General features: G+C 44.9%; 75 protein-coding genes, 1 tRNA gene and 2 pseudogenes. 38 read left to right on the top strand and 40 right to left on the bottom strand.

What is annotated here, in order from left to right:
* Window positions 1–223 precede the first annotated feature (223 nt).
* Window positions 224–1,795 carry a uroporphyrinogen-III C-methyltransferase gene (gene cobA / locus QUA43_RS17475; RefSeq protein ID WP_333375543.1) on the bottom strand — a complete coding sequence of 524 codons (1,572 nt, stop codon included), beginning with the start codon at window positions 1,793–1,795 and terminating at the stop codon, window positions 224–226.
* 53 nt (window positions 1,796–1,848) lie between these two features.
* Between cobA and QUA43_RS17470 the strand changes: the two genes are divergently transcribed.
* On the top strand, window positions 1,849–5,139 hold the full coding sequence (locus QUA43_RS17470; protein WP_333375541.1) for a glycosyltransferase: 3,291 nt from the start codon (window positions 1,849–1,851) through the stop codon (window positions 5,137–5,139).
* An 82-nt stretch (window positions 5,140–5,221) separates the two neighbouring features.
* Here the strand turns inward: QUA43_RS17470 and QUA43_RS17465 are convergent, their stop codons facing one another.
* From QUA43_RS17465 to QUA43_RS17455, 3 genes are all read right to left on the bottom strand, one after another.
* A complete protein-coding gene (locus QUA43_RS17465; RefSeq protein ID WP_333375539.1) occupies window positions 5,222–15,055 on the bottom strand; it encodes a tetratricopeptide repeat protein in 9,834 nt (3,277 codons plus the stop codon).
* Between the two features lie 216 nt (window positions 15,056–15,271).
* Window positions 15,272–16,327, bottom strand: coding sequence for a homogentisate phytyltransferase (locus tag QUA43_RS17460; protein ID WP_445301977.1), 1,056 nt, complete (start codon window positions 16,325–16,327; stop codon window positions 15,272–15,274).
* Window positions 16,328–16,363: 36 nt separating this feature from the next.
* Complete coding sequence (locus tag QUA43_RS17455) at window positions 16,364–17,317, bottom strand: methyltransferase domain-containing protein (protein WP_333375535.1); 954 nt, start codon at window positions 17,315–17,317, stop codon at window positions 16,364–16,366.
* Between the two features lie 222 nt (window positions 17,318–17,539).
* Between QUA43_RS17455 and QUA43_RS17450 the strand changes: the two genes are divergently transcribed.
* On the top strand, window positions 17,540–18,874 hold the full coding sequence (locus QUA43_RS17450; protein WP_333375533.1) for a TrkH family potassium uptake protein: 1,335 nt from the start codon (window positions 17,540–17,542) through the stop codon (window positions 18,872–18,874).
* A 140-nt stretch (window positions 18,875–19,014) separates the two neighbouring features.
* On the top strand, window positions 19,015–19,710 hold the full coding sequence (locus QUA43_RS17445) for a TrkA family potassium uptake protein (RefSeq protein WP_333375531.1): 696 nt from the start codon (window positions 19,015–19,017) through the stop codon (window positions 19,708–19,710).
* Between the two features lie 341 nt (window positions 19,711–20,051).
* Here QUA43_RS17445 and QUA43_RS17440 read toward each other — a convergent pair whose 3' ends face one another.
* On the bottom strand, window positions 20,052–20,285 hold the full coding sequence (locus tag QUA43_RS17440) for a hypothetical protein (protein ID WP_333375530.1): 234 nt from the start codon (window positions 20,283–20,285) through the stop codon (window positions 20,052–20,054).
* 310 nt (window positions 20,286–20,595) lie between these two features.
* Here QUA43_RS17440 and QUA43_RS17435 point away from each other — a divergent pair, with 310 nt between their 5' ends.
* Together QUA43_RS17435 and QUA43_RS17430 are read left to right on the top strand one after the other, a co-directional pair.
* Entirely contained in the window at window positions 20,596–21,195 is a 600-nt protein-coding gene (locus QUA43_RS17435; RefSeq protein ID WP_333375528.1) for a sulfite oxidase-like oxidoreductase, read from the top strand.
* A 626-nt stretch (window positions 21,196–21,821) separates the two neighbouring features.
* On the top strand, window positions 21,822–22,514 hold the full coding sequence (locus QUA43_RS17430; protein WP_333375526.1) for a PEP-CTERM sorting domain-containing protein: 693 nt from the start codon (window positions 21,822–21,824) through the stop codon (window positions 22,512–22,514).
* 108 nt (window positions 22,515–22,622) lie between these two features.
* Here QUA43_RS17430 and QUA43_RS17425 read toward each other — a convergent pair whose 3' ends face one another.
* From QUA43_RS17425 to QUA43_RS17415, 3 genes are all read right to left on the bottom strand, one after another.
* The gene (locus QUA43_RS17425) at window positions 22,623–22,973 is read right to left on the bottom strand and encodes a hypothetical protein (protein ID WP_333375523.1); all 351 of its coding nucleotides are present in this window, start codon (window positions 22,971–22,973) and stop codon (window positions 22,623–22,625) included.
* Between the two features lie 31 nt (window positions 22,974–23,004).
* Window positions 23,005–23,253, bottom strand: a complete 249-nt coding sequence (locus tag QUA43_RS17420; RefSeq protein ID WP_333375522.1) for a hypothetical protein — start codon at window positions 23,251–23,253, stop codon at window positions 23,005–23,007.
* Window positions 23,254–23,342: 89 nt separating this feature from the next.
* The gene (locus QUA43_RS17415) at window positions 23,343–23,525 is read right to left on the bottom strand and encodes a mechanosensitive ion channel domain-containing protein (RefSeq protein WP_333375548.1); all 183 of its coding nucleotides are present in this window, start codon (window positions 23,523–23,525) and stop codon (window positions 23,343–23,345) included.
* 501 nt (window positions 23,526–24,026) lie between these two features.
* Here QUA43_RS17415 and ahcY point away from each other — a divergent pair.
* The 3 genes from ahcY (at window position 24,027) to QUA43_RS17400 (ending at window position 27,961) form a co-directional block, all read left to right on the top strand.
* Complete coding sequence (ahcY, locus tag QUA43_RS17410) at window positions 24,027–25,304, top strand: adenosylhomocysteinase (protein ID WP_333047387.1); 1,278 nt, start codon at window positions 24,027–24,029, stop codon at window positions 25,302–25,304.
* Window positions 25,305–25,479: 175 nt separating this feature from the next.
* On the top strand, window positions 25,480–26,094 hold the full coding sequence (locus QUA43_RS17405; RefSeq protein WP_333375519.1) for a DedA family protein: 615 nt from the start codon (window positions 25,480–25,482) through the stop codon (window positions 26,092–26,094).
* Between the two features lie 442 nt (window positions 26,095–26,536).
* Window positions 26,537–27,961, top strand: a complete 1,425-nt coding sequence (locus QUA43_RS17400) for an NADP-dependent isocitrate dehydrogenase (RefSeq protein ID WP_333375518.1) — start codon at window positions 26,537–26,539, stop codon at window positions 27,959–27,961.
* A 185-nt stretch (window positions 27,962–28,146) separates the two neighbouring features.
* Here QUA43_RS17400 and QUA43_RS17395 read toward each other — a convergent pair whose 3' ends face one another.
* The gene (locus QUA43_RS17395; protein WP_333375515.1) at window positions 28,147–28,755 is read right to left on the bottom strand and encodes a glutathione S-transferase N-terminal domain-containing protein; all 609 of its coding nucleotides are present in this window, start codon (window positions 28,753–28,755) and stop codon (window positions 28,147–28,149) included.
* Window positions 28,756–28,824: 69 nt separating this feature from the next.
* On the opposite strand from QUA43_RS17395, the gene QUA43_RS17390 reads away from it, so the two are divergent.
* The 4 genes from QUA43_RS17390 to QUA43_RS17375 all read left to right on the top strand — a co-directional run bounded on the left by QUA43_RS17390 (window position 28,825) and on the right by QUA43_RS17375 (window position 31,348).
* A complete protein-coding gene (locus QUA43_RS17390; protein ID WP_333375513.1) occupies window positions 28,825–29,217 on the top strand; it encodes a DUF2358 domain-containing protein in 393 nt (130 codons plus the stop codon).
* A gap of 22 nt (window positions 29,218–29,239) precedes the next feature.
* Window positions 29,240–29,548 carry a hypothetical protein gene (locus QUA43_RS17385; RefSeq protein ID WP_242718312.1) on the top strand — a complete coding sequence of 103 codons (309 nt, stop codon included), beginning with the start codon at window positions 29,240–29,242 and terminating at the stop codon, window positions 29,546–29,548.
* Window positions 29,549–29,561: 13 nt separating this feature from the next.
* The gene (locus tag QUA43_RS17380; protein ID WP_333375511.1) at window positions 29,562–29,963 is read left to right on the top strand and encodes a hypothetical protein; all 402 of its coding nucleotides are present in this window, start codon (window positions 29,562–29,564) and stop codon (window positions 29,961–29,963) included.
* A 212-nt stretch (window positions 29,964–30,175) separates the two neighbouring features.
* Window positions 30,176–31,348 (top strand): TRC40/GET3/ArsA family transport-energizing ATPase, encoded by a 1,173-nt coding sequence (locus tag QUA43_RS17375; RefSeq protein ID WP_333291971.1) that lies wholly within the window; start codon window positions 30,176–30,178, stop codon window positions 31,346–31,348.
* Window positions 31,349–31,501: 153 nt separating this feature from the next.
* Here QUA43_RS17375 and QUA43_RS17370 read toward each other — a convergent pair whose 3' ends face one another.
* The 3 genes and pseudogenes from QUA43_RS17370 to QUA43_RS17360 form a co-directional block, all read right to left on the bottom strand.
* On the bottom strand, window positions 31,502–32,275 hold the full coding sequence (locus QUA43_RS17370) for a DUF2314 domain-containing protein (RefSeq protein ID WP_333375509.1): 774 nt from the start codon (window positions 32,273–32,275) through the stop codon (window positions 31,502–31,504).
* Between the two features lie 290 nt (window positions 32,276–32,565).
* On the bottom strand, window positions 32,566–32,859 hold the full coding sequence (locus QUA43_RS17365; protein ID WP_333375507.1) for a hypothetical protein: 294 nt from the start codon (window positions 32,857–32,859) through the stop codon (window positions 32,566–32,568).
* Between the two features lie 106 nt (window positions 32,860–32,965).
* Window positions 32,966–33,780: pseudogene (locus tag QUA43_RS17360) on the bottom strand (IS5 family transposase); the annotation flags it as partial.
* 725 nt (window positions 33,781–34,505) lie between these two features.
* Between QUA43_RS17360 and QUA43_RS17355 the strand changes: the two are divergent.
* From QUA43_RS17355 to QUA43_RS17340, 4 genes are all read left to right on the top strand, one after another.
* A complete protein-coding gene (locus QUA43_RS17355) occupies window positions 34,506–37,319 on the top strand; it encodes an ATP-binding protein (protein ID WP_333375505.1) in 2,814 nt (937 codons plus the stop codon).
* A complete protein-coding gene (locus tag QUA43_RS17350) occupies window positions 37,316–39,196 on the top strand; it encodes an EAL domain-containing protein (protein WP_333375503.1) in 1,881 nt (626 codons plus the stop codon). The genes QUA43_RS17355 and QUA43_RS17350 overlap by 4 nt, the downstream gene beginning before the upstream one ends.
* Window positions 39,197–39,282: 86 nt before the next feature.
* Window positions 39,283–40,590 (top strand): response regulator, encoded by a 1,308-nt coding sequence (locus tag QUA43_RS17345; protein WP_333375502.1) that lies wholly within the window; start codon window positions 39,283–39,285, stop codon window positions 40,588–40,590.
* A gap of 105 nt (window positions 40,591–40,695) precedes the next feature.
* A complete protein-coding gene (locus QUA43_RS17340) occupies window positions 40,696–43,488 on the top strand; it encodes an ATP-binding protein (RefSeq protein WP_333375500.1) in 2,793 nt (930 codons plus the stop codon).
* Window positions 43,489–43,939: 451 nt separating this feature from the next.
* Here QUA43_RS17340 and QUA43_RS17335 read toward each other — a convergent pair whose 3' ends face one another.
* The 6 genes and pseudogenes from QUA43_RS17335 to QUA43_RS17310 all read right to left on the bottom strand — a co-directional run bounded on the left by QUA43_RS17335 (window position 43,940) and on the right by QUA43_RS17310 (window position 52,631).
* Window positions 43,940–45,628, bottom strand: a complete 1,689-nt coding sequence (locus QUA43_RS17335) for a bZIP transcription factor (protein WP_333375497.1) — start codon at window positions 45,626–45,628, stop codon at window positions 43,940–43,942.
* A gap of 442 nt (window positions 45,629–46,070) precedes the next feature.
* Window positions 46,071–46,292, bottom strand: a pseudogene (locus QUA43_RS17330) (DNA-directed RNA polymerase subunit omega); the annotation flags it as partial.
* Window positions 46,293–46,415: 123 nt separating this feature from the next.
* Window positions 46,416–48,782, bottom strand: coding sequence for a transglutaminaseTgpA domain-containing protein (locus tag QUA43_RS17325; protein ID WP_333375496.1), 2,367 nt, complete (start codon window positions 48,780–48,782; stop codon window positions 46,416–46,418).
* 355 nt (window positions 48,783–49,137) lie between these two features.
* On the bottom strand, window positions 49,138–50,208 hold the full coding sequence (locus QUA43_RS17320; RefSeq protein ID WP_333375494.1) for a hypothetical protein: 1,071 nt from the start codon (window positions 50,206–50,208) through the stop codon (window positions 49,138–49,140).
* Entirely contained in the window at window positions 50,201–51,382 is a 1,182-nt protein-coding gene (gene hetZ / locus QUA43_RS17315) for a heterocyst differentiation protein HetZ (RefSeq protein WP_333375491.1), read from the bottom strand. The genes QUA43_RS17320 and hetZ overlap by 8 nt, the downstream gene beginning before the upstream one ends.
* Window positions 51,383–51,449: 67 nt before the next feature.
* Window positions 51,450–52,631, bottom strand: coding sequence for an RNA-guided endonuclease TnpB family protein (locus QUA43_RS17310; RefSeq protein WP_333375488.1), 1,182 nt, complete (start codon window positions 52,629–52,631; stop codon window positions 51,450–51,452).
* Window positions 52,632–53,685: 1,054 nt separating this feature from the next.
* On the opposite strand from QUA43_RS17310, the gene QUA43_RS17300 reads away from it, so the two are divergent.
* The gene (locus QUA43_RS17300; RefSeq protein ID WP_333375486.1) at window positions 53,686–54,225 is read left to right on the top strand and encodes a Dps family protein; all 540 of its coding nucleotides are present in this window, start codon (window positions 53,686–53,688) and stop codon (window positions 54,223–54,225) included.
* Between the two features lie 179 nt (window positions 54,226–54,404).
* On the opposite strand, the gene QUA43_RS17295 is transcribed toward QUA43_RS17300, so the two are convergent.
* Window positions 54,405–55,505 carry a glycosyltransferase family 2 protein gene (locus QUA43_RS17295; protein WP_333375483.1) on the bottom strand — a complete coding sequence of 367 codons (1,101 nt, stop codon included), beginning with the start codon at window positions 55,503–55,505 and terminating at the stop codon, window positions 54,405–54,407.
* A 607-nt stretch (window positions 55,506–56,112) separates the two neighbouring features.
* Between QUA43_RS17295 and QUA43_RS17290 the strand changes: the two genes are divergently transcribed.
* The 5 genes from QUA43_RS17290 (at window position 56,113) to QUA43_RS17270 (ending at window position 61,024) form a co-directional block, all read left to right on the top strand.
* On the top strand, window positions 56,113–57,144 hold the full coding sequence (locus tag QUA43_RS17290) for a glycosyltransferase family A protein (RefSeq protein WP_333375481.1): 1,032 nt from the start codon (window positions 56,113–56,115) through the stop codon (window positions 57,142–57,144).
* A gap of 128 nt (window positions 57,145–57,272) precedes the next feature.
* Entirely contained in the window at window positions 57,273–58,724 is a 1,452-nt protein-coding gene (locus tag QUA43_RS17285) for an NAD(P)/FAD-dependent oxidoreductase (RefSeq protein ID WP_333375479.1), read from the top strand.
* Window positions 58,725–58,748: 24 nt separating this feature from the next.
* Window positions 58,749–59,420 (top strand): nicotinamide riboside transporter PnuC, encoded by a 672-nt coding sequence (gene pnuC, locus QUA43_RS17280; RefSeq protein WP_333375477.1) that lies wholly within the window; start codon window positions 58,749–58,751, stop codon window positions 59,418–59,420.
* Complete coding sequence (locus QUA43_RS17275) at window positions 59,417–60,406, top strand: AAA family ATPase (protein ID WP_333375475.1); 990 nt, start codon at window positions 59,417–59,419, stop codon at window positions 60,404–60,406. The genes pnuC and QUA43_RS17275 overlap by 4 nt, the downstream gene beginning before the upstream one ends.
* Window positions 60,407–60,535: 129 nt before the next feature.
* Window positions 60,536–61,024 carry a hypothetical protein gene (locus QUA43_RS17270; RefSeq protein WP_333375474.1) on the top strand — a complete coding sequence of 163 codons (489 nt, stop codon included), beginning with the start codon at window positions 60,536–60,538 and terminating at the stop codon, window positions 61,022–61,024.
* A gap of 83 nt (window positions 61,025–61,107) precedes the next feature.
* On the opposite strand, the gene QUA43_RS17265 is transcribed toward QUA43_RS17270, so the two are convergent.
* The 3 genes from QUA43_RS17265 to QUA43_RS17255 are packed head-to-tail and all read right to left on the bottom strand — an operon-like array spanning window position 61,108 to window position 62,342.
* Window positions 61,108–61,503 (bottom strand): nucleotidyltransferase domain-containing protein, encoded by a 396-nt coding sequence (locus QUA43_RS17265; RefSeq protein WP_333375472.1) that lies wholly within the window; start codon window positions 61,501–61,503, stop codon window positions 61,108–61,110.
* 39 nt (window positions 61,504–61,542) lie between these two features.
* The gene (locus QUA43_RS17260) at window positions 61,543–62,055 is read right to left on the bottom strand and encodes a GNAT family N-acetyltransferase (protein WP_333375470.1); all 513 of its coding nucleotides are present in this window, start codon (window positions 62,053–62,055) and stop codon (window positions 61,543–61,545) included.
* The gene (locus tag QUA43_RS17255) at window positions 62,046–62,342 is read right to left on the bottom strand and encodes a DUF1778 domain-containing protein (RefSeq protein ID WP_333375469.1); all 297 of its coding nucleotides are present in this window, start codon (window positions 62,340–62,342) and stop codon (window positions 62,046–62,048) included. The genes QUA43_RS17260 and QUA43_RS17255 overlap by 10 nt, the downstream gene beginning before the upstream one ends.
* A 157-nt stretch (window positions 62,343–62,499) precedes the next feature.
* Between QUA43_RS17255 and QUA43_RS17250 the strand changes: the two genes are divergently transcribed.
* The 6 genes from QUA43_RS17250 (at window position 62,500) to QUA43_RS17225 (ending at window position 66,706) form a co-directional block, all read left to right on the top strand.
* On the top strand, window positions 62,500–62,754 hold the full coding sequence (locus QUA43_RS17250; protein WP_333375466.1) for a hypothetical protein: 255 nt from the start codon (window positions 62,500–62,502) through the stop codon (window positions 62,752–62,754).
* Window positions 62,747–63,103 carry a type II toxin-antitoxin system RelE/ParE family toxin gene (locus QUA43_RS17245; protein ID WP_333375464.1) on the top strand — a complete coding sequence of 119 codons (357 nt, stop codon included), beginning with the start codon at window positions 62,747–62,749 and terminating at the stop codon, window positions 63,101–63,103. Before QUA43_RS17250 ends, QUA43_RS17245 begins: the two co-directional genes overlap by 8 nt.
* A 157-nt stretch (window positions 63,104–63,260) precedes the next feature.
* The gene (locus QUA43_RS17240) at window positions 63,261–64,655 is read left to right on the top strand and encodes a branched-chain amino acid ABC transporter substrate-binding protein (RefSeq protein WP_333375462.1); all 1,395 of its coding nucleotides are present in this window, start codon (window positions 63,261–63,263) and stop codon (window positions 64,653–64,655) included.
* 219 nt (window positions 64,656–64,874) lie between these two features.
* Entirely contained in the window at window positions 64,875–65,951 is a 1,077-nt protein-coding gene (locus QUA43_RS17235) for a branched-chain amino acid ABC transporter permease (protein WP_333375461.1), read from the top strand.
* Between the two features lie 18 nt (window positions 65,952–65,969).
* Complete coding sequence (locus tag QUA43_RS17230) at window positions 65,970–66,383, top strand: element excision factor XisH family protein (RefSeq protein ID WP_333375459.1); 414 nt, start codon at window positions 65,970–65,972, stop codon at window positions 66,381–66,383.
* Window positions 66,371–66,706 carry a XisI protein gene (locus tag QUA43_RS17225; RefSeq protein WP_333375458.1) on the top strand — a complete coding sequence of 112 codons (336 nt, stop codon included), beginning with the start codon at window positions 66,371–66,373 and terminating at the stop codon, window positions 66,704–66,706. Before QUA43_RS17230 ends, QUA43_RS17225 begins: the two co-directional genes overlap by 13 nt.
* A 42-nt stretch (window positions 66,707–66,748) precedes the next feature.
* Here QUA43_RS17225 and QUA43_RS17220 read toward each other — a convergent pair whose 3' ends face one another.
* Window positions 66,749–67,321 carry a Uma2 family endonuclease gene (locus QUA43_RS17220; protein ID WP_333375456.1) on the bottom strand — a complete coding sequence of 191 codons (573 nt, stop codon included), beginning with the start codon at window positions 67,319–67,321 and terminating at the stop codon, window positions 66,749–66,751.
* 157 nt (window positions 67,322–67,478) lie between these two features.
* Here QUA43_RS17220 and QUA43_RS17215 point away from each other — a divergent pair, with 157 nt between their 5' ends.
* The 3 genes from QUA43_RS17215 to QUA43_RS17205 all read left to right on the top strand — a co-directional run bounded on the left by QUA43_RS17215 (window position 67,479) and on the right by QUA43_RS17205 (window position 70,870).
* A complete protein-coding gene (locus tag QUA43_RS17215) occupies window positions 67,479–69,044 on the top strand; it encodes an ABC transporter permease subunit (RefSeq protein WP_333375454.1) in 1,566 nt (521 codons plus the stop codon).
* A gap of 141 nt (window positions 69,045–69,185) precedes the next feature.
* A complete protein-coding gene (locus QUA43_RS17210; RefSeq protein ID WP_333375452.1) occupies window positions 69,186–70,001 on the top strand; it encodes an SAM-dependent methyltransferase in 816 nt (271 codons plus the stop codon).
* 89 nt (window positions 70,002–70,090) lie between these two features.
* A complete protein-coding gene (locus QUA43_RS17205; RefSeq protein WP_333375449.1) occupies window positions 70,091–70,870 on the top strand; it encodes an ABC transporter ATP-binding protein in 780 nt (259 codons plus the stop codon).
* A 238-nt stretch (window positions 70,871–71,108) separates the two neighbouring features.
* Here QUA43_RS17205 and QUA43_RS17200 read toward each other — a convergent pair whose 3' ends face one another.
* Window positions 71,109–71,939 (bottom strand): PEP-CTERM sorting domain-containing protein, encoded by an 831-nt coding sequence (locus QUA43_RS17200; protein ID WP_333375447.1) that lies wholly within the window; start codon window positions 71,937–71,939, stop codon window positions 71,109–71,111.
* A 317-nt stretch (window positions 71,940–72,256) separates the two neighbouring features.
* Between QUA43_RS17200 and QUA43_RS17195 the strand changes: the two genes are divergently transcribed.
* Window positions 72,257–72,964, top strand: a complete 708-nt coding sequence (locus tag QUA43_RS17195) for an ABC transporter ATP-binding protein (protein ID WP_006631855.1) — start codon at window positions 72,257–72,259, stop codon at window positions 72,962–72,964.
* Between the two features lie 240 nt (window positions 72,965–73,204).
* Here QUA43_RS17195 and QUA43_RS17190 read toward each other — a convergent pair whose 3' ends face one another.
* The 4 genes from QUA43_RS17190 to QUA43_RS17175 all read right to left on the bottom strand — a co-directional run bounded on the left by QUA43_RS17190 (window position 73,205) and on the right by QUA43_RS17175 (window position 83,548).
* The gene (locus QUA43_RS17190; RefSeq protein ID WP_333375444.1) at window positions 73,205–74,317 is read right to left on the bottom strand and encodes a transposase; all 1,113 of its coding nucleotides are present in this window, start codon (window positions 74,315–74,317) and stop codon (window positions 73,205–73,207) included.
* A gap of 237 nt (window positions 74,318–74,554) precedes the next feature.
* Window positions 74,555–76,144 (bottom strand): glycoside hydrolase family 57 protein, encoded by a 1,590-nt coding sequence (locus QUA43_RS17185; RefSeq protein WP_333375443.1) that lies wholly within the window; start codon window positions 76,142–76,144, stop codon window positions 74,555–74,557.
* Between the two features lie 543 nt (window positions 76,145–76,687).
* On the bottom strand, window positions 76,688–79,897 hold the full coding sequence (locus QUA43_RS17180; protein WP_333375441.1) for an EAL domain-containing protein: 3,210 nt from the start codon (window positions 79,895–79,897) through the stop codon (window positions 76,688–76,690).
* Window positions 79,898–80,290: 393 nt separating this feature from the next.
* Window positions 80,291–83,548, bottom strand: a complete 3,258-nt coding sequence (locus QUA43_RS17175; RefSeq protein WP_333375438.1) for a PAS domain S-box protein — start codon at window positions 83,546–83,548, stop codon at window positions 80,291–80,293.
* 542 nt (window positions 83,549–84,090) lie between these two features.
* Here QUA43_RS17175 and gatB point away from each other — a divergent pair.
* The 5 genes from gatB (at window position 84,091) to QUA43_RS17150 (ending at window position 89,833) form a co-directional block, all read left to right on the top strand.
* Entirely contained in the window at window positions 84,091–85,593 is a 1,503-nt protein-coding gene (gene gatB / locus QUA43_RS17170; RefSeq protein ID WP_333375437.1) for an Asp-tRNA(Asn)/Glu-tRNA(Gln) amidotransferase subunit GatB, read from the top strand.
* Between the two features lie 374 nt (window positions 85,594–85,967).
* Window positions 85,968–87,134, top strand: coding sequence for a pentapeptide repeat-containing protein (locus QUA43_RS17165; protein WP_333375435.1), 1,167 nt, complete (start codon window positions 85,968–85,970; stop codon window positions 87,132–87,134).
* A 39-nt stretch (window positions 87,135–87,173) separates the two neighbouring features.
* Window positions 87,174–87,758, top strand: a complete 585-nt coding sequence (locus QUA43_RS17160; protein WP_333375433.1) for a Uma2 family endonuclease — start codon at window positions 87,174–87,176, stop codon at window positions 87,756–87,758.
* 97 nt (window positions 87,759–87,855) lie between these two features.
* Complete coding sequence (locus QUA43_RS17155) at window positions 87,856–88,494, top strand: Uma2 family endonuclease (protein WP_333375430.1); 639 nt, start codon at window positions 87,856–87,858, stop codon at window positions 88,492–88,494.
* A gap of 106 nt (window positions 88,495–88,600) precedes the next feature.
* Window positions 88,601–89,833, top strand: a complete 1,233-nt coding sequence (locus tag QUA43_RS17150; RefSeq protein WP_333375428.1) for a pentapeptide repeat-containing protein — start codon at window positions 88,601–88,603, stop codon at window positions 89,831–89,833.
* A gap of 79 nt (window positions 89,834–89,912) precedes the next feature.
* Here the strand turns inward: QUA43_RS17150 and QUA43_RS17145 are convergent, their stop codons facing one another.
* From QUA43_RS17145 to QUA43_RS17090, 12 genes are all read right to left on the bottom strand, one after another.
* Window positions 89,913–90,104 carry a hypothetical protein gene (locus tag QUA43_RS17145; protein ID WP_333375425.1) on the bottom strand — a complete coding sequence of 64 codons (192 nt, stop codon included), beginning with the start codon at window positions 90,102–90,104 and terminating at the stop codon, window positions 89,913–89,915.
* 336 nt (window positions 90,105–90,440) lie between these two features.
* Window positions 90,441–90,710, bottom strand: a complete 270-nt coding sequence (locus tag QUA43_RS17140; RefSeq protein ID WP_333375423.1) for a response regulator — start codon at window positions 90,708–90,710, stop codon at window positions 90,441–90,443.
* Window positions 90,711–90,883: 173 nt separating this feature from the next.
* A complete protein-coding gene (locus tag QUA43_RS17135; protein WP_333375545.1) occupies window positions 90,884–91,264 on the bottom strand; it encodes a response regulator in 381 nt (126 codons plus the stop codon).
* A 100-nt stretch (window positions 91,265–91,364) separates the two neighbouring features.
* Window positions 91,365–91,823: a hypothetical protein gene (locus QUA43_RS17130; protein ID WP_333375421.1), complete on the bottom strand. Its 459-nt coding sequence runs from the start codon at window positions 91,821–91,823 to the stop codon at window positions 91,365–91,367.
* Between the two features lie 116 nt (window positions 91,824–91,939).
* Window positions 91,940–92,320, bottom strand: a complete 381-nt coding sequence (locus tag QUA43_RS17125; RefSeq protein WP_333375419.1) for a response regulator — start codon at window positions 92,318–92,320, stop codon at window positions 91,940–91,942.
* A gap of 57 nt (window positions 92,321–92,377) precedes the next feature.
* Window positions 92,378–95,812: a PAS domain S-box protein gene (locus QUA43_RS17120; protein WP_333375416.1), complete on the bottom strand. Its 3,435-nt coding sequence runs from the start codon at window positions 95,810–95,812 to the stop codon at window positions 92,378–92,380.
* Between the two features lie 154 nt (window positions 95,813–95,966).
* A complete protein-coding gene (locus QUA43_RS17115; RefSeq protein WP_333375414.1) occupies window positions 95,967–97,895 on the bottom strand; it encodes a response regulator in 1,929 nt (642 codons plus the stop codon).
* A gap of 279 nt (window positions 97,896–98,174) precedes the next feature.
* Window positions 98,175–101,510, bottom strand: a complete 3,336-nt coding sequence (gene dpdE / locus QUA43_RS17110; protein WP_333375412.1) for a protein DpdE — start codon at window positions 101,508–101,510, stop codon at window positions 98,175–98,177.
* A 480-nt stretch (window positions 101,511–101,990) separates the two neighbouring features.
* Window positions 101,991–102,647 (bottom strand): glutathione S-transferase, encoded by a 657-nt coding sequence (locus QUA43_RS17105; protein WP_333375410.1) that lies wholly within the window; start codon window positions 102,645–102,647, stop codon window positions 101,991–101,993.
* A gap of 323 nt (window positions 102,648–102,970) precedes the next feature.
* Window positions 102,971–103,918, bottom strand: coding sequence for an oxygen-dependent tRNA uridine(34) hydroxylase TrhO (gene trhO / locus QUA43_RS17100; RefSeq protein ID WP_333375407.1), 948 nt, complete (start codon window positions 103,916–103,918; stop codon window positions 102,971–102,973).
* A 54-nt stretch (window positions 103,919–103,972) separates the two neighbouring features.
* Window positions 103,973–104,044: transfer RNA gene (locus QUA43_RS17095), tRNA-Gly, on the bottom strand.
* 81 nt (window positions 104,045–104,125) lie between these two features.
* Window positions 104,126–104,515 carry a hypothetical protein gene (locus QUA43_RS17090; protein WP_333375405.1) on the bottom strand — a complete coding sequence of 130 codons (390 nt, stop codon included), beginning with the start codon at window positions 104,513–104,515 and terminating at the stop codon, window positions 104,126–104,128.
* 786 nt (window positions 104,516–105,301) lie between these two features.
* Here QUA43_RS17090 and QUA43_RS17085 point away from each other — a divergent pair.
* A complete protein-coding gene (locus tag QUA43_RS17085) occupies window positions 105,302–109,060 on the top strand; it encodes a chemotaxis protein CheB (protein WP_333375402.1) in 3,759 nt (1,252 codons plus the stop codon).
* Window positions 109,061–109,469: the final 409 nt, after the last annotated feature.

Here is a 109,469-nt window from a genome sequence, read left to right as displayed (position 1 = left end):
CTTCGACCCCCCCTAGCCCCCCCTTGCTAAGGGGGGGAACAAGAATACTGTTGCATTCTTTTTTAAAATTGGTATAATTCATAAAAGTTTTGCAACCGAGAGATTGTACGCGAGCATCTGTAGGGACACGGCACTGCCGTGTCCTTACCCAAAAAGTTTTAAAATTGGTATTATAACCCTTTTACACCTACAGATTAGATAATTAACGGCTGTTCGATCGCACTTACGAACTTTGATATTCGGCAACCCATTGGACGATCGCCTCTGTCAATCCATCTAAGGTATATTCTTTCGCTTCTACGTCTAACTTACCCAATAATTTCTGACAGCTTTTGGAAGTTTCAGGGCCGATGGATGCGATGCAAACGTTTTCCAACCAATCCTTAGACGGGGACAATTTTGGGCTTTCTTGTATGAGATTGCAAAAGTTATGTACGGTTTTGGAACTGGCAAATGTTATGACATTTACGGCTTGATTTTGGAGTGCGGATAGGGCGATCGGGTCGATAGTTTCGGGACAGCAAGATTGGTAAGCTGGTACTTCTATTACTTGCGCTCCTTTGGCGGTGAATTCTTTAACTAAAACTTCTCTGCCGCCGCTTTCTACTCTCGGAAATAGAATCTTGCAGTTTTGCAAGTTATCGGGGAAGTTATCGACTAGGGAATCGGCGACAAAGTTGGGGGGAATAAAGTCTGGTTGTAGAGAGTGCGATCGCAAACTTTCTGCTGTTTTTTTACCGACAACTGCTATTTTAATGCCAAACAAGCTGCGGGCGTCTTTGCCTTTTGCTTGTAATCGTTGAAAAAAGCAGTCTACAGCGTTGTGGGAAGTGAGAATTAACCAGTGAAAGCTTGACAATTGTGCGATCGCCCTGTCTAATGGTTCCCAAGTGGACGGCGGCCCAATTACCAAGGCGGGCATTTCGATAACCCGGGCTCCTTGTTGCTGGAGTCGATCGCTAAATTCAGCCGACTGAGAAGCTGCGCGGGTGACTAAAATGGTTTTTCCTGCTAGCGGCAATTGGCTGTTATTAGTGGTGACTGGTGTATCGATCATATTTGTGCTTTCTGGCTGGATTAAATATTCGCGCAATCTAACTACTTCCCCAATTACGATCACGCAAGGCGACAGAGATTGACCTGCTGTTTGCTGTACAATGTTGGAGAGAGTGCCGAGCCAAATTTGCTGTTCGGGGCGGCCACAATCTCGGATAATGGCGATCGGAGTTTCGGGCGATCGTCCGTGCTTTTGCAATTGCCAAATTATCTCGCTTAAATTTCGCCCTCCCATCAATATTACCAAAGTTTCTATCTGCACTAATGCTTCCCATTCCAGAGCATCCGGTTCATGGGCGCTCATCACTGCAAAACAGCGACTCATTACCGGATCTGTGAGAGGAATTCCTGCTAGTAAAGGTGCGGCTAATGCAGAGGATATTCCGGGTATTACTTCAAACTCGCAGCCCGCTGTGATTAATGCTTGAATTTCGGAACTGGAACGACCAAAAATAAACGGATCGCCGCTTTTTAAGCGGATTACTTGTTTTCCTAGTTGGCAATGTTCTACCAGCAAACGGTTAATTTCTTGCTGCTGGGTGGAAGGTTTGCCGCCGCGTTTCCCGACTTCTATTTTTCGACAAGTTGCTGGGATTAATTCGAGTTGCGGGATGTCGATGAGAGCATCGTAGATTAAGACTTCGGCTTGGGATAGCAGTTTGTGCGATCGCACTGTCATCAAGTTACAATCTCCGGGCCCCGCACCGACTAGATAAACTTTCCCTTTGTGGTTTTTCATAAGTCCTCCTCGATAGTATAATTTAAGGAAGAAGGCAGAAGGCAGAAGGAAGAATGAGCCATTATGAAATAACAAATAACCAATGCCCAATGCCCAATGCCCAATGCCCGATGCCCAATCCTATATTTATGCAGATTATCATCATCACAGCCGCCGATGCAAATTACTTTGAATTGGTGCGAGGTACTATTTTATCGGTGCGGGAAAAACCCGAGGGTGAAAATGTGGCGATCGGCTTTTTCGATCTCGGCTGCACTCCAGAACAGTTGCAGTGGCTGGAAAGACAAGTTAATATCATTCAAAAGCCCGATTGGGACTTTGACTTTCCGGGCAGAAATGAATCTCCCGAACATTTAAAAGGACTATTAGTTAGACCTTGTTTGCGAAAATACTTTCCCAATTTTGATATATACCTTTGGATTGATGCGGATGCTTGGGTTCAAGACTGGAGAGCAATTAATTTGTTGGTTGAAGGAGCATCGCGCCGGGGGCTGGCTATTGTTCCCGAAGTTCACAGGGCAAGCTTGCAGCAGTACGGACAACTTCCTCAGTTTTGGCAGTGGGTTTATCAACAATACGAAGCTAACTTTGGTGAAGAAATCGCTAATAAATTCTACAGTTATCCGATATTAAATGCCGGAGTTTTCGCCCTCCGCAAAGACGCTTTGCACTGGGAAATATGGGCTGACAAACTCAATCAAGGATTGCAAAAATCCGGCTGTGTCATGACAGATCAATTTGCCCTAAACCTAGCTGTTTACAGTGGCGAATTGTTCAATTTCACTGAAATGCTACCAGCTTGGTGCAATTGGATATTCAACGGTTTTCCGGTTTGGGACAAGCAGCGAGGCTGTTTTGTGGAGCCGTACTTGCCGCAGGAGGCGATCGGCATTTTGCATTTAGCTGGCCGCCAGCAGTTTGACCGAGTACAATTGATGGCAACTGACGGCGATATACTGGAAATTAGCGTCCGTTATCAACCTAAAAAACAGGAAGCAATACCAATATTTCAAGAACCCCAAATGACTTACCAACAACCTGAACTTAGCAAAAATAATTTATTACATCCAGGGGATTATGTTTCCCCTGGGTTCCAAATAATTATACCTGACTCCTATTTCCCCAATATGATTATTGCCGATCCAAATACGAGTAACTGGCCTTATTTGCGCCGGGAAGTTCCGCATAATTGGTATGCAGACAAGCGCTATCCATTTATAGGGTTTTTGAATCGCGACGAAGCCCACATCCTTTACAATACAGCCCTGCAATTCAAAGGTAAAAAAGCCTTAGAAATAGGCTGCTGGTTGGGGTGGTCAGCCTGTCATTTAGCGCTCGCAGGAGTTGCATTAGATGTCGTCGATCCGCTGTTAGAAAGAGAGGACATTAGACAAAGCGTAATCGACTCAATTCAAGGTGCTCTAAATGCGTCGGGCGTTCAAACATCAGTCGAGCTAATACCCGGCTATAGCCCCCAAAGAGTAGAAGAATTTTCCGCTCAATTCAACCGCAAATGGTCGTTAATTTTTATTGACGGAGAACACGGAGGTGATGGGCCGTTAAATGATGCCATTGCGTGTGAAAAATTGGCTGAGGAAGATGCAATAATTTTATTTCACGATTTAACCGCTCCCGATGTTGGTAAAGGTTTAGATTACTTGAAGCAAAGGGGATGGCAAACAGTAGTATATCAAACAATGCAAATTATGGGGGCCGCTTGGCGGGGAAATGTCGAGCCAGTAAAACATCAACCTGACCCCAATATTTCCTGGCAGTTGCCAGCACATTTGCACGGTTACAATATTAGCAGTTTAGAGACAATTAATTCTCAAATAGCCAGCCAAACCAATCAAAACCAACAGTCATCTTATACAAGAGATTTTTACCAATTAATCGGAGAAGGAACTCGCACTTCTGCTAGAGAAATTATTCCCCTGCTGTTAGACTTGCTGCAACCCACTTTACCTAAAAGTGTGGTGGATGTGGGCTGCGGTACGGGAAGTTGGTTAGCTGCTTTTCACAAGTTGGGAATTGCTGATTGTTTAGGAATAGATGGCGATTATGTCGATCGCACTATTTTACAAATTCCTTTAAATCAGTTCCAATCCGCCGATTTAAAGCAACCGCTGCAAATAAACAGAAAATTTGACTTAGCAATTTCTCTGGAAGTTGCCGAACATTTGCCGGCTACCTGTGCCGAAAACTTTGTTAATTCTCTCACTCTACTAGCACCGGTGATTCTGTTTTCTGCTGCGATACCATTTCAAGGAGGCGTCGAACACGTTAACGAACAGTGGCCACAATATTGGGTTTATTACTTTCAGAAAAACGGCTATGCAGTTATTGACTGCTTGAGAAAAAAAATATGGAACAATGACAAAGTAGAGCCTTGGTACGCTCAGAATATCTTGATTTTTGTTAAACAAGAATACTTATCGGGATATCCGAGGTTAGTAAATGAATATCAAAATACCGATCTGAATCAATTAGCCATCGTCCATCCCAAGATTTATTTTTACAGCTTGCAAGCTGCTAGAAATTCGGCACGTAATTTACCATCAGAAAGTGTCAAACAAGTTTCAGCATCGCCACAATTGGCAGATCGACCTTTGGTATCTGTGATTATTCCCTGTTACAATCAATCTCATTTTTTGCTGGAAGCAGTAACTAGCGTGATTAACCAAACTTACAAAAATTGGGAAATTATCATTGTCAATGACGGCAGCTTAGATACTACCAGCACAGTTGCCAAAAATTTAATAGTAGCAAATTCCCAATATCAAATTAGGCTTGTAGAACAAACAAATAAAGGGCTTTCGAGTGCTAGGAATGCTGGCATAGCAGCAGCAAATGGTGAATACATTATGCCTTTAGATGCCGATGATATCCTAACTGAAAACGCCTTGACTGACCTTTTAGAAATATGTTTAAAATCAAATGTACCTTGCGTAGCATTTGGTTCTTATCAAATGTTTGGGACTGAAAATCGTATAGTACCCAGTTACGAGTTGTATTCTCCCGAAAATATCAAGCAATCTAACATGATTCACCCGTCTTCACTCTATCACAAATCTATTTTAAATTTGGTCAGCGGGTACAAAGTTGGGATGAAGGAAGGTTACGAAGATTGGGAGTTTTGGGTTAACTGCCACAAGCACAATATTCCCTTTTTGGGAACGAGAGAAGTAGTTGTCAATTATCGGCGTTCCCAGGGTTCTATGTTGGCAAAAGCTCAGCAATATCATCAAAAGTTGGTAGCACAAATTGTTTGTTACAACCGGGAACTTTACGATATGGAAAGCGTGAATAGTGCTGAAAAGCTATTGGGACTAATCGCAAGTTAATCTTGATTATTTATTCTTTAGTTTACAAAAACAAACTTGGTTTGTGTAGTAGCGAATTATATTCGCCGTAAAAAGATGATTGTTAAAGCGAATCTGATATAACAGCAAGAAAGCGATTAACCTGTTTTTCCCAAGTCCAATTGAGCATAAAATTAGCCGCAGCTAAACCGCGATTTTTTGATTCTTCGCGATTAGTATAAACTTGTTCCAAAGCCTCGACAACTTCTGCAACCTCAGACTCTCCCCAACCTTCTACACCGGAAAAATGAGCAGTCGGTTTAACTCGTCCTTGACTCCATAAAGGATAGCAAATGTTGCTGTAAATCAAGTCTAAATGACCAGTATTTGCTGATAAAATAGTCGGAATTCCGCAGGCCATACTTTCCATCGCGACTAAATTAGTGCCACCTTCGCATCGGTTGGTGAAAACAGCGCAGTCAGCTTCTCGCAAAATTTGTCCGGCGAGGTGATTGGGAATTAAGCCGATGTCGATAAAAGAGTCAACTGGCAAACCGTTAGCCACTAACCATTGGGAAATTCCTAAACTTCCGTCGCGGTTGATATTGGGAAGTCCCGCAACGTTTCCGGTTTGTTCGATTCCTAACATATACTGAGGCCAGAAGTTGTGCCATGTTGTTAATAACAAAGCCTCTGGATGTTTGGCGCGAAATCGTTTGAAAGCGGCAATTACAATATCTTGACCTTTGCGATATTCCAGTTTGCCGCCGGAGAAAATGACGAAGCGATCGCCAAATAGATTAGATTTGGGTGCAGGATGGAAAATTGTTGGGTCAATTCCTTGATGTACCATCGCCACATTAGCCAAGCCACAGCTTCTCAAAACATCCGCATTCCAGTTGGAACCTGCGACAATCACACTATATTTTTGGGCTGTTTCTACTGCTTCTGTTGTGATTCGTGTGTCTTCAAAAAATATGACTCCTATTTGACAAGCGCTGGTAATTTGATTGTCAACTCCAGAGGATGCTAAATTATTCCCCAAAGCGTAAAGTACGGGAAAATTACAACTGATTTGTTTATCGGAATTGGCTGCTACTAATTCCTGAAAAGTTTTGTGCTTTTCAATTACAGGTAACAACAGCAATTTATGCAGCGGATTCATTGATTCTGAGGTGATTGATGGCGGTTCTAAAAGTGCAACTTCCCAGGCGGGATTTTGCCGCAGTTGTAGTGTTAAATTCAGGGCGTAAATTCCCCAGCCGCTGGTGATACTGAGGGGCCAACTGATGCCGATTCCTGTAATTTGTGGGGGAGTTTCTGGGGGTTGGATTTGAGGGGGAGTTTCTGGGGGTTGAAGCCGAGGCGGAGCCTCTGAATATGCGTTACCAGGCAGAGCCTGGTAACGAGTAGATTGTAGGGGCGGTGCCCCCGTGCCCGCCCTCTCTAGCAAGGCTGCTTTTATACGATCGCACACTCCATCCCAATCACCGACTTTTTGCTGCCTAAACAACCGCACAGTAGGGTACCAAGGGCTATCTTCGCGTTCCAGCATCCAGCGCCAATCGGGAACAAAAGACAGCAAAATCCAGACGGGTTTGCCCAAAGCACCGGCTAAATGTGCCACAGAAGTATCTACGCAAATTACTAAATCGAGTTGCGAAATAATTGCTGCGGTGTCGGCAAAATCGACGCAATGTTCGCTCACATCTTCAATTTGGTGTTGCTTTAATAAAGTAATATCGCCCCCTGACAAATCTTTCTGAAGGCTGTAAAAACTCACTCCCGGAACATCTACAAATTTCACAAAATCGCTCAATTTACACGATCGCCGATCGTTGTGGCGGTGCAGCGGGCCGCCCGCCCACACAATACCTACTTTTAGTTTATTATTCGGTTCTAGGAAAAATTTAAAATCCTGTGGCGGAGCTAAATAAGGAATATTCGCCGGTATATTTTCCAAATTCGTTCCCAGAATTCGCGGCAAACTTAGCAGCGGGGCTTGCACTTGAAAATCTATCAAATCGCTCGGCTTGACTCCTACTCGATCGACTCCTGCAACTCCTTCAAATAAACGCTTCAGCAAGACATGACAAGCAACAACAACTTTGCCACCTTTTTGCTTAACTAAAGGTGCGTAGCGGATAAAGTGTATCGTATCCCCAAAACCTTGTTCAGGGTGCAATAAAATTGTTTTTCCCTGCAAATCAGAGCCATCCCAAAGCGGTTGCTCAAAAGAGCGCTGATCCAATTGTTCAGTTTGCCAGCGCGATTCGTACTCCGCAAAACCACGCTCAAAATTTCCAGTTAAAAGCAAAGCTAAGGCTAGTCTCAAGCGCCAATTTGGCGAGTTGGGACGTAGTTGAATTGCTTTATTGTAGAAGTCAATCGCCTCTGCGACTTTTCCTTGTTCTTCGAGGGCGGAACCCAAGTATAAGTTTGTTTCGCTCAGGTTGGGATTGGTTTCTAGCGCTTGTTTGTAGTGCGAAATTGCCTCGGTTATTTGCGCGTTTTCCTGTTTGAGATAACCTAAACAACTGTGGGCTTCGGCGTGGCTGGGTGAGGCGGCAATTACTTGTTCGTAACGAGTGGCTGCCGCTGCTTTTTTACCTTGTTTTTCTAAGGCTTTTGCTATGTGAAATTGTACCTTTGCGGGTGATAAATAAAATCGAGGCGAAGCTTCGGTATCTCCGTTACCAGGCACAGCTTGGGAACGAGTATAAATTAGGTGTTTTAAGGCTGTTTTTACGCGATCGAATACTTCCTCCCAATCGCCCGGTGTTTGCTGCCGAAACAGCCGCGCTGTCGGATACCAAGGGCTATCTTCGCGTTCCAACATCCACCGCCAATCCGGCATAAAACACAGCAAAATCCATACGGGTTTACCCAAAGCACCGGCTAAGTGGGCGATCGCAGTATCCACGCAAATTACTAAATCTAGTTGCGATATCACCGCCGCAGTATCGGCAAAATCGTTCAAATTGTCGCTCAAATCTATCACGGGAATTTGAGTTAACAAACTACGATTTCCCGCCGACACTTCTTTCTGAAGACTGTAAAAACTTACACCGGGAATATCTAATAATGTCAGGAAATAGCTTAAATCGCTCGATCGCTGAAAATCCTTCAAATGTTCCGCACTTCCCGCCCACGCAATCCCAACTTTGAAATTGCGATCGGAATTTAGGGAAAATTGCCAATTCGGTGGCGCAGCTAAATAAGGAACATTTGCCGGTATATTTTCTAAACTTGTTCCGAGAATATACGGCAAACTCATCAGCGGTGCTTGCACTTGGAAATCCGGCAATTCCTCCATCCGAACCGCCACTTGTTCGATGCCAGGAATCTGCTTAAATAAACGCTTCAGTTCTTGATAGCAAGAAAGGATTACTTTGCCGCCTTTTTGCTGCACAATTGCCGCGTATCGCACAAATTGAATCGCATCGCCCAAACCTTGTTCCGATCGGATCAAAATAGTTTGCCCATTTAAATCTGAACCGTCCCAAACTGGTTTGTCAAAATTCAACCGTGGTAATTTTTTTGCCTGTTCTGTTTGCCAGCGCCACTCGTATTCTGCTAAACCGCGCGGCAAGTCCCCAGTCAACAGCAAGACTAAGCTTAAATTGAAGTGAGCTTTAACACAATTTGCATCAAGTTCTATAGCTTTACTGTAACACAAAATTGCTCGATTTACGTCTCCTAATTGTTCAACAGCACTGCCCAAGTTAGTAATAGCTTCTATATAATTAGGGTGCAAAGATATTGCACGTTCCAAGCTAGAAATTGCCTGTTCTATTTTTCCCGCAGCCAAGCATAACGTTCCCAGGTGATAGTGTCCTGTAGGATTGTGCGGTTCTGCTTCAATTGCCCGCTCGTAAAGGCGTTCAGCCTCGGCTAGCTGAGATTGTGTTTGCATCGCCGCACCCAAATTTACCAGCGCTGGCGCATAATTGGAATTGACAGAAAGTGCTTGATGAAAATAGGCGATCGCACTTGGCAACTCGCCCTGCTGCTGGAGTATCGCGCCGAGATTGTTGAGAGCTTTGACGTAAACCGGATTCAGGGCGATCGCCTTTTGAAAACAAGATACAGCATCGGGTATATTACCTTGATCTTGCAGCAAAATACCCAAGTTATTGTGCGCTTGAGCGCAGTTAGGGTCGATTTCTATCGCGCGCTGATAATAGGTGGCAGCTTCGGCTAAATCGCCTGTTTGGTGCAGCGTCACTGCTAAATTCGTGGCGGCTTCGATCGAATTAGGATGCGAAACTAAAGCATTTTTAAAACAAGCGATCGCCTCGGAAAATCTACCTTGCGCTTTCAGAACATTTCCGCAATTAAACTGTTCTTGAGCTAAGTCAACATGGGGCTGAGCTTCTATTAGTGGTTGAGCTTCCTGATGCTGAGAAATTCTTTCTCTGAGCGCCAAACTAGCTTGTTCTAAAACTCCTTCCCAATCTCCCGCTGTAGACTGGCGAAACAGCCGCGCCGTGGGATACCAAGGACTATCTTCGCGTTGCAACATCCACCGCCAATCCGGCACAAAACACAGCAAAATCCACACGGGTTTACCCAAAGCACCAGCCAAGTGCGCCACAGAAGTATCTACAGAAATCACTAAATCCAGAGCCGATATTACAGCCGCAGTATAGGCCATGTCTTGCAAATTAGAGCTTAAATCTGTTACGGGCATTTGCTCTAACAAAGCGCTATCGTCTGCTGTCATTTCCTTTTGCAAGCTGTAAAATTCTGCTCCCGGAATATCTAACAGTTGGGACAACAAATTTAGCGGTAACGATCGCACTTTATTTTGGGAGTATTGAGAATTTCCAGACCACACAATCCCTATTTTCAAATTAGCAGTTTGGCGAATAGTACATTCCAAACCGGGCGGCGAAGCTAAATAAGGAACTTTGGCGGGTATAGTTTCTAAAGTTGTTCCCAAAAGGTGCGGCAAACTCATTAGATGCGCGCGCACTTGAAAATCCGGCGCATCCTCTGGATTAACTATTAACCCATCGATTCCCGAAACTTGTGCAAACAAGCGCTGCAAGTGCGGCAAACACCAAACAATTACCCTGCCGCCTTTTTGCTTGACTAAATCTGCATAGCGGATAAACTGAATTGCATCGCCTAAACCCTGTTCCGGGCAAAGCAAAATAGTTTTTCCATTCAAATCTTTACCATCCCAAAGCGGCTGAATAAAGTTGTGGCGCCGGAACTGTTTTTCTTTAACTAGGAGTCGCCATTCGTACTCGGAAAAACCGCGCTGAAAATCTCCCGCCAGCAGCAAAGCTAAACCTAAATTTAGGTGCGATTCGGGGCTAGCGAGATTGAATTTAACTGCTTGGCTGTAGTAGGTGAGAGCATCCGCAAATTGTCCGCGATTGTGCAAAGCACTTGCCAAACTGTAGAGGGGATTGATATAACCGGGTTTGAGTTCGATCGCCCGATGGTAACAATCGATCGCCTCTGCCATTTTTCCCGCTTCCTCAAAAGCTTTGCCGAGATTGTTCAAAGCTTCTGGAAAGTCTGGTTTCAAGCTCAAAGCTTGATGGTAGCAGGCGATCGCATCTTCAATTTTGCCCTGTTTGTGCAGGACAATTCCGAGATTGCCGTGAGCCTGTGCACTGGCTGGCAATTTCTGAATCGCCTGCTGGCAAAAAGCTAGAGCCTCATCTAACTTATCTTGGTTTGACAGCCAACTCCCCAAAGCGAGATCAGTTTCTGCCAAAGCCGGTTGCAGCGCCAGAGCTCGATCGTAGTATGCGATCGCGCGGTCAATTTTGCCCTGTCGGATCGAGGCGTATGCTAAATGCTGCAAAGCCTCCACATAATTTGGCTCGATCGCGATCGCCCGTTCATAATTCGCGATCGCCCGTTCATAATTCGCGCCCGCTTCCTCCCCTTGTGCCTCCAAAGCAATTCCCAAATTCAAATAAGCCACCGCGCAATTAGGATTGACTTGAATCGCCTGCTCATAGCAGCTTATAGCCTCCGCCACATCCTCTTGCTCTTCCCGCAACAGGCCCAAATTAATCAGCGCTTCCGCGCAATTCGGGTTCAAAGAAAGCGCCCGCTCATATTGTGCGATCGCCTCTTCAGTCTCCCCTGCTTCCGCGAGGGCGCTGCCCAAATTGCTCGCAGTTTCCGCCAAATTTCGGTCGATTGCTAGGGCTTGTCGGTAGTGGGCGATCGCCTCTGTTAGCCTGCCCGTTTGCTGTTTGACAACGCCTAAATTGCTGTGCGCGGCTGCGTAATTAGGATCGATCCGTAGCGCCCGCTCATAACAAGCGATCGCACCGTCCAAATCGGCTTGCTGCTGCAAATCCACACCCAACCGAAACTCTGCATCCGCCGAATCCGACGGCACAAATGCAGCAGCAACCGCGCCTAGAGCTTCCGCCACCCGATCGAAAACGCCCTCCCAGTCGCCCCGCTGATGCTGGCGAAACAGCCGCGCCGTCGGATACCAAGGACTATCTTCACGTTCCAGCAGCCACCGCCAATCCGGCGAAAACGCCAGCAAAATCCACACCGGCTTGCCCAAAGCGCCCCCCAAATGGGCGACAGCGGTATCGACACTAATGACTAAATCCAGTTTGGCGATCGCAGCAGCAGTATCGGCAAAATCGCCAAAATGCGGGCTCAAATCTACGATTGATGTTTGATTCAACAGCGCGCGATCTGCCTCCGAAACCTCTTTCTGCAAGCTGTAAAAACTTACCCCCGAAACGTCCAAAAGCGGCAGAAACTGGCTTAAACTGCACGAACGCTGCTTGTTTTTGCGGTGTTTTGGATTCCCCGCCCAGACAATGCCAACTTTCAAATTGCGATCGGGCAGAAGCGTAAATTCAGCACCCGCAGGCGGAGATAAATAAGCAGTATTTGCTGGTATTGTTTCCAGCTTTGTACCGATAATATAGGGCAAACTCAACATCGGCGCTTGCACGTCAAATTCCGGCAGTGGCTCGCCTTTAACTATTAGCAAATCAATGCCATCAACCGTTGCAAATAAACGGTGCAATTGCGGGTAACAGCCCACAATGACCCTGCCGCCTTTCTTTTTGACGATCGCAGTGTAGCGAATAAACTGAAGCGAATCGCCTAAACCTTGTTCGGCGTGCAGCAAAATAGTCTTTCCCACCAAATCAGAACCGTCCCATAGCGGCCGGTATTCTCTCGCCGAAACAGTATTATCCGGCCCCGTCAAAAAACAGGAATGACCAGTGTGAAATTCTTTAATTTGCCAGCGCCACTCGTATTCAGCGAGACCATTTTCCAAATCTCCCACTAACAGCAAAGCCAAGGATAAATTCAGGTGAGCGCTAGCGTGATTGGGGTTTAAATAAATCGCCCGTCTGTAGCAGGATATTGCATTTTCTACCGCGCCTTTTTCCAGAAATGTCCTGCCTAAATTGTTGATAGCTTCCACAAAATCCGGCAGCAATTCTAGAGCTTTGTGATAATACTCCAGCGCATCTTCTAAATTGCCCTGTTCTTGCAACACTGTTGCCAGATTGTTGTAAGCTTCCCAGCTATGCGGATTAATTTCCAGCGCTCGCCGGTACAGCTCGATCGCCCTGAAAAGTTCGCCTTTTTCTTGCAGGGCCACGGCTAAATTAATCAGTGCAGGTACGAAATCTGGTTGAGCTACAAGAGCTTGCTCGTAATGTGCGATCGCCTCTTCCGCTTGACCTTGTTCCTCAAAAATCTTTGCCAAGTTGTAAGCTGTTTGAGGAATATTTGGATCGATGGCTAAAGCTTCTCGGTAATGCGGGATGGCTGCCTCCAATTCGCCCTTTTCTTGCTTAAGAAAACCAAAATTAATCCGCGCTTGAACGCAATTTGGCTCAAGAGATATAATCTGTTCGTAAAGGGCGATCGCATCTTCCCGATCGCCTGTTTCCATCAAATGTTCTGCTTGCCGCAATAAATCCTCTAAAACAACCGGGTTATCGCCACCCGTTGCGATCGAAATAGATGTCTCAATCCCCTGTGATTCCTTAGCTGCGTATTGTTCCGCTAGCCCTTCGCTCGCAATTACAAATATTTGTTGACTCTCTTGAACTACGCTTGCACCAGTCATTTTGACAGCTACAGAATCGAGGTCAGGCGTATTATTAGTAGTCATTGCGAGAAGCGAATCTTTGGCAGACTCCTCGGAATAACTAGCAGTATTGGCGATCGCAAATAAACTCAAAGCCGCCTGCACTTCCTCAAACAATTCTTGCCAACTTTCCGGCTGACTTTGGCGAAAAAGCCTCGCAGTTGGATACCAAGGATTGTCTTCACGATCCAGCAGCCAACGCCAGTCAGGAGCAAAAGAAAGCAGCACCCAAACCGGTTTTCCTAAAGCACCGGCTAAGTGCGCCACAGCCGTATCGACACTAATGACTAAATCCAGTTGAGATATCGCCGAAGCGGTATCAGCAAAGTCGTTCAAATGCGGAGTTAAATCCGGCACTAAGTGTTGGTGCAACAAAGTGCGATCGCTCTCGGACAAGTTTTTTTGTAAACTATAAAAAGCGATTCCCGGAACATCCAAAAATCGAATAAAATCGCTCAAGCTGCAAGAACGCTGATTGTCTTTCCGGCGCTTCGGACTCCCCGCCCAAACAATCCCCACCTTCAATTTGGCATCAGAAGAAAGCGCAAACTTGCACTCAGCAGGCGGATATAAATAAGGAATATTGGCAGGTATTGTTTCCAGAGTTGTCCCCACAATTCGCGGCAAACTCATCAGCGGTGCGTGAACGTCAAATTCTGGCAAACCTTCCAAAATAACTGATAAATATTCAATGCCGGCAACTGTGGCAAACAACCGCATCAGTTCTGGATAGCAAGCCACCATAACTTTAGCCCCTCGGCTGCGAAGAATTGGGGCATAGCGAATAAACTGAATCGAATCGCCAAAGCCTTGCTCGACGTGGAGTAAAATAGTTTTCCCCTGCAAATCCGAACCATCCCAAACTGGCTGTTTAAATTGCCTCGGTTGTATTTGCGGAGTGCGCCACCGCCACTCATATTCAGCAAAACCGCGCTGAAAATCTCCGAACAATAGCAAAGTTAAGGCGAATTCCAGGTGGGCGGTGGCGTTGTCTGGCTGCAATTCCAAGGCTCGACAGTGACAAGAAAAAGCTTCTTGAAATTCTCCTAAATCGACCAAAGCGTGTCCGAGATTGTTAATAGCCTCCACGAAATCTGGCTTTAAGTTTAAGGCTTGTCTGTAGTAGGATATTGCGGCTTTTACATTGCCTTGTTCGTGGTAAAATGCTCCTACATTGTTGTGAGCTTCGGGGTTGTTGGGGTCTAGCTTTACAGCTTGCTGGTAGCAGTTGAAAGCTTCTGCTAATTTACCTTGCTGCTGCAAAACTGTTCCCAACCCCATCAGAGAATATGTCAAATTTGGATTAATTTTTAAAGCGTGGAGGTAATAAGCTATAGCCTGGTTTAATTGATTTTTTTGTTTAAATAAATGTCCTAAGTTGTGCGCTGTTTCGTGTAGGTTTGGGTCGAGTTGTAGCGCTGTTTGGTAATATAAAATAGCCGTGTCTATTTCGCCTGATTGCTGTTTAATCCAGCCCAAATTATTGTAGGCGAGGGCGGAATTTGGCTGGATTTTGATGACTTGTTCGTAACTGGCGATCGCCCTTTGATACTCGCCTACATCCAGCAAAAGATTAGCCTTATTTAAATGTGCTTCTACAAAATCGCGGTTTTGGGCGATCGCCTTTTCGTAAAAGTCGATCGCCTCGGCAATTTTTCCCTGCTGTCTCGCCGCTATTCCCAACAAACACAGCACGTTTGCTGATTCCGGCTGCACTTCTATTATTTGCCGGTACAAATTCTCAGCTTCTAACAAACGGCCCGCTTGGTGATGTTCCCAAGCTAATTTCAAAGAGTCTTCGGCACCCAGTTTGCAGGCAGATTTCCGCGATTTTTTTTGAGAAGCCATAGTTGTCTTGGTTGTTTCGGAGTTCGCTAACTTGTAATTGCCAACTTTTTCTAATTTGTTAACTCTTCCTTCCTTCTTCCTCCTTCCCCCTTCCTTCTTCCCCCTTCCTTCTTCCTTCTTCCCCCTTCCTTCTTCCTTCTTCCTTCTTCCTTCTTCCTGACATCCGTTACATCCGTTACAGAATCCGTTGCCGAACTTCCTTCTTCCTTCTTCCTTCTACCCCAACAAACAAGCTGCGGGAAAAATCAGATATTCTAAGAAAAACAACTTCCAGATAAACTGATAAAATGCAGCAATTTCTATTTTATCGTCCAAATCAACTTTGACGCTCCAAAACCACATCAAACCCAAAGCCGCCAAATGAGAAACTGCCAGAAACACTAAATTAACATTAGGCAATACGATCGCTCCCGCCAAAGTCGCGCCCAAATAACAAACCGTCAACACCCAGCGAGATAAATTAAAGACGGCAGGCTTGCCCAGCTCAATCGTAAACGTAGTAATATTATATTGCTTGTCCCCTTCCATGTCGGGGATATCTTTAAAAATGGCGATCGCAAACGTAAACACCACAACAAAAACCGTCAGCACCCAAACTTCCGCAGGAATCTCAAAAGACACACTCTTCAAACTCCAGCCAGAAAAAGCGCTTTTCGCCCTTCCCAAGCCCAACACCCAATTAAAGTGCAAAAATAACCCTAAATTTACGATCGCGCCCCGCACCGTAAAAATGCACAGCGCCGCCCAAAAAGGAAACCGTTTCAGCCGAATTGGCGGCAGAGAATAAGCAGTCCCGATCGCCAAACTAACGCCAACGGTAGCCAGCAAAAACGGGCCTTGTAAAACAGCAGTCAAAATTGCTATAATTCCCGTTGCAATTACAATTAATTCCCCAGTTTTCTGAGAAAACACTCCCGAGGCGATCGGCAAATACGGCTTATTGATTTTATCAATTTCAACATCTTCTAACTGGTTCAATCCCACAATATAAATATTGCCACAAATGCAAGCCAACCAGGCAAAAGCTAGGGGCAAAAATACAGGATTCACAAACAGCCGCGAACTTTGGGCGATCGCGTACAAAGCCAATACACTCAAGCTAGTACCCACAATAGTGTGCGGTCGAGAAAACTCCCAAAATGCCCTCACCCAGCTTTGCGGAGCCGAGTTATTATCAATCCAAGACTTCCCAATCGAATCGTTGCCCATAAATCTCACACCCGCACCAAACAAATAATATGCTCTAGGGTGTGCAATGCACACCTTACTAATCAACTCAAAACTCAAAACTTCTCTGATATATGCCTGTTATTTTACAGCACAAATCAGCCCAAAACGAATTAACCCGCTCTGATATCCACGGCTCATCAATCCGAGAGCAAGTGCTGCTTGAATAGTCGTCCAACCGCTAGTTAGCAAACCCCAAATCGCGCTCGGAGTCAAAGCAGAATCGATCACCACATCCCAAAAAGGAGCAACAGCTTGTGACCAATCTGCGGTGCGAATACTTGTCAAAGGCAAACTGCGGACAATTTCCTCATATTCCGGCAAAGAAATCACATAAGGCAAAGCATAAACCCGGTAAATTTCTGCCAATTGCTTTCTCTCTTCATCAGTTAATTCTCCCGCCGTTTCTCCCAGCGGGCGGTGACACCAAGTTGCCAAAATCAAAGTTCCTCCCGGCTTGAGTACGCGGCAGCATTCCTGCAAAAACTTAATTTTGTCGGGCATATGTTCGCCACTTTCGAGCGACCAAACCAAGTCGAATGACTCGTCAGGAAAAGGCATATTCAAAGCATCGGCAACCAAAAAATTCACATTGCTTTCAAGCCCAGCAATTTTAGCGCGTTCGGTCGCTCTGTTGGCCTGTACCGGACTCAGAGTAATCCCGGTAGCTGTAACGCTAGCGCCCGTTTTGTTTGGTTCGGGCGATCGGCTAAAATCTCGATCGACCATGCCATCCAACTTTAAATTATTTTGAGCGATCGAACTAAACTTTTCGGTCAAATACAGTGTGCTGCCACCGATCCCGCAACCGACATCGAGAATGCGGTAAGATTCACACAGTGCCTTCTCTGATGGTACTCCAGCCCATGCCAGCAGCTCTTCTATCAAATCTATCTGAGCCTGTCGGCGCTCTTTTTTCAAATTGCCATCCGGGCCGTAGTAACCGTGGTGCATATGTTCGCCCCACACCTGCTCCCACAAACCGCTAGAAGCGTCGTAAAGTTGCTGAATTTGCTGGTAAAGTGTTGATGTCATCGCCGGATCGCAAGTTATTAAAGGAATTCTACCGTTATTTTCCCGCTGTTGTCATAGAATTTGGCGATTGAGTTCGATCGGTCTCCGGCCTTCGCGAGATAGAGATGTCCTGATTTCAAGCCCGACGCTCTATTTGTGGGTTCCCTCTAAAACCTCAAATCTAAAATCGATTTGTGGGTTCCCTCTCAAATCTAAAATCTCAAATCTAAAATCTAAAATCGAATGACTGTCTCGCGAACCATTGCTTTGGGCTTTCTCGCTGTCATCCTCGCAGGTACTCTATTGCTGATGATGCCCTTTTCCACAATTGATGGAACTTGGAGCGATCCAATAACAGCACTGTTTACCTCTACTTCCGCTGTCTGCGTCACGGGCTTGTCGGTTGTGGATGTCGGAAAATATTACTCTTTTTGGGGGCAACTGTGCCTAGTTTTACTGGTGCAAATAGGAGGCTTGGGCTACATGACAGCCACGACTTTCTTGCTGCTGTTATTGGGCCGCCGCTTTGGCTTGAAAGACAAAATTGCCCTGCAACAATCTCTCGACAAATCCGGGCTAGCCGGCGTAGTACAACTGGTGCAGTCAATTCTAGCAACAACACTTTTGTTTGAATTAACAGGAGTGTTTTTGCTGATGACGGTTTTCGTCCCCCAATACGGATTTAAAGAGGGTGTGTGGTCTGCTATATTTCACAGCGTTAATTCCTTTAACAACGCGGGTTTTAGCATCTATTCAGATAATTTGATCGGCTACATCAATTCGCCTATGGTTAACTTCACTGTCGGTGGTTTAATCATATTTGGCGGAATCGGCTATCAAGTAATTATGGAATTGTACCTGTGGCTGCGCGATCGCTTCAACAAAAGCCCTATCTGCACAGTTTTTTCCCTGAACTTCAAAGTTGTTACCACTACAACGGCTGTCCTTTTGATTTTAGGAATGCTAGCCTTTTTGGTGCTGGAATACGACAACCCTGACACTTTAGGCGCTCTAAATTTCCCTCAAAAGCTGATGGCATCTTGGTTTCAATCTGTTACTCCCCGCACGGCCGGATTCAATACAATTGACATTGGCAAAATGAGCGAAGCCTCGCTATTCCTGACGATTGCGCTGATGTTTATCGGCGCCAGTCCTGGCAGCACCGGCGGCGGAATCAAAACCACAACTTTTAGGATATTGTTTTGCTGTACCACAGCAGTTATCGAAGGCCAGGAAGATGTGGAGTGCTATCAGCGTCAAATCCCGCCAGCAATGATTCTGAAAACCATTAGCGTAGTCTTCGGTTCCATGTTGGTCGCGTTCACATCGGCAATTTTAATCGAGCTGACCAATCCCCAAGTAGAATTTATCGCAGCCCTGTTTGAAGCAGTTTCAGCTTTTGGCACGGTCGGTCTTTCCACTGGGATTACACCCACGATTTCAGCGATCGGTAAGCTGGTTTTGATTGCTACAATGTACATAGGTCGGGTTGGGGTGCTGCTGCTGGTGAGTGCTGCCTTCGGCGACCCAAAACCCAGGTCTTTTAAGTATGCTGAGGAAAGTTTGTTAGTGGGATAAAAAAATCCTGCCTCGTTGCTGATAATCTAAACAATGGGTGACAACCCAAATCAACTTTTACTACTTACCCAAAAATCAAAAGGAGGCGGCGCTGTCTCTGCTAAAATCTAAACAGCAAGACGCTCAGCGCTGGATATTCAGTGAACCTGTCATCTTTAAATTTTTTTCGCACTTTGCGCGCCGACAACAAGCAGTTTGCAGTTATTGGTTTGGGACGCTTCGGCAAAGCTGTGTGTTCTACTCTGCACGGTTTGGGTTACGAAGTCCTGGGAATTGACACCGATGAAAAAAAAGTAACTCAAGCTTTGAACGATCGTATTGCTGCTCACGTTTTGCAGTTAGATTCTACTGAGCCTAGCGCTCTTCTGGAAGCCGGTATATTTGAATTTGAAACAGTGATTGTTGCGATCGGCAATTACCTAGGAGAAAGCATTACCACCACCCTAAATCTTAAGGAAGGCGGGGTAACTCATGTAATAGCCAAAGCTTCTTCGGAAACTCACTTAAAACTGTTGAAAAAAGTCGGGGCAGATCATGTAGTTTTTCCCGAACGAGAAATGGGCTGCTCTTTGGCCCGCCTTCTTACAAAACCCAGCATTTTAGAACGCTTTGACCTCGACCCAGATCACAGCATCGTTGAATTGCTCGTTCCTGAAAAGTTTGATGGCAAAACCATCTCCGAATTGGAACTCCGGCGCAGGTATGGTTTGAATTTGCTAGCAGTCGGTCGTGCCGACAAGTTCGAGATCAATCCGCAGCCAAGCGAACGCTTGAGAAAAGGCGAGGTGATGGTAGTAATTGGTTCTAATAAAGATATCAATCGCTTGCCAATTTAACAGCTCGACATTTTACGCACATACAGCAACCGTCCTGGACTCAGAAACCCAGTTTCTTGGGTTCCGAGTGTCGAAGTCCTCAGCAATTCTTGCGGGATGTGTCAAAATTTCAGGCTCTCACAAACCCGGTTTATCTAAGATAAACCGGGTTTCTCTGTCAATCTTTATGTTGTAATTTTTAACTGAAATATGTAAATTGAATTTCACCAGTTCTGGGGTTGGTTCCGTCTTTGCGACCCCCTCGGAGAACCTAGCCAGACAAATCGCGAAAAATTTTAACAAAGTAGCAGCACTCGATCGCGCTCCCGCAAATAAATAATAGGAGCGCTAGCCCTGAAAATTCAGCCAACTTTCAAGATTTTTTGCAAATAAGCTTTGCCGAAAACCAGCACCGCCAAGACTAGAGCAAGTTCAACAGGCCAAGGACACACTGCCACCAACCAAATTAACGAACACATTCCAATAATTGCAGCTATGGGAGCCGGAATTCCGTCTAGCGTTCTGTTGTCAGTCCCGGCAGTCACCCACCAAGCAATCAAGCATACCGTCAACGGAATCAAGCAACTTGCGATCATGATTTTTACCCCATCAATTTTTTTACATATGGCATCTGAGCATATTGTAACAATACATCAAAAATTCGGAAATGCACCATTAATTACGATAAAATTTAAGGTTAGGTAATTCATACGCTGGGGTGATAAATTGTAAAAATTTTTAGCCTCGCCTCTCTCCAAAGGCATAATTAGGCGGCATCAAGCAGGATTTGGAGATTTTTATTTCGGCAGAAGTGATGAAAGCTTTCTACCTTGAGATGAATTGCGATCCGCTCATCTGTGCAAGTTATACTCAGGATTGCAGTCAGTTACTGTAGAGTGTGAATCAATGCAGGGCAAGTTTTTTCGCAAGCCAGAATCAGAAAATATCGATCGCGTCCCCCCAGGTCAATACCTCGCCAACGGCTTTCCTGTCCTGACCTACGGCGATACACCCTCGGTCAGCATTGAAAGTTGGGAATTTAAAGTCTGGGGATTGGCAAAACCACAAACCTTCAGTTGGTCGGACTTCCAGGCCATGCCCCAAAGTAACTTTACTGCGGATTTTCACTGCGTCACCCGCTGGTCAAAACTCGACGTGCAGTGGACGGGAGTCAAAGTGACAGATTTTATGAACTATATAGAAGTCGATCCGAAAGCTATGCACGTCCTGGAACACTGCTACGGTGGCTACACTACCAACATTGCAATCGCCGACTTCCTCCGAGAAGAAAACTTTTTCGCCCACACCGTCTTCGGCGAACCTCTATCGGCAGACCACGGTGGCCCAATGCGGCTCGTAGTTCCCCACTTGTACGCTTGGAAAAGCGCTAAATGGATTAACGGCCTGGAGTTTACAGAAACTGAAGAACTCGGTTTTTGGGAACGGAACGGCTACCACCAGCGGGGCGAACCTTGGGCAGAGGAACGCTACAGCGGTCTGTTTTGATGCGGGCGATCGGGAGCAAGGACGGGGCCAGAGCTTCTCTATACAATCATTGTGGAGGGGCAATCCGCTCTTTTACCGCTTCAATCTGCAGAAATCGCATCTCGTCGATCGCATCTTTGGGATATCTCACGCCACCGTATCTACTTAATTGAACCAAAATACGTAAACCCAAAGATCGCATTTTGTACGTAATTTACCCGATAGATAAACTACTTTAACTCCCCTACAAAAGTCCCAAAAAACAAATATTCCCAGTTTCTGGTTAATATAAAACTCCTCTAACTGTCAGTACACACAAATATTACCGTATTTATACTTAAGTGTTTGGCATTGAGGATTTAGACTGAGAATTAAATAAAAAATTAGCATAAGCTAAATCAAAATCAGTTTCGCTGCTCCGCGCTCCCATGCCCATGACTGCAAGGTTTCCATCCACACTCTTTAATAATTATTTAGGGGGTATTTGTAGGGAGCGATCGCCCGCAGATAGATGCGATCAACAGCATTTGTGAAGGAGATGTAAAGGCTTGATAAAGAATATGTCAAACTTTACCTAAAGTGCCCCAAATACAAACAAAGTATCGCATAATGAAATTATTAAGACCATCGCACAAAAGGAACAGGTTATGAATACCAAACTCTTATCCGCCCTCACAGCTACCGCAGCCGCCACAGCTCTGTTTAGCGCCGGAGCTCCTGCTCAAGCCTTCTCCTTTGGTGCCAGCGGCATCCAATTCAGCCAAGATACAAGTGTCAAGTTTAACTTCAAAGAATCTCACGGTCAGTTCCAATCCTCTTTGGGAGTCTACAGTGTGAAGGACTCGGCGGTCTCTCTAGTTAGCACCCTGTTTTCGGAAACTAAATCCTCAGACGACCAGTGGGAGAACGAATGGAAAGGAACTCTGGGCAATACAGTCTTGGGTTCTGGCTCGGTAGTATTCACATTCCTGGCAAATCAAATTTACACTTTGGGACTCGACAGCGGCTACAATGGCAGTGTCTACTCGACCTCAGCCTTGAACAGCGGCAGCCAGCAAGCGGTGTTTGGCGCGCAATCGCAACTGTGGGACGCACTCGGCAAAGAAACCACGAACGTCTTCCAAGCTGCCGGACAATTCACCAACGGAACAGGTTCTCTGTTTAATGGAGGCACACTAATCTCCTTCGACGATCGCGGTAACAGCAACGATGCAGACTTCCAAGACTTCGCAGTGAGTGCAGAAGCAGTTCCAGAACCGATGACAATGACAGGTTTGGCTCTCGGTTTGGGTGGCTTGGTTGCAGCACGCCGTCGCCGCGCTAGCAAGACGACTTCATGATTTGTTTCAACCGGAACGATCTCCTCAATTACGTTTGACAACAAAATAAAATTCTATTTGGAGGCGCGCTAATGAGAAATAGGCTCGCCTTTTGCTTGATTTGAAAAGTCAGAAGGGAGAAGTCATATCAATTCTGGTTGCACTCCTCCGGAATTGTTGACTGTTGACTGATGACTGTTGACTGTTGACTGATGACTGTTGACTGTTGACTGATGACTGTTGACTGTTGACTGTTGACTGTTGACTGTTGACTGTAGAAGGAGGGGTTGCCAAACTGAATGATGGTTGAGTGTTGGATATTGACTCGATTTTACGCCCGACGATGAAGCGCGGATTTGATATCAGGTTGAAGTTCGGGAACGCGCAGTGTACGGGATTTAACGGATTGAACGGATGGGTGTTGAGGGAAGAAGTCAAGCGTGAAGCAAGAGGATTTTTCCCACTCTCGCCCTCTCCCACTCTCTCCCTCTCCCAACTCAAAATTCAAAACTCACTCAGGGTAAATTGTTCGATCGTACAAAGTCACCAGTACCAGTTGAGGAATTTTAATCTCGGCCCGGATGCACACTACTTTAATCGCCACCATAACCAGGGTTTTTGTCCATCGCACCTGTGCTTGTTCCTGCAGCTTCCAATAGGGGACAATAAGATGCAAAGAATCTTGGTTAATGCCTAAACTATCAACTTCTGGAGTGGTTTGGGACAAAACGCCTTCGACTTCGGAAATAGCTTTAACCAAGGTTTAAATTGCTCAGGAAGGTCGGTATCGTGGACTAAAATTAAACGCAGGTTGGTTCGCCTGTGTGGAATGGTTGTTAGTACCCGCACTTAATTGGTAAATACGATCGCCTTCGGCACGATAACTCGCTCTCCCCGATCACTAATAATTTGAGTTGAACGCAGCAAAATCTTTTCAACAGTACCTTCAAAGCCTTCTACAATTATCCGATCGCCCAATTGAAACGATTCGTGCAACAGCAACAATATTTCCGCTAAAAAGTATTTGAAGATGTCTGGGAACGCGAAACTAATCCCTACTGAACCAAGTCATAACCAACTGATGATATCTGCAGGCAGCCAAGCCGGGAACGCAATCACGCAGGCGATCGAACTGCCAGCAGCCCAAGTGAGAGTGTCAATCGATTTTAGATTTTAGATTTTAGATTTTAGATTTTAGAATTGACCCCACGGATAAATTGGGGGGCTCCTTTATCGGATGCACGTTTTTTATTTCTGGACGGATGAATCCGGGGGCTTGTATCCTGGATGCTTTCGGTCAAATAATTCAAGAATGCCACGCTAACACAAAAGATTGAGCTCGATCGCCCGACAAGAATGTTTGACTCTCACTGTGCGGGTGACTCCATCGACTAGCTCGCTAATCATTAAAACACAATCAAAATTTAAGATTAGCAGCGCCGACCCCGATCGAGTAAAATCACAGCACTTGCCCGCCGATGACTTAATCTGCTAAAACTAACAAAGTTTGATGATTTCTGAGAAATAACATACATGGTTGCTACATCCGTCAAGATTAAACACGAAGTCAAAGACTTGTCCCTCGCCCCCTTGGGAAAGCAACGCATCGAGTGGGCCGGCCGGGAAATGCCCGTTTTGCGGCAAATTCAAGAACGCTTCGCTAAAGAAAAGCCTTTCGCTGGCATTCGCTTGGCTGCTTGCTGCCACGTAACCACAGAAACCGCTCATTTGGCAATCGCCATCAAACTCGGCGGTGGCGACGCCGTACTGATCGCCAGCAACCCCTTGAGCACTCAAGATGACGTAGCGGCTTGCTTAGTTGAAGACTACGGCATTTCCGTCTTCGCCCTCAAAGGAGAAGACGCGGCTACCTACGAACGTCACGTCTACACAGCCCTAGACCACCGCCCCAATATTATCATCGACGACGGCAGCGACGTGGTAGCGGCGCTAATCCAGCACCGCCCGAACCAAATTTCCGACTTAATCGGAACTACCGAAGAAACTACCACAGGCATCGTGCGCCTGCGGGCAATGTTGAAAGACGGTGTGCTGACTTTCCCCGCAATGAACGTCAACGACGCCGACACCAAGCACTTCTTTGACAACCGCTACGGTACCGGTCAATCTACCCTAGACGGCATTATCCGCGCTACTAATATTTTGTTAGCCGGTAAAAATATTGTGGTTGCAGGTTACGGTTGGTGCGGCAAAGGCACGGCACTGCGTGCCCGTGGTATGGGTGCTAACGTCATTGTCACCGAAATCGATCCAATTCGGGCGATCGAAGCAGTGATGGACGGTTTCCGCGTCATGCCGATGGACGAAGCAGCCACAGTCGGAGATATATTCATTACCGTTACCGGCAACAAACACGTCATTCGTGCCGAACATTTCGAGACAATGAAAGACGGCGCAATTGTTTGCAATTCCGGTCACTTCGACATTGAAATTGACCTCAAATCCCTTGGCGCAAAAAGCACCGACGTGAAAACAGTCCGGTCTTTCACTCAAGAATATCACCTCAATAATGGCAAGTCGATTATTGTGTTGGGCGAAGGTCGTTTGATCAACTTGGCAGCAGCCGAAGGACACCCCAGCGCCGTAATGGATATGAGCTTTGCTAACCAAGCTTTAGCCTGCGAATATCTAGTTACGAACAAAGGCAAACTAGAGCCTGGTATTCACTCAATTCCCGTGGAAGTTGACAAAGAAATTGCCCGTCTCAAATTGGAAGCAATGGGTATTCACATTGATACCTTGACTGCCGAACAAATTGAGTACACAAACTCTTGGACTTCGGGCACTTAATCATAGTATTCTCGTTCCCGGACTCTGCCTAGGAATGAATACAAGGAGGCTCTGCCTCCCTCAAGGGGAGTCGAGGCAGAGCCTCTAGATATGTGTTCCCAGGCACAGCCGGGGAACGAACAATGGCTAATGACTAATGACTACTGACTTCTTCTTACCAAATTAGTGAATCAAAATGGTTGAATGGATAACTAACACAATGCAGTCGATGGGCTATCTCGGAATAGGGCTGTTGATGTTTTTAGAAAATCTTTTCCCCCCCATACCCTCAGAATTGATTATGCCGCTGGCAGGATTCACGGTATTCCAGAACAGAATGGAGTTTTCACCGGCGATCGCAGCAGGAGTAATCGGTACAGTTCTGGGGGCGCTTCCCTGGTACTATGCTGGTAAATTATTGAGCGAAGAACGCTTGAGGAATTTAGCCGACAAATACGGCAAGTGGATCACAGTATCGGGCGCCGATATTGACAAAGCAAATAGATGGTTTAACAGACACGGCAACAAAGCCGTGTTTTTGTGTCGCCTCGTACCTGGAGTTCGCACCCTAATTTCCCTGCCCGCTGGCATCAATAATATGCCTTTAATTCCTTTTTTAATCTACTCAACAGGCGGCACTCTTTTATGGGTAAGTTTCCTGACTTTTGCCGGATATAAACTAGGGGAAAATTATACACTTGTAGAGGATTATCTCGGCCCGGTTTCCAAAATAGTTGTGGTGATTATAGTCATCTGGTGTATTTTGTGGATTGTGAAGAAGAATATGCAGAAGGAAAAATATCGCAAATAAATGCAAATTTTGTGAAAATAATCTGCGTTTATTTGCGTTCATCGGCTACAATCACCATTTTGATCCGGCCCAAAAACGCATACAACTTTCCGACAGGAGTCGTGATCATCCCAAAATTTTAGACTAAGGTTCAACCTCCCAGATTCATCTGGGGAGTAAATCTAACAATCTAAAATCTAGAATCTAAAATCCACTGACTTGTTTCCAGCATCTTCCCGACCGTAGCGCTGAAAGATAGAGAGGGAGATTTGATAGAAACTTCTGCTATCTTGGTTACTTTTTTAAATTAACTTTTAAATTGGTGATCGCCCAAAAGTCACAGTGACGGGCAGCCGATCGCCCAAAAATCCCACTTAAATTTATACAAATATTTAGGATTGATTGAGGTTTAGGCAGACAATCGTGGCAAAATAGGGAACATTCCTATCCGCGCTGTTAAGATATGTACGAAAAGATTGTAGCCCCGACAACTGGTTCTAAAATTACTTTCAAAGATGGTTCGCCGATCGTCCCCAATGACCCGATTATTCCCTTCATTCGCGGCGACGGTACGGGCGTTGACTTGTGGCCTGCATCCCAGAAAGTCATGGATGCTGCGGTAGAAAAGGCTTACGGTGGCGATCGAAAAATCAACTGGTTTAAAATCTATGTAGGCGACGAAGCCTGCGATGTCTACGGTACTTACCAATATCTGCCCCAGGATTCCTTAGACGCCATCAAAGAATACGGAGTCGCCATCAAAGGGCCACTGACAACCCCAATCGGGGGCGGCATTCGATCGCTAAACGTAGCTTTGCGGCAAATCTTTGACCTTTACGCCTGCGTGCGGCCCTGCAAATATTATGCTGGAACACCATCGCTACACAAAACTCCTGAACTCCTAGATGTAATTATTTACCGGGAAAATACAGAAGATATTTACCTCGGAATTGAATGGGCAAAAGGCAGCGAAATCGGCAAAAAATTGATTGAATACCTAAATAATGAGTTAATTCCAGCCACACCAGAACATGGCAAAAAACAAATCCGCCTCGATTCGGGAATCGGAATTAAACCGATTAGCAAAACAGGTTCTCAGCGTTTAGTACGGCGCGCCCTTACCCACGCTTTGCGGTTGCCGAAAGAAAAGCAGCAAGTAACTTTGGTGCACAAAGGCAACATCATGAAATACACCGAAGGAGCTTTTCGAGATTGGGGTTATGAATTAGCAACCACCGAATTTCGCCAACAGTGCGTGACTGAAAGAGAGTCTTGGATTTTGGGCAACAAAGAAAAAAATCCCGACATTAGCTTAGAAGATAATGCTCGCCAAATAGACCCCGGATACGATGCTTTGACCCCAGAAAAACAAGCCAAAATTCGTCAAGAAGTAGCCGACGTTCTGTTTGCAATTTGGGACAGTCACGGCAGCGGCCAGTGGAAAGAAAAAATCATGGTCAACGACCGAATTGCTGACAGTATTTTCCAACAAATTCAAACCCGACCGGCCGAGTATTCGATTTTGGCGACAATGAATCTGAACGGGGATTATTTGTCCGATGCGGCCGCCGCCATTGTCGGCGGATTGGGTATGGGCCCCGGTGCGAATATTGGTGATGAATGTGCAGTTTTTGAGGCGACTCACGGCACTGCACCGAAACACGCTGGTTTGGATAAAGTCAATCCCGGTTCCCTGATTTTGTCCGGGGTGATGATGTTAGAATACATGGGATGGCAGGAAGCGGCAGACTTGATTAAGAAGGGTTTGGGAGCGGCAATTTCTAACGGAGAAGTTACTTACGATTTGGCGCGGTTGATGGAGCCGCCGGTGCCTGAGTTAAAGTGTTCGGAGTTTGCTGAGGCGATTATTAAGCATTTCGCGGATTGATGAGTTCGAGGGCTTTTTTTGAACGGGCTAGAAGCCCGTTCCACAAAAGTCAATTTGCTTGTGGGGTGGGCTTCTAGCCCGCCCGCTATTTCGTAAGAACGGGCTAGAAGCCCGTTCCACAAAAGTCAATTTGCTTGTGGGCCGTTGCTCCTAGCCCGCCCGAAAATACAATTTAGATGCGGGGTTTATAATGATGGAACAGCCATGCCTTGCTCAACAGCGGGACGCTTCTGTAAGGTTTCTACCCAACGTTTAAGGTGGGGGTGGTTGTCGAGGGTTAATCCTTGAAATTCGTAAATAGCAACCCAGGGATAGATAGCAATGTCGGCAATAGAATAGTCGCCGCAGATGTATTCATATTTTGCTAGTTGAGTGTCTAATACTCCGTAGAGGCGCAAGGTTTCTTTTTCGTAGCGCCCAATCGCATAGGGAATTTGTTCGGGTGCAAAGCGTTTGAAGTGGTTTAGCTGACCAAACATCGGGCCGACGCTGGCCATTTGAAACATCAGCCATTCTATAACTTGAAAGTATTTTTGTTTGTCTGTGGGCAGAAATCTGCCGCTTTTTTCGGCAAGATAGATGAGAATAGCGCCCGACTCGAAGACGGTGATGCCGTTATCTCGATCGACTATCGCCGGAATTTTGCTGTTGGGGTTGATTGCGATGAACTCTGGGCTAAATTGGTCGTTTTTTGTGATGTCGATGACGTGCACGTTGTAGGGTAAACCTATTTCTTCGAGCATGATCGAGACTTTGCGACCGTTTGGTGTGGTAAAAGTGTACAGGTCGATCATAAGTTGTTCGCCTTTTCTCAAGCAGGTATAAACTATATTATAATAATTTAAGGCAAATAGCTAATCATAATGGACATTGTTGAAATTCTCAAAGACGATTATCAAAGATTTCCCGATAATCAGACTTACAGCATTTATGCAAAAGATGTTTATTTTGAAGACCCAGTGAATCGATTTACAGGAATCGATCGCTACCGCAAAATGATCGGGTTTATGGGGACTTTTTTTCAGGATGTAAATCTCGATTTGCACGGGATTTCGCAGTCGGGAGATACTATAGACACTCGCTGGACTCTGAGCTGGATCGCACCGTTACCTTGGAAACCTAAAATGGCGATCGCCGGTAGGAGCGAATTGAAAGTCAACAGCGACAGTTTAATCGTTTCTCACATCGATTACTGGGACTGTTCGCGGTTGGATGTGCTCAAACAATTGGTATTTCCAGTCCAGACAAATGTTTGAAAAATATTTTTAATTAAAGTAAATGGAACCTCTACCCAATAGCTGGGCAGATATTCAGCCTGATACCATATATCAAGCAACTAATGGGCTGCTAGTATCTTTTAGTCAAGCTCAAATACAACTCGGAATCAAGTATGACCAAAACAACAAACATTTAAAAGCGATTGAAAAAGGAATTGTTGCCCCTCGCGGTAATATTGGTCTTGTTCCTTCAGAAGTTGAAGACTACGAGCTAAAATCCAAAGTGCTAGGCAAAGGAGGCGATCGCCGCTTTCACGGAAAAATCCTAGATGGAGTCCTACACTTCCCTGGTTTTTTCACTGAACATTAATCATCCACAAGCTATGACGATAATTGAGTTAAAAAATCACCCTGTTTGGCAAGATTTAACAGAAGTATTAGAAAATCTAGATGCCAACTCTCTGGTAGCAGAGCATCTGGAGTTATGCGATTATAAACTCTGCGGTTACTGGGACGAACAAGATGAATTTTATGAAGAAATTATCTTACCCCGTTCCCTGTCTGCCGATTTAGTCAGCAGTTCGATTGGTGTTACAGGCAGAAAACGTTGGATTAAACTAAAATTTGTTCTCCAAGCCGAGCGGGTGAATTCTCACGATTCGTCGCATCCTAATAGCACACAAAATCTTGGCGAATTGACGATCGTTTATGATGAAAACCTGCAATTTGTTGATGAGAATTGGCAGATAAATATCGACTCTCCTTTTATAGGGAAAGAAAAGTAGTTGAGTTTAAAGAGTGATTACGACAGTTTGGAAAGTACGATCACCCTCATCAACTCAACCCATATATTGACATTGCACCAATTTAGTGGATAGCCCGAAATGCGCCATGTCCGTCCGGGCGATCGTCCAAATTAATTCCCCCACTAAATTAATTTATGTTACATAACGTTACAATATAGGAGTAAACTACTTTCAGGCGAGCTAAACAATCAATGCGCTTAATATTAATGACTGGAAAAGGCGGCGTCGGCAAAACCTCCGTAGCCGCTGCTACTGGGCTGCGGTGTGCCGAATTGGGATACAAAACCCTAGTGCTGAGCACAGATCCCGCTCACTCCTTAGCCGACAGCTTTGACATGGAACTCGGACACGATTCGCGGCTGGTGAAACCGAATTTGTGGGGAGCAGAATTAGACGCTCTCAGGGAATTAGAAGGCAATTGGGGAGCAGTTAAGCGCTACATTACTCAAGTTTTGCGTGCCCAGGGACTCGAAGGGGTGCAAGCTGAAGAATTAGCCATCTTGCCAGGAATGGATGAAATCTTCGGTTTAGTGCGGATGAAGCGGCATTACGACGAAGGCGAATTTGATGTTTTAATTATCGATTCTGCCCCAACTGGCACAGCATTGAGACTGCTAAGTTTGCCGGAAGTTGGCGGCTGGTACATGAGAAAATTTTACAAGCCACTGCAAGGCATATCAGCCGCCCTTAGACCTTTAGTTGAACCTATTTTTAGACCAATTGCGGGTTTTTCTTTGCCCGACAAAGAAGTAATGGATGCACCTTACGAATTTTACGAACAAATCGAAGCTTTGGAAAAGGTTTTAACTGACAATACTGTCACTTCGGTAAGATTAGTTACTAATCCTGAAAAAATGGTAATTAAAGAATCTCTGCGCGCTCATGCCTATTTGAGTTTGTACAATGTAGCCACAGATTTAGTAGTAGCTAACCGGATTATTCCCGCAGAAGTAACTGACCCATTTTTCAAACGGTGGAAAGAAAGCCAGGAGCAGTACCGTCAGGAAATCCACTCAGATTTCATGCCACTGCCAGTTAAGGAAGTGCCACTTTATTCTGAAGAAATGTGCGGTTTGGCAGCTTTAGAACGGTTGAAAGAAACGCTTTACAAAGACGAAGACCCCAGTCAAGTTTATTACAAAGAAAATACGATTAGGATTGTTCAGGAAAACAATCAATATAGTCTTGAACTGTATTTGCCCGGAATTGCTAAGGATCAGATCCAGTTGAGCAAAACGGGAGATGAGTTGAATGTTCGGATTGGGAATCACCGCCGTAATTTGGTTTTGCCGCAAGCTTTAGCGGCGCTGCAACCTTCGGGGGCGAAGATGGAGGATGATTATTTGAAGATTAAGTTTGCTTGATGCTACTGGTAAGGACACGGCAATGCCGTGTCCCTGCAAATATAGGACACGGCAATGCCGTGTCCCTACAAATATAGCAATCCTAAATCAGTTGTACAAAAATGTTGCGGCTCTTGTGCCCCGTAAACAATTCCCTATTATAAGCCCCCGCAATTATCTTAGAAAATCAGTAATTTTATTCCATTTCATGACTTCTGCCAAATCAATCGCCGCAAACCCATCCGGATTCTTAATCATCTTATCAGCGCCATACTTTAATAATAATTTAACAGGAGTTAAGTTGCCAGCTAATGCCTCATATTGCAGCATAGTCCAACCATTTTCATCAATTTGATTTACGATAGTAGGATTTTCACTTAATGCAGAATCAATTTTTGCAGCCATATTCTCACTCATTGGATGCTCGCCGATTTCATATTCATCCTTATTTCTTGACTCTTTATTTAAATAGCTATCGGGAACAATTCGGATTTCTCTTGGATCGCCGAATTCCAAACCCCAGGCATCATCATGCACACGTCTTTGATCGTTATTCATTTTAAGCCGGATTGCATTAACAGTATACGCACCATAAACCATCCCATCAATAGAATATATCCAATCACTCATCTCCTTGAAGCCCATCACAATCTGGTCGCCCGCTCCAATTCCATCTATCCATCTCGGATTGTTTAATAAATCTCCACTAACTTTCCGACCATCAAAGTTAACATTCCCCACCCAGATATGTTCAACTGACGGTGCAGAATCCGTCACCTTTCCAGTCGAAAATTGAAGTTTTACTGCACTTATATCCAGCGCAGGAATTATTCGCCGCCTTTCCCATGACAACTCACGCCAAAAATATTTAAATGATTCGCGTGCCTTCTTGCTAGCAAGATTTATATCCGGGTCATTACCCTTAAATCGATAAATATTTTGGTTCATTTACCACTCCCTAGTTGAGCCTTCGAGGTACTTCTAACGTTAATATACATCACAAGCAGATATTGAGCTATTCAGCAGACTTACGCCATTCTTGTCCGAGGCGAACGGCTTCGTCCAAAGTAGGATGGTTGCGTCTGCGTTTATGAGACAGTGACTTTTGTAATGGTATCAATTCCGATTGTATCGGAATGATTTAACCGCAGAGGGCGCAGAGGGCGCAGAGTCTGCAGAAAAGAGAGATGAATAATTCCAATGTCAACGGATTTGATATGAGATGCTGCTGGCGACAATTAACAGGGCTCAGCATGAACGACTTCCTTTAATGCCTCATCAATCACTGCATCGCTGACACCTCGACGCTTCAAACTTGCTACTAAGGCTGTTACTGTCTCGCTCTCAAATCGTTCTAAATCAACGCGCAAACCTTGACCGATATAAGCACGAATTAATGGCTGATAACCCGAAAACCCCAACAATGGTGCAACTTTCTTTAGGTCTTCCACAACATCTTCGGGCATACGAATCGTTACGCTAGTCATTGGACGGTTGCGGTTTAATCGCTGTTTTAATGCTTCAACCTTCATACTCTGCCCTCTCCTGACGAGTTGCTTTACGTGCTGAAATAATCCGAATGACCTTTTCTTCACGAGACCTCTTGCGAAAGTCTGAGGCGAACTCTAATTTAGTCTTTAAAGAAAGTTCATAATTATAAATACCACCGATCAAATTAAATCTTAATCCGAAGCGCCTTCTTCGATTCCGATATCTTGATGAAAGTATTTTAAATACATTTAAACTTCGATGTATATTTTCAATAATTCTCTCCTTTGCCAGTAGGCGATTTAAAACTTTTTCTGCTTGACTCAGTTCTTTATTCTTGGTTTTTTTGATGGGGGTTCTACTATTAGTATGAATCTTTTTGATTCCTTTATAACCTTGATCACCTAAAAGTTCAAGTTCTTTATTCATCCCGATTTTGCTTTTTTTCAACAAACTAAAATCATGCGTTTTCCCGTTACTAAAAGCTGTACATATTATTTCGTTGCTTTTGGTGTTGGCTAAAACTTGCGATTTTCTTGTATGATATTTTTGCTTGCCACTATAATATTTCTTTTGCTTTTTTTGGGGACGCTCTATTTCATGCTCTGATACATCCACCGCTACAGTTTCTATCTCATTTTGACTTTGATAAATTTTTTTACCTGTAAATTAAATAAGCCTGAATTTATTAAAGCTTTCTCAGTTCTAATTACAATTCGATAAGCATTTGATTCATTAATACCCCATTTAATTCCCAGATGAAAAAAAGTATGATATTCTCGCAAATAGGATAATGTCATTAAGATTTGGTCTTCTACGCACAATTTACTTGGTCTTCCTGATTTTTTTTGAAAAACTTTTTCTGCTTTGACTATTTTTACCATTTCTTTGAATGTCCCTTGATGTAGTCCACAGTACCGTTTAAAGTCGGCGGGGTTTAACTTTTGTACTTGTTCGTAATTCATCTTATGGGAGCTAATTATTTCTTTTATTTTACCTAGAACGAGCGCACTTTCGCAAGAGGTCTACTTAAGTCTTTTTTGACCTGAATCCTTACCAGTGTGCAATGATGGCGGTTTTGGGGGGAGTGGTCTTTGAGGCGATCGTATCCAGACTTTTCAAGTGTAACAATTGATATTGACGATACTGATATTAAAACTTCGGATGGAAGCCCAGAAACCCGGTATTTGGGACAATACTTCCTTGCATCCTGCCTCAAATTCGGTAAAAACCCGGTTTCTCAACAGCGGGCGAGGACTTAAGAAGCCGATTATTATTATTATTATTATTATTAAAACTTGTGAACCAGACTTTTTCCACAAAGCCAGTTCTAAATTAATGCCTAAAACTCCAAGTTACCTTAACCATAAGATAAACTTGAATTGTTCGCGCTTTAATTTAGAATTAGCATTGGGATTGCCATGCGCTCGATCGGTCAAGAACGAACAATTCCTCTACTAGCTAATATTTAAAATGCAAATTTTTAGTATAATCTAACGAGTAAACTAAGTAAAACTGACTGGTGAAGAGAACGCAGAGTTTACCCCACCCCTCGAATAACATAACCAGGGTATAAAAACTGTAGCTTGTGTTACAGTTTTATACGCCCTTTTCTTTTAATTTATGACACCGCCAGCTCTCGACCGTCCCCGCTCAAAAAAAGGACGTTTATTCCCACTCCGCCTGATCTATGACACCGCCAGCTCTCGACCGTCCCCGCTCAAAAAAAGGACGTTTATTCCCACTCCGCCTGATCCTAGTGGGGCCATTTCTCCTGCAAATTTCCGCAGCAGTCGTGTTAACTGGATGGCTGTCATTTCGCAACGGACAACAAGCAGTTAATGACTTAGCTGCACAGTTATACGGAGAAATCACAGCACGCATTCAGCAACATCTAAATACGTATTTAGAAACGCCTCATTTGATCAATCAACTCAATGCTGATGCTATCCGCCTTGGCCAATTAAATCCCCAAGACTTCCGCAGCATGGAGAGCTACTTTTGGCAACAAATTCAGAGGTTTCCCACCGTTAATTACATTTATTTTTGGAACATCCAAGGAGAATCAATAGGAGCAGAGCGTCGGTCAGACGGAACCTTCAACATTGGTGTGTCAGAATACTCTAAAAACGGCAATTTAACCTTTTATGACTATACAACAAATAGCCAAGGCGATCGCACTAAATTGTTGTCATTAAATCCTGACTACAAAATTAAAGAGCAGGCTTTTTATCAAGTTGGTATGGTCGCGGAGAAACCTACTTGGACTCCACTATATTTATGGTCTGCACCTCGTCCCGAAGTCAGCACAGATGCCATACTTCCTGTTTACAACAAAGCCGGAAAATCAGTAGGATATCTGGGAGTATCCTTAGTAGTTTCAGAAATTAGTAAATTGCTTCGCAGTTTAAAGATCAGTCATTCAGCCGTAGCTTTTATTGTAGAACAATCGGGAGAAATAGTTGCTTCTTCAACACAAGAAAAAGCATTTATACAAAGTGCCGACGGCTCCGCAATCAAAAGACTCACAGCAGCCGAAAGCAACAACCCTTTAATTCGCGCTACAATGCAGCACTTATTAGCAAAAAAAATTAGCAACCTCACCCAAATCAAGAAAGCTTCACAGCTCGACATCTTTGAAATTAATGGAAACAGGCATTTTTTACAAGTAACTCCCATCTCAGATCGTGGTCTTGACTTCCTGATCGTCATAGTTGTTCCAGAATCCGACTTTATGGAACGCATTAATGCCAATACTAGGACTACCACTTTACTCTGCCTTTTAGCCTTAGCAATAGCCAGCTCTATTGGAATATTTACGTCCCGCTGGATTATCAGACCAATAATACAGCTATCCGATGCTAGCAAGCAGATAGCTAGCGGAGAACTTAACCAACAAATAGAAGTAGTAAACATTGCTGAATTTGATACATTGGCAAACTCTTTCAACCTGATGGTCAAGCAATTGCAAGAATCATTTACTGCTTTAGAAACAGCAAATAGCGACTTAGAAACTAGAGTAGAACAGAGGACGGTAGAATTAAAAGAAGCCAAAATAGCAGCCGACGTTGCCAACCATGCCAAAAGCGAATTTATCGCTAACATGAGCCACGAACTTCGCACTCCCCTCAACGGCATTTTAGGTTATGCCCAAATTTTGCAACGCTCAAATTCCACAGATGATAAAGTTAAAGACAGTCTTCGCATTATTTATCAGTGCGGCTCCCACTTGCTTACCTTAATTAACGACATTTTAGATATTTCCAAAATAGAAGCTCAAAAAATGGAACTTCAGACAACCGATTTTGATTTTCCTTATTTCCTGAGCGGCGTAATAGAAATATGCCGCATTAGAGCAGAACAAAAGGGAATTGCTTTTATTTACAAACCTGCGATCGCGCTTCCCCTTGCGATCCGCGCTGACGAAAAACGCCTACGGCAACTACTAATTAATTTAATCAGCAATGCCATCAAATTTACTGACTCTGGTAGCGTAACTTTTCAAGTAGAAGTAATAGAAAATAACGAGGATCAGGGGGAAAATCACCGCTTATCAACACCAATGACAATGACAAAAATTCGCTTTCAAATTGAAGACACAGGCATGGGCATTAGCTCCGATCAATTGGAAAAAATATTTTTGCCCTTCGAGCAGGTGAACAAAACCTCTGGAAACACTGAAGGTAGCGGATTAGGGCTAGCTATCAGCCAGAAAATAGTCCAAATGATGGGTAGTACCATAAATGTCAAAAGTCAGGCAGGACTTGGCAGCATTTTTATGGTAGATTTAGACTTGCTTAAACTTCCAGAATTAGCTGCATTTTTCTCAATAACGAACCGCAGAAATATAATAGGCATCATCGGCAGGCAGCCCACAATTTTAATAGTAGACGACAAGTGGGAAAATCGCTCGGTTCTTAGTAACCTGCTCTCACCAATCGGCTTTAAAATTATAGAGGCAAAAAATGGTCAAGAAGGTTTGGAAAAAGCCAAGTCCCAACCGGATTTAATTATCACTGATTTAGTGATGCCAGTGCTAGACGGTTTTGAAATGATTCGGCGCATTCGCGCGAACAACGAATTTAAAAATGTAGTAATAATAGTCACATCTGCCAGTGTATTTGAAGCCGACAAGTGCCAAAGTTTACAAGCTGGATGTGACGATTTTATGCCCAAGCCAGTACAAGTAGAAATCTTACTAGAGAAGTTAGAGAAACATTTACAAATAGAATGGACTTATGAAGAAGAAAAGACAGTAGTTAATTCTTTGCCTTCACCTTCACCTTCACCTTCCCTAGTAGCTCCTCCAGAACCAGAAATTGAAGCTTTATACGACCTAGCCATGAAAGGTCATCTACAAGGAATTATTAAGCGATCGGCAAGCATAGAACAAATGGATAAAAAATTCGCACCTTTTGCTAACAAGCTACGGGAATTATCTAAAGGCTTTCAAGAAAAAGCCCTGAAAGAGTTCATTAACCAGTATAGGATATCAAAGTCATGAGTCTTAAACTTGACAAAAAAGACATAATTTTGGTTGTAGATGACAACCCCAACAATTTAGCGGTACTCTCCGATTATTTAGAACAGGTTGGGTTTGAAGTCTGGGTAGCAGAAGATGGAGAAAGTGCTTTACAAAAAGTCGAATATGGATTCCCAGACATCATTTTATTAGATATAATGATGCCGCTGCTAGATGGATTTGAAACTTGCCGTCTGCTAAAATCTAATCATGCAACAAAGGGCATACCCGTAATTTTTATGAGCGCCCTTTCTGAAACAGTTGATAAAGTCAAAGGTCTGTCTTTAGGTGCTGTCGATTACATCATTAAGCCATTTCAGCAGGAAGAAATATTAGTCAGGCTGAGGCTACACTTAAAAATGAGTTGTTTGACTAAGACAATGGAAGAAAAAAACTTGCTGTTGAGCGAGTTGACTTCTGACTTAGAACACCGAGTAGAGGAACGAACGGCTGAACTAAAAAGTGCGTTACAGGAATTGCAAGGAGCTTATTTAGAGGTATTAGCAAAAGAAGACAAATTGCGCTACGATGCTTTTCACGACTCTCTGACCGACCTCCCTAACCGAGCTTGTTTTATCCAGCGCCTAAAGCGCGTAATTGAGATTGCGAACCTGAGTTCTGATTACTTATATGCAGTGCTGTTTATCGACCTAGACCGCTTTAAAGTTGTTAATGACAGCTTGGGACACTTAATAGGAGATGAATTACTGAAAAGTGTCGCCAAAAGGCTGAAACTTTGCGTATCAGAAACCTATACAGTTGCGCGTTTAGGAGGCGATGAATTTATCATATTGCTCGAAAATATTACAGATGCCAACGAAGTTATAAGTGTTGCCGATCGCATCCTCGCAAACTTAAGAAAACCGTTCGCTGTTGATAAATATGAAATATTCACAGGCGCTAGTATTGGCATCACCTTCAGTACGATGGGTTACGATCGCGCCATTGATGTACTCAAAGATGCCGATGTTGCAATGTATCAGGCTAAAAGCCAAGGCAAAGGACGTTATGAAATATTGACAAAAGCGCTCCAAACTCAGGCTGCAATGCGCTTGCAGCTTGAAAATGACCTGCGAAAAGCAATAGAATTAGAGGAGTTTTGCCTTTACTACCAGCCAATTTTATCGCTCTCTACAGGCGATATTTTAGGCTTTGAAGCGTTAGTGCGTTGGTATCGCGCTTCTGGCGAATTAGTGCCTCCTGCGAAATTTATTCTCCTTGCTGAAGAAATTGGAGCGATCAACTCTCTTGGCTGGTGGGTTTTTCAGGAAGCTTGCCGCCAACTCCAGTTGTGGCAGCAGCAGTTTCCCCAAGCTATTGATTTGACAATGAATGTGAATGTTTCGCCAATTCAGTTAAAACAAGTTAATCTAGTTGAAAGGATGCAAGAAATTGTCGAAGATATTGGCATTTCATGTGGTTGCTTGAAACTAGAAATTACTGAAAGCTGCTTTTTAGAAGCATCTACCTATGAAGTAACAATCCTGAAGCAACTAAAAAATCATGGTATAAAGTTGTGCATCGACGACTTTGGGACTGGCTATTCTTCTTTAAGCCGTCTGCACGAGTTTCCTATTGATACCTTAAAAATTGACCGTTCTTTTGTTAGCCGCATTAACGCCGGGAAAAGCGATGAAGTTGTGGAAACAATAGTGACACTTGCTCACAGCTTGGGCATGGATGTAGTAGCAGAGGGAATAGAAACGTTAGAACAGTTAGAAAAATTGCGTTCTCTTGGTTGCGAACGGGGTCAGGGCTATCTATTCTCTAAGCCTGTAGACAGCCAAACGGCAACGCAACTATTGCTAAACAATGTTAAACTGTTGCCTTCAGTTTTACTACCATCCTTAATGGCTTAATGCTAATTTTTACCTGAGTTGATTGCTCTAATTTCATCAGTAAAAAATTTAATGTCCTTGATTACTTAATACAGGAGAAACAAGAAATGAACGCAGAAACCGAAAAAAAAGATATTATTTTAATCGTCGATGACAACTCAAATAACTTAGGGATACTTTATGATTTGTTAGATAATGCGTCCTTTGAAGTTTGGGTGGCACAAGATGGAGAAAGTGCTATAGAAAAAGTGGGCTATTCACTCCCAGATTTGATCTTGTTAGATATAATGATGCCAGGGATAGATGGGTTTGAAACTTGCAGTCACCTGAAAACAAATTCATTAACTAGGGGCATTCCCGTAATTTTTATGAGTGCTCTGTCTGAGGCCGTTGATAAGGTTAAAGGTCTGTCTTTAGGGGCAGTAGATTACATAACTAAGCCGTTTCAACAAGAAGAGGTGTTAGCTCGGATTCAATTGCAGTTAAAATTGAATTATTTGACTAAGAAAATTGAAAAGCAAAATCAGGAATTAGAGCAGCGGGTTGAAGAGCGAACGGCTGAATTATCCCGCACTTTGCAGGATTTAAAACAAGCTCAAGTTCACTTAGTGCAAACCGAAAAAATGTCTAGTTTGGGGCAGTTAGTAGCTGGCGTAGCTCACGAAATTACCAATCCCGTTAGTTTTATTTTCGGCAATCTCAACCACGCTTCTGAATATATCACACACTTGCTCAGCCACTTAGAAGTCTATCATCAACATTATCCTAATCCAGTGCGGGAAGTTTCCGATCATGCTGAGGAAATTGAGCTGGATTATTTAATTGAAGACCTGCCAAATATGATTAATTCAATGAAGGTAGGAGCCGAAAGAATTAGCAATATTAGTGTATCTTTGCGAAATTTCTCCCGAACGGATACGTCAACTAAGGTAGCGGCAAATATTCACGAAGGGCTAGACAGTACCTTGTTAATTTTGCGGTACAGGCTGAAAGCTTGTGGCAATAGTCAGGCTATTGAGATAGTTAAAGAATACGGTAACTTGCCGCTAGTTGAATGCTATCCGGGACAAATTAATCAAGTTTTTATGAATTTAATTGCCAATGCAATTGATGCTTTGGAGGAGAAAACAGGTGAGGCGGTACGAAATCCTACGATTTCAATTCGCACAGAATTAGTCAACGACAATTTTATCCGAATCAGAATTGCTGATAATGGCCCTGGGATACCGCAGCCGGTGCTGTCTAAGTTATTTGAAGCTTTTTTTACCACAAAACCAACTGGGAAGGGGACGGGGTTGGGATTGAGTATTAGTTATCAGATTGTGGTGGAGAAACACGGGGGTCAACTGAGTTGCTCTTCAGTACCCGGTCAGGGAACAGAGTTCTCTGTGGAAATACCAATAAAGCAGTCATAGATTGTAAGAAATCTTCATTCAATTTTTCAAGTTAATGTTATGTGAGATACGTTACCGATAGGATATCGGCAGTTATAATAAGGAACTTGGTGGGTTAAATCTGTTATGCGCCCAAAAGCCGATCGCTTTCAAAAATTTCCCCTGCGTGGAGTTCTGGTCATCCCTTTTGTCCTACAAATCTTCGCGGCTGTGGGGCTTGTGGGGTGGCTTTCCCTACGCAACGGACAGAAAGCTGTTAACGAGGTGACCGCAGAGTTGCGGAGTGAAATTAGCGATCGCATCTCCGAACGCCTTCAAGCTTATGTAGCTACTGCCCACTTGGTTAATCAAGTCAATGCTAATGCTATTAGCTCAGGTCAAGTAGACGTAGAAAATGCTCGCAGTCTGGAACTCCACCTATGGAATCAACTTCAAGCCTTTACCACAGTTTCTTTTAATTTTTACAGTAGCGCTTCAGGCAAAGATTTTTTCCTAGCTAAACGTATAGATAACGGTGAGTTTCAGGTGGGGAGCATGAATAGCTTAACTGCCGGAAAGTTGTATAACTATTTGACAAATAAAGAAGGAAATAGAGGCGAGTTACTGCGAGTTACTACCAACTACAATCCGCGATCGCGGCCTTGGTATACGGCTGCTACGAACGCAGGCAAACCGATTTGGAGTGAAATTTACGCTGATTTTAGAAGTAAAGAACTGGGGATCACAGCCGCGCAGCCTTTATACGACAAGTCTGGCAATCTTCAAGGCGTACTTGGCACTTACATCCTCTTCCTTCCTTTTAATAAATATCTCAACCGCTTGAAAATTGGTCAGTCGGGGCAAGCATTCATCATGGATCGGGAGCAAATGCTGGTGAGTACCTCAACCCTCGATCCCGTATTTGTGATTAAGGGTGAAGAAACAGAGCGAATTAAAGCCTCATTAAGCAATAATTCCTTAATTAAACTAACAGCAAAGAAGTTACAAGAACGCTTCGGCAACCTGCACCAAATTAACAGCAGCCAACAACTTGATTTTGAGAGGGACGGGAGGCGAGAATTTATTCAAGTAACTCCTCTGCGCGACGATCGGGGTTTGGACTGGCTAATTGTAGTCGCCATCCCTGAAGCCGACTTTATGGATAAAATTAATGCCAATACCAAAACTACTATTTTGCTGTGTCTTTCAGCATTAGTATTAGCTATCACTCTCGGAATTTTCACTTCTGGCTGGATAGCCAACCCGATTCTGCGTTTGAGGGATGCAAGTAGGGCGATCGCTAACGGCGATTTAGAGCAAAAAGTTGAGGTAAATGATATCGAAGAACTGGGCTTGCTGGCCAATTCGTTTAACCAAATGGCTAGTCAGTTGCGCGAGTCTTTTACCGCCTTAGAAAAAACTAATAGTGAGTTAGAAATCCGTGTCGAGGAACGCACAGCAGAATTAAAAGAAGCTAAAGAAAATGCGGAAGTAGCCAACAAAGCCAAGAGCGAATTTTTGGCGAATATGAGCCACGAGTTGCGAACGCCACTCAACGGTATTTTGGGGTACGCTCAAATTTTGATGCGATCGCCCATCTTTCCAAAAACAGAACTCAAATCTATTAACATCATTTACCAATGCGGCTCCCACTTATTAACGCTGATTAATGATATTTTAGACTTATCGAAAATAGAAGCTAGAAAAATGGAACTACATCCCACAGAATTCCATTTTCCTTTGTTTCTTCAAGCAGTCAGCGAAATCTGTAGCTTAAAAGCTCAACAAAAAGGCGTGTCTTTTATTTGCCAATTTTCCCCATCACTTCCAAACAGCATTCAGGCGGACGAAAAACGGCTCAGGCAAGTGTTGATTAACCTTTTGGGCAACGCAATTAAGTTTACCGATGCTGGCAGCGTAACGTTTAAAGTCGGGGTAGTCGAGTCAGTAGCGCTTCAATCTGAATCGACTGGACTAAGTGCGATCGACAAAATCCGGTTTCAAATCGAAGATACAGGGGTGGGGATGAGTACCGAACAAATACAAAAGATATTTCAACCCTTCGAGCAAGTAGGCGACACGGGTCGCATGGCAGAAGGAACGGGATTGGGATTAGCAATTAGCTTCAAAATTGTCCAAATCATGGGCAGTAGCATTCAAGTCACCAGCAAGCCACAGGCAGGGAGTCAATTCTGGTTTGATTTGGATTTGCCTTGTAGCGCCGAATGGAAGGCTGCACTTGTCGTTAAATCAAAAGGAACAATTGTTGGCTATCAAGGCAGCAAGCGGAAAATTCTGGTAGTTGATGACAGGTGGGAAAATCGTTCTGTGATTGTTAATTTGCTCTCACCTATGGGTTTTGAAGTTTCTGAAGCTGCCAATGGACTTGAGGGGTTAGAGAAAGCTCGCTCGTTAATTCCCGATGCGATTATCACCGACTTGGTAATGCCAGTAATGGATGGGTTTGAGTTAATGCGACAGCGGCGCGAATTGCCCGAATTAAAAAATATGGTGGCGATTGTTTCCTCTGCTAGCGTATTTGAAACTGACCAGTATAAGAGTTTGGCTGCTGGCGCTGACGCTTTTCTTCCCAAACCCGTTCAAGCCTATGAGCTGTTTGAATTGTTGCACCAGCATTTAGGGTTAACTTGGGTGTATGAAGAGTTGGCAAATTTGTCGCCTGCTGTCCCTCGAAAGGGCGAACAAAATAGTCAGGTTGCCCGGGCAGATTCACTATTGCCTCCTCCAGCGGAAAATATTGAAATTTTGCACGATCTAGTAATGAAAGGCAACTTGAAAGCAATTATCGAACAAGCTGAGAATTTAAAAAAATTGGATGAGAAGTTTATTCCTTTTGCCGAGCGGGTGTGTGAATTAGCTAAAGGGTTTCAAGAAAAACAGTTAAGGTCATTGATTAGCCAATATCAGAGGGGGAAGTGATGCGCGATCGCCTCCTAGATTGAAAAAACCACTTTGAACTGACTTGCTACCTGACGATATTGCTAACCAAAAATACTTTTACCCAATCCCCTAAAATTATGAAAACCTATCTCAATCAATCACTAAAAAGAGAATTAGTTAGTTTACTTATTCTGCTTGCTCTTTTTATTCTATCATTTGCGCTGGTAGTTTATCAACTTATTTCAGAAATTCATGTAGGGATAGATTTTGCCCAAAAAGTATCCGCTCAATAAATCGGGGTAACAGTAAAAAAAGAAGGTTCACAATCTAGGGACAGCATGGTAGAATATGACATATTATTAATCATAAAATCAAGAATGTCATAGTCTTTTTTAGCCACTAAAGTCACAATTAACCGTGGGTTTATACGACACTTACTACAGGAATCAATGGCCAATAATTCAGAGCCTTTATATTTTTTTGAATTTCTTCAATCAGACCAGGACACACCCAGAGAATAAACCGAAGATTGTTGACGAATAATCGTCCCTAGAGATGGAATATTTCCCAGGTAAGAAATACGGTCGTGCATATATTCAAAAAAGCTAATTCCTAATTTGCGGGTAGTCGCCACCAGAGACATGAAAACATCCATCGCCTTAGTTCCTTCACAAGTTTGGGTTGCATAACTAATATTTCGTCGCTGCACGATTGTTCTAGCAGCTAATTCTGCCGGGTTATTATGTAAAGGTAATTCCGGATGCTCCAAAACTAAAAGCAACTCAGATATTTTACTCAAAGTTAATTTTTTTCGTTCATCTAATTGTTCATAACCAGAGGGACTGCCAAAAATTTCCCAAAAATTTGATTTGAGTCTGAGCTTCTCTAACCCAGATGGAGAGTTTTTGTAAGCTAATAATTCTCGGTAGTAATCCCAAAAATCATCAAGAAACTTGTCTAACTTTTTTTGATGACAAGTAACAAATGGACTTAACTTTTTATAATGTCTTGCTTCATGCACCCAACATAAAGATAAATCATCTGTGAGTAATTTAAACTGGGGTGCATCATCAGTCACCAGAGTTTTTATTACCGGAATCTGGGATTGCTGAGCATAAAAAGCAATCGCTGCTGCCTCTAAAATCCTGGTACGATGTTGAGAGCCTACAGCACCCAGATTTTGATTCAGCAAGGAGTTAAACTCATCACCCTTCAACGGAATTTCTCTTAGCAATCCTTTAATTTGATGGCTCCACTTCTGGGGTACATTGAACTTATCTAATAGCTGGTAAGTAAGTGGAGATAGAATAAACTCAAGTTCTGGGTTGTTCTGTAATACTCCAAGTACGCTTAATCGGTCTTTTCTTAAGGTTGTAGAATAAACTGTATATAATGGGTTGCAAATTATATTTGTAGTGTGATTTACTCCTTTAACACGCGCACTTGTTTGGTCTAAGTGTTGCCAAGGGCTACTTGCTAATCCGGATACATACATTTCGTTAAATTCTGATTCAAACTTTGATGATTTTTTTACCAGCAGATTTGATAAATAACCGGCTGACATTGAAATCCCCATATTGCTTAAAAAATCTAATAGCTTCCCTTGAGTCATGTTTCCCCCGTAATACAGGCTCATAACTAACGCTTTTACTCCGGGGCCAAACTCTCCATCATATCCGGATGGTAACGGTGAAACGTATGTTTTCTTTTCTGAAGGTGAGTAATACTTCTCTTTCCGAAATAACACGTTATCTGTTTTCAGTAAAATGTCTTGAACTATTACCTCTTCATAACCCTTAAATTCTGAATCGAATGGTAGTTCTGCTTCAGGATACTCCAGGATTTTTTCTCGGTCAACTTTGACCAGAGCATTTTTACTACTTTTAATGTGCTTTTTTGGTGCTTTTCGCTCTTTTTCGGATGAGTAGTTCTCTTTTAACTTTTTCGCTCCATTAGCTTTGACCTCTGGTTTGCCTTGTTCTCCTTTCAGGCGATTGTTTTCGGATTTTAATCTTTGATTTTCTGACCTTAATTCTCTGGTTTCTGCTTGTAATTGCTCTACAAGGTTCAGCAATATGGACACTGTACGACGACGCAATGATTCGTCAGCAATTGCAGATGGGTCAAGGCTTTGCAGTAAGGTCTCTACTAATTTTTGAGGAGATGATTCTTGCGTCATGAATCATATTCTACCATGCTGTGCCTAGATTGTGAACCTTCTTTTTTGCTGTTACCCCGATTTATTGAGCGGATACAGCAATTTCATAGGGAGATTTGTCTCGGTAGCTGTGCTTTAGCCTTTTAACAGACGATTCAGATGCAGCAAAATTAATTTCACCAATAGATTCACCAATCCAATTAACTAGACTATTCCAAGCATTTGAATTAGATTCTTGCTTGAGTTGTCGTAGTTGAGGATTAGCATTGACTTCAGTATTTATTTGAATAATTTGTTCGCTGGTTTGTGGCGATGATGTTGTATTGGTCGGCGATGGTGCGGGTGTTGATGCGGGTGTTGGTGCGGGTGTTGGTGCGGGTGTTGGTGCGGGTGTTGGTGCGGGTGTTGGTGCGGGTGTTGGTGCGGGTGTTGGCGATATTCCTTCAAATGAAGGTTCAATAAATTCACCAATAATCTCTGGGCTGGTCAGTTCATCTGACATCTCGAAAATTGCTCGCATTACTGGCTTCATCTGGTGGTCATCCATACTGTCAAATTCCTCATACCGACGGCGCTTGGCACGGTTAGCAACTTGAACAGTAATGCGGTAGCGATTGGAAGATGCCGCCATCAACTCTTCAGCACGTCGGATGAGTTGAGAGGAATCAAATGTAGGACGTTTCATAATTGAGTACCTTCTGGTGCAAATTTACAAGTATAAGGAGGGTTACTTATTAAGATTAAATAAGAGCTAGTCGAACTTCTCAACAGGGTAGGCAAGCCACGCTTTTTTTCCTACCCTTATCGCCTAAAACCAGCGCTTTTTGAGTTTCTTCAAGTGCGATCGCCTCAAATTTTCCACCAACTGCCGCAACTGGCCCACATTTCCCGCTTCGTCGCCATACTTCCAACGCACGTAAGCTTGCGAAACTTCATCAATCACCTCAGCTTCATCAGTTGCATGATTACCGCGCATTGCCTCAGCATACTCCAAAGGCGTTTGAGCTTTCTGCTTGGCGAAACCCCTACTCGCCAAATCCTTCAACATTTCCTGATAAACCCCCTCCACAGGCGGCAACTTCGCCAGCCAGCGGCGGTGGCGCCACTTGCGCCACAGTTGCCAAATTAACCAGCCAATAAAGCCAAAGCCGATCGCAGCAATCAAACCAGTAAATAACCCCACCCAACCCTTAGCAAACTGTCCCAGAAACCAGCCCAAAATCAAAGTTATCCAGCCAATTACAAAACCTATGACTGAATCGAGCCCGCTTCTGAGAGGAGTCGGTAGCCAACCCGCGATCCACTTCCAAAACGATTCGATCGCACTAAAAGTCTGGTTGTCTTCCACCGAAGCCGGAATCAGCGGATAACCGGGAATCGGATTAAAAGCAAACCAGCCGTTATTGGGAAAATATACCTCCGTCATCAAAAAAGCGTCGGTATTTTTCACAACATACAAACCCGTAAACGGGTTAAATTCCCCCGTATCGAAACCCCCCGCCAGCCGCGCCGGAATCCCGATCGACCTCAGCATAATTGTCAATACCGTCGAAAAGTGGTCGGGATATCCGCCAGTAACTTTTTGGCCGCCCTGGGTGTTTTTGTAGCCAAACAGAAAACCATTGACTAAATCTTCACCTTCTTCTAAGTAAGGCAAAGCTTTTTCTATTTTGTAATTCGGATTTTGCTTTAAATATTGAGCCAAATACAAAGCTTTTTCGTAAGGAGAATCGATCGGTCTGTCCGACTGAGATACTCTAGTTCTTGCTGCCAATATTTCTTCAGTTTTTTCTCGCACCTTCTGGGCAATTTCCGGCGGCACATCCAAATAAAACTTGCGAATATTTTTCGGGTAATTAGTACCCGTTTTCCCCAACAAAGAGCGATCGCGAAAAGGCACATTAGAAATCACCGTATAAGTCAAACCCTCCGCCAATTCCACAGGCGATCGCAAACCCCCCTCCGCATCAACCGCCACCTCTGTCGTCGGAAAATAAAGTTCCCTCGGCTTGTTTAAAGCCGGAATCAAATTCGGCAACTGAGCAACAATAGTATAACTTTGAATCACCTCTTGAGTGCGAGGCGCATTGGGAAAAGGATTCAAATAAAATTGATAAGACCACCTAGGTCTATTCACCTTAAAAGCGTCGTCGTTGCGAGAAATTTCCCAACCCTGACCGGTGTATTTGTCGAAGCCCAACACCCGCCAAAAACCCGCAGCCTGCGATCGCACCCGCATCACCACTTGAGGTTTCATTTCCCCCCGCAAATTTTGATTAATGCGCTGATTGAAACCGTAATAAAAAGTAGAGTCCACCTCTCCTGGCCCAGAGTCTGGGTTTCTCCCCCTTCCTCCGCCAGTTCCTTTTTCATTTCCCCCTCTAACATACCCCGGATTCAGAATGCTGCGCGAGTCAAACTCCCCCTGATATTCAATAGGAGCACTCACGGGAAAAGTCCGCAACTGATAGCCAGGGAGGCGCGGCAAAAACGCAAAAATAGTCAGCCCCAACCCGACAGTTATCAGCAGCAGCCAAGCAAAATTCTTTGGGGATAAAGTAGCAGCAAATAGCGACAGGCTTTCATTTTTTCCTTTACCTTGTGCTTTTTCGCCCATGGCTTCTGGCTTCAAAAATCCCAAGCGCGATCGATAATCCAACACTAAAGTCGGAAGTGCTAAAGCCAAAAACACCAACAACAGCGGCCCAAAAGTCAAGGTTTGGCTAAGAGTCGCTGCTACCCCTAACAAAATTAGCCCGATTACCATCGAATAGCCTAAATCCTTGCGGCGAGGCAAATCGAAACTGTGCAGCACTTGAAGTTGGATTAACAGTTGCGCCAAAACTAACCGCGTATCGTTCAATTCTCCCACCAAGCGGCTAAAAAAAGCGAACAGCGCCACCAGCATTCCAATAGCTATGCAGAACTTAGCAGCTACATTGCGATCGCGGCGGCGGTACCAACTCCAAGTTGCTCCCACAATACTAACAGGCACAGCCCACAGGTTCTGGGCTTCTTCAGCAGCAACATCAGTAGCTACAATTCCCACAATTACCAACAACTGAACTAGGATTCGCAGCAGTAAAGAATCCTCAATCACCGGCGGAGGCATCGCCTCAATCTGCTCCCACAGCTTACCCAAAACAGGTATATTTCGCAGGTTATCAGTTGTCATGTGCACCCATCCAACTATTTTAGATTTTAGATTTTAGATTTTAGATTGAATCCACAGATTAATCTGGGTTTTACCTAATATCTAAATCTTATTTCTCTGTCAAACGATTGTAGATTGTAGATTTTAGATTTAATCCACAGATTAATCTGGGTTTTACCTAATATCTAAATCTTATTTCCCTGTCCTTAGATTTTAGATTGAATCCACAGATTAACTTCACAGATGAATCTGGGGGCTTGAACTAAGATCTAATTTTTTTCGCTTTCCACGACAGAAGTCGAGGGATTGCATTTGTTTTTGTGTGAGGTCAAACCACAGAGTAAAAACCTAAATTATTTACTCTAATTAAACCTTTCTAGTTGCTATCTTGTCCTGCCAAAATTGGACGAATAGCAAACATCAAAGGTCTATTCTCGAAGTTTTGGAATCGAACTTCTAGGGCATAAGTCTTGTTCGGTTGTGGGTCAAACAACTCCACACTTAAATGCCCGGAATTCGGACGATGTGCAGTTGCTTCGGCATCTCCTCCCTTGAGTTCCAAACTTCCTGCCCCCGGAAACTGGCACTCAACTCTTAAACACGGCATTGGCTGTTCTCTGTTGGGGTTCGAGAGGTATTGAGCCTCCAGAGTCAGCGAACCCAAACCAGTCAGCCACTCCCGCGAAACCGGCGGCTGATTCACAGGACAATCCAAAGTTAGAGACTCAATGATTTCCTTGGCGGCCAACAGCGACAGCACCATTTGTTGATCGGTACTGGCTGCTTCGTAATTCGGGAAATCTTCTAAATCTAGAAGTCCCCGCAAAGAACCTCGGAGCACTAAACCAGCTAACTCGTTGAGTTCCTGAGACTGGCCCGGAAATAAGCCATCTACAGCGCGAACTAACTTCGAGCCTTGCCGCAGCGACGACATTACCAGTTCCTGACAAGGTTCTAGCAGTTGAGCAAAAACCCCTTGGGCGATCGGAATTGGCAGGCGGCCCCACCTGATATTTTGTAGTTGGGGAGTCCAGAGATGTAGGGGGGGAACCCATTGCGGGGCTACATCGTCTGGGTAATCGTGGTCGTAGCTTTTGAATTCTGTTTCCCAGGGGAACAGCGGCGGGTTAGATTCAATTTCGGCTCTAAGCCTTTCTTTTAACAAGGTCTGAAAACGGTCTTGCACGGTCGGTATTTCTCCAATTGTCAGCGGTTGTGCGGGTGCATTGTTGTGCGCCCCCACTTGATAGTCCAGCGGGTCTGGTTCGTCCCATTCCCAGTATTCCACCCCGGAATTGTCTTCTGTGTCGCCCCACTCTTCTGAGCGAGGGGATGGATTGAGGTTTTCCTCATCTTCGTTAGAGGTATTCGCGATCGGCGCCTGCAATATCCAGTCTAAAAAATGGCGATCGAAAGCCTCTGCATCCCTGTTCGTTTCGTTATTCATCACTAGATGCCCCTTCTCCGGAATCTGAACGATTTCGCAATTCCCACGCAAGTTCCAGCAATTTAAACCACCGCTTCTGTACCTGGGCTACCGTGCTGCCCAGGGTTTGGGCGATCGCTGACTCTGACAGACCCTGTTGTTTCAACTTTAGCAAACGCTGTCCCTCTGGGCCAATTTGCTCGCCAAAAGCCTGCCACTGAGAAGGCAGCAAACCCAAATTGCGGTCTAAGTCTGCTTCCAGCCACTGGTGAACGAGTTCCCAGCGGTGCGACATGGCGAACCTGAGCAAATGGTACTTGAAGCGCTGCTGCAAATAATCTCTTTGGCGGGGAGTTATGCCCAGAAGCGACTCTATTTCATTAGTCGGTAAGTCTTGCAAGCGCAGTACGAAGTAATCGGCGCAGTCTTGTTGATTGCGCTCTTTCAAGTAAGCCACTAATTCGTCAATCACGTTTTGCCGCAGAGATTCTGACTCGTCGCCTTGGGGGCGAATTGCAGCGGAACCCTGTCCGGCCATCGCTTCCCGCACGGAGTGCACCGAGGTGTCGTTCCAAGTTTGGTCGGAATCGGAAGCCCCTCCGTCGGCGGCTTGTTCCATATCTACGGAGGTTTCTTTGGGCTGCTGCTGGGAAAAGGTTTGGGCCCGTAAAATAATTAGTTGCTGGCTGCGGTTCCGAGGTAAAGGAATGCGCCGCTTGCCGAAGCGCTCTACAAAGGCCATGTACTCTGCTAGTTCTAAGCGAGTGCGGGGACTGTAGGTAGGTGGCAGTTGGGTTTCACGCCGGAATGCCTTTAAAGCTTCGAGATAAAATCCTTGCAAAAAATCTTTGATCAGTTCTACTCGCGCCTGATAGCTAGACTGCACCTGCGGAGGGGTGATGTAGCGATAGACGATCGCGCTGAGGGTACTGTGCAATTCTACTCGCCCGGGCCCGGAGCCTAAATTGTAATAGTGGAGGCATTGTTGCAAGCGGTGCTGAGCGAGGCTCTGGGCTGAACCTTCTATATCTCCGGAGGCTTGAATCCGCTGGCTTTCAGTGCATATCCTGTTGACTTCTGCTGCGAGTCGCCCTGCTACATCTTGGCAGTTCTGCTCAGACGCGCGAGTGGACTTTTTAAGTTCGTCTAACAGCCGTTCAAATATGGTTTCCACGCTCTGGCAGATTTCCCGCATGATGGTTTACAGCTAACATTGACATCCACCCCGGCGTAAACGCACGGGGATTCCTAAGACTCACGACTTAGGTTTCTGCTTCCGTCCCTGACGGGGATTTCGCACCAGCCTTAACAGATTTACTCTGTTCTGGTCTTACGGTCGCTCCACAGACTGACACGGCAAGCCCTGCCGCCAAAATATTTTTTGCCGCATTAATATCTCGGTCATGGTGAGTGTCGCAATTAGGACAATCCCATTCCCGGATATTCAACGGCATCTTGTTAACGATGTGTCCGCAATTACCACACCGTTTTGAACTCGGAAACCATCGGTCAATCTTAATTAAAGTACGACCGTACCAATCGCACTTGTAGTCAAGTTGTCTGACTAATTCCCCCCAACTTGCATCACTTATAGAAGCGGCAAGTTTGGGATTTTTAATCATATTCTTCACAGCTAAGTCTTCTACGGCGATGGTTTGGTTTTCACGCACCAACCGCGTTGTTAACTTGTGAAGACTATCTTTCCTTGCATCAGTGATTTCTTGATACACTTTCGCTACTTTAAGCCGTGCTTTGTGACAGTTGTTTGACCCTTTCTGTTTCCGGCTTAAAGCTTTCTGCGCTCTTAAGAGTTTGCGATACTTTGCCTTGAATCCTTTGGGATTGGCAATCTTTTCGCCAGTGCTTAGAGTGAGCAAGCTTGTAACTCCCAGGTCGATACCGACTTGATTATCTGTTTTGGGTAATGCTTCAATTTCAACATCCACCAGCAGAGAAACTGACCACCTACCTGATGGTGCAAGCTTCACGCTTAAGCTTGATGGTGTTGCACCATCAGGTAGTGTCCGGCTCCAGCGAATTGGTAACGCTTGTGTGCTTTTTGCTAGGTAGACTTGTCCATCTCTGAACTTAAATGCTGACTTGGTAAATTCTGCACTACCACCATTGCGTTTCTTTTTGAAGTTAGGATATTTGGCCCGCCCATCAAAAAAGTTGGTATAAGCCGTTTGTAAATGTCTCAAACATTGCTGCAATGGCACACAGCTAACTTCATTGAGAAAATTCAACTCTTCTGTTTTCTTCCATTCGGTTAACATTGAAGAAGTCTCAGCATAGCCTACCCGTTTCTGTTCTTCGTACCAAGCTTCAGTTCTTGTGGCTAAAGCACGGTTGTAGACCAAACGAACACAACCCAAAGTACGTCGCAACAAACTTTCTTGTTCCGGCGTTGGGTAGAATCGATAGCTGAAGGCTTTTAGTGTCATACTTATTTTAAGTACACCATTTCACATACTAGCACGTCTTGGGTGAAATGGTAGGTATTAACAAAAATTCATGTAAAGCCGTCCTAGAAGGACGGGGTTTCAAACCCAAATTTCTGATGAAAGTAGCACAGTTAGTAAAAGTATGGATCAATCTTTCCTACGGCTACTTTAGCCCGTATTCCCCACATAGGAAAAACTGTAATGCCCTCGATCTCCTCCTCGCTGCAAACGCTGAGGACTGCTTTTTTTAATCTGTCCTGACACGCCATCCGCCAAAAACCAGGTTTCAACAATTGTCACTGCAACGATGGTTCATCAGAGGGTCTGGTTTGACAAAGCCTTCATGCACCTGCGGGCCCAAAACGCGGCACTGCGGTTGATACCTTCGGCTTAGTGGTGTGGTGGTCACAGCAGCAAGTGTTCCTGAAGGTGAAGCGAGCACAAAACTTCTCCCGACCGTCTACCAGATGGGACAAAGGGTTTCACGGCTGTATTTAATCTGGGTCTTCCGCCACTTTTGCCATAAAGTTTCGACGGCGATCGCCCGTCTGTTTCTTGGCAGCATCCTTGAACGTCTATCTAACGGTTTGACTCAATATCATTTCTAGTATCCCAATCACACAGATCAGAACCGCTCATGTCCGAAAATCTGTTTCCTAGCCTTCTAGGATAAATGGGGTTATATTTAATTGCAAGTCCGTTATGCCGTCATTTAAACCCGCCCGCACAATTAAGTGTGTGTGATGTTCCTTACCTTCGGCACCTTGGGCATAAATTCCTTGATTTTTACTAACAATCAGAGTGCAGCCTTTTTATATAGCGGGATTGAGCGGGCGATCGCCTGCCGCCCAATCGGTGTGATCGCCAAACAAAGGCGCTTCGGAACAATAAGTTTGATTGCATCTATCTAAGGGTATCAATATTGCAATTACTTTAACCTGGAAAGCAGATATTTTACTAAATTTGACTCGTCTTCGATCGTCCTCTGGGTTGATGTAAGTGGCGGGCGAAATTTGTTCTAATAGTAAAGTTAGATTTGAAGGAACAATTTTCTATGCGTAAGTTAAACATAGGTCTATCTGACGAGCAGCGTGCAGGCGTTATCGAACTATTGAATCACGACCTGGCAGATGCTTATCTGCTGTTAATCAAAACCAAAAAGTATCACTGGGATGTAGTGGGCCCGCAGTTTCGATCGCTCCACCAGTTGTGGGAAGAACACTATCAGGCGTTAACATTAAATATCGATGCTATGGCTGAACGGGTGAGAACTTTAGGTGGCTATCCCATTGGTACTGCTGAGGGTTTTCTGAAGTATGGCTCCATTCAAGAACATATCGGCGATTTGCCTTTGGCTACGGAAATGGTAGCGCGTTTAGTTGATGACCACGAACTGATTATTCGCAATCTCCGCAAACACGTTGAACAGTGCGGTGAAGAGTTTAAGGATGATGGAACCGCAGACTTTTTGACTGGTTTGATGGAACAGCACGAGCAAATGGCTTGGATGTTGCGCTCGTTTATTGAAGGGGAATCTATTTCGCCCGATGGTAAGCAGCCGCAAGCTCAAACTGCTACAGCTTCTCACGCTTAGAGAGATTAAGTAGACGGAAGAAGGAAGAAGGAAGAAGGAAGAAGGAAGAATGGAAAATTTAGATTTTTTTATTTAACCCTCTTTCCTGATTCTCGATCTAGCAAGCTGGCATAATTAAACACCCTCTCGCTTCCTCAAAAACCCGGTTATTCAAAAAACCGGGTTTTTCAATGTCGGGTTTATTTAGATTTTAGATTTCCTAAAGTGTTGACTCGCATTCTTTCATATACTTGCGAGGGTAACATTCTGTGAGCCTTCGTCCGCGTCTCAATCCTAGCAAGTGTCGTCCCTTCACTCGATTCAGATGCTGGTTTTAACTCTAACCCTGATTCAGTTAGCGGTATAACTATTATTTTTAATATACTTTCTATAAAGAGCAGATACAAATTATGGCGCAAAAGTGCCATTGATAAATCTTCTTTGAAAGCTCGATACAACCAAGATAATGTACTGCGGTGATTGCCGCTGCGGTTGCTTTTGACAGCTAAGTAAATGTAAAAATTGCTGCTAGACCAGCGATAAATGCTACTGGGAATTTCGGGATGTTGCTGCCGGACATCGGCCATAATTAAAGAGTGAGATTTTGCCATTGCTGCATAGTTGCTAGACATACTGCTGGCAATCTGCCGATAGCCAACTAAGTATTCTGGTACGACTTTAAATTGATAATGTTCGGCTATGCGGAGGTGAAGTTCCCAGTCTTCGCAGCCTTGAGCGTTTTCTAGTTTAAGTTGGCCGTTGTAACCGCCGACTTTTGCAAAACAAACGCGGCGGATTAGAGATGAGCTGGCATTGCCTATAAAATATTTATAAATTAATGCTGTGTAAACTTCTCCTTCGATGGTGGAGTTATAAAATCCACCTGTGAGCAAGTCTTTTTCATTTATATCAACGGACCAGGAATAGACAACTCCGACAGATGGTGCTGAGGAATTCAGGCAGTTAACTTGTTTTTCTAGGTTTTGCGGATACCAAATATCGTCGGCATCGATGGGAGCAATGTATTCGCCTTTTGATTTTTCAATTGCTAGGTTGCGGGCGACGGCGACGCCGGCATTTGATTGGTGGAATAAGCTGACTCGGCTATCTTTTTGAGCAAAAGATTGGACGATTTCGGCTGTTGTATCTGTAGAGCCGTCATCAACTACTAAAACTTCTATGTTTTGATAAGTTTGAGATAAGACAGATTCTAAGGTTTTAGCAATAAAATTGTCAGCGTTGAAAGCTGGTATGATGACTGAAACTAAGGGCTGATTTAAAGTGTTTTGGGAGGTGTTCATGTAATAAAAAAAATGGTTTACGTAAAAGTTTTGGTTCAAAGGGAGCTAGCTAAGGGTATGTTAGCAAATTACTAAAGCTCGATCGTACAGCGTCGGAAATTTTAAGACGTATATTTAAAATATATTGCCAAAAGTCATAAAATGTGAATTGAGTCCGCTGTCGCGATCGACACTTGGTGCAGGAGTCACTCGCGGATGAGGTCTGTAAAAGAAATTGTACCGCGCAAGTCCTGACAGTTCCCGGGTATCCGTAGAAATTATGTTTGATTTTATACGGTGTACTTACTTATAAAATCACAGTCTTGTGCGGTACAACACAGCCGCACAAAAATGCTGCGGGTGCTTTTTCGCAAGTTTACACAAACAATCCTATATTTAAAGATTTTGTAAAGCTGTTGTCTGCATCAGGTCAGTCTCAGCAAGATATGGCGTAGAATACAGGTATGAATTGGGGAAAATCCAATCGAGAATGCCAGCAAAAAATCTAGTTGAATACAAACAGCAATCGAGTTATAAATAAAAAAGTAGAGCTAATTTTACCCTTCGTAAAGTAGCAACAATAAAATTCCAGCAAATTTTAGCCCCTGCAATTTCAACAATTTAGGTAATGATTTCTACCGCCGATCCCACTGTATCCGTTATTATCCCAGTCCACAACGGGGGCGCATACTTCCGCACCTGTTTGTCAAAACTGGCTCAAGCTGTGCCCAGGCCGATCGAGATTATTGTAGTAGCAGATGGCGAAAGTGACGGTTCTTGGCGTCTTGCCAAGGAATTCGGTGCCAAAGTCATCAGGATTCCCGAATGCGGGGGGCCAGCGCGGGCAAGGAATTTGGGTGCCCAAGCTGCAAAGGGAGATATTCTGTTTTTTGTGGATGCTGATGTCGCTGTTTGTCCAGAAGCTGTGGGCTATGCGATATCGGTGTTCAAAAATAATCCCTACTTAGCTGCTTTCATTGGCTCTTACGACGATGCTCCTGGAGATCCTGATTTTCTATCGCAGTACAGGAACTTGCTGCACCACTACGTGCACCAAACAGGTAACGAAGAAGCTTCGACTTTTTGGGGCGCTTGCGGAGTGATTCGTCGGGAAATTTTTTTGCAAATGGGTGGCTTTAATGAGAGTTACCGCCAAGCTTCGATCGAAGATATTGAGTTCGGCTACCGTTTGAAACAAGCAGGTTATAACATTCGGCTGTGCAAAACATTGCAGGTGAAACATTTAAAGCGGTGGAAACCTATGGGTATGGTGAAAGCTGACTTTTTCTACCGAGCACTGCCTTGGACAGAACTGATTTGGCGCGATCGCCAATTGAATAACGACCTCAACTTGCAAGTTTCAAACCGCATCAGCGTGATTTTAACTTATGCAGTGCTGCTGGCAATTTTGGGAACCTGCTGGTCGCTGAGCTTTCTGCTACTGGCTGGTTTGCTGGCCATACCGCTGGTAGCAATTAATGCACCGCTTTACCGATTTTTTCACCGTAAACACGGTATCCTATTTGCCCTGAAAACTATTCCGTGGCACTGGCTTTTCTACTTTTACAGCGGACTGGCATTCGCGATCGGCACTGGTCGCTACTTATACCAAAAAAAGCCTGTGACTGGCAAAGTTAGCTTGCCGGTATCCGCTCAATAAATCAAGGCAAATTGTGCTTAAACATCAGGTCGATCGATAGTTTCTCAGGGTATTCACGGGTGCATCTATCCCTTTGACAAGTTATAAATAACTGTAGAGTTTCGATAAAAAAGCTGGAGGTAGGCTGAGTGAAACATTATCCTGTTGCGATCGTCGGTGCAGGTCCTGCGGGCTTGACTGCTGCCTACGAGCTCGTCAAGCAAGGCATCATCCCTGTTGTACTAGAAAAAGGTGATAAAGTTGGGGGAATAGCTCGCACCGAAACCTACAAAGGCTATCGTTTCGACATTGGCGGCCACCGCTTTTATACTAAAGTTGAAGCCGTACAGCAGTTGTGGCAAGAGGTACTGGGTAATGAGTTTATTAAAGTGCCACGATTGTCGCGAATTTTTTATCGAGGTAAATTTTTTAACTATCCGATCAGTGCCTTCAATACTCTCTTTAATTTGGGCATAATTGAGAGTATGCTGATTATTTTGAGCTATCTGAAAGTGAGAATTTGGCCACTTACGGAAGAAAAAACTTTTGAACAGTGGGTGATCAATCGTTTTGGCGAACGGTTGTATAAAACATTTTTTAAGACTTACACTGAAAAAGTTTGGGGCATTCCTTGTTCGGAAATTCAAGCAGATTGGGCGGCGCAACGGATTAAAGGATTGTCGCTGACGACTGCAATTATTAATGCTTTGTTTGGCAGCAACGACACTAAAACATTAATCAAAGAGTTTGATTATCCGGCTTTGGGGCCGGGGATGATGTGGGAAAAGTTCGCGGAAGCTGTGGAGAATAAAGACGGCAAAGTTTATCTCGATACTAAAGTGATTAGCTTTGAGCGGGAAGGTAATAAGATTAAAAGTATTACTGCGGAGCAAAACGGAGAATTAATTCAATATTCGGCGGATAATTTCATTACGAGTATGCCGATATCGGCGCTGGTAGCAAGAATGAAACCGCAGCCCCCCGAAGAGGTATTGCACGCCGCGCGATCGCTCAAATATCGAGATTTTTTGATTGTAGCGCTGATTGTCGATCGCAAGGATTTATTTCCTGACAACTGGATTTACATTCACTCCCCCGAAGTCAAAGTGGGACGAATTCAAAACTTTAAGAATTGGAGCGCCGCTTTAGTTCCCGATGTCAGCAAAAGTTGTTTAGGAATGGAATATTTCTGTAGCGTAGGCGACGATATTTGGGAAATGTCGGACGCGGAACTTGTCGAATTAGCAACTCGCGAGTTGGTTGGTTTGGGGTTAGCAACAACGGCTGATGTGGAAGATGGAGTTGTCATACGGCAACTTAAAGCTTATCCAGTTTATGATGGGGAATATCGAGGACACTTGCAGGTACTTGAAGGTTTTTTGAAGGGATTTGAGAATTTGCAGACGATCGGGCGAAATGGTATGCACCGATACAACAACCAAGACCATTCTATGCTGACGGGGATGCTGGCTGTGAGAAATATTCTCGGCGAAAAGCACGATTTGTGGGATGTGAATACTGAGCGATCGTACTATGAAGATTTTAGTGTCGATCGCTCAAAGGACAAAAAGGATTCGGATTTGATTTCGCAGTCAATATAGCCAGCCGACGGGATAGGGATTGCCATGAAAAAAGCGAACCTGCCAAACTTAATCGGCTTCGCAGCAAGCATCTTCGTGCTCCTGCTTTCAGTGCAGTGGTTTGTCCCTATCCAACTCGACTTAATCGAAGCGATAGCCGCGATCGCTTCTGCTTGGAGCGTTTGGCTGCTTGCTAAAAACAATCCCCTAGGCTGGTGGATCGGCTTAATCGGAGTTATCGCCTACGCTGCGGTGTTTTATCAAGTTAAACTTTACGGCGAAGTTGCGCTTCAATCCTTCTATTTAATCACGAGCTTGCAAGCAATTTATATTTGGCTGCGGGGTGGCGAAAACAGCAGAGAAAAACCTGTATGTCGCATGGATCAACGCTGGCTCATCCTCACCGCAGTCTTAGTTACAGTAGGCGTATTTGGCTTGCGAACAGTATTAGTATATTTGGGCGGTGCAGCACCATTTTGGGACGCTCTGACGACCATCTTAAGTGCGATCGCCCAGTTGTACCTGATGGAACGCTATCTCGAAAGCTGGTATTTGTGGATTGTTGCAGACACGATTTACGTTCCCTTGTATGCCTCGCGGGGGCTGTATCTGACGAGTATTTTGTACGCGATATTTTGGTTGATGGCAATTTACGGACTGCAAAATTTTCAGCGGATTTACTCGGAACAAAAGTTAAAACAGCAGCAATCTTTATGATCCTCGGTGTTACTGTAGGCAAATTTTACCCATTCCACAAAGGACACGACTACTTAATTCGAGAAGCTAAAAAAAAGGTTGACCATTTAATCGTTCTCGCCTGTTACAAAACAAATCAAGCAGTTGCAGGAAACGTTAGAGCCGACTGGATTCGGTTTTTGCATCCCGACGCAGAAGTTATCGAAGTGCTCGACGATTTACCGGAAGCCCCCGAACCTTGGGCTCACAGGACTCTGGAGGTGCTTTCCGGGCGAAAACCCGATATCGCTTTTACTTCAGAAGATTACGGCGAACCTTGGGCAAAACTGATGGGAGCTCAACACTTTGCAGTCGATCGCGAACGGCTCAAATTCCCGATTTCTGGAACGCAATTGCGATCGCACCTAGCCGAACACTGGCAAATGCTGACTCCCCCAGCCAAAGCCTACTTTGCCAAACGAGTCTGCGTGGTGGGTGTAGAATCGAGCGGCACGACTACCCTAGCGCGATCGCTCGCACAACACTACCAAACTGCTTGGGTTCCCGAATACGGCCGCTGTTACTGGGAAGGTAGGCAATATTCCCCCGATCCTGAAATTTGGGACAGCTATGAATTTGTAGAAATTGCCAAAAAACAAGCTGCTATAGAAGACGATATTGCTACTCGCGCTAACAAAATCGTTATTTGCGATACAGATTCTTTAGCTACTTGTATTTGGCACAAACGTTACCTTGGTTCCGAACACCCGATGGTCGAAAAAATTGCAGACAGCCGCCGCTACGATTTGTATATTTTGACTCAGCCGGATTTCGGGTTTGTTCAGGATGGAACGCGAGAAAGCGAACATTTACGAATGACTATGCACCAACAGTTTGTTGAGGTTCTTCAGCAGAAAGGAAAGCGGTATATTACTGTGGGAGGAACGCACGATTTGCGAATGTCGGAGGCTCTGCGGGCGATGGATGCACTGTTGGTGTTTGAACCGTTAAAGGAGCTAGAGAATTAGGAATAAGTGGAGTGCGAGCGCGCACCTTTTATTGGCGGGCGATCGCTCTTTTGAAATATCTCTTGCTGCTCTAGATATCTATTAGAATAGTCGAACTAGGCGGTTAAAAGGATTGCAGGGAAACGATTTATGAAAATCACGGATTTGCCCCAAGATGTTCTCGATGATTTATGTCAGGATCAACAGTGGCGATTAGATATCGATCCAGGATTTGATAGCAAACACGAATTTTGGATGGCGTGGCACCATTTTCTCAAGTTACCGGAGCAATCCTACTTTGAGAGATCCGAAGATAGTCTGGCAGATTTTCTCACAGTTGAAGAGTATAACCTGCTGCTGCCAGTGCCACGATCGCACCATGCCAGCATCCATCCCATTCGATTGATTCCGAGTGCTGACCAACAGACACTCACCCTGTTTCTTCAGGACTCTTACCATCGTGATTGGTTCAGAAAGCCCAGCGATGCCCGTTATGGATTTCTGGCGATCTGCGATCGCTATCAGAAGTTTGGTTGCGATTTCTATCTTGCCAGCTATTATCATTTCGCTTACCTCCTCGGAAACGATTACGAAGTGGCTGTAGCGATTCTTACTCAAAAATTAGGTCAGCTACCGTAGTTGATGTCCGATTGAATGATATCGATTAAGATTAGTTTGTAGTGAGGGCTTTAGTCCTTCGATCCTGCGGACTAAATTCCTCACTACAAACCGGAGCGATCGCCCTCAAGCGCTAAGCGGAGGGATTTGACCGGGCATGATATCCCGCTTGCATAAATCACTCGATAGGTTTTCAAAATGTTCGATCGCCGATAGGGATTTTTTAACTGCTTTTTTTCCACCAAATCTACAGAACGGTGAAATAAATCCTCTATCTCTTCCTGCATACTCAATAAATGAGACAGCGTGAGGCGGTGGGATGGCTCGTAAGTAACTAATACATCCACATCGCTATCAGGGCGAAAATCATCCCGCAGCACCGAGCCAAACAGGGCAAACTCGACAATGTTCCAGCGCTGGCAAAATTGCGCGATCGCATCTAAAGAGACTTTTAATCGATCGCTCACTACATATTCTAAATCCGATTGCAACTCAATCATGCGCGAGGAAACCTCCAACGAGAGCAACTAACGTCTGAGCTAAAGTGAAGCAATGGCATCGCTAACTTTCACCAAAAGTGTCATCGGATCGATCGGCCCCACAGTAAACCCGCACTTCTGATAAAACAGCTTCGCATCTTCGGAGATAGCGTGTACGAGAATTGCCCGTATCCCTGCAATCTCAGCAGCTTGCAAAGTGCGAAGAATTGCATCCCGCAGCAAAGCGCGTCCGATGCCGAGGCCTTGCCAGTTGCGATCGACTGCAAGCCGTCCAATCACCATAACAGGAATCGGATCGGGCATATTGCGCCGAACTTTACCCGTTGCAGCAGTTTGTGCTATTGCTCCATTTACAAGACAATAGTATGCAATGACTGCTTGGCGATCGCACAAAACATAAGTCCGTGAAGCCCCCTCTGACTCATTTTTCAGAGCGCGACGCTTGAGCCATTCATCCAACTGACTGTTGCCTGAATCAAAGGTCTCTATTTGATGTAACGAGTTCAGTTTTTCAGGCGGACAGAGTTGTTCTAAATCTCGATCTAATCCCACGGAGATTTTGTTTTTAGTAATGCGTTTAGCTTCTGATTTGGCGTAGGCGGTGCATCCAGCAGCGCCAAAAATTGCTTAAATTTAAGTTCATCTAACCCAAAAAAACAGCGGTCTAGAATCACATCTTGAGCTTTTTGGTAAGCTGATTCAAGCATGAACTCCGATCGACTCTTTCCTTGTAATTGGGCCGCGCGATCGATTACAGCGCGTTGATTTGGCTTAGCTCGAATGTTGATTGTGACATCGCGGGTCTGGCTGACTGACCCTTCAGATGGTGGTATGTGCATATTTGATTAAAAATAGTTGTAATTAGAGCCAGTAGCTTTATAATACTTACATTCTAAAATATTGTATACACACTGTCAACACATTTACTGAGATTTTCGATCGCCGCTCCAGTTAACTGCATATAAGATGAGAGGAGCTAGATTGAGAGGTCATCTTATGTCGCCGATAAAACAACGCCTTCTAGAAGCGATCGAACGGACTCCTGAATCGCTTTTAGAGCAAACCCTGACATTCCTGGAATTTTTGACCAGTCGGACACAGACCGCGCTCGCCCCAGACTTCGACTCGGATTTTGACTCAGACACCGACTCCAACGACAAAATCCTCGCTGACCTGAAAGCCTCCCTCCACCAAGCCAAAGCGGGACAAACCTTCCACATCGAGGAGCTCTGGGACGGCATCAATGTCTGAGATGCCAGTCCAACTCAAATTCACGGCACTTTTCAAACGTCGCCTCAAAGGACTCACTAAAAAGTATCGCCAAATTCAAACCGATGTTCAGCCCGTCCTCGATGAGATTATCCAAGGGAACTTTATCGGAAACCAGATTGCAGGAACCCAATACACCGTTTACAAAGTCCGGGCTAAAAACAGTGATGCCCAAGTGGGTAATATCGGTGGTTATGGTTTGATTTATCAAGTTGAATCACCGACTCAGGTTGTCTTACACCTGATTTACTCGAAATCAGAACAAGCAAACGTCTCGGCCGAGGAAATCCAAACTGCGATCGCACAATACCACGCAGAACTAGGCGAATAAGACATTTTTCAAGTCTAAACTTTGGATATCGCCGACATTGATATCACATATGGCCCAAGTCCCGACCTTCTTGCGGCAGCAGTGTATCTTTGAGAGTTGACACAAATTTTTTAAACTTGTGCTAACTCTTGACTACATACTGACTAGAGTGAAAAATATGCAAAAACGCAACCAACAAACGAACCAACCTATGAACTTTTCCCAGAAGTCAGGGGGCAAAAGTGCCACATCCCCAAAAATCAACTCAACACAGAATCTCGGCGTCGGAGGATTGCGGAAATTACTTTTTGCCGCCGGAATAGCCTCTCTGTGCGCTAGCTGTCAAAATCCTCAAGCACCCACCGCCACAACTCCCGGAGGCAGCCCCGGAACCAGTCCCGCAGCCACTCCCGTCGCAGTCAGCAGCCCCGGAGACCCAAATACTGTCAAAATTGTCTCCATGCTGCCCATGACAGGCAGCGCCTTGGGTCAAGCTCAAACAATGGTCAACGGCATCCAACAAGCCCTCGCCGAAACCAACTCGAAAGCTTGCGACGGCAAAATCCAAATCCAATACGAAGTTTTCGATGACGCCACCGCCGCCGCCGGCAAATGGGACCCGGCCCAAGTAACGTCAAACTCCAACAAAGCCGTAGCTGACGGTTCGGTAGTTGCCGTCATCGGTCACTATAACTCCGGTGCCGCCAAACTTTCCATTCCCGTGCTCAACCAAGCTAACATCGTCATGATCAGTCCGGCCAACACTTATCCGGGACTGACTAAACCAGGAAAAGGCGAAGCTAAAGAACCCAACGTTTATTATCCCGCTGGCACTCGTAATTTCACCCGCGTTGTCCCCGCTGACGACCTTCAAGGGGCTGTAGCTGGCAACTGGGCGAAATCTTTGGGCGTGCAAAAAGTCTACATTCTCGACGACCAAGAGCTCTACGGCAAAGGCATCGCTGACGTTTTTGAAGCAACTTCTAAAAAGTTGGGAATTCAAGTCCTCGGAAGAGAGGGAATTGATATTAAAGCTAGCGACTATAAGGCGTTAATGAATAAAATCAAAGCTTTAAATCCTGACATGATTTACCTTGGAGGCACTACTCAGAGCAACGCCGGACAAATAATTAAAGACATGAGAAATGTCGGAATGACGCCTGAAGCAGTTAAGTTCATGGGGCCCGACGGCATTAAAGAGCAAGCTTTAATTGATGCGGCAGGCAAAGATGCCGAAGGAGTTTACGCTACTTTTGGCGGCTTGCCTCCTCAAGAATTGACTGGTGTGGGTGCGAAGTGGTACGAAAGTTACAAGGCAAAATATAATGCTGAACCGGAAGCTTATGCAGCTTACGCCTATGAAGCTGCTAAAGTTGCGATCGGCGCAATTAATAAAGTTTGCAAAAATGACCGCGCTGCTATCCGCGAAGCTGTGTTGGCAACTAAAGATTTTAACGGGGTACTCGGCACTTGGAGTTTTGACACCAACGGCGACACGAGCTTGACTACAATGTCCGGAAATGTTGTTAAAGGTGGCAAGTGGGAGTTCGTGAATGCGCTCAAGACCGAATAATTAATTAGAAGGAAGAGGGAAGTTCGGCAACGGATTTTATAACGGATGTAACGGATGTAACGGATATCGGGAAGAAGGAAGAAGGAAGAAGGGATAATCCAAAATTATGCCTTTTTCCTTCTCCCTCCAATGTCCCACGCCCGATTCTCGATTCCCAATTCTCAATTCCCAATTCCCAATTCCCAATTCCCAATTCCCAATTCCCAATTACTCAAAAACATGAAGAACTGGAAAAGTATTCTCTTATATCTAGGTGTAGTTTATATAGTTTTGCTCTTAGGCCCGATCGCAGGATTTGATTTGCCAAAAATCGTAGGAGAAATAGTCAGCAATCCTGAAGTTTTGATTCAACAATTGTTAGTGGGACTTGTCAATGGTGCGCTGATTGCAATTATTGCCTTGGGTTACACTATGGTTTATGGCATTATTGAGTTAATCAATTTTGCTCATGGCGATTTGTATATGTTGGGCGCTTTTGCTTCCCTAACCGTGTTCGGGGCTTTTGGGATTCAAGATGGCGCACCTTTAGCTATTGCTATACCGGTGATGTTAGTTGCTTTAATTGTATGTTCGGTGTTTTGTGCTGGACTGAATATTGTTGTCGAAAAGTATGCTTATCGACCTTTGCGAAATGCTCCCCGTTTGGCTCCTTTAATTTCAGCAATTGGAGTTTCTTTTATTTTCCAAAATATGGGGTTATTTTGGGGAGGATTGAAAGCTTTTATTCCGGTGATGGGTTCTAATTCTGCGGCGCCGAAAAGTTTTCCCGATTTGTTGCCGCGAGTTGATATTCTCAAAGCTTTGGGCATTCAAACGAGTATTGTATTTACTACGAAAGATTTAATTGTGTTGGTGGTGGCTGTGGTATTGATGGTTTTGCTTCATGTTTTTGTCCAGTACACTCGTCTGGGAAAGGCGATGCGGGCAACGGCTCAAAGCCGCGATGCTGCTAAAATTATGGGGATTAATGTAGATCAGATTATTGCTCTGACTTTTTTGATTGGGGGAGCTTTGGCGGGTTCGGCGGGAATTTTGGTTGGTTTGTACAACAATACTATTGTGTTTACGATGGGGTTTACGGCGGGTTTGAGGGCTTTTACGGCGGCGGTTTTGGGGGGAATTGGCAATATTGTCGGGGCGATGTTGGGGGGGGTTTTGATTGGGTTGCTGTCGTCTTTGAGCGATCAGTATTTGTCGAGCCGCTGGACTAATGCTTGGGTGTTTGGGGTTTTGGTGGTGATTTTGGCTTTTCGGCCAGGGGGTTTGTTGGGCGAGAATGTTCAGGAGAAGGTTTGAAGTTGCAGGGTTGAAAAAATGGCAAAAGACATTTATCATTATAATGTAAGGGCTGCCTTAGAAAAGGACGGGTGGATAATTACAGACGATCCTTTCCCTCTCAGACTTTCCTTGCGCGGTGTGTTGATAGACTTAGGAGCTAAAAAGTTACTGGCTGCTGAACGAAAGGGACAAACAATTGCCGTTGAAATCAAAAGCTTTATAGGCAAATCTCCAGTAAAAGACTTAGAAAATGCTTTAGGTCAGTATACTTTATACTTGACAATGCTATCTAGATTAGACCCAGAACGCACGCTATATCTAGCAATTGTTGAGGAAATTTATTCTACTTTTTTTGCGGAGGAAATCGTGCAAGTTGTTCTAGAAGATAGGGAAATAAAACTTATTGTTGTAGATCCAGTTAAGGAGGTTATTACAAAATGGATAAACTAGACGAGTACCGGGACTTAATCTATAAAATATTGTCTTACTATGCCAACTTGCCGTACAGATACGGCGACATTAGCAGCTATGTGATTGTCAGCCAAGACCGCAATCATTTTCTGTTGATGCACGAAGGTTGGCAAGACCGCAAACGCATTCATGGTGCGGTAGTTCACGTTGAAATTCGCAACGGCAAACTCTGGATTCATTATGACGGTATTGAAGACGGCATTACCGATGAATTACTGGAGGGTGGCGTTCCTGAAAACTGCATTGTTTTGGCGTTTCATTCGCCGGAAGTACGCAAACATACCGGATTTGCGATCGCCTGAAAAATCCGCTTGCAAAATATCGAGTTAACCTGCGCTATCAAATTAAATATTCGCTGGTTTGAGCCAGCCAAAAACTTCGTCTAAAGTTAACTGCATTTCCGGCATAAATTTGGGCATCGGAAGTATATCTGTTGGTTCTTGCAAGGAAATAGGCTGCTGCCTTGCGGGATAGGCTAAAATGTTTTTTTCATCGGGATCGAGCAACCAACCCATCTGACAACCGGCATTCAAACAGTGCAAAATATTGTTTGTAACTTTGGTTTGGCTTTGGCCTGGGGACAAAATTTCTATTGTCCAGTCTGGGTGAGCATTAAATGTATTGGCAATTTCGCCTTCAGCGTCTAGGGGAATGCGATTCCAAACAAAAATCGCGACATCGGGGACAATAGAACGTCCGCCAAAGGTGCAGCGAAGTTCTGGAAATGCCCAAGCAATCCGCTGAGGTTTGCCCGCTGCATTAACCGTCGTGATGAGTTCACCCTGAATTGTACTGTGTTTTCCTTGTGGCATAGGTTTTTGTAAAATCGCACCTTTGATGTATTCGCTAGCGGGTTTGGTTTCTGGGAGTTGCAAAAACTCGTCGAGGGTGATAGTTTTTTGAGGTGCTTGTACCATATAGCGATCGCCCGTTTGAAGTGTGTTGCGGTAACAGTTCCAGTATATAGCAGTTGACAGTTGACAGTTGACAGTTGACAGTTGACAGTTGACAGTTGACAGTTGACAGTTGACAGTTGACAGTTGACAGTGACTAATAACTAATGACTAATAACTAATGACTAATAAAATAATCCAAGCAATTAAATCGAGTGGTATTTTAGGAGCGATCGCCTCTTTGACTGTTTTGTTATTCGGCGGTTGGAGCGGCACCGTGATCGGCTGGCTGATGGGTACGGCTGCGGGCTTTATGAGCTGTCGGGATCAGAAGGTTTACAGCCCGAAAATGGGTGCGACTATCGGCTGTTTAGCGGGATTGGGATTGGGAGTTTGGCTATTAGTTGCAAGTGTGGTAGAAGGGGTTTTGATTAGACCTTTTTCTGGTCAATCTGCTGTGGCTTTGCCGACTACGCTGCTGTACGGGATTTGCAGTTTGACGATCGCAATTTTGACAGCTACGTTAATGGGTGCTTTGCAGGGTTTGCAGGGGGAACGCCAGCGGCTGGCAACTCTGGTGACATTAGCTTTTATTCTAATTCTGTTTCCGTTTATCGACATTCAGGCTCAGACTGGCTGGATTGCTACTGTAGTACAGATTCAAATCTTTATTATGTTGGCGCTGGGTTTGAATATTACTGTGGGTTTTGCGGGTTTGTTGGATTTGGGATATGCGGCGTTTTTTGCGATCGGCGCTTACACGACGGCTTTGCTATCTTCTGGGCAGTTAAATATTGCTTGGAATTTTTGGGTGGTACTGCCGATCGCGGCCGGTGTAGCTGCGATCGCGGGCGTAATCCTGGGTATTCCCACACTGCGGCTCAAGGGCGATTATTTGGCAATTGTTACCCTCGGTTTTGGCGAAATTATCCCGGTTGTCTTTAGGAATTTAACGGCGATTCGGATTGATGAACCAGTCTCGAAGATTGTTGCTTCCCTGTTGGGTAAACCTGAGTTGGTGCTGTGTCTGGTTGGGTGCGATCGACCTTTTAACCTCACCGGTGGCGAAGCGGGCATAAACCCGATCGGGCGTCCATCTCTCCCCATTATCGGCACTTTCAGCACCGGCAACTACTTTCCCTGGTACTACCTAATTTTGCTGCTAGTTGTCTTTGCTTACTTCATGATTTCGCGGCTGCGAGATTCCCGCTTGGGCAGGGCGTGGAATGCCATGCGCGAAGATGAATTAGCTGCGAGTGCGATGGGAATTAACCTAGTCAAAACCAAACTTTCGGCTTTTGCGATGGGAGCGACGTTTTCGGGCTTTGCAGGCGCGTTTTACGCCGCCTATATCAGCGCGATTTTTCCCAGCGTTTTCGATTTCTCGGTGTCGGTAATCATCCTCTGTATGGTGATTTTAGGCGGTTTGGGCAACATGACCGGGGTGATTTTGGGGGCGATCATTATCATGTCTGCCGATCGGCTTTATCTGCCACAATTAGCCCAAGTCCTCAAGGGTTTTCTGAATACTTTTGTACTCCCCAGGATTGCAATTCCCCAGTTGCAAGAGTTTCTGGCCACCAGTTTAGACCCGATTCAAATGCGCTTATTTCTATTCGGTCTAACTCTTGTTGTCATGATGCTCGTGCGGCCGGAGGGGCTGATTCCTGATAAGATCCACCAAGCTGAACTGCATTCTGATGCTGAAGCGAGCAATGAGTCTTTAGCAGATGCGAGAAGTAAATAAATAGGTAAGGGCAAAAAACCTTAGTATTTTGTAGCGGGTTTAGCTAAGAATTTAGGATATCAGGGAGTTTATCAGTGTAAAAAACATCCCCATCTAATGTTTATTTGTAACCAACTACTTAGTAAGGGTGAAAGATTAGCCATGAACAATGTAACTGGTACTGCTTTTATCGTTGCGGAGTTTAGAGCAGAAGAGAATGAAGAGGTAATTCCTCTTTACACTGATCATGTAGTAAAAATATGGCTCAATGAGGAAACAAAAAAAGTAGCTGACCAAATAGCTCACAACTCTCCCGCAGCTAAAGAAATGGTTAAGTTGCGGACTAAATATTTTGATGATGTTTTGTCTAATCAAATTTTAGGAGGTTGCAAGCAAATAGTTATTTTAGGTTCGGGTTTGGATACTCGCGCTGCTAGAATTAATGGAGAAGGAGTGATTTATTTTGAAATAGACGACCCCGCGACACTGCAATTAAAAGCAGAAACTCTCAAAGCAAACAAAATTAGTGCAAATGTTCGCTACATTCCCGGCGATTACATAAAAGACGGTTTAATCTCCTTGCTGAAACAGAGCGAAGTTGATTTCACTCGGCAGACATATTTTTTGTGGGAAGGCAACACTACCTTGCTTGACAAAAAAGATGTAATATTTGTATTAGAACAAATTCGCGACAATGTTAATAATTTCCGATTGTCCTTTGATTATATGTCGGAAAAGGTGATTTTGAGAACGACGGGCTACCAAGATATCAATGATTACATAAATAAATACGAAAGTATGTATGCACCCTGGATTACTGGGTTTGAAAACATTGCAACTTTGGCTGACGAACTCAATCTCAAAGTTATTGAAAACTTTTCGACGGCCGATTTACACGCACAATATCGCCCTGGCAGTTCGCTAGAATCTAATCTTTTTAAGTTTTATTTTGTTTGTACTTTAGAGAATATGTCCTAAAAACTCCCAGTCTCAAATTGATTAGCGTGCGTGAAAGCTCGTTACCAGGACGATCGCACTACTATAAAATCTTAGAAAACGGAAACAACATGTCATTATTAGAAGCACAGCAACTTACAATGCGATTCGGCGGTTTGACTGCCGTCAACCAGGTTAGTTTAACTTTGGAAAAAGGCTCGATCGCCAGTTTAATCGGCCCCAACGGTGCGGGCAAAACCACATTTTTTAATATGCTGACAGGTATCTACAAACCGAGTGCAGGTCAGTTGCTCCTGGAACAGAAGAATATAACGGGTTTACCGCCCGATCGCCTGACAACTTTCGGCATTGCTAGAACTTTTCAAAATATCCGCTTGTTTAACAACATGACTGTCCTGGATAATGTTTTAGTAGGTAGACACTGCCGATTGAAAACAGGTTTGTTGGGTGCAATCCTCCGCCCTCCCGCTGCGAATCTGGAGGAGCGGGAAGCTAAAATAAAAGCGCTCACTATGCTTGATTTTGTCGGTTTAGGTGCTTCTAAAGCGCCGGAGTTGGCAAAAAACCTTTCCTACGGCGACCAGCGCAGATTGGAAATTGCCAGGGCTTTGGCTTCCGATCCGAAAGTGTTGCTTTTGGACGAACCGACGGCGGGGATGAACCCGAACGAAACGGCTGATTTAACTCGCTTTATTTACCGAATTCGCGATGAGTTAAATTTGAGTATTTTGCTGATTGAACATGATATGAAGGTGGTGATGGGAATTAGCGATCGCGTTAGTGTTATGGAGTACGGTACTAAAATTGCTGAGGGAACTCCAGAGCAAGTTCGCGCCGATCCCCGCGTGATTGAGGCATATTTGGGAAAAGAAGAAGATGGACATGGATAATGGGTATTGTGTGCCGACAGATAAGTGAGCTGGGCATTGTGTATCCGCGGAAGAAGCGATATAATGTCTGGCAAATGAACCCAATAAAATTAGGGGCGGGTTTCACCAAAAATCTGTCATTCAAACCGATAATATTTATCAACCCGCCCTGGACGACAGCATTTTATAACGAGCAATTCAACTGCAACGATAGGAGGTGCGCCTTACACACCCTACGGATTAATGTTCGGTGGTTTTCCTAAACTTTTGATTTGACTTCCGACATTTTTTTCTTGTGCTGTCTCTGCCGGAGAAACAATCCTAAAAATAGTGCAGTACCTAATACTGTGCTCGGTTCGGGAACTGCTTCTGCTTCTGCGATATTGTTTTTAACTTCTACCACTGTTAAGTTAGTGGCGCTGTTGAATGTCCGCGAATATACCCCAGAAGTATACAGGAGGCTAGTTGCTGCACTTCCGTCAGCCAGAAAATTAAAGTTAATTTGTGTGGGTTTAAAGCTGTTGCTAACCAAGGCATTTGCATAAAAGCCACTAGAAGAGTCTAAACCGATGGCAAATTGAAAAGAGTCTAACAAAATGTTAGTAACAGTGTTAATCACCAAGAAAGATATACTGCCATTCGCCCTGGCGCGTTCGGATTGGGGGTTGTCAACTGATGTTAAAAGAGCTAAAAATGTCTGAAAATTGAAGGAAAAAGTTTCTTCGGCATCAATGAAGAATTCGCCGATCACTGCTGCTTGACTTTGGGCTAAACCGGAATAGTTATTCCCGCTGCCTATGACTTCACTTTGCGAGAGATTTGCTGCCAGCAATTCGTGGCAGTTAGATATAAAAAAAGCCTCAGCGTTCGCTTGGCTAATGACTGCACCGCTGTTAGTTATCGCCTGAGTGTTAGTGTTAGTAGATGTACCTGTATCAGTCGGGGTGTGACTGAAGTTGTCAATCGTTACTGCTGCTGCAGAACTGGCTATTGTGGCAGCACTGCTGGGCGCTATACCTACACTCAAGCTGGTTACTAAAGGAGTTGCTAATAAAAATGCGATCGCTCCGCTACTGTGATGGAATTTCATGGTAAATCTCCTTAAATTTGAAACATTTTAAGTGCTGTTATTGGTAACTTGTAGCGGTTGGTTTCGCTTACGTATTAATACTACTTATTTACTTAGAAATTTTGGTAAAGCTACTGTCAAGAAATCTTATGTTTTAGTAAAACTTATGTAAAGTTGATCGCCACAACTACTAAAAATACATTGTATGGGAGCTAGGGCGGGTCTTGATCTAAGTAAAATTACTGCTTACTCTAAAAAAGCTTGATTTTAAATAAATGCAATAAAATTTTATAATTAGTCGGGATAATATAATAAGGCACAAAGCAGAAAGAGTAATTATGTTGGAAATTAAAGACATTCACACCTACTACGGAAATATCCACGCTCTCAAAGGAGTATCGCTAACAGTCTCGCAGGGAGAAGTTGTGACATTAATCGGCAGCAACGGGGCGGGGAAAACGACTACTCTCCGCACGATTCAAGGACTGCTGCGCCCGCGCCAAGGCACTGTATTATTTGAGGGAAAGCCTTTAGAAGCACTATCTACAGAGGCGATCGTCCGTTTGGGGATTTCTCAAAGTCCCGAAGGGCGGTTGATTTTTCCGCGCATGACGGTGCAAGAAAACCTAGAAATGGGTGCTTATCTCCGCAACGATACTCTCGGTATCAAGTCCGATATGGAAAAAGCATTAAATTTATTTCCTCGTTTGCGAGAAAGAATTAGTCAAAAAGGGGGAACTCTCAGCGGCGGCGAACAGCAAATGTTGGCGATCGCCCGGGCTTTGATGTCGCGCCCCCGCTTGTTATTATTGGACGAGCCGAGTATGGGATTGGCACCGATGTTAGTCAGTCAAATTTTTGCGATCGTCCGCGACATTAATGCTGAAGGAACAACTATTTTACTGGTGGAACAAAACGCCCGTATGGCTTTAAGTGTAGCCCACCGCGGCTATGTCATCCAAACCGGTCAGGTCGTAGTCGCTGGTACTGCTAGCGATTTGCAGTCAAATGAAACTGTTCGCAAAGCATATTTAGGTGAAAGTTAAAGACTGTAGTTTAGACTAAAAAATGATTGCAGCTAAAAGTAGCTGCCTTTAAATATCCGGCAAGCTGTTACTCAACCACTCAAGAGGGAGAAGATTAAATAGCTAATCTTGAAGATTTTTTGCGTCGAGAAACCCGTTTTTTGACAGTGGGATAGCATGGTGCCTTAGTCCGTACCTTTCCTGTTTCCCAACAGGCGTGATTTTCCCCTATGTTTAGGCAATTTCTTCGGAGTACCAATGTCAACTAAAACCGAAAACATTGATTGGGCAACACGTCCAGGGGTTAAATAGATACGCTTCAGATTGCCAAGGTAATATATTCTCGACCACTAAATCCCTAGCTAACCAGAGTTGCCAACTCATCAATGGCATTAAATCACTCCAACGCTCAGATTGTTCAGGAGTTCTCAAGTTAGGCAATGTCCAATGCAATCTTTGCTTCGCAAACCGATACCAAGGATCGACTCCAAAGCGTCGTAAATATTTGAACCAAACAGTTTCTAAAGGTAGAGTTCGTTCTCCAACCCAAGCCAACCATAAGGGTGGAAACGGCTGACAGTTTGACATGGGCTTCATTCTTTCGACCAGGATTAAATTGACTTTTTGTCCAGGGGCACGATAAAAATGTAAGTCAATCCATTGTCTGACTCGGACTTGTCCCAAATCTGGATGTTCATCAATTTCAATCGCAGTATCAGCTTCGAGCCATGTGGTTGGGTCGTTGAGTCTCATTTTTTGCCCATGTTTCCGTGGTCTACCGCGACCACTATATGCTGGTGGTGCTGACCATAAGCAGGCATTCTTTCGGACTCTCATTAAACAATCAGCAAGAATGGAAGCTTGCGCTAGCGCTAATACCCAAGTTGCATTGCCATATTCTCGATCTAAAACTGCTAAGACTGGGTTGAGGCTCTGTTCACAGACAAGTTTGAGTTGGGAAGCTGCTTGAAGTATGGGTGAAGACCCACTACTAATTCTTTCATGGAGTAGGGGTAATGCCCAACATCCTTGTGCGAATGGTATCCACGCAATTGTACTATATCCCTGTCCAACAATGGAGCCCTTCTGATATTCATGGGTTCTGTCTTTTAAGGTTTGAGCGTCTGGTCTCGCCCATGCAGTGTGGTCAATTTCCACTAATATATTTTCTGTTGTAGGTACTTGCTGCTGTAATTGCTTGATATACAGCATCATCAGTTTTTTCCGGTCTGGTCTACAGTCTTGTAAGGCTTCATAAACACTTGACCATTGACGCTTGAATAATGGATTGAGTGAAAATTCCGCTAAACATGACGCATTCGGAGTGGTCATCACTGCATCCATCAGCTCGAATGTTGCATCTTTCGCCAGCACCAATAACTCGTATGCTGCTCCCAGGAAAGTCCTTTAATCGTTCACTGTTCATTTAAGGAGTGGATAGGTTTTATTTTTCACCCTCATTCTCTCCTGGCGCGGTGGCTCTAGTTCTTCTTTTGCCACCGTTCTCATCTTTGGTTAGTCTAAACTACAGTTATATAATCATCCGGTCACAATAAATCCGCCCAGCCCTTAAGCAGGGCTGGGGGGACAGGATGAAAGAGGAAACGAAACTTAAAGCGATCGATAAACGCGATAGTTAATTTCAGGGAAAATATTATCAATCTCCTCAACCTTCTCCAACCAACCCGAATCAACTTTCCCTTCTTTCACTTCATCGTAAAGCTTGTGAAAGCGCATTAAGTGCGATCGAGTCCGCCGCACTGCATAGGGCACCATCGTCCCTGTACGCATGATAAATGCCCAGTCAGAAGATTGAGCTAGCAGCACTTCCCGCGCCGCCTGGTTCAAAGCGCGCCACTGCAACTCATCCGCAGGTTCCATGCTTCCCAACTCAATCATCCGTTCCGCAGCTTTGTGCAAGTGCGGGTAAATCCAAGCATTGGTATCGTTAAGCCAATATTCGTGGAAACCCCGGAAACCCCAACTCGACTGAGACGGGCGGCACACTTGCTGAGTCCGATTCCCCCGCAAATAATCGGCTAAGTGCGTCATCTCGTAGGTATTTTGGTCGTGCCAACTCTTGCGGAACAGGTAATCTAAGAACCAAGGCCCTTCGTACCACCAGTGACCGAAAAGTTCCGCGTCGTAAGGCGAAACAATAATCGGCGGACGCTGCATAATGCCGTTGAGGTGTTCGACTTGCCGTTCCCGGTTGAAAGCAAAGTTGCTGGCGTGTTCGGCTGCTTTTTCCCTTGCCCAGTAAGGATCGTACAACTGTTTATCGCCTAAACCCAATCCGCGACCGGTGATTTTGTGATATTTAATCCCGGTATTTTTCCGCTGGCCGTTGGGCATGATGTAGGGCTTAATGTAATCGTATTCAGCTTCCCAACCCAAATCTTTGTAGAATTCCCGGTATTCGGCGGCCCCTGGATAGCCGACTTCGGAAGACCAAACCTGCTGCGATGATTCGTGATCCCGGCCGAAGGCTGCGACTCCGCATTCGGTGAAAATTGGGGCGTAGCTGCCGTAGCGGGGACGCGGGCGGGCGTAGAGGATGCCGTGACCGTCTGTGAGAAAGTAGCGGAGGCCGGCGTCGGCTAACATCCGCTCTAAGCCTTCATAGTAGGCGCATTCGGGCAGCCAAATGCCTTTTGGTCGGCGGCCGAAGTTTGCTTCGTAGTTGTCGCAAGCTACTTGAATTTGTGCCCAAACTGCTTCGGGGTACATTTTCATCAGCGGTAAATAGCCGTGGGTGGCACCGCAGGTGATGATTTCCAGGTTGTTGGTATCTTGGTGTTCTTTGAAGGCTTTGACTAAATCTCGATCGTACTTTTCCCAAAAGTTGCGGACTTGAGAGAAATGGGCGGCGTAATGTTCTGCCAAGTAGCGGAGGTGGCCGTTGCCGCTATTGTGTTCGATTTCGAGATCCGCTAATTCTTCGAGTTTAGCCAAGTGGTCGTCGAAGCGGTCTTGCAGCAAGGGGTCGCGCAGCATGGCAACCAAGGGCGGCGTCATGCTCATGGTAATTTTAAAGTCAATGCCGTCGCGCTTGAGCCCTTCAAAGACTTGCAGCAGGGGAATGTAGGTTTCCGCGATCGCCTCAAACAGCCATTCTTCTTCTAAAACGTAGTCGCTTTCGGGGTGGCGGACAAAAGGCAAGTGGGCGTGGAGAACGAGGGCGAGGTAGCCAATAGTCATAAAAAAAAAATTCCGTAAGTGGGAAACTCAGCGTCTTTAGACCTGAGAGGGAAACGGCTAGGCGGTTTGAACCGCCGTGAATCTTTCCATTACACGGGGATTGCTAGATGGGAGTGTACTTTTGTAATGTACTTTCAGTGGGACAATTACCACATCCAACCTCGCAATCCTGTACGCATAATGTTCGCTCCATCAGGAGCCTCTATAAGAGGGGTAATGTTAGCTTGCGCCTTAGTTAAGGGCCGATACTATATTTAGGACACTGATTTAACTCAATAAGTCTATTTAATCCTAAATTTCGCTTGGCAAGGAACTAGCTTCGCACTCCCTGGTAGGTCTTTAACTCTTACCGTTAACGTAGTACGCAGCTACACATCTGGTCAACTATCGTTTAAGTCTGAGGCTGGAAGCAAGCGTATCTTTAGACATGGGTCGTTGACAGTGATTTGGATGCCGTAGTTATTAACTGACGCCAGTTAGGCACAGCTTTAAAATATTTTAAGATTTTATGCTGAAACGGGACTCACAAAATGCCGTGTTTTTTTAATGGCCTTTCTCTAACAAACTAAATGTCAGCAAATTCTGATTTTCTGCTTGCTGTCGGATTAGGGTTGCTGCTGTTTGAGAGTCTACTGCCTTTGAGAAAAAGAATCCCTGGGCGTACTCACATTTTAACCCTTTTAGTATAGATAGTTGCGAAGCTTCTTCGACTCCTTCGGCGACTACATCCATGCCTAAATTGTGAGACAAAGTAACGATCGACCGCACAATTTCTGTTGGGTCAATGCCTCCTTTACTGAAATCGAACTCACCTCCCATCCTGCTAACAAAAGAGCGGTCTATTTTTAAGGTATTGGTGGGGAAGCGGTGCAGGTAGGAGAGCGAGGAATAGCCGGTGCCGAAGTCGTCAATGCACAAGTGTATGTTTCGGGTTCTGAGCTGCACCAGCATTGCTGTTACTGATTCGGAATTTTCTATGAGTACACTTTCGGTAATTTCTAGTTTTAAACTGCTGCCGTCGAGGTGAGTTTCTGCGAGAACTTGGTCGATGTATTCGATTAAATCTGGCTGAGAAAACTGTTTGACAGAAATGTTGACGCTAACGCTCAAGGGGTGGTTGCTGGGAAATAGCTGCTGCCACTGGCGGATTTGGTGGCAAGCTGTGCGGAGTACCCAGCGGCCGAGGGGTACGATCAAGCCGGTTTCTTCGGCGATGGTGATGAATTCGCCGGGGGAAACTAAGCCGCGTTCTGGATGCTGCCAGCGCACTAGAGCCTCAAAACTGGTAATTGTGTTATTGGCGATCGACACGATCGGCTGGTAGTGAATAATAAACTGGGGCGCTGCGGATAAGGGAGGTAAGACTGATTCGGGGGATGGGGGAAAGTCTTCTTCTGTGGCCGGCTCTCTAATTGATTCGATCGCCCGCCGCAGGTCGTTTTCTAGCTGCAATAGCCGCAAAGCGTGGGCGTGCATAGAACTGTTGAAAACTTCGTGTCGGGATCTGCCGAGTTCTTTGGCGCGGTACATTGCTGTGTCGGCGTCGCGCAGCAGGGTTGTCGGTTCCAGGTATTCGCCAGAACTCAAAGCTATGCCGATGCTGGCGGTGATAAATACTTCGTGTCCGTCTAGAAGGATAGGGGAGGTGATTTTCTTTTGCAGGCGGTTGACAATGGTGGTAGCTTCATTGATGCCCTCGATGTCTTCTAACAACAGCACAAACTCGTCTCCTCCAAGGCGGGCCACTGTATCTCCGACCCTCAGACAAGCTTCCAGACGCCGCGCGATCGATACTAGCAGTTGATCGCCGATGGCGTGGCCGAGGGAATCGTTGACTACTTTAAATCTATCTAAATCGAGAAACAGCACGGCAAACAAGTAGTCTTTGCGCCGTTTTGCCATCCTCAGAGCGTGTTCGAGCCGATCGGTAAATAGCGATCGGTTGGGCAATCCGGTGAGGGCATCGTGAAAAGCATCGTGCAACAGTTGTTCTTCGGCGAGTTTGCGCTGAGTGATGTCGTGACAGTTAATCACGATTCCCTGGACTGCGGGATCGTACAGCAAGTTGGTGGCTACAGCTTCTACATAACACCAGGAACCGTTGCGGTGGCGGACTCGGTACTCAACTGGGCACTGGCTTCTTTTGGGGTTTTCAATGGCTTTGTGGAGGGTTTCGGTGATCGTGGCGCAGTCGTCGGGGTGAACTATGTCTAAAGCGCTGCGGCCGATCGCCTGGTGGGGCGCGTATCCTAAAATTCGCTTAACCGAAGGGCTGATGTAGCGGAAGATTCCTTCGGCGTCGAGAATGATCGTGATGTCTGTGGCGTTTTCAATCAGCGAGCGAAATCGCTGTTCGCTTTGGCGCAGGGCTGATTCTGCTTGTTTGCGATCGCTGATGTCGAGGGCTACTCCGTCTATAATTACGTCGCCGTTTTCGTTTTTGGAAAATTTAGCGCTGTCTTGCACCCACTTGACCTCCCCCGATCTCAGAACGATGCGGTACTGGCGATCGCACGGCAAAAGACTCGCTTTCGATGCTGCTACGCTGCTGTCACACGAGCTTTTGTCCTCTGGATGGATGATTTCGGTCAACAGTTCCGGGTGCGAAATCACTTCTTCGGCCCCGAACCCAGTAACTTCGCGCACGCCCGGACTGATGTAGGGCATGGAGATTGTGCCATCTGGATGCAGCACGGTGCGGTAGACTGAGCCGGGAATGTTGGCTGCCATGGTGGCTAGCTGCTGCTGGATGCCGCAGACTGCTGCTTCGGCGCGCTTGCGTTCTGCAAGTTCGGTTTGGGCTTGTTGGTAGAGTTCGGCTTGGTGGATCGCGATCGCGCACTGATCTGCTATGGCTTTGAGTAGCGACAGTTCTTCTGCGCTCCAAGAGCGCGCCCGATCGCACTGATAGAGGCTAATTCCGCCCAAAAATGACTGCTGGTAGAGCAGTGGGGCGATCGCGACGGCGCGAAACCCTACAAACTCTGCTGATTCTTGCAGGGACGGGCACAGTGTCGATAACTCGTCGATGATCAAGGTTTCCCCAGCCGCGAGCTCGGATCGGTAGTGTTCTGCCACTTTGCAATTTAGCCCGACGAACCGTTCTCTGTCGGATGCTTTGCTGATGTAGCGAACTCTAATGCCGCCTTCAGCATCTGGCTGCAAGATGGCGCAGGCGGTGATTTCGAGAGCTTCGTGCACTTGATCTGCGGTGGTTTGCAGCACTTCGTCGAGTACAAGGCTGAAGCGCATGGCTTGGAGGATGCGGTTGACGATCGCTTCTCGCTGAGCTTGCCGCTGAATTTGGGCGATCGCTTCTTGTTGCTGGCGCCGCATTTTGTATTCTTGGAGCGATCGTTCTAAGACTGTTGGCAACCTAAACAGCCGCCCTTTTAATACGTAATCGGTCATTCCAGCTTTGAGGCACTCAACTGCCGCTTCTTCTCCCAAACTTCCCGTTACTAAAATTAAGGGTATGTCTTGCCCTAATTCCTGCATTAATTTCAATACTTCTAAACCGTTGAAGCCGGGGAGGCGGTAATCTGAGAGTACAGCATCGTACTGGCAATTTTCGAGCAGTTTTCTGCACTCTGTTGCTGTTTCGGCAGTGTCGCACTTAAAATTTACACCCCCCGATTCTAAGGCGAGAACTATTAATTCCATATCTTCTGCCATGTCTTCGATAATCAACAATTTTAATGTTGATTCCGCTACCATTTTTAGTAGATAGTTGGTCTGATTTATATCTAACATAAGGTATTGGGGAGATTTTCAATGGGTTATTCGTGTTTTTGCTAGTAATTTTTTAGACAGAGTTTGGTTGTTAATTTTATCTCGATATTTTTTGTTATTTTTTAGCAAAATCAATTATATACTCTACTCGCAAGACCTTTATTTAGCACCGGCAGTCGAGGGCTGACCGAACCGATTGGGGAGCGTCCCAATTTTCAAAAGAGCGTTTTTGAGGAGTACGAGCATCTTGCACCGCCAAGCCTAGATCTTTCGCTTCCATCCCTGACAGTGAACACTTCTGTCACACCAAAATTCGGATGCTCTCACCGGTTGTGACTTATTTAAGTGTATAAGAGTTTTAAATTCAAAATTTAAAACTCTTATACACTTAACTTATGAATATATATTACCGTTTCAGATTGTTTGCCCTAGTTTAAAGTAAAAGGTCGCTCCTTGACTAGGTAGGCTTTCGGCCCAAACCGTGCCGCCGTGGCGGTGAATAATCCGCTGGACGATCGCCAAACCGATGCCCGTACCTTCAAATTCTCTCTGGGAGTGCAGCCTCTGAAAGGCTCCAAACAGGCGATCGGCATATTCCATCGGAAAACCCACCCCGTTATCCTTGACAAAAATCGTCCCATCCGGTAAACCCTCAATAACTATTGTAGCCGGAGTGCGTCCGCGGCTGAACTTGACGGCGTTGCTAATCAAGTTGCTGAACACTTGTTGCAGCAAGGTTGGATCTCCCATTACTGTCGGCAAATCTCCGACGGCAAATTCAACGCTGTGGGGAGTTTGGGTCGGATCTGCGACAGTTGGGGATTTAGTCAATTTAATCGCATTTTGTACCAAACGGCTCAGATCGATCGGAATTTGCCTCAACTCGGTGCGAGTCACCCGCGACAGGGCGAGCAAACCGTCAATCAACAGGCTCATTTTTTGGCTGCTGTCTTCAATTACTTCCATATAGTGAACTATTTTGCGATCGCTCAAAGCCTCAGTTAATTCTAGCCGCTGTTTCAACGCTTCTATAAAACCTGAAATGTGTCGCAAAGGTGCGCGCAAGTCGTGGGAAACAGAGTAAGAAAAAGATTCTAATTCTTGATTTGCAGCTTCTAATTGCTCTGTGCGTTCTGACAAAGCTTGTTTTGTCTCTACCAACTCAGTGATATCGCGAGCAGTGCCAATTAAAGCATAAACCTCGCCGTTGAGATTTCTCAGCGGAATTTTAAACGTGTCGAAGTAAGCGTTGCCACCCGGTAGCACCACAAATTTTTCCTGGTAGTGCAGAGTTTTTCCTGATTCAAATACCTGCAAATTTTCCAGGCAAAATCGTTCTGTGATGTCGCCGGGATAGCACTCAAAAATAGTTTTGCCCTGCATCTGCTGCCTGCTGTCGAATCCGGAATATTTGGCAAGGGGATGGTTGACAAAAGACAAGCGCATATTGTCGCGTTCTACAACATAAATGCAGTCCGGTAAAGCGTCAAAAAAAGTCTCTAATTCTGCGGTACGCTGCGCGACTTGAGCTTCTAAAGTTTCGTTGAGTTCTTTGAGTTCAGCTTCTACTCGTTTGCGTTCGGTGATATCTTGACCAATGCCGATACAACTCCCGTCGGAAAGGTGAACATTTGCCCAAGAAGTGTCGAGAATTCGCCCGTCTCTAACTTTTGTTTTGAAGTCGCTCCAGTTCTGATTTGCTGCTTGGATTTCATCGAAAACATATTGACGGTATTCTGGCTGCGGATAAAATTCCGCCAAGATATCGCGGTCTTTGATTTCTGCAAAACTCCAGCCTAGCACTTGTTCCCAGTGGCGGTTTACCCAGTTTATTTGACCGTTTTTGTCTAAGAGGGCGAGCATGATCGGCACGTTGTCGAAGATAGTTTGCAGCAGTTCTTTTTGCTGTTTTAATGATTCTTCGGCTTGTTTGCGATCGCTGATGTCGAGTACGGAACCGATAACTTGCCTCATTTGTCCGTCTGGGGTTCTTTTGAAGATTGTAGAGCGATCGTGCACCCAGCGCCATTCCCCATTTTTGTGTTTGATTCTGTAGTCTCTGTCATCCGTTTCATAGGGATTGCTGCTGTGTTTTAGTCGCTCCATACCTGTAATTAGCTTTAACAGATCCTCGGGATGAACTAAGTTAGCGACAGCATCTATACCCAAATCTTGCCATTCTTTAGGAGTGTAGCCGAGGATGGCTGTGACAGATTCATTTGCATAAATATTTTTGTTTTCTACTGCATCGTAAATGTAAAGAAAGTTGGGGATAGTTGTCAGGATACTCTCTAAAAGTTGTTGATGTTTTTGCAGTTCCGATTCTGCCTGTTTACGCTCGCTTAAGTCTAGCACAAAACTGACGCCAAACTGTTGCGTTTGTTCTAAAAATGTGCTGCCCAACATCACCGGAACGCGGCTACCGTCGGAGCGTATAAATTCTTTCTCAAATGGAACAACCGTATTTCTAGCCTTCAGTTCTGCAACTTTTTCTGTATCTATACTCACGTATTCGGGTGGTGTCATTTCTTGCCAGTTAACTCTTCCGGCAAGCAGCTCGTCCCGCGTATATTTTACCGTGTTTAAAAAAGCGGCGTTGGCATCTGTAATGTGGCCGTTAAGATCCCAAAAAATTAAGCCGATCATATTAGAATCAACTATGGCTTTAAATTTGGATTCGCTTTGTCGCAACTGCGATTCGACTTGTTTGAGTTCTGTGATGTCGCGGGAGATGGATAAAACTGTTTCTACTGAATTGTCTTCAGCAAACTCGGGAATGACTCGACAGTGGTAATGTTTTATGCCTTGGGAAGTTGGCAACTCAAATTCTATGGTTTCTTGTTGGCCGCTACCCAAAACTTTCATAAAAGCCTCATCCCACAGGCTGCACAAGTGCGGTGGCATTCCTGATTCTTGGTGGGTTTTACCAATCAATTTTTCGGCGTGTTTTCCAATAGTTGATTCTACTGCTGGGTTGATATAAAGGAGGCGTAGTTTGCGATCGAACCGGGCGATAATATCGGTCGCATTTTCGGCGATGGCGCTGAAAGCTTGTTCGCGCCGATGCAGTTCTTCTTGAGCGCGGTGGAACTCGGTTATGTCTCTGGCAAAAGAGAGAATTGAAACTACTGTTCCAGATTCATCGATGAGTGCAGAATTGTACCATTCGCAGTAAATTATCGAGCCATCTTTGGTATAGTTGCGGTTGCGGCAAACGTTGCGGGTTTCTCTGCTGTCTAACAGTTGATTTGTGACGGCGCACACTTCCTCGAAGTCTTCTTGATAAACTATTGACCATTGGTGCCAGTATTTGCCAATTGCTTCTGCTGCAGTCCAGCCAAATATTTGTTCTGCCATTGGCGACCACTGCACTACCCGAAATTCTTTGTCCCACTCTACAACTGCCATTGGTGAGTTTTCTAGGTGAAATTCCCGCCGCGAGTTGGCTTTTTTTATTTGAGTTTGAAGTTGCTGCCGGAGTTGCTTCGCCCTCGCCAAGCGGTCGCTGAGTTCCTGTGTGTTTGCTGAGCCGGCTTTGGCAATGTGAGCAATGGTTTCTGCTGTTTGTTTTTCGAGTTCGTTCCAAGCGAGTTCGAGGGCTGATTCCGCCTGCTCTAGCTCAGTGATGCTGTTCTGAAACAGTGTGGCACTTTCTACTGGAATTTCAGGCATATTTTTGACACTTAGGCAAGTGTTACTTTGAGAATTCAAAATTAAAGCTTAAAAATTAAAAATATGTAATTTCCTGTTAAATTATACATTTTTAATTTTTAGTCTGTGCGTGGAGCCGATCGTTGGAGGCGGGCGGCGTTATTCAGGACGGCCAGTAAAAGGATTTGGGGTGCAGATCGATCGGCAATTGTGGTGGATCGATCTAAAACTCTCCTGGGTAAGGGAAGGGTGCGGGCAGGAGCAGGCGCTCAGTATATTTTTGCCCAGAGTTGTTGTTTGGGGGCGATCGCCAGGAGAGCGGCGTGGCTGGGGGCGTGGGTCGATCGCGAATCTGTAGCAGGGCGTTGCCTATGCAGATCCCCATTTGTCTCAACTAAACACGCTTTCCCACAGTCAGGCAGGGGTTTAAACCAGCCCGAATGCGGGTTTGAGGGGCTGGTTGACACCAATGAAACCGCCCCTACCTAGAAATACTCTCCAATCACTTTGGTCAATAAAAAGCTAAAATAAAATCTAAAGTTATTCCGTCTTTTAAATTGCTTATGACTGCTGCTGTACCCTCTTCGATAAAAAACCAAACTCAGTACGAAGCCATTATCGGTCTCGAAACTCATTGTCAATTGAGTACGAATACTAAAATTTTCTCCAGTTCTTCTACAGAATTTGGCAATGCCCCAAATACTAATATTGACCCAATTTGTATGGGAATGCCTGGAGTATTGCCGGTATTAAATAAAAAAGTGCTGGAGTATGCGGTGAAAGCTGGGCTGGCTCTCAACTGCGAAATCGCACCTTACAGTAAGTTTGACCGTAAGCAATATTTCTATCCCGATTTGCCGAAAAATTATCAAATTTCTCAGTTCGATTTGCCGATAGCTACTAACGGTTGGCTAGAAATTGAACTGGTGGATGAGACGGGAAATTCTACTAGAAAAAAAATCGGGATCACTCGCTTGCACATGGAGGAAGATGCCGGAAAATTGGTTCATGGCGGCAGCGATCGGTTGAGCGGTTCTACTTATTCAATGGTGGATTACAACCGTGCCGGTGTGCCTCTAATCGAAATTGTTTCGGAACCGGATTTGCGATCGGGCGCGGAAGCTGCCGAATACGGTCAAGAATTGCGCCGGATCGTGCGCTACATCGGTGTTGGCGACGGGAATATGCAGGAAGGTTCCCTCCGGTGCGACGTGAATATTTCGGTGCGCCCCGTTGGCAGAAAAGAGTTCGGCACGAAGGTGGAAATTAAAAATATGAACTCTTTTAATGCGATCGAACGGGCGATCGATTATGAGATCGAGCGGCAAATTCAAGCTGTGGAAAATGGCGAAACCATCGTCCAAGAAACCCGGCTGTGGGATGAAAACAAGCAGTGTACTTTCAGTATGCGGGTTAAGGAAGGCGCGAGCGATTATCGGTATTTCCCGGAACCGGATTTGCCTCCGATCAAAGTTTCGGCCGAGCAATTGCAGGATTGGCAAGCTCAACTGCCGGAATTGCCGGCCCAAAAGCGCAATCGCTACGAAACTGAGCTCGGTCTTTCTCCCTACGACGCGCGGGTGCTGACTGACGACAAAGCGGTGGCGGAGTATTTTGAAAAATCGATCGCCGCCGGTGCTGGTGCGAAACAAGCTGCCAATTGGGTGATGGGCGATATTACTGCTTATCTGAAAAATGAAAAACTGGCGATCGCAGAAATTCCTTTCCAACCGCAGGATTTAGCCGAACTGCTGGGGTTAATTGATGCCGGTACGATCAGTGGCAAAATCGCTAAGGATATTTTGCCGGAGTTGCTGGCAAACGGTGGTTCGCCTCAGAAGTTCGTTGAGAGCAAGGGTTTGATTCAAATTTCGGATACTGGGGCGATCGATCAAGCGATCGATGCGGTGTTAGCCGCCAATCCCAAGGAGCTCGAACAGTACCGAGCCGGCAAAACTAAGCTGCTGGGCTTTTTTGTCGGCAAGGTGATGAAGGAAACGGGCGGCCGAGCCGATCCCAAACTGACCAATGAGCTGCTGGTGGCGAAGCTTAACGCCCCAGGCTAAGCAAGTCGTTAAGGGGATCGTGTAGCGGATACAGCGGCGGGCGATCGGTTTTTCCCGAACTCGCCGCCCTCTGGCCCTTCTCGCGGGATCGTAACTTTATAATTAATCTACATTTCTTTACAACATCTTCACGTTTGGGGGTGACACCCCTCATCCCGATCGTGTTATATTGTGTTATGTAGATGCACCCTGATGGCAGAGGGAGTTACTTAGGTAGCTCTCTCTTTTTTTGTCTTTTTTTTTGCACGGACGTGAAAATACGGATGGGGGAGAGGGGGATTAGCCATACCGATTCCCGATTACCGATTACCGATTAGCAATTACCGCTTTGAGTCGATTAATATCAACTTTAGTTATTAACTAATTTTGACATTATGAGCGAACAAGCTAGCGAGCTAATCAAGCAGGGGATTTCGCAATATCAGGCGCGCCAATTTGAGGCGGCGCTGGGTTCTTGGCAGGAAGCGCTGGCGCTGTATCGCTCAATGGACGATCAGCGGCGATCGGGCGCGGCGCTAGGTAATATGGGCGTAGCTTACGAAGCGCTGGGAAATTATGCTCAGGCGATCGACTGCTACCAGCAACATTTGGTGTTAGCGCGGGAAATTGGCGATCGCCGGGGCGAGGCCAATGCTTTGGGCAATCTGGGCAATGCTTGCTGTGCTCTGGAGGATTTTTCTGGTGCTATTGATTACCAGAAACAGCGTTTGGCGATCGCGCGGGACACGGGCGACGGGCGCTCTGAGTTGGAAACTTTGGGCAATTTGGCGCTAGCTTACGATGCTAAGGGAGATTTGCCTGGTGCGATCGAATGTTATCAGCAGCAGTTGTCGATCGCGCGCACCAGCAAGGACGATCGCATTGAGCGCAATGCTCTCAAGTATTTGAAGCTCGGTTACAAGTATTTAGCAGATTACGAGAAGGCTAACCAGTACCGACAGGAGCAATTGGCGATCGTCCGGGAACTGTTTTTAACTGATAAAAATAAGAGTTTTGTACAACTTGCAGAAACAGTTGGTTTGAATCCGATTGAGGATTTTGCTGGGGCTAATTTAAGCGGTTTTGACTTGCACTACGCTGATTTTAACGGTGCGGATTTGCGCGAAACCAACCTCCGGGGAGCAGATTTGACTTTGGCCGATCTCAGCGGTGCTTTGCTGAGCGCTGCTATTTTAATTGATGCTAATTTGTGCAATGCTAATTTGCGGGATGCTGAACTCAGCAGCGCCAATTTGAGCGGTGCTGATTTGCGAACAAAGCTGCCCCGGGCCAATTTGAGCGGTGCAAATTTAACCGGCGCCAATTTGAGCAGTGCTTATTTACCGAATGCGATTTTAGTAAATGCAAATTTGACAAATACTGATTTCAAAAATGCTGATTTGAGCGGTGTTAATTTGAGTGGTGCGAATTTAAACGGTGCTGATTTGAGCCGCGCTGATTTGAAAAATACGGTGGTGAAAAATGCGAAGTTTTTTGGTTGTGTGGGAATTTCGGAAGCCCTGAAAGCTGAATTGAGGGCACGGGGCGGGATTTTTGAGTAGAATGGGAAATGTTGGTAATTGTAGAGGGTAACAAAAGCTATGACTGCCGTAACTGCAAAACGATTCTCGATCGCCGAATATCAGCGTTTGGGAGAACTGGGATTTTTTGATCCCGATGACCGAGTTGAATTGATTCGCGGAGAAATTATCAAAATGGCTGCCAAAGGTAGGTTTCACTCGGATTGCAATACTCTTTTAGTTGAGGAGTTAATCATTTTACTGGCAAGACGCGCTCGCCTGCGTGTACAGGAACCGATTATTTTGTCTGATGAGAGCGAACCCGAACCCGATCTAGTTATTGCCCGCCGTTCTGACAATTATTTATCTCCTCACCCTCTAGCCGCTGATATTTTGTTGGTAATTGAGGTTTCCGATTCTACTTTGAAATACGACAGGAGAACCAAGTTATCTCTCTATGCTGAATCGGGAATTTCTGATTATTGGATATTTAATTTGGTAGATATTCAACTGGAAATGCACAGCGAACCTTATCAAAAACAAAGAGGTGGTTTCGATTATCGAGTCAAACGAGTGGTTTTGCCGAATGAGGTTGTGGTAATTCCAGGTTTCCCAGATTTGTCTCTCGATTTATCTGCGGTATTTCCGGCGCAGATGGGTGAGTGAAGGTGAGGAGTGCGTAGGCCGGGGCCGGGGCTTAGCCATCGCCCGGATTGATGATATAATGCAAAAGTGCGATTGAACTCTTCACCAAAGTAGCACTATGACCGCTAAAACTCTCGCCCCACCCGAACAAATTGTCCAGCTATCGGGTATCAGTTGGCAAACCTACGAAAATTTGCTTGCCGAAATCGGCGATCGGCAAATTCGACTGAGATATAATCGCGGTAATCTTGAAATTATGGTACCTTCTCCAGAACACGAACGCTTCAAAACAATAATGGGTCGATTTGTTGAAACCTTAGCGGAAGAATTAGAGGTGAGAATTGAACCCCTTGGTTCCACAACTTTCAAGCGTCCTGAACTTAGCGGTGTAGAACCGGATGAATGTTTTTACATTCAGAATATTAGTGCAGTTAAAGGCAAAAAAAGAATCGATCTGACTCAAGATCCGCCGCCGGATTTAGTGGTGGAAATTGATATTACCAGCCGTTCGGAAAATACCTTGCAGGTTTATGCGGATCTGGGAGTGCCGGAAGTTTGGATTTATAATGGCTCGCGACTCAGAATTAACAGATTAGAAAATGGAGAATACGTTGAGGGCGATATCAGTTTAGCATTTCCCACCTTACCGATATTAGAGATTGTCAGATTTTTGGAACAAGCAGAAACAATGGATTATTTGGAATTAGTAAAAGCATTTCGGAATTGGGTAAAAAGCCAAATTCAGCAAAACCAATGAAGGCGGAGGAAATTAAACAAAATTTACAATCTTATCCACGAAAAAAAGCTGTGTTGTGATAAAATAGAGATGATAAACTAATTTAAATATCAATTACAGGCTGGTAGTGCCAGCAATTCTACCCGATATGCGATCGCTAGAGTCTCACAACAAATACCCAGATTGCTTGTGGATGCAATTAGAAGCAATTCCAGTTCCATCTGTTGCACCCCAAACCCAGCAGCTCGACATTCACTTGAGCCTGAATTTTAACGAGCATTGGGAACCCCTGCTAGGTGGTCGCGTCAAATTTGGTCTGCAAGGCGGAACGCTCAAACTCCATCTAGAAAACTGCGAAATACCCGTAGCATCACGTCAGTTAGTCGGTTCTTTCCAGCTTTTGCCACTAGGAGAAACCCTGGCTATTCAAAGCAGTGCAGAAATTTTAGTAACCGAAAGTCAGCAGGGAGTTCAGAGCGGGGAAAAGGCGGAAAAAACTAAGGAGACAGAGAGCATATTTTGTCACGTTTCCACAATCAGTGATGATACAACGCCAGCTTGGATTTTTGCAGTAGAACAAGGCAAATCAGTATTAAAAGGTTTGCTAAAAAGTGCTAAGCTGGGAGAAATTACTGCCAAAGAATTTCGGATGGCAGCGGCTTTTGAAGTGGCTAGAGAAGATATTTATCTCACCGATGCTGAGGGTTTGTGGCCGCACGAAATCACGCCAAATCAACATTCGGTTTTAGAAAGAATCCTGACTATATACCTGCACGCCAATAAACTCCAACCTGCCCTCAGTTGGGCGCTATTGTCCTACAATTTACCTCCGGTTGAACCGCGCGAAGTGAAAATTGTCCCGGAAGCGGAATCGGAATTGCAGGAAATGGTCGATCGCATTATTTCCGCTGAAACGGACAACTTTGTGGAGTTGGCCAAAATCGCTAATCTCAATCCAGCACTGGATTTCGCGGGTAGTAGCTTGCGCGGAACGACTTTAAGTGCAGTGGATTTTAGCAGCGCAAATCTCGATCGGGCAAATTTCCGGGGTGCAACCTTAAACGATGCCGATTTCAGCGACGCCAACCTACAAAATGCCAAATTCGGCGGTGCAGATTTGAGTGGGGCTTTCTTAGGAAATGCGGATTTAAGTGGTGCAGATTTGCACAAAGCAAGTCTAGCTTTAGCTAACCTCAGCGGTGCCAATTTGAGCGGCGCAAATCTGCTGGAAGTGAACTTAACAAATACTAATTTCAGCGGTGCGAATGTCGAGTCAGCCAGATTCGGGAACAATTCAGGAATGGATGAGGAGATGCAGGTGAATTTACAGCAGCGAGGCGCAATTTTTGAAGAGGTTTAGTCGGTAAGTGCGAGATCCCTTTTATTCATCCGCCTCGATTGTGGCACGGGCGTCACGCCTGTGCGATGGAATTTAACCTTTAAACTATCGCCTCTGAAGAAAATTGCTTCTTAATCCTTAACTCTCTAACTAAATTTATAGAGAGTGATGCACCGTAGCTGTTAAGACTGTAAACAGGCATTTCTTGCCAACACTGACGGCAAAACCAGTATACTTGAGCTTGGCGAACGTGACGCAGCAGTTGATTGGTGCAGCAAGGACAGCTTGTCATAAAAACCTCTTTTTTATCGAAAGTGTATTTGTCTCTTGTTGCCAAGCGCTGTAAGCTGGCTGGAAGCAGCAACTCTATGAATGTAGAGGTAAGAAGTAAAGATTTGGTAAAGAATACAAGCTTGTTAAGGAAGTGATGCAAATCGAAATGTTTCGTAAAAATAGCAAGAACTGAGAGAAATTGTATCCAACAATCCCCAGGTTCCCAGAAAGATACTCAGTCTAAATCCCAACCCAAAACCTTCGCAATCTCAACGGTAAGCATAGTTGGCTTGAGAGGATTCACGATCGCTGCTGCAAGTTGAGATTTGTGGAACCAACTCTGTTGTAAATCGGATCATTTGGCTTTGAGAGTTAGCAGTAGAACCGGAATTGATTGGGTTTCGGGTTGGGTTTTTAGTCGTTTTAGAAATAGCAATCCATCTATTTCGCCAATATAACTCTCCAAAACAATCGCATCTGGCTGAGAGACTATTGCCTGTCGCAAGCCTTCTCCAGTCGAACCCGCAACTTCGATTTGCCAACCTACAAAATCCGTCAAGTAAGCCTGGATTACCTCCCCTATAGTCGGATTTTTGTGAATTAATAAAAGTCTTTTTGTAGTCATACAAACAACTGGCAAAGGGGTCATTTTTTTTGAACAAAAGCCTGTCACATAGTAACCCTGTCTGGGTTTTTGGCGGGGTTGTCACGCCCCCAGGGTGAGTTTGGGAAGGCTACCAATAGGGATATTAAGATTGTAAAGTCTTAAGAACCCTGCGTCTGCCATACCGGGGAGTTTCAATCATTCCATCCCAATATCTCTGCCACTTTTCCCGGCAGGGTGGTGGCTTCAAATGGTTTGCGAATTACCCCAGCAACACCCATTTCTGCAAAATTGGCCATATCGCTTGGCATAACTCTTGCTGTCAGCAGAATCACTGGAATCGATCGAGTTATGGGATCGGATTGGAGACGATCGTACACAGCAAACCCATCCATTCCGGGCATTGATAAATCCAGCAAAATAGCGTTAGGTCGTTCTGTTTGTAGGATTTGTAAACATTCTTGTCCTGATTCGGCCACCAGGGTGTTCCATCCCGCGAGGTCTTCCAGGCACAACTGTACCAGTTCGCGGAGGTGTTCTTGGTCATCAACGATGAGAATTTGTTTCCTTGTCATCTTGTTTTCGGGCAGGAGACTGCCATCATAATTAGCTACTTGCAAAGCGTTCATTTTTTTTTGTTGATTATAAATCAATTTTTCGGTTGCCAATTGGGTCTCAAATACACATCTTTAAGCAATCGCTCAAATTTGCAGTTGAGAGTTGAATCCGAACTTGGGATGGCTGAACTCTCAACTCTTTAACAAGCTGAATTGTTAAACCATCCGAGTGTATTTCAGTTTCATAGGTTTCAGGATGTACGCGGTGGGGCAACGGGATGAGACTTTGAAATCCATTAGGAAGGAAATAACCTTCTACTCCAGCCGCTTCGGTAGGTTGACCTTGAATTAAAACAGTTTCTGGAGTGATTTGGAGATTCAATTTGACAAGATGAATGTCAGAAATGTGAACTTTAAGGATAAGTTTCACATCCTTTTGTTGAATTTTAATACCTGCGATCGGTGTTTCCTCTGTATGAGCAATCCAAAGTGTGGATTGCTGACAACCAGTGGGCAAACCGGAAAATGAATCTGCGAGATCCTGATTTATATCATTCAAAGCCTGAAAAGCATTCATTGAGTCTCCTCCTAATGCAAAGAACTGTTAGCTGCATAACAGGAGACTAAATAGCAACGGTAAGGATTTGGTAAAGATTCGGTTATTGTTACAAAACTTGACAAAAATGGTGAAAGTTATTCATCCCATCCCAAAATCTCTGCTACTTCTTCCGTCAGGGTGATGGGTTGGATCGGTTTGGCAATTACCCCAGCTACCGCCATCTGGGCAAATTTAGCCCGATCGCTGGGCAAAACTTTCGCTGTCAGCAGAATCACTGGAATCGATCGAGTAATCGGATCGGACTGCAGGATCTCGTACACGGCAAACCCATCCATTCCCGGCATAGATACATCCAGCAAAATAGCGTTAGGTTGTTCTATTTGCACTATTTGTAAACATTCCTCTCCCGATGCTGCCCCCACTGTTTTCCATCCGCCTAAATCTTCTAAGCAGGCTTGCACAAGTTCCCGAAGGTGTTCTTCATCGTCAACAACTAGAATTTGTCTGTCAGTCATGGAATTTTGGATTTGAGATTTTGGATTTGGGATGGATGGTAAAGATTAATCTAAGCGTTATTCAACGGTGGGTAAGGGTAGGGTGAAGCAAAATGTGCTGCCTTCACCTAAGATACTTTCCGCCCAAATTTTGCCGCCATGCCGCTCAACTATACTGCGACAGATTGCTAAACCTAAACCAGTGCCTCCTTTTTCACGGGAGTCGGAGGCATCAACTTGCTGAAATCGCCCAAAAATGAGTTCTAGTTTATCGGCAGGAATGCCTCGCCCGCGATCGCTAACTTGGAACAGCACAAAGTCTGTCTGGTTTTCGGCACTTAGATGAATTGTGGAATCGGCAGGTGAGAATTTAATCGCATTACTGAGCAAATTTGTCAAGGTTTGGACGATCGCATCTCTGGTTGCCCAGACTTCTGCATCTGTGGGGTTAACGATTAATGATATCTGCTGTTGAGTAGCCAGCGCCTGGATGCTATCTACTGCTTGCTGCATCAAATCGGCAGCTTTGCCAACGGTTTTCTCCACAATTGTCCGCCCGGAGTCTAGGCGCTCCAAATCTAAAATATCATTAACCAGGTGCACTAATCGATTGGTATCGAGGAGGGCAATTTCAATCATGCGTCTAGATTTTTCTGGCTTTTGATCATAAACCCCACTTTTTATTAGTCCCAATGACATTTGAATTCCTGCCAAAGGAGTGCGAAGTTCATGGCTGACAATACCAATGAACTCATTTTTAATGTGTTCGAGCTTTTGTCGTTCGGTAATATCTTCCCCAATGCTGATAGTTCCAATGATGTTTCCCTCTGCATCTTGCAGCATGGTATTGTTCCACGCAATAAATCGTTCCTCACCGGATTTAGTTAAGATAAAATTTTGATAATAGGGATGATATTTCTGGGCTAAAACTTCCGAAAAAACAACTTGAATCGATGGTTGATTAGAAGGGGGTAAGAAGTTTTCAAACCAATTTTTTCCTAAAACTTCTAGGTGAGTATATCCTGTAAGTTTTAAGAAAAAAGGATTAACATAATTAACATTTCCCCATTGATCGAGTCCGACAACAATCAACTGCACGTTATCCAAGAGCGATCGCCAGCGTCGTTCGGCTTCTCGGATCGTGGCTTCGGCTTGCTGGCGTTCTTGCAGTTCTAGCTGAAGTTGTCGGTAGAGTTGGGATTGCTGAATGGCGATCGACAATTGGCTGGCAATCTGTTCAAGTAATTCTATTTCCCACGATTGCCATTGACGAGGTGCCGTATTTTGGTAGATAGCTAACAAACCCCAGAGATTTTCTCTCATAAATATCGGAAAAACTGCATAACTTTTTGCTTGAAATTGTTCCACTAGCTCGATATGACAGGGTTGAAGTTCAGCGCAGTAAATATTATCAACCACAAAACTTTCATTATTTCGGAATCGACCGCCGTGAGTTTCTTGCAGATAGGTATCTGCACAATTTTTTTGAAGATTGCTTCCTATCAGTTTTCTCCAACCCTCACCAACTGACTCCACGACAAAATCACCACTCCAATCAGGATTAAATCGGTAAATGGCAGTGCGATCGGTTTGTAATGTCTGCCTGATTTCAGTAACAGCAGTATTTAGGACGGCATTCAGATCCAAAGATTGGCGAATCCCTTGAGTAATCCTCCATAGCAAATGTTCCTTTCGGGATTTCTGTAGTAAGGCTGCTTCCGCCTCTTGTCGAACTTCTTCGAGGTGCTTCGCTACTGTGATATCTTGATGAACGGCCACCAGAACATCGCCATAGTCTGAATGCTTGAATACAGAGCAAGTTGCACTACACCAAAATGGAGTCCCATCTTTCTTGACATTATGAACTTCATAGCTGAATTCACTGTTTTGTAAAACAGCAGACCGAATAGCTTGATTTACATCTTCAGCACTTACCGATTCGCTAGGATAGTTCACTATCGAAACGTGCTGACCGTTAAGTTCACCACAGTCATAGCCAAACATCCGCTCAAATTTAGGATTGGCATAGACAATAACTCCATTATCTGCTCTTACTAAACAAATTCCTTCCGCCATATTGCGGGTAATGACAGCCTGAAGCTCAAGCATTTGTTCGGCTTGTTTAAGTTTAGTCAGATCGCGCAGACTGACGATTACCCCTACAATCTTTTCGCCTATATCACGTAAAGGCGTATAGGTAACGCTCAAAAATTGCCGGACTAAATTGGGAGAGTCAAACCAGTTTTCCGACTGAATTGTTTCGCCAGCTAAACATCTCTCTAACCTAGGTTTAATCAAGTTATCGAACACGTCTGCATCCAGGACATTTCTAACAGAATTTCCGATAACTTCGCTTTCAGATTTGTTGCACCAATTCAAATAAGCTTGATTAACTACTTGATAAATATAGTTGCTATTCATCAGTACAATCATATCTGTTGTATGGAATAGGATGCGTTCATATTGGCGAAAGGCTTCTTCAGTACGTTTGCGATCTGTGATATCAAATACGCTAGAACGACTCATCATGAAGTTACCTGCTTCATCATAAATTGCTGTAGCATTTAAGTTCACCCAAATGGATTTTCCGTTTTTATTCACCATCTGAAACTCTAAATTCTCGATCCAGCCTTGTTTTTTAAATAAGGGAAAGTTTTGATAATAAATATTTTTACTTTCAAGTGTCAGCAAATCAACAAATTTTTTTTTGTTTACAATTTCATCGCGGGTATAGCCTAACCACTTTAGTTCCGTATCATTAATCATAATTATGGTTCCTGCTGCATCTAGGGAATGATAGCCACAGGGAGTATTATTATAGATGTCTTCAACTTGATTGATATATTGTTGCAACCTATGGTTGACTTCAGTGAGTTCTGCTGTCCGTTCTACGACTCGTTGTTCGAGTTCAGCATTGAGTTGTTGTAGGGCAATTTCTGCTTGTTGGCGCTCCCTCAGTTCCGTTTGTAGTCGATCAAATAAATCAGCTTGCTGAATGGCAATTCCCGCTTGAGTTGCTAGCTGTCGCATGAGATCAATTTCTGATGGTTGCCATTCGCGAGGTGCTGCACAGTGATGGGCAATCAATAATCCCCAAAGTTCTTCTCCCTCCAGCATAGGAATAACCAGGTTAGCTCTAACTTGAAAAGTTGCCAGGAATTCCCGGTGACAAGTATCAATTCCGGCACTATAAATATCTGATTTAGAGGTGAATAAGCCTTGTTTGAAAGGTTCGATATAGCTTTCATCCAAGCAAGGATCGTGTATCTGAGTGGATAAGATTGCTGTCCATTCTGAACCAACTGACTCTACCACCACCTTTCCGCTCCAGTCTGGAGCAAATTGGAAAATAATTACGCGATCGCATTGCAGAATGTTTCTGAGGTCAGTTACCGTAGTGTTGAGAATATCTTCTAGTTTGAGGGATGCGGAGAGAGAAAGTGCTGTTTTAGCCAGGATTGGCTGTGGCTGTTGTTGCCATTTCCCATAATTTTCATCAGTATGTTCTATCATTAATCTACTTAATTAATTCATTAATTACATTTTTTAGATTGAAGCAGTAACCGGGTTTTTAGCCCTCGTGCGTAAGTTCTATTTAAGTATTTTAGGGCTTACGCAATCATCCCAGGTATGGGCGCAAGCACGGGGGGTTTAGCCCTACAAAAAACTATATATTCAGGCTATGCGTAAGTCCTGTATTTGTCGGCTTAAGTACAGAACAAGTGCGCTTGATTCGGCTGAGTACCCGCGTGACTAATTCAGGCCCTAGTACCGGCTTGGTAATAAAATCATCGGCTCCCGCTGCAAAGGCTTGTTGGAGAGATTCTGGATCGGTATGGGCTGTCACCACCAAAATCGGTAAATTTTCCCATTGGATATCCTGTCGGACGACCTGACACAATTCTAAGCCGCTGACGATCGGCATTTCTAGATCCAGCACTACTAAATTGGGCTCAGTGCTAATTAACACCTCCCAAAATTGCTGTGGTTCTTTGAGAGTTGTCACCTCAAGTCCCCAAGGAGTCAGTAACGCTGATAATTTAACCAGCATCACAGGGTCATCATCTACGATTAAGACTTTGGCTTCTGAAGTTTTAGGACTGGGTAGAACACGGGCGATGGCTCGAAAAATTTGCTCGGTGGTTGCAGGTTTGTGGAGAAATTGCTTAGCACCTAAGCGCGATACTGCCAAGCGATCGGCAAGACTATCTCGTCCGGTAAAAACGATTATAGGAAGAGTAGGCGATCGCTCGGTCAGTTCTCGCAGTAGCGTCAATCCATCTTCCTCTGTCTCTGCAAAACTTAAATCTAGTAACATCACATCGGGTATTGACAAGGCAAGATGCGATCGGGCAGCAGTAATATTCGGCGCAATTTTCATCCGAAACCCCCAAGCTTCCGATTCTACTTTCAATCGCTCCGTTAATGCAGCGTCATCATCAACTACCAAAACCCGATAGTTGAAAATTGAAATAGTAGAAACTGGTGCAGCCGTTGATGTAATCGGTGTTTTGGCTAATTCCTGCTGTAATCCTGTCACCAATTCCGAGAAGCGGATAATTTCCTCAGCACTCAAAGAGCGATCGTTTATTAGCAAATGCTCTGCCGAGCGTGCCAATTTCGAGCCTTCGGGATAACCAAAAGATCCCAGAGAGCCGGCTAATTTATGAGCTTCATGTTTTGCCGCTTGCTGTAATTCTGTTTCTAAATTTCCTGCTAATAGATCAGTTTTTGCCTGTTCCAATACAGCAACTTGTTGGTTGAATACTCCCCGAAACCGCTCTAAAATCTTGTCGCTCTCGGACTTATCTAACCCGCGAGATTGATGTTTTTTGGTGCGCTCAATCCCAGGATTATTTGAACTAGACGACGCAGATTGGGGGTACGGTTTCAGTCGATAGCCCATGCCATAAACTGTTTCGATGATTTCTTCAGTTAAGCCACCTGCCTTCAGTTTATTTCTGACATTCTTAATATGAGTGACAATGGCGCGATCGGTTGGTGGGTCATCAAATCCCCACAGACGATCCAAAATAGCACTGCGACTAAATATGCGATCGGGATTTCGCAGTAATAATTCCAGCAGATTATATTCTGTCGCTGTCAGTGAAATTATTTGTTGGCAAAATGTCACTCTACCAGCATCCAAATCTAAACAAAGCTCTCCCCAAGTCAATGTATTAGCCGCTGAATTCTGAGTAGAACCTGCTGGGGAAAGTGCTTTACTGCGTCGCAATAAAGTTCGGATTCTTGCCAGTAATACTTCCGTAGTAAAAGGCTTGCTGATGTAATCATCGGCTCCCGCATTGAAAAGAGCCACCACCTCCGCATCTGAATCCTTTGCAGTGATTAACAGGATCGGTTTGCAGTAGCCTTGCGATCGCAGTTGCCGACATAGACTAATTCCATCTAGTTTGGGAACCTGCACGTCTAACAAAATCAGGTCATACTCAATTGCTGCTGCCAAGTCTAGGCTCACTTGTCCATCATTTGCCCGATCGAACCCGTAATGATTTGCTTCCAACACATTTGCCAGTGTTGCACTCAGCCCTCCATCGTCCTCTACGAGCAGAATTTTTATCGGAGACTTGTTCATTTTGGCTGTGCGGTTCAATTCCCATGCGATCGACGCACTTTGATGTCAGGCCGAACCGTGGCTTTTAACTAAATCAATGCTACTCATTACTACTGCTTTTATCTTAGCATTTTTGCAGTCAAATCACCTAAAAATTGCTGTCACTTCCGCAGTTTACATAAAACGTATCACCCTTTCATCCATCTGCGTCCATCGTGGCACGGGCGTCTCGCCTGTGCTTCCGAATCGGGTCAAAAAGAGCGAACGCCCCCAAAAAGAGCGATCGCCCTCCCAAACAAATTATCCTTCATCCTCCGACTTTACAGGAGGACGCCCAGAAATCACAATAAATCCCACAGACTCAAGAGTCATGTGCGGGCGGCGAATACCAGCTAAAACCGCTTCACTCAACAAACTTTCCGTACTGATTTCATCAGCCAAAACCGATTCTAAAAGTTGTTCGGATTTAGAAAGTCGATGCAAGCGCAATTGCAATTGATTCACCCGGTTTTCGAGTTGGATAGCAGCAGTGACAGCGAAACTATTGCACATTTCCACAAAAGCCGATCGCCCGCGCAGCAATTCCTCGGATACCACCCGTCCCTTTTGACAAAAATCATCCCATTCTAGCGGATCGACAAAACTGTCAATCAGCGACGTGCGATTTTTCGACAAATTATAATCCCGATTTGGCCCGCCTTTCCCCTTATAAGCCCGCTGCAAAATCGCTAGAATTTCTGCATCCTCCACCAAAGACATCTGCTCACTGCGAGCATCTACAAACACAGTTTCAAAAGTTGGCAGAAACAGAGCATCAGCGCGGCGCTGCAAAGCTTTAAAGTTGTAATTTTCGATGTTTTGTGCTTGCAAAATTTGCCGAGCCGGCTGCACATCAGTCTGGATTGAATAATTAAACTGAAAGCCGAACCACTCCTTCCCAGGCGCAGCATCCCAACTTTCATCATGCCGCCACATTGCAAAAGCTTGACCGCGATCGTCCCAGCGAATATAAGAGCTAATTGCATCGATCAATCCCTCACCAATGCGGTAAAGAGCGACATCCGCATTTTGATAAGCAATACGGCGATTGTAACTACCATATTGCTGGCAATAAGGAACCAATCGGGTCATCAAATCGTTCGAGGGAATCAACGTTTTTTGAGTAGGTTTATAGCGCCTCAACCCCGATACACTCGGATGTTCGATTTCTTTGAAGTGAAGAGCTTGACACAACCAACCTTCAGTAGCCCGCTGCATTTCTTTATGCTTAGCATCGCAGTTATCTAGAGATTCAAAATACTGAGATGCACTGTCATCAAGAGTATCAATTTCATCGAGAACGTACTGTTCATCAATTTTGATTTTCTCTTGTTCGATTTCAGTTTTAATCGCTTCAATTTCGCTGGATAAGCCCTTGCCTCCCTCAGCAAACAACTTTTCTTCAAGTTTGATAAGTTTTTCCTCAGCATAAAACTGAAGGCTGGCAATAGATTTGTTGAAGATATCAAACCCATCTTTTAAAACTTGAAACCAAGCTTCGTGGGGACTCTCTGGCATATCCGGGCCTGCAAACAAACAACATTGCACTCCCATTTTGCTGCCAATGCGATCGACTCTGCCGAGTCTTTGTTCTAACTGATGGGGAAACCACGGCAAATCGAAGTGAACTAACCAATCTGTCAATTGCAGGTTTACCCCTGCTTCTGCCGATCGATCGCACACTAAGATAAAACAATGCGGTTGAGTCTTAAACCGCTTGAGACTAGCCTCAACATCATCAGCCGATTTGGTCGTGTCATGGCTGGCGATCGCATTTTTACCAAAGATTTTAGCTAAATTTTCCGCAATCTCTTTACAAGTTGCCGTAAAACTGGTAAAAATCACAATTTTCGGGAAACGCTCGCCTGGAATCGGCCGTTTAATTTGCTGTTGAATTCTCGACAGCAAATCGCGAGGTTTGCTGTGATACTCGCGCGGAACCTTCAAAGCCACTGCGAGAAATCGGAGAATGGCGATTCGTAACAAACTCAGTCGATCGAGTCCTTCCTGGGGCTTTTCCAGGGTGTTGAGCAAGGTTTCCAGCATTTCCCTTTCTTCGGGAAATAGCTCCGTTTTGGTCAAAATTGCTGTGTCATTTTGTCCAAATTCGCGATCGAGTTCTGGAGTCGATTTTTTCTGCAAACGAGCTTTGACAACCCGTTCTAAAACATTCAGCCAAGTACCAGAAGCGCGGAAAAACAGCAGAAAAATTCTCTGATATTCGCTCGACTTGGGAGCGACTGTGCGCCATTTATCGAGTACGGTTTGAATTTCCGACCACTGTTCATCATTCAGATCGTACTCGGTTTTGGGGACAGCATCTCGATCGAAAATCACATCTTCAACCGCATCCCGGCGGTTGCGAAGGATGCGACGATGCAGACGGTAGGTATCGCTAACGTGAGTGCGAATAGTTCGGACAAGGCGAGCCTGTTCTGCGGTTTCTTTAGTTTTCAAACAACTTTCTAACTCTGTTGCTAATCCGATTAAATAATCATCTTTTGCAAAAATAGTGCGAAGTTGAGCGAGTTTTGTTTGCAAAACAGCAGGCTTGGCATTTTCTCGGAAATCGAGCAAAGCGCGACCGATTTCTTGACGGTTTTGCACCTGTTCTTTGAAGCTTTCCAGGTCATCAAGACGGTAAGTAGTCGGATCTAGCAAGTGCAGCATCGTTAGAAAATCTTGCTCGTGGCCAAGAACTGGCGTTGCAGATAATAACAATACATTTTTGCTTTTCTGAGCTAGTTTCTGACAGAGTTCAAAGGACTGCTGCTGAGCGCGATCGCTCGAATTTGCCATTGCTGCCACATCATGCGCTTCATCAATAATCAGAAAATCCAGGTTAGCGTTACGGCTAATTTGATTGATGTCGCTAACAGCAGCAAGCTGCACTCGGTCAGCAAAATGAGACAAATAGAATTTATTTTCCAACTCCTGCCGCCACTGTTCGAGCAAGTATTTGGGGACCAGAACCACAGCGCGTCCGGTGGGTTCATCTAGCAGGAATTGGCGGAGAATTGTCCCGGCTTCTACTGTTTTTCCGAGGCCTGGTTCGTCTGCCAATAAATAGCGCACGATTGGGTCTTCTAGGACGCGCCGCACGACTTCAACTTGGTGCGGATAGAGGTCTATGTTAGCAGAAATTAAACCCGTCATGCCGCGGCTGACTGCCCGCTGTTCGATCGCAGATTGAACAAATGCCAATCGGCGATCGTGAAAATACGGCGTTTCTTGGCCTTTGACTGCTAAAATGTCGATCGGATCGGCGATCGGGATATTGCAGCGAACGTAAAGTTCGCTTTCGACAGCTTGCAAACTTTGGCTGTCGGGCAGGTCAATTTCGTACTCTAATTTATCTTCATCCCAGTCATAAACTCGCCCAATTATCCATCTTTCCTGAGTGGTACTCCAGAGGTAGCAGCGGGTTTGGCGCTGAAGTCTAGCTTCTTGCAGCAAACCCAAGGCTACAGTTTTGCGGATGCGGTTTTTAACTGAGCAAAAATATTCAACTACCGCCTCGGTACGCGATACCTCGACAACTTTTCCGACTCCCAAATCGTTTCTGGGCGATCGAACTAACGAACCAACATCAATCATAATTTCAGCCTGACAATACTTACTAGATTACAAGAAATCCTTTGCAGTTAAAACTTTTAGCAAAATGCGATTTTTGCCTGCGTCACTTTTCTAGTCAAATGACAGTCAATCTTGTATTCTGAGAAAAATAAGTTTAGCATGGTAACTCACATCTTGCACCATTCTCAAGAACGGGCCGGAGAGCCCGTTCCACACAAGATAAATTTTCTTAAAGATAAATTTTCTTGTGGAACAGGCATCTTGCCTGTTCCTAAAAGGCTAATTGAGAATGGTGCAACATATGTGTTAAAACTCACATCTTGCACCATTGTCAAGAACGGGCTCTCCGGCCCGTTCCACAAAAGATAAATTTTCTTGTGGAACAGGCATCTTGCCTGTTCCTAAAAGGCTACCATTTTCTGTCCCAAGAAAACGTAGTGAAACAATCTCAAACCCTTGATTCAACGCCCTTGAGTGCGTGCGTAAATGCTGAATTACTAATTACGAGGAAGGAAAAATAACGCCTGGATTACCGGATTCCCATTTCGGATATTTCTGCATCACACTGCTATAAATTTCCGAGTCTGTGAACCCTGCTAACCAAGCTTGTAGCGGCGGCCAAGGCTGTTCGTTGAACCAAGTTTGATCTGTATGAGCAAATTGACGCACAAAAGGTGCGATCGCCATATCAGCCAATGCTACATTGTTACCAAATAAATATTTAGTGGCACTTAACTGTGAGTTGAGTTTTTCCAGGAATAAAGAACCTTCATAGCGATGTATTTGTGCATCAACACCGGGATAACGATCGGGGTACTTATAACGGTCAAGATGATATTTAAACCTATCATCAAATAGAGTGATTATTTCCAGCATTTCTGTAACAGAACCTTGCTGTGGCATCAACCATTTTTCAGGATCATGTTGTCTCAATGCCCACAACATGATATCAATACTTTGATCGAGTACACGCCCGTCAATATCAATCAATATTGGTACTGTACCTTTGGGAGATACTTCCAACATCTCTGGTGGTTTGTCTCGCAAAACAACTTCCCGCAACTCACACACCCGATTGCTAACCATCAAGGCTAAGCGCGCGCGCATAGCATAGGGACAGCGGCGGAAGGAATACAAAATCGGGTATGTTGCTGACATATAATATCAATCCCGGTTGCACCGGAATTATTGTTGACTGTTGACTGTTGACTGTTAACTGTTGACTCGATTTTATTATTCCGATGCAACCGGAAACGATATAATTATTCGATCGCGCGATCGGGTTTTTCGGGTCAGAAACCCGGTTTCTTTCGATATTTCTCGTCGCCAAACAAGATTTTTCGTAGAAACCGGGTTTCTTGGACTTTAGTTTTAATACTATAGCAATCCTAAATCATTTGTGAATTTCTAACTCCCTCCCCAAGGCATCGGGGAGGGCTGGGGTGGGGTAAAAAATTTACGACTCATTTAGGATTACTATATTAGTCGATCGCACCATCTACTTTTTCCTTCGCATCGTAGCGCGCGCCTATATGTACTTGGTTGCGACGCTTAGCAAGCTCAATCTGACGTTGACGTTCAGATAAAGCTTGTTTTTTAGTTTCAGTTTTTGAGTCATGACAATGAGGACAACTCACACCAAGTACAAATAATTCAGAAGCCTTATCTTCCTGACTAATCGGGTGACGACAACCGCGACAAAGTTCATAGTTACCCGGCTTTAAGTCCTGACCAACAGAAACCCGTTCATCAAACACAAAACATTCACCTTCCCAACGACTTTCTGCTTCCGGCACCGTTTCCAAATATTTTAAAATTCCGCCTTCGAGATGATAGACTTCCTCAAAACCTTGACTACGCAAAAAAGCAGTAGATTTCTCGCAGCGAATACCACCCGTGCAAAACATTGCCACCTTGGGTTTATTGCGTAAAGCAGTTTCCCGCAGCACCCATTCAGGTAACTCAGAAAAGCTTTTTGTTTTTGGATTAATAGCACCTTCAAAAGTACCCATAGATACCTCGAAATCGTTACGCACATCAACCAAGACAACATCGGGATCGTCAAGCAGCTTATTCCACTCATCAGGCTTAACATATTTGCCAGCCATGAGGCGGGGATTAATGTCCGGTACTCCCATCGTGACTATTTCGCGCTTCAAGCGTATTTTCAGGCGATAAAAAGGTGCTTTTTCTGAGAAAGATTCCTTGTGTACCAGATCCGCAAAACGCGGGTCACTACGCAAGAATGCCAGCACTGCGTGTACGCCCTCAGACGATCCGGCAATAGTGCCATTGATGCCTTCTGCGGCCAGTAAGATAGTGCCTTTGACGTTGTTGTTGTTGCAACAATCGAGTAGCGGTGCTTTCAGGTCAGCAAAATCCGGTAGTTCAACGAACTTATATAAAGCAGCGGTTAAGAAATAAGCCATATATCGAATTTATAGCACTAATTAATTTTCATACTTCTATGAATATTCAGTCAAAGCGGACGGTGGGACTCGAACCCACGACGTTCAGCATGGGAAGCTGACATTCTACCACTGAATTACGCCCGCGCTTAGTGTTTTTTACTTGCTTTCACCTTCTTTGACTTGGGAGGCCGATCGCTAAAAAACCACTAGAAAAACATTGTACAACTATTTTCGGATTTTGAGTATAGCATTTTGACAATCAATTTTGGGCGGCAGCGATCGCACAACGGAGCCATGAACAGCAGGGGAGGAGCAAATTGTCATCGCCACGAAAAGCTGCCCCGAACATTGACCAAGAGTTAGCGGCTTCTGCGCGCACCTTCGGATCGCGCGATCGAACTGCATCATTTTTAACAGCGCCGCCAAAGCTTCCGCAGTTTGAGTCTGCCACCATCTCATCGCCACGAACCGCACCATAAACTCCCCATCCTTCACTTTCCTCAGCAACATCGGTAGCGCCACCGCAGAATCGCCCTTTCTCACAGCCCTTACCCCCGGCAGCCTGTCTTGAGAATCCGAACTTTGCAGCGCTGCTTGGATTTCCCTAATTTCCATCAGCCAATTTAAATATATATTTGTTACTTTTCTTTAAGCTTTTAGAAATTATTGCCGGATTGTGGGAGAATAACAAATTTCAGTTATTAGATTGGGTCTGCAAATTAACAGCCTCAAACTTCAACACCAGAAGAAGTTCAGAAAGTAATTGCTGAATTTGATCAATATTGGCAACCGCTAATCAACGATACTCTGGAAATGACTCAAAAGGTAAAAATACCCCAGCAAGAAGTGATGAAGCAGTTAAAAAAATAATCCAGAGATAGTTTATCTCCACGGGGCGCTAGCGAATTTGCGCTCCCCACAACATTCCTAAAAAGGAGATTAATTGCGGTTCTGTATGGTTTCGGTTTTTTTAAGTTTTTCTCCTTAATTGTAGTGTTTTCTTTCCCCGCATATTCTCCCTAGCCCCACTGCTTGAGAAGGGCGGAAAAGATTGGGGTTGGAAGTTCCTTGATGAGTAGGGGGATTGAGGGGAACTCCACTCGCTCGCAAATATTCATAGAATTGCTACGATCGCAGAATCGGGAAAGTTAACTGATTCTCCACTCTTAACAGTACAATTTAGTATAATTTTCAACTGATTTCCCGTTTCAATTTTGTCCCCCGCTAGGAAAGGGGGAACTCCAAAATAATAATTTTAAAATCGCTTGAGCGCACCGACCGAGTTCGCGTAGAGATTATATCGGCAGGTAGATGACTCATTATTCATTTTAATATATATATATATTAAATATAAATGCCAGATAACTATAATACGCCGCCAGCAATATATCTGGTAAAAAAATGAGTCCTAATAAGTATTCCAAGAAATCTCAACGTAAAGCGGGTATCAAAGCTGATAGAAAGCAGCCGAACAATCCAAACGACTTATTTCCTGTAGTCGGAATAGGAGCATCTGCAGGTGGATTGGAAGCCTTTATGGAATTACTGAGCCATTTGCCGATCGATACCGGCATGGCGTTTGTAATAATTCAGCATATGTTGGCGAATCAGGAAAGTGCGTTGAGTGTGATTCTGGCTCGATCGACCCGGATGCCCGTGCATGAGGTGACAGATGGGATGCTCATAACACCGAATCAGGTCTACGTCATCCCCCCGAATTTCAGCATGACCATCGATCGATCAGTGCTGAAGCTAACGCCTCGCGGCAGAGGACGCGGGGTATTTATGTCAGTCGATAATTTTCTGTTTTCCCTCGCCGAAGAACGGGGGAACAAAGCCATCGGCGTCATTTTGTCCGGGGGCGACGGCGATGGTGCCCAAGGGTTAAAAGCAATTAAGGCCGCAGGCGGTATTACTTTTGCCCAATGCGAACAATCGGCACAAGTCAGCAGTATGCCGAATACTGCGGTGGCTACGGGTCAGGTAGACTTTATCTTGACACCGGAAAAAATTGCCCAGAAAATAGCAGAGATCGGCGGTCATCCCTACATTGCCGATCGACCTGCGACAGAATCGACCACCAGCGAAGATACGATCGCAAATAAAGATGCGATCGCAAATAAAGATGCGATCGCCATTATCTACAGTTTGCTGCGGGCGGCTACAGGAGTTGACTTTACTCACTACAAGCAAACCACCTTGAAGCGGCGGATACATCGGCGGATGTTGCTCTACAAGCTCGAACGCATCGAAAATTATGCCGAATATCTCCAAAACACCCCGACAGAAGTAACGGCGCTGTATCACGATGTCTTAATTCATGTCACCAGCTTTTTCCGCGACCCCGAAAGCTTTGATGCCTTAAGCAGCACTGTTTTTCCCGCAATTGTCCAAGATAAATCGCCGAAAAAACCGATCCGAATTTGGATTGCCGGCTGTTCCACGGGTGAAGAAGCTTACTCGATCGCCATTTGCTTGCTAGAGTTTTTAGGATCTCGATCTACTAACCTGCCGATTCAGATTTATGGCACAGACATCTGCGAAAGTGCGATCGCGATCGCCCGCACTGGCTTTTATACCCAGGCCCAAGTCGCGGATATTTCACCCGAACGCCTAAATCGGTTCTTTGTCCAAGTCGAGGGCGGATACCAAATCGCTAAGCCCGTGCGCGAACTCTGCGTCTTTGCTAGACAAAACCTGATCAGCGATCCGCCCTTTTCCCGGATGGATTTGATTACCTGTCGGAACGTGCTGATCTATCTGGGCCCCCCGTTGCAGAAAAAACTGCTGCCAATGTTCCACTATGGGCTTCGGCCCGCAGGCTTTTTGCTGTTAGGCACTTCGGAAACGGTAGGAGACTTTTCAGAATTGTTTGCGCTATTCGACAAAAAGAACAAAATTTATACTAAAAAACAGTTGTCGCATTGGCTTAGCATGGATTTAACTGCTAGCAACTATCCTCTGACACCCCTCAACCCTCCACCGCTGCAGACAGAAAAGTTGGACGAAATCGAAATGGAGAAACAGGCCGATCGCATTGTTTTGAATCACTATGCCCCTGTCGGGGTCGTGATTAACACAGCCAGCGAGATTGTGCAATTTCGAGGGCAGACGAATGCCTACCTAGAACCGGCCACCGGTAGGGCGAGCTTTAGCCTGCTGAGAATGGCAAAAGAAGGATTGCGCGTGGAACTGCGAACTGCAATTCAACAAGCCTCACAGCAGAAGCAGCCGATCGCACGGGCAGGCTTACAAGTTAAAGAGGGCGAGATCATTCGGCAGATCAGAATTAATGTGATTCCATTCCAAGCCGGCGCTGTGGCAAAAGACTATTTTTTAGTGTTGTTTCAAGAGGAGTCCCCGATATCTGCAATGCCTGCTGCTAATACTGACGATGGTAGAGTCAACTCTGATCCTTCACAGGGTGAAACTCAGGAGATTGCAAGGCTGCTACAGGAACTGAAAACCACAAGAGAACATCTCGGAGCGATCGTCCAAGAACATCAAGCCGCTAATCAAGATTTGAGAGCCGCCAACGAAGAGATTTTGTCCAGCAACGAAGAGTTGCAAAGCATGAATGAGGAAGTCGAAACGGCGAAAGAAGAGATTCAGGCAACCAATGAAGAACTCAACACGATTAATGACGAATTGCAGCGGCGCAATGTTGAATCGACTCAGGTAAGCAACGATTTAGAGAATCTGCTGGCCAGCATCAATATTCCGATCCTGATGCTGGGAGGCGACCTGCGAATCCGCCGGTTTACTCCCGCAATCGAACGCATCTTCAACTTGATTTCTACTGATGTCGGGCGGTCTTTGAGCGACATCACTCACAAGTTGATGGTACCGGACTTAGAGCAACTGATTTTAGAGGTGATCCGCACGCTCAATTTGAAAGTTCAGGAGGTTCAAGATCGAGACGGTCGTTGGTACGATCTCCACATTCGACCCTATCGGACGATCGACAACAAGATTGATGGGGCTGTGGTGATGTTGGTGGATATCAACGATCTTAAAGTCACCGCCCAGCAGTTGACGGAAGCAAAAAATTACGCCGAAACGATCGTGGAAACCGTGCGGGAACCATTGCTAGTGTTAGATCTCGACCTGCGGGCGCTCACTGCCAATCGTTCTTTCTACGAGACGTTTCAGGTGATTCCGAGCCAAACTGAGCAGCGCTCATTGTTCGATCTGGGTAATGGACAGTGGAATATTCCCCAGTTGCGATCGCTCCTAACAGAAATTCTCGCAGGAAATCCCCAGTTTCAAGATTTTGAGGTCGAGCATGACTTTGAGCAGATCGGGCATAAAATAATGCTGCTCAATGGCCGCAAAATGCCTCCGATTGGCGATACACAGATGATTCTGTTGGCGATCGAGGATATCACGGAGCAAAAACAGTTAGAGACAGAACGCAGCCTTCGGATGCAAGAACAATCGGCTCGTGCGGCTGCTGAGGAGACCAACCGCGTCAAAGATGAGTTTTTGTCCGTCCTCTCTCACGAACTGCGGACGCCGCTCAATGCGATGATTGGCTGGGCGCAGTTGCTGCGCCTGAAAAAATTTGACGAGGCTAAAACCGAGGAGGCGCTAAAAACGATCGAGCGCGCCGCCAAAGCACAAAATCAGCTCATTGATGACATCTTAGACGTTTCGCGGATTACCACAGGCCAATTTCGGCTCAATGCTGTTGCAATTGAGCTCAATCCACTGGTTAAAAATGCGATGGAGGTGGTTCGTTTGGCAGCAGAAGCTAAAAATATTCAACTTGAATCCCGGCTAAGTCCTTTAAAACCCAGCGTGTTGTGCGATCCAAACCGTTTACAACAAGTGGTGTGGAATCTACTTTCAAACGCGATTAAATTCACCCCACCCGGAGGCAGAATTGACATCGCATTAGACTACATTGATGGCATGGCTCAAATCCAAATTAGCGATACTGGTAAAGGCATTCACCCTGAGTTTCTCCCCTATGTGTTCGATCGCTTCCGTCAGGCGGATAGTAGTTGCTCTCGCAGAGACGGTGGATTAGGGTTAGGACTCTCGATCGTCCGTCATTTAGTAGAACTCCACGGCGGTACTGTTAGTGCGACAAGTGCGGGTGAGGGACAAGGGGCAACGTTTACCGTGAGGTTGCCACTACGAAAAGATATCCCTTGATTGTTGACTGTTGATTGTTGACTGTTGATTGTTGACTGTTGATTGTTGACTGTTGACTGTTGACTGTTGATTGTGAGTCAAAAAACTGAAAATTGCGCGAATTATTTGTTGGCAGCTTGATTCGACTTTACGCGCGACGATGAAGCGCGGATTTGATATCATTCCCGCGCAGCCGGAATTGATATTATTTCTAATCTTATCTCCCGATCGGATATCGTTTCCGGTTGTATCACAATCATAAAATCGAGTCAACAGTTAACACTCAACCATTAAGTTTTTCCACCCCTCCTTCTACAGTCAACAGTCAAAAATAATTGATATTATTTCTAATCTTATACCAATTTTAAAAAAGAATGCAACAGTATTCTTGTTCCCCCCCTTAGCAAGGGGGGGCTAGGGGGGGTCGAAG

Origin of the sequence: Microcoleus sp. N9_B4, assembly GCF_036701635.1 — a bacterium.
GTDB lineage: Bacteria > Cyanobacteriota > Cyanobacteriia > Cyanobacteriales > Microcoleaceae > Microcoleus.
This window is presented reverse-complemented; position numbering and strand designations above follow the sequence as displayed.

Coding starts and splice junctions, on each gene's coding strand:
- cobA (WP_333375543.1), bottom strand. CDS start 1,795: ATGAAAAACCACAAAGGGAAAGTTTATCTAGTCGGTGCGGGGCCCGGA.
- QUA43_RS17470 (WP_333375541.1), top strand. CDS start 1,849: ATGAGCCATTATGAAATAACAAATAACCAATGCCCAATGCCCAATGCC.
- QUA43_RS17465 (WP_333375539.1), bottom strand. CDS start 15,055: ATGGCTTCTCAAAAAAAATCGCGGAAATCTGCCTGCAAACTGGGTGCC.
- QUA43_RS17455 (WP_333375535.1), bottom strand. CDS start 17,317: ATGACATCAACACTTTACCAGCAAATTCAGCAACTTTACGACGCTTCT.
- QUA43_RS17450 (WP_333375533.1), top strand. CDS start 17,540: ATGACTGTCTCGCGAACCATTGCTTTGGGCTTTCTCGCTGTCATCCTC.
- QUA43_RS17440 (WP_333375530.1), bottom strand. CDS start 20,285: ATGATCGCAAGTTGCTTGATTCCGTTGACGGTATGCTTGATTGCTTGG.
- QUA43_RS17435 (WP_333375528.1), top strand. CDS start 20,596: ATGCAGGGCAAGTTTTTTCGCAAGCCAGAATCAGAAAATATCGATCGC.
- QUA43_RS17430 (WP_333375526.1), top strand. CDS start 21,822: ATGAATACCAAACTCTTATCCGCCCTCACAGCTACCGCAGCCGCCACA.
- ahcY (WP_333047387.1), top strand. CDS start 24,027: ATGGTTGCTACATCCGTCAAGATTAAACACGAAGTCAAAGACTTGTCC.
- QUA43_RS17405 (WP_333375519.1), top strand. CDS start 25,480: ATGGTTGAATGGATAACTAACACAATGCAGTCGATGGGCTATCTCGGA.
- QUA43_RS17400 (WP_333375518.1), top strand. CDS start 26,537: ATGTACGAAAAGATTGTAGCCCCGACAACTGGTTCTAAAATTACTTTC.
- QUA43_RS17395 (WP_333375515.1), bottom strand. CDS start 28,755: ATGATCGACCTGTACACTTTTACCACACCAAACGGTCGCAAAGTCTCG.
- QUA43_RS17390 (WP_333375513.1), top strand. CDS start 28,825: ATGGACATTGTTGAAATTCTCAAAGACGATTATCAAAGATTTCCCGAT.
- QUA43_RS17385 (WP_242718312.1), top strand. CDS start 29,240: ATGGAACCTCTACCCAATAGCTGGGCAGATATTCAGCCTGATACCATA.
- QUA43_RS17380 (WP_333375511.1), top strand. CDS start 29,562: ATGACGATAATTGAGTTAAAAAATCACCCTGTTTGGCAAGATTTAACA.
- QUA43_RS17375 (WP_333291971.1), top strand. CDS start 30,176: ATGCGCTTAATATTAATGACTGGAAAAGGCGGCGTCGGCAAAACCTCC.
- QUA43_RS17370 (WP_333375509.1), bottom strand. CDS start 32,275: ATGAACCAAAATATTTATCGATTTAAGGGTAATGACCCGGATATAAAT.
- QUA43_RS17365 (WP_333375507.1), bottom strand. CDS start 32,859: ATGAAGGTTGAAGCATTAAAACAGCGATTAAACCGCAACCGTCCAATG.
- QUA43_RS17355 (WP_333375505.1), top strand. CDS start 34,506: ATGACACCGCCAGCTCTCGACCGTCCCCGCTCAAAAAAAGGACGTTTA.
- QUA43_RS17350 (WP_333375503.1), top strand. CDS start 37,316: ATGAGTCTTAAACTTGACAAAAAAGACATAATTTTGGTTGTAGATGAC.
- QUA43_RS17345 (WP_333375502.1), top strand. CDS start 39,283: ATGAACGCAGAAACCGAAAAAAAAGATATTATTTTAATCGTCGATGAC.
- QUA43_RS17340 (WP_333375500.1), top strand. CDS start 40,696: ATGCGCCCAAAAGCCGATCGCTTTCAAAAATTTCCCCTGCGTGGAGTT.
- QUA43_RS17335 (WP_333375497.1), bottom strand. CDS start 45,628: ATGACGCAAGAATCATCTCCTCAAAAATTAGTAGAGACCTTACTGCAA.
- QUA43_RS17325 (WP_333375496.1), bottom strand. CDS start 48,782: ATGACAACTGATAACCTGCGAAATATACCTGTTTTGGGTAAGCTGTGG.
- QUA43_RS17320 (WP_333375494.1), bottom strand. CDS start 50,208: ATGAATAACGAAACGAACAGGGATGCAGAGGCTTTCGATCGCCATTTT.
- hetZ (WP_333375491.1), bottom strand. CDS start 51,382: ATGCGGGAAATCTGCCAGAGCGTGGAAACCATATTTGAACGGCTGTTA.
- QUA43_RS17310 (WP_333375488.1), bottom strand. CDS start 52,631: ATGACACTAAAAGCCTTCAGCTATCGATTCTACCCAACGCCGGAACAA.
- QUA43_RS17300 (WP_333375486.1), top strand. CDS start 53,686: ATGCGTAAGTTAAACATAGGTCTATCTGACGAGCAGCGTGCAGGCGTT.
- QUA43_RS17295 (WP_333375483.1), bottom strand. CDS start 55,505: ATGAACACCTCCCAAAACACTTTAAATCAGCCCTTAGTTTCAGTCATC.
- QUA43_RS17290 (WP_333375481.1), top strand. CDS start 56,113: ATGATTTCTACCGCCGATCCCACTGTATCCGTTATTATCCCAGTCCAC.
- pnuC (WP_333375477.1), top strand. CDS start 58,749: ATGAAAAAAGCGAACCTGCCAAACTTAATCGGCTTCGCAGCAAGCATC.
- QUA43_RS17275 (WP_333375475.1), top strand. CDS start 59,417: ATGATCCTCGGTGTTACTGTAGGCAAATTTTACCCATTCCACAAAGGA.
- QUA43_RS17270 (WP_333375474.1), top strand. CDS start 60,536: ATGAAAATCACGGATTTGCCCCAAGATGTTCTCGATGATTTATGTCAG.
- QUA43_RS17265 (WP_333375472.1), bottom strand. CDS start 61,503: ATGATTGAGTTGCAATCGGATTTAGAATATGTAGTGAGCGATCGATTA.
- QUA43_RS17255 (WP_333375469.1), bottom strand. CDS start 62,342: ATGCACATACCACCATCTGAAGGGTCAGTCAGCCAGACCCGCGATGTC.
- QUA43_RS17250 (WP_333375466.1), top strand. CDS start 62,500: ATGTCGCCGATAAAACAACGCCTTCTAGAAGCGATCGAACGGACTCCT.
- QUA43_RS17245 (WP_333375464.1), top strand. CDS start 62,747: ATGTCTGAGATGCCAGTCCAACTCAAATTCACGGCACTTTTCAAACGT.
- QUA43_RS17240 (WP_333375462.1), top strand. CDS start 63,261: ATGCAAAAACGCAACCAACAAACGAACCAACCTATGAACTTTTCCCAG.
- QUA43_RS17235 (WP_333375461.1), top strand. CDS start 64,875: ATGAAGAACTGGAAAAGTATTCTCTTATATCTAGGTGTAGTTTATATA.
- QUA43_RS17230 (WP_333375459.1), top strand. CDS start 65,970: ATGGCAAAAGACATTTATCATTATAATGTAAGGGCTGCCTTAGAAAAG.
- QUA43_RS17225 (WP_333375458.1), top strand. CDS start 66,371: ATGGATAAACTAGACGAGTACCGGGACTTAATCTATAAAATATTGTCT.
- QUA43_RS17220 (WP_333375456.1), bottom strand. CDS start 67,321: ATGGTACAAGCACCTCAAAAAACTATCACCCTCGACGAGTTTTTGCAA.
- QUA43_RS17215 (WP_333375454.1), top strand. CDS start 67,479: ATGACTAATAAAATAATCCAAGCAATTAAATCGAGTGGTATTTTAGGA.
- QUA43_RS17210 (WP_333375452.1), top strand. CDS start 69,186: ATGAACAATGTAACTGGTACTGCTTTTATCGTTGCGGAGTTTAGAGCA.
- QUA43_RS17205 (WP_333375449.1), top strand. CDS start 70,091: ATGTCATTATTAGAAGCACAGCAACTTACAATGCGATTCGGCGGTTTG.
- QUA43_RS17200 (WP_333375447.1), bottom strand. CDS start 71,939: ATGAAATTCCATCACAGTAGCGGAGCGATCGCATTTTTATTAGCAACT.
- QUA43_RS17195 (WP_006631855.1), top strand. CDS start 72,257: ATGTTGGAAATTAAAGACATTCACACCTACTACGGAAATATCCACGCT.
- QUA43_RS17185 (WP_333375443.1), bottom strand. CDS start 76,144: ATGACTATTGGCTACCTCGCCCTCGTTCTCCACGCCCACTTGCCTTTT.
- QUA43_RS17180 (WP_333375441.1), bottom strand. CDS start 79,897: ATGTTAGATATAAATCAGACCAACTATCTACTAAAAATGGTAGCGGAA.
- QUA43_RS17175 (WP_333375438.1), bottom strand. CDS start 83,548: ATGCCTGAAATTCCAGTAGAAAGTGCCACACTGTTTCAGAACAGCATC.
- gatB (WP_333375437.1), top strand. CDS start 84,091: ATGACTGCTGCTGTACCCTCTTCGATAAAAAACCAAACTCAGTACGAA.
- QUA43_RS17165 (WP_333375435.1), top strand. CDS start 85,968: ATGAGCGAACAAGCTAGCGAGCTAATCAAGCAGGGGATTTCGCAATAT.
- QUA43_RS17160 (WP_333375433.1), top strand. CDS start 87,174: ATGACTGCCGTAACTGCAAAACGATTCTCGATCGCCGAATATCAGCGT.
- QUA43_RS17155 (WP_333375430.1), top strand. CDS start 87,856: ATGACCGCTAAAACTCTCGCCCCACCCGAACAAATTGTCCAGCTATCG.
- QUA43_RS17145 (WP_333375425.1), bottom strand. CDS start 90,104: ATGACAAGCTGTCCTTGCTGCACCAATCAACTGCTGCGTCACGTTCGC.
- QUA43_RS17140 (WP_333375423.1), bottom strand. CDS start 90,710: ATGACTACAAAAAGACTTTTATTAATTCACAAAAATCCGACTATAGGG.
- QUA43_RS17135 (WP_333375545.1), bottom strand. CDS start 91,264: ATGACAAGGAAACAAATTCTCATCGTTGATGACCAAGAACACCTCCGC.
- QUA43_RS17130 (WP_333375421.1), bottom strand. CDS start 91,823: ATGAATGCTTTTCAGGCTTTGAATGATATAAATCAGGATCTCGCAGAT.
- QUA43_RS17125 (WP_333375419.1), bottom strand. CDS start 92,320: ATGACTGACAGACAAATTCTAGTTGTTGACGATGAAGAACACCTTCGG.
- QUA43_RS17120 (WP_333375416.1), bottom strand. CDS start 95,812: ATGATAGAACATACTGATGAAAATTATGGGAAATGGCAACAACAGCCA.
- QUA43_RS17115 (WP_333375414.1), bottom strand. CDS start 97,895: ATGAACAAGTCTCCGATAAAAATTCTGCTCGTAGAGGACGATGGAGGG.
- dpdE (WP_333375412.1), bottom strand. CDS start 101,510: ATGATTGATGTTGGTTCGTTAGTTCGATCGCCCAGAAACGATTTGGGA.
- QUA43_RS17105 (WP_333375410.1), bottom strand. CDS start 102,647: ATGTCAGCAACATACCCGATTTTGTATTCCTTCCGCCGCTGTCCCTAT.
- trhO (WP_333375407.1), bottom strand. CDS start 103,918: ATGGCTTATTTCTTAACCGCTGCTTTATATAAGTTCGTTGAACTACCG.
- QUA43_RS17090 (WP_333375405.1), bottom strand. CDS start 104,515: ATGGAAATTAGGGAAATCCAAGCAGCGCTGCAAAGTTCGGATTCTCAA.
- QUA43_RS17085 (WP_333375402.1), top strand. CDS start 105,302: ATGAGTCCTAATAAGTATTCCAAGAAATCTCAACGTAAAGCGGGTATC.